At 70.1% G+C, this 109,479-nt stretch carries 118 protein-coding genes, 5 tRNA genes and 1 pseudogene (2 of these 124 only partly in view); 32 read left to right on the top strand and 92 right to left on the bottom strand.

Going from position 1 to position 109,479, the window contains the following annotated elements:
• From guaB to ACF09J_RS22145, 3 genes are all read right to left on the bottom strand, one after another.
• Positions 1-1,186: the 5' portion of an IMP dehydrogenase gene (gene guaB, locus ACF09J_RS22155; RefSeq protein WP_392307141.1), read on the bottom strand. It extends 317 nt beyond the left edge of the window; 1,186 of the gene's 1,503 nt are visible here — the first part of the coding sequence; its start codon is at positions 1,184-1,186; the stop codon falls past the left edge of the window.
• A 163-nt stretch (positions 1,187-1,349) separates the two neighbouring features.
• Positions 1,350-1,937 (bottom strand): sigma-70 family RNA polymerase sigma factor, encoded by a 588-nt coding sequence (locus ACF09J_RS22150; RefSeq protein WP_100569800.1) that lies wholly within the window; start codon positions 1,935-1,937, stop codon positions 1,350-1,352.
• Positions 1,938-2,376: 439 nt separating this feature from the next.
• Entirely contained in the window at positions 2,377-2,988 is a 612-nt protein-coding gene (locus ACF09J_RS22145) for a response regulator transcription factor (protein ID WP_003948568.1), read from the bottom strand.
• A 381-nt stretch (positions 2,989-3,369) separates the two neighbouring features.
• Between ACF09J_RS22145 and ACF09J_RS22140 the strand changes: the two genes are divergently transcribed.
• Positions 3,370-3,699 (top strand): WhiB family transcriptional regulator, encoded by a 330-nt coding sequence (locus ACF09J_RS22140; protein ID WP_358733963.1) that lies wholly within the window; start codon positions 3,370-3,372, stop codon positions 3,697-3,699.
• Positions 3,700-3,911: 212 nt separating this feature from the next.
• On the opposite strand, the gene ACF09J_RS22135 is transcribed toward ACF09J_RS22140, so the two are convergent.
• Complete coding sequence (locus ACF09J_RS22135; RefSeq protein WP_392307140.1) at positions 3,912-4,808, bottom strand: LysR family transcriptional regulator; 897 nt, start codon at positions 4,806-4,808, stop codon at positions 3,912-3,914.
• Between the two features lie 81 nt (positions 4,809-4,889).
• Between ACF09J_RS22135 and ACF09J_RS22130 the strand changes: the two genes are divergently transcribed.
• From ACF09J_RS22130 to ACF09J_RS22115, 4 genes are all read left to right on the top strand, one after another.
• The gene (locus ACF09J_RS22130; protein WP_392307139.1) at positions 4,890-5,570 is read left to right on the top strand and encodes an MOSC domain-containing protein; all 681 of its coding nucleotides are present in this window, start codon (positions 4,890-4,892) and stop codon (positions 5,568-5,570) included.
• A 97-nt stretch (positions 5,571-5,667) separates the two neighbouring features.
• A complete protein-coding gene (locus ACF09J_RS22125) occupies positions 5,668-6,441 on the top strand; it encodes an SDR family NAD(P)-dependent oxidoreductase (RefSeq protein ID WP_392307138.1) in 774 nt (257 codons plus the stop codon).
• Between the two features lie 84 nt (positions 6,442-6,525).
• Positions 6,526-7,233 carry an ester cyclase gene (locus ACF09J_RS22120; RefSeq protein ID WP_392307137.1) on the top strand — a complete coding sequence of 236 codons (708 nt, stop codon included), beginning with the start codon at positions 6,526-6,528 and terminating at the stop codon, positions 7,231-7,233.
• Between the two features lie 108 nt (positions 7,234-7,341).
• Positions 7,342-7,860 carry a DUF3293 domain-containing protein gene (locus tag ACF09J_RS22115; RefSeq protein ID WP_392307136.1) on the top strand — a complete coding sequence of 173 codons (519 nt, stop codon included), beginning with the start codon at positions 7,342-7,344 and terminating at the stop codon, positions 7,858-7,860.
• Between the two features lie 188 nt (positions 7,861-8,048).
• Here ACF09J_RS22115 and groL read toward each other — a convergent pair whose 3' ends face one another.
• From groL to ACF09J_RS22095, 4 genes are all read right to left on the bottom strand, one after another.
• A complete protein-coding gene (groL, locus tag ACF09J_RS22110) occupies positions 8,049-9,674 on the bottom strand; it encodes a chaperonin GroEL (protein ID WP_392307135.1) in 1,626 nt (541 codons plus the stop codon).
• A 130-nt stretch (positions 9,675-9,804) separates the two neighbouring features.
• Entirely contained in the window at positions 9,805-10,113 is a 309-nt protein-coding gene (gene groES, locus ACF09J_RS22105; RefSeq protein WP_100569792.1) for a co-chaperone GroES, read from the bottom strand.
• Positions 10,114-10,466: 353 nt separating this feature from the next.
• Positions 10,467-11,282 carry a polysaccharide deacetylase family protein gene (locus tag ACF09J_RS22100; RefSeq protein WP_392307188.1) on the bottom strand — a complete coding sequence of 272 codons (816 nt, stop codon included), beginning with the start codon at positions 11,280-11,282 and terminating at the stop codon, positions 10,467-10,469.
• 2 nt (positions 11,283-11,284) lie between these two features.
• On the bottom strand, positions 11,285-12,223 hold the full coding sequence (locus tag ACF09J_RS22095) for a polysaccharide deacetylase family protein (RefSeq protein WP_392307134.1): 939 nt from the start codon (positions 12,221-12,223) through the stop codon (positions 11,285-11,287).
• On the opposite strand from ACF09J_RS22095, the gene ACF09J_RS22090 reads away from it, so the two are divergent.
• On the top strand, positions 12,206-13,507 hold the full coding sequence (locus ACF09J_RS22090; RefSeq protein WP_392307133.1) for a methyltransferase domain-containing protein: 1,302 nt from the start codon (positions 12,206-12,208) through the stop codon (positions 13,505-13,507). The genes ACF09J_RS22095 and ACF09J_RS22090 overlap by 18 nt on opposite strands.
• 38 nt (positions 13,508-13,545) lie before the next feature.
• Here ACF09J_RS22090 and ACF09J_RS22085 read toward each other — a convergent pair whose 3' ends face one another.
• The 4 genes from ACF09J_RS22085 to ACF09J_RS22070 all read right to left on the bottom strand — a co-directional run bounded on the left by ACF09J_RS22085 (position 13,546) and on the right by ACF09J_RS22070 (position 17,585).
• Positions 13,546-14,817, bottom strand: a complete 1,272-nt coding sequence (locus tag ACF09J_RS22085; RefSeq protein WP_392307132.1) for an RNA polymerase sigma factor — start codon at positions 14,815-14,817, stop codon at positions 13,546-13,548.
• Positions 14,818-14,861: 44 nt separating this feature from the next.
• Entirely contained in the window at positions 14,862-15,218 is a 357-nt protein-coding gene (locus tag ACF09J_RS22080; protein WP_392307131.1) for a YciI family protein, read from the bottom strand.
• A gap of 152 nt (positions 15,219-15,370) precedes the next feature.
• Positions 15,371-16,462 (bottom strand): LCP family protein, encoded by a 1,092-nt coding sequence (locus ACF09J_RS22075; protein WP_392307130.1) that lies wholly within the window; start codon positions 16,460-16,462, stop codon positions 15,371-15,373.
• 94 nt (positions 16,463-16,556) lie between these two features.
• Complete coding sequence (locus tag ACF09J_RS22070; RefSeq protein ID WP_392307129.1) at positions 16,557-17,585, bottom strand: LacI family DNA-binding transcriptional regulator; 1,029 nt, start codon at positions 17,583-17,585, stop codon at positions 16,557-16,559.
• A 154-nt stretch (positions 17,586-17,739) separates the two neighbouring features.
• On the opposite strand from ACF09J_RS22070, the gene ACF09J_RS22065 reads away from it, so the two are divergent.
• From ACF09J_RS22065 to ACF09J_RS22050, 4 genes are read left to right on the top strand one after another with little or no spacing between them, the layout of a single operon-like run.
• Positions 17,740-19,050 carry an ABC transporter substrate-binding protein gene (locus ACF09J_RS22065; RefSeq protein ID WP_392307128.1) on the top strand — a complete coding sequence of 437 codons (1,311 nt, stop codon included), beginning with the start codon at positions 17,740-17,742 and terminating at the stop codon, positions 19,048-19,050.
• Positions 19,047-19,943, top strand: coding sequence for a carbohydrate ABC transporter permease (locus ACF09J_RS22060; protein WP_392307127.1), 897 nt, complete (start codon positions 19,047-19,049; stop codon positions 19,941-19,943). Before ACF09J_RS22065 ends, ACF09J_RS22060 begins: the two co-directional genes overlap by 4 nt.
• Before the next feature lie 4 nt (positions 19,944-19,947).
• On the top strand, positions 19,948-20,847 hold the full coding sequence (locus ACF09J_RS22055) for a carbohydrate ABC transporter permease (protein ID WP_392307126.1): 900 nt from the start codon (positions 19,948-19,950) through the stop codon (positions 20,845-20,847).
• A gap of 58 nt (positions 20,848-20,905) precedes the next feature.
• Positions 20,906-23,230, top strand: coding sequence for a glycoside hydrolase family 3 N-terminal domain-containing protein (locus ACF09J_RS22050; RefSeq protein ID WP_392307125.1), 2,325 nt, complete (start codon positions 20,906-20,908; stop codon positions 23,228-23,230).
• Positions 23,231-23,891: 661 nt separating this feature from the next.
• Here ACF09J_RS22050 and ACF09J_RS22045 read toward each other — a convergent pair.
• The 5 genes from ACF09J_RS22045 to tsaB form a co-directional block, all read right to left on the bottom strand.
• A tRNA-Arg gene (locus ACF09J_RS22045) sits at positions 23,892-23,961 on the bottom strand.
• A 69-nt stretch (positions 23,962-24,030) separates the two neighbouring features.
• On the bottom strand, positions 24,031-24,297 hold the full coding sequence (locus ACF09J_RS22040; protein WP_392307124.1) for a hypothetical protein: 267 nt from the start codon (positions 24,295-24,297) through the stop codon (positions 24,031-24,033).
• Complete coding sequence (gene tsaD / locus ACF09J_RS22035) at positions 24,294-25,406, bottom strand: tRNA (adenosine(37)-N6)-threonylcarbamoyltransferase complex transferase subunit TsaD (RefSeq protein ID WP_392307123.1); 1,113 nt, start codon at positions 25,404-25,406, stop codon at positions 24,294-24,296. Before tsaD ends, ACF09J_RS22040 begins: the two co-directional genes overlap by 4 nt.
• Complete coding sequence (gene rimI / locus ACF09J_RS22030; protein WP_392307187.1) at positions 25,399-25,893, bottom strand: ribosomal protein S18-alanine N-acetyltransferase; 495 nt, start codon at positions 25,891-25,893, stop codon at positions 25,399-25,401. Before rimI ends, tsaD begins: the two co-directional genes overlap by 8 nt.
• Positions 25,894-25,925: 32 nt before the next feature.
• A complete protein-coding gene (gene tsaB / locus ACF09J_RS22025; RefSeq protein WP_392307122.1) occupies positions 25,926-26,579 on the bottom strand; it encodes a tRNA (adenosine(37)-N6)-threonylcarbamoyltransferase complex dimerization subunit type 1 TsaB in 654 nt (217 codons plus the stop codon).
• A 94-nt stretch (positions 26,580-26,673) separates the two neighbouring features.
• On the opposite strand from tsaB, the gene ACF09J_RS22020 reads away from it, so the two are divergent.
• Positions 26,674-27,249: a hypothetical protein gene (locus ACF09J_RS22020; protein WP_392307186.1), complete on the top strand. Its 576-nt coding sequence runs from the start codon at positions 26,674-26,676 to the stop codon at positions 27,247-27,249.
• 54 nt (positions 27,250-27,303) lie between these two features.
• On the opposite strand, the gene ACF09J_RS22015 is transcribed toward ACF09J_RS22020, so the two are convergent.
• The 7 genes from ACF09J_RS22015 to ACF09J_RS21985 form a co-directional block, all read right to left on the bottom strand.
• Positions 27,304-27,492, bottom strand: a complete 189-nt coding sequence (locus ACF09J_RS22015; RefSeq protein ID WP_392307121.1) for a hypothetical protein — start codon at positions 27,490-27,492, stop codon at positions 27,304-27,306.
• A gap of 129 nt (positions 27,493-27,621) precedes the next feature.
• The gene (gene tsaE / locus ACF09J_RS22010) at positions 27,622-28,140 is read right to left on the bottom strand and encodes a tRNA (adenosine(37)-N6)-threonylcarbamoyltransferase complex ATPase subunit type 1 TsaE (protein ID WP_392307120.1); all 519 of its coding nucleotides are present in this window, start codon (positions 28,138-28,140) and stop codon (positions 27,622-27,624) included.
• Positions 28,109-29,362 carry an alpha/beta fold hydrolase gene (locus ACF09J_RS22005; protein WP_392307119.1) on the bottom strand — a complete coding sequence of 418 codons (1,254 nt, stop codon included), beginning with the start codon at positions 29,360-29,362 and terminating at the stop codon, positions 28,109-28,111. Before ACF09J_RS22005 ends, tsaE begins: the two co-directional genes overlap by 32 nt.
• A gap of 121 nt (positions 29,363-29,483) precedes the next feature.
• Positions 29,484-30,692, bottom strand: coding sequence for an alanine racemase (gene alr, locus ACF09J_RS22000; protein WP_392307118.1), 1,209 nt, complete (start codon positions 30,690-30,692; stop codon positions 29,484-29,486).
• A gap of 90 nt (positions 30,693-30,782) precedes the next feature.
• Positions 30,783-32,246 carry an NAD(P)H-hydrate dehydratase gene (locus ACF09J_RS21995; RefSeq protein ID WP_392307117.1) on the bottom strand — a complete coding sequence of 488 codons (1,464 nt, stop codon included), beginning with the start codon at positions 32,244-32,246 and terminating at the stop codon, positions 30,783-30,785.
• 69 nt (positions 32,247-32,315) lie between these two features.
• Positions 32,316-32,687 carry a holo-ACP synthase gene (locus ACF09J_RS21990; protein ID WP_392307116.1) on the bottom strand — a complete coding sequence of 124 codons (372 nt, stop codon included), beginning with the start codon at positions 32,685-32,687 and terminating at the stop codon, positions 32,316-32,318.
• 30 nt (positions 32,688-32,717) lie between these two features.
• Positions 32,718-33,131 (bottom strand): ATP-binding protein, encoded by a 414-nt coding sequence (locus tag ACF09J_RS21985; protein WP_392307115.1) that lies wholly within the window; start codon positions 33,129-33,131, stop codon positions 32,718-32,720.
• Between the two features lie 176 nt (positions 33,132-33,307).
• Here ACF09J_RS21985 and ACF09J_RS21980 point away from each other — a divergent pair, with 176 nt between their 5' ends.
• Together ACF09J_RS21980 and ACF09J_RS21975 are read left to right on the top strand one after the other, a co-directional pair.
• Complete coding sequence (locus ACF09J_RS21980) at positions 33,308-34,123, top strand: helix-turn-helix domain-containing protein (RefSeq protein ID WP_392307185.1); 816 nt, start codon at positions 33,308-33,310, stop codon at positions 34,121-34,123.
• Between the two features lie 9 nt (positions 34,124-34,132).
• Entirely contained in the window at positions 34,133-34,351 is a 219-nt protein-coding gene (locus ACF09J_RS21975; protein WP_392307114.1) for a DUF397 domain-containing protein, read from the top strand.
• On the opposite strand, the gene glmS is transcribed toward ACF09J_RS21975, so the two are convergent.
• A complete protein-coding gene (glmS, locus tag ACF09J_RS21970) occupies positions 34,312-36,159 on the bottom strand; it encodes a glutamine--fructose-6-phosphate transaminase (isomerizing) (RefSeq protein ID WP_392307113.1) in 1,848 nt (615 codons plus the stop codon). The two genes, ACF09J_RS21975 and glmS, sit on opposite strands and share 40 nt — an antisense overlap.
• 100 nt (positions 36,160-36,259) lie before the next feature.
• Entirely contained in the window at positions 36,260-37,048 is a 789-nt protein-coding gene (locus tag ACF09J_RS21965; RefSeq protein WP_392307112.1) for a hypothetical protein, read from the bottom strand.
• Between the two features lie 216 nt (positions 37,049-37,264).
• Here ACF09J_RS21965 and coaA point away from each other — a divergent pair, with 216 nt between their 5' ends.
• Entirely contained in the window at positions 37,265-38,233 is a 969-nt protein-coding gene (gene coaA, locus ACF09J_RS21960; RefSeq protein ID WP_392307184.1) for a type I pantothenate kinase, read from the top strand.
• 16 nt (positions 38,234-38,249) lie between these two features.
• Positions 38,250-39,203, top strand: a complete 954-nt coding sequence (locus ACF09J_RS21955; protein ID WP_392307111.1) for a DUF389 domain-containing protein — start codon at positions 38,250-38,252, stop codon at positions 39,201-39,203.
• A 6-nt stretch (positions 39,204-39,209) separates the two neighbouring features.
• Here the strand turns inward: ACF09J_RS21955 and glmM are convergent, their stop codons facing one another.
• The 3 genes from glmM to rplM all read right to left on the bottom strand — a co-directional run bounded on the left by glmM (position 39,210) and on the right by rplM (position 41,771).
• Positions 39,210-40,568, bottom strand: a complete 1,359-nt coding sequence (gene glmM / locus ACF09J_RS21950; protein WP_392307110.1) for a phosphoglucosamine mutase — start codon at positions 40,566-40,568, stop codon at positions 39,210-39,212.
• A gap of 204 nt (positions 40,569-40,772) precedes the next feature.
• Entirely contained in the window at positions 40,773-41,285 is a 513-nt protein-coding gene (rpsI, locus tag ACF09J_RS21945; protein ID WP_148026541.1) for a 30S ribosomal protein S9, read from the bottom strand.
• Between the two features lie 42 nt (positions 41,286-41,327).
• Positions 41,328-41,771 carry a 50S ribosomal protein L13 gene (gene rplM, locus ACF09J_RS21940; protein WP_030173943.1) on the bottom strand — a complete coding sequence of 148 codons (444 nt, stop codon included), beginning with the start codon at positions 41,769-41,771 and terminating at the stop codon, positions 41,328-41,330.
• Between the two features lie 390 nt (positions 41,772-42,161).
• Here rplM and ACF09J_RS21935 point away from each other — a divergent pair, with 390 nt between their 5' ends.
• Entirely contained in the window at positions 42,162-43,043 is an 882-nt protein-coding gene (locus ACF09J_RS21935; RefSeq protein ID WP_392307109.1) for a hypothetical protein, read from the top strand.
• Positions 43,044-43,081: 38 nt separating this feature from the next.
• Here the strand turns inward: ACF09J_RS21935 and truA are convergent, their stop codons facing one another.
• The 35 genes from truA to ACF09J_RS21760 form a co-directional block, all read right to left on the bottom strand.
• The gene (gene truA / locus ACF09J_RS21930; protein ID WP_392307108.1) at positions 43,082-43,936 is read right to left on the bottom strand and encodes a tRNA pseudouridine(38-40) synthase TruA; all 855 of its coding nucleotides are present in this window, start codon (positions 43,934-43,936) and stop codon (positions 43,082-43,084) included.
• Positions 43,937-44,029: 93 nt separating this feature from the next.
• Positions 44,030-44,536 carry a 50S ribosomal protein L17 gene (rplQ, locus tag ACF09J_RS21925; protein WP_392307107.1) on the bottom strand — a complete coding sequence of 169 codons (507 nt, stop codon included), beginning with the start codon at positions 44,534-44,536 and terminating at the stop codon, positions 44,030-44,032.
• Between the two features lie 180 nt (positions 44,537-44,716).
• Entirely contained in the window at positions 44,717-45,739 is a 1,023-nt protein-coding gene (locus tag ACF09J_RS21920) for a DNA-directed RNA polymerase subunit alpha (RefSeq protein ID WP_003966937.1), read from the bottom strand.
• A gap of 145 nt (positions 45,740-45,884) precedes the next feature.
• Positions 45,885-46,289: a 30S ribosomal protein S11 gene (gene rpsK, locus ACF09J_RS21915; protein ID WP_003956432.1), complete on the bottom strand. Its 405-nt coding sequence runs from the start codon at positions 46,287-46,289 to the stop codon at positions 45,885-45,887.
• Positions 46,290-46,358: 69 nt separating this feature from the next.
• A complete protein-coding gene (gene rpsM / locus ACF09J_RS21910; protein ID WP_392307106.1) occupies positions 46,359-46,739 on the bottom strand; it encodes a 30S ribosomal protein S13 in 381 nt (126 codons plus the stop codon).
• A 211-nt stretch (positions 46,740-46,950) separates the two neighbouring features.
• Positions 46,951-47,064, bottom strand: coding sequence for a 50S ribosomal protein L36 (gene rpmJ, locus ACF09J_RS21905; RefSeq protein WP_003974245.1), 114 nt, complete (start codon positions 47,062-47,064; stop codon positions 46,951-46,953).
• A 65-nt stretch (positions 47,065-47,129) separates the two neighbouring features.
• Positions 47,130-47,351: a translation initiation factor IF-1 gene (gene infA / locus ACF09J_RS21900; RefSeq protein ID WP_003948620.1), complete on the bottom strand. Its 222-nt coding sequence runs from the start codon at positions 47,349-47,351 to the stop codon at positions 47,130-47,132.
• A 401-nt stretch (positions 47,352-47,752) separates the two neighbouring features.
• On the bottom strand, positions 47,753-48,589 hold the full coding sequence (gene map, locus ACF09J_RS21895; protein ID WP_392307105.1) for a type I methionyl aminopeptidase: 837 nt from the start codon (positions 48,587-48,589) through the stop codon (positions 47,753-47,755).
• 124 nt (positions 48,590-48,713) lie between these two features.
• Positions 48,714-49,364 carry an adenylate kinase gene (locus tag ACF09J_RS21890; RefSeq protein ID WP_392307104.1) on the bottom strand — a complete coding sequence of 217 codons (651 nt, stop codon included), beginning with the start codon at positions 49,362-49,364 and terminating at the stop codon, positions 48,714-48,716.
• Entirely contained in the window at positions 49,364-50,677 is a 1,314-nt protein-coding gene (gene secY / locus ACF09J_RS21885; protein ID WP_141366356.1) for a preprotein translocase subunit SecY, read from the bottom strand. The genes ACF09J_RS21890 and secY overlap by 1 nt, the downstream gene beginning before the upstream one ends.
• A gap of 169 nt (positions 50,678-50,846) precedes the next feature.
• On the bottom strand, positions 50,847-51,302 hold the full coding sequence (rplO, locus tag ACF09J_RS21880; protein ID WP_018564817.1) for a 50S ribosomal protein L15: 456 nt from the start codon (positions 51,300-51,302) through the stop codon (positions 50,847-50,849).
• Positions 51,303-51,304: 2 nt separating this feature from the next.
• Positions 51,305-51,487, bottom strand: a complete 183-nt coding sequence (rpmD, locus tag ACF09J_RS21875; RefSeq protein ID WP_392307103.1) for a 50S ribosomal protein L30 — start codon at positions 51,485-51,487, stop codon at positions 51,305-51,307.
• Entirely contained in the window at positions 51,487-52,092 is a 606-nt protein-coding gene (rpsE, locus tag ACF09J_RS21870) for a 30S ribosomal protein S5 (RefSeq protein ID WP_392307102.1), read from the bottom strand. Before rpsE ends, rpmD begins: the two co-directional genes overlap by 1 nt.
• Before the next feature lie 65 nt (positions 52,093-52,157).
• Entirely contained in the window at positions 52,158-52,541 is a 384-nt protein-coding gene (gene rplR, locus ACF09J_RS21865) for a 50S ribosomal protein L18 (protein WP_392307101.1), read from the bottom strand.
• Between the two features lie 3 nt (positions 52,542-52,544).
• Positions 52,545-53,084, bottom strand: a complete 540-nt coding sequence (rplF, locus tag ACF09J_RS21860; protein ID WP_392307100.1) for a 50S ribosomal protein L6 — start codon at positions 53,082-53,084, stop codon at positions 52,545-52,547.
• 24 nt (positions 53,085-53,108) lie between these two features.
• Complete coding sequence (rpsH, locus tag ACF09J_RS21855; RefSeq protein WP_100569749.1) at positions 53,109-53,507, bottom strand: 30S ribosomal protein S8; 399 nt, start codon at positions 53,505-53,507, stop codon at positions 53,109-53,111.
• A gap of 212 nt (positions 53,508-53,719) precedes the next feature.
• Positions 53,720-53,905 carry a type Z 30S ribosomal protein S14 gene (locus tag ACF09J_RS21850; protein ID WP_003948630.1) on the bottom strand — a complete coding sequence of 62 codons (186 nt, stop codon included), beginning with the start codon at positions 53,903-53,905 and terminating at the stop codon, positions 53,720-53,722.
• A gap of 5 nt (positions 53,906-53,910) precedes the next feature.
• Entirely contained in the window at positions 53,911-54,468 is a 558-nt protein-coding gene (gene rplE / locus ACF09J_RS21845; protein WP_358733877.1) for a 50S ribosomal protein L5, read from the bottom strand.
• Complete coding sequence (rplX, locus tag ACF09J_RS21840; RefSeq protein ID WP_392307099.1) at positions 54,468-54,791, bottom strand: 50S ribosomal protein L24; 324 nt, start codon at positions 54,789-54,791, stop codon at positions 54,468-54,470. Before rplX ends, rplE begins: the two co-directional genes overlap by 1 nt.
• A 2-nt stretch (positions 54,792-54,793) precedes the next feature.
• On the bottom strand, positions 54,794-55,162 hold the full coding sequence (gene rplN, locus ACF09J_RS21835; protein ID WP_003992364.1) for a 50S ribosomal protein L14: 369 nt from the start codon (positions 55,160-55,162) through the stop codon (positions 54,794-54,796).
• Positions 55,163-55,314: 152 nt separating this feature from the next.
• Positions 55,315-55,599 carry a 30S ribosomal protein S17 gene (rpsQ, locus tag ACF09J_RS21830; protein ID WP_100569747.1) on the bottom strand — a complete coding sequence of 95 codons (285 nt, stop codon included), beginning with the start codon at positions 55,597-55,599 and terminating at the stop codon, positions 55,315-55,317.
• The gene (gene rpmC / locus ACF09J_RS21825; protein WP_018564811.1) at positions 55,599-55,823 is read right to left on the bottom strand and encodes a 50S ribosomal protein L29; all 225 of its coding nucleotides are present in this window, start codon (positions 55,821-55,823) and stop codon (positions 55,599-55,601) included. Before rpmC ends, rpsQ begins: the two co-directional genes overlap by 1 nt.
• Positions 55,823-56,242, bottom strand: coding sequence for a 50S ribosomal protein L16 (gene rplP, locus ACF09J_RS21820; protein ID WP_009190136.1), 420 nt, complete (start codon positions 56,240-56,242; stop codon positions 55,823-55,825). Before rplP ends, rpmC begins: the two co-directional genes overlap by 1 nt.
• Before the next feature lie 5 nt (positions 56,243-56,247).
• On the bottom strand, positions 56,248-57,078 hold the full coding sequence (gene rpsC, locus ACF09J_RS21815) for a 30S ribosomal protein S3 (protein ID WP_100569745.1): 831 nt from the start codon (positions 57,076-57,078) through the stop codon (positions 56,248-56,250).
• Positions 57,078-57,425 (bottom strand): 50S ribosomal protein L22, encoded by a 348-nt coding sequence (rplV, locus tag ACF09J_RS21810; RefSeq protein WP_030936396.1) that lies wholly within the window; start codon positions 57,423-57,425, stop codon positions 57,078-57,080. Before rplV ends, rpsC begins: the two co-directional genes overlap by 1 nt.
• A 51-nt stretch (positions 57,426-57,476) precedes the next feature.
• A complete protein-coding gene (gene rpsS, locus ACF09J_RS21805) occupies positions 57,477-57,758 on the bottom strand; it encodes a 30S ribosomal protein S19 (RefSeq protein ID WP_003992359.1) in 282 nt (93 codons plus the stop codon).
• A 12-nt stretch (positions 57,759-57,770) separates the two neighbouring features.
• Positions 57,771-58,607 carry a 50S ribosomal protein L2 gene (gene rplB, locus ACF09J_RS21800; protein WP_392307098.1) on the bottom strand — a complete coding sequence of 279 codons (837 nt, stop codon included), beginning with the start codon at positions 58,605-58,607 and terminating at the stop codon, positions 57,771-57,773.
• Positions 58,608-58,647: 40 nt separating this feature from the next.
• Positions 58,648-59,067 (bottom strand): 50S ribosomal protein L23, encoded by a 420-nt coding sequence (gene rplW / locus ACF09J_RS21795; RefSeq protein WP_392307097.1) that lies wholly within the window; start codon positions 59,065-59,067, stop codon positions 58,648-58,650.
• Positions 59,067-59,726: a 50S ribosomal protein L4 gene (gene rplD / locus ACF09J_RS21790; RefSeq protein WP_392307096.1), complete on the bottom strand. Its 660-nt coding sequence runs from the start codon at positions 59,724-59,726 to the stop codon at positions 59,067-59,069. Before rplD ends, rplW begins: the two co-directional genes overlap by 1 nt.
• A gap of 8 nt (positions 59,727-59,734) precedes the next feature.
• The gene (gene rplC, locus ACF09J_RS21785) at positions 59,735-60,379 is read right to left on the bottom strand and encodes a 50S ribosomal protein L3 (protein WP_100569740.1); all 645 of its coding nucleotides are present in this window, start codon (positions 60,377-60,379) and stop codon (positions 59,735-59,737) included.
• 17 nt (positions 60,380-60,396) lie between these two features.
• A complete protein-coding gene (gene rpsJ, locus ACF09J_RS21780; RefSeq protein ID WP_003948644.1) occupies positions 60,397-60,705 on the bottom strand; it encodes a 30S ribosomal protein S10 in 309 nt (102 codons plus the stop codon).
• Positions 60,706-61,516: 811 nt separating this feature from the next.
• Entirely contained in the window at positions 61,517-62,875 is a 1,359-nt protein-coding gene (gene gdhA, locus ACF09J_RS21775) for an NADP-specific glutamate dehydrogenase (protein ID WP_392307095.1), read from the bottom strand.
• A gap of 230 nt (positions 62,876-63,105) precedes the next feature.
• Positions 63,106-63,747, bottom strand: a complete 642-nt coding sequence (locus ACF09J_RS21770; RefSeq protein WP_392307183.1) for a PH domain-containing protein — start codon at positions 63,745-63,747, stop codon at positions 63,106-63,108.
• 114 nt (positions 63,748-63,861) lie between these two features.
• Complete coding sequence (locus ACF09J_RS21765) at positions 63,862-66,936, bottom strand: glycosyl hydrolase 115 family protein (protein ID WP_392307094.1); 3,075 nt, start codon at positions 66,934-66,936, stop codon at positions 63,862-63,864.
• 246 nt (positions 66,937-67,182) lie between these two features.
• Complete coding sequence (locus ACF09J_RS21760; protein ID WP_392307093.1) at positions 67,183-68,238, bottom strand: transposase; 1,056 nt, start codon at positions 68,236-68,238, stop codon at positions 67,183-67,185.
• An 81-nt stretch (positions 68,239-68,319) separates the two neighbouring features.
• Between ACF09J_RS21760 and ACF09J_RS21755 the strand changes: the two are divergent.
• Positions 68,320-68,502, top strand: a pseudogene (locus ACF09J_RS21755) (carbohydrate-binding protein); the annotation flags it as partial.
• A gap of 110 nt (positions 68,503-68,612) precedes the next feature.
• Here the strand turns inward: ACF09J_RS21755 and tuf are convergent.
• The 5 genes from tuf to ACF09J_RS21730 form a co-directional block, all read right to left on the bottom strand.
• On the bottom strand, positions 68,613-69,806 hold the full coding sequence (tuf, locus tag ACF09J_RS21750) for an elongation factor Tu (RefSeq protein WP_388481617.1): 1,194 nt from the start codon (positions 69,804-69,806) through the stop codon (positions 68,613-68,615).
• A 173-nt stretch (positions 69,807-69,979) separates the two neighbouring features.
• Entirely contained in the window at positions 69,980-72,106 is a 2,127-nt protein-coding gene (gene fusA / locus ACF09J_RS21745; RefSeq protein ID WP_392307092.1) for an elongation factor G, read from the bottom strand.
• A gap of 39 nt (positions 72,107-72,145) precedes the next feature.
• The gene (gene rpsG, locus ACF09J_RS21740; RefSeq protein WP_003992340.1) at positions 72,146-72,616 is read right to left on the bottom strand and encodes a 30S ribosomal protein S7; all 471 of its coding nucleotides are present in this window, start codon (positions 72,614-72,616) and stop codon (positions 72,146-72,148) included.
• Positions 72,617-72,618: 2 nt separating this feature from the next.
• Positions 72,619-72,990, bottom strand: coding sequence for a 30S ribosomal protein S12 (gene rpsL / locus ACF09J_RS21735; RefSeq protein WP_003948652.1), 372 nt, complete (start codon positions 72,988-72,990; stop codon positions 72,619-72,621).
• A gap of 332 nt (positions 72,991-73,322) precedes the next feature.
• Entirely contained in the window at positions 73,323-73,871 is a 549-nt protein-coding gene (locus ACF09J_RS21730; protein WP_392307182.1) for a DUF1707 and DUF4190 domain-containing protein, read from the bottom strand.
• Positions 73,872-74,144: 273 nt separating this feature from the next.
• Here ACF09J_RS21730 and ACF09J_RS21725 point away from each other — a divergent pair, with 273 nt between their 5' ends.
• The 6 genes from ACF09J_RS21725 (at position 74,145) to ACF09J_RS21700 (ending at position 81,765) form a co-directional block, all read left to right on the top strand.
• Complete coding sequence (locus tag ACF09J_RS21725) at positions 74,145-74,870, top strand: Crp/Fnr family transcriptional regulator (protein ID WP_392307091.1); 726 nt, start codon at positions 74,145-74,147, stop codon at positions 74,868-74,870.
• 153 nt (positions 74,871-75,023) lie between these two features.
• A complete protein-coding gene (locus ACF09J_RS21720) occupies positions 75,024-76,031 on the top strand; it encodes a hypothetical protein (protein WP_392307090.1) in 1,008 nt (335 codons plus the stop codon).
• A complete protein-coding gene (locus ACF09J_RS21715; protein ID WP_392307089.1) occupies positions 76,028-78,217 on the top strand; it encodes a hypothetical protein in 2,190 nt (729 codons plus the stop codon). The genes ACF09J_RS21720 and ACF09J_RS21715 overlap by 4 nt, the downstream gene beginning before the upstream one ends.
• Positions 78,218-78,246: 29 nt before the next feature.
• The gene (locus ACF09J_RS21710; RefSeq protein ID WP_392307088.1) at positions 78,247-79,662 is read left to right on the top strand and encodes a PE-PGRS family protein; all 1,416 of its coding nucleotides are present in this window, start codon (positions 78,247-78,249) and stop codon (positions 79,660-79,662) included.
• Complete coding sequence (locus ACF09J_RS21705; protein WP_392307087.1) at positions 79,659-80,183, top strand: Pycsar system effector family protein; 525 nt, start codon at positions 79,659-79,661, stop codon at positions 80,181-80,183. The genes ACF09J_RS21710 and ACF09J_RS21705 overlap by 4 nt, the downstream gene beginning before the upstream one ends.
• Positions 80,184-80,211: 28 nt before the next feature.
• Positions 80,212-81,765, top strand: a complete 1,554-nt coding sequence (locus ACF09J_RS21700; RefSeq protein ID WP_392307086.1) for a M48 family metalloprotease — start codon at positions 80,212-80,214, stop codon at positions 81,763-81,765.
• Positions 81,766-81,829: 64 nt separating this feature from the next.
• Here the strand turns inward: ACF09J_RS21700 and ACF09J_RS21695 are convergent, their stop codons facing one another.
• From ACF09J_RS21695 to ACF09J_RS21650, 10 genes are all read right to left on the bottom strand, one after another.
• Positions 81,830-85,729, bottom strand: a complete 3,900-nt coding sequence (locus tag ACF09J_RS21695; protein ID WP_392307085.1) for a DNA-directed RNA polymerase subunit beta' — start codon at positions 85,727-85,729, stop codon at positions 81,830-81,832.
• A gap of 96 nt (positions 85,730-85,825) precedes the next feature.
• Entirely contained in the window at positions 85,826-89,311 is a 3,486-nt protein-coding gene (rpoB, locus tag ACF09J_RS21690; RefSeq protein WP_392307084.1) for a DNA-directed RNA polymerase subunit beta, read from the bottom strand.
• Between the two features lie 607 nt (positions 89,312-89,918).
• Positions 89,919-90,305: a 50S ribosomal protein L7/L12 gene (gene rplL, locus ACF09J_RS21685; protein WP_392307083.1), complete on the bottom strand. Its 387-nt coding sequence runs from the start codon at positions 90,303-90,305 to the stop codon at positions 89,919-89,921.
• Positions 90,306-90,422: 117 nt separating this feature from the next.
• The gene (gene rplJ / locus ACF09J_RS21680) at positions 90,423-90,953 is read right to left on the bottom strand and encodes a 50S ribosomal protein L10 (protein WP_100569727.1); all 531 of its coding nucleotides are present in this window, start codon (positions 90,951-90,953) and stop codon (positions 90,423-90,425) included.
• Positions 90,954-91,246: 293 nt separating this feature from the next.
• A complete protein-coding gene (locus ACF09J_RS21675) occupies positions 91,247-92,179 on the bottom strand; it encodes a hypothetical protein (protein WP_392307082.1) in 933 nt (310 codons plus the stop codon).
• 189 nt (positions 92,180-92,368) lie between these two features.
• Entirely contained in the window at positions 92,369-93,094 is a 726-nt protein-coding gene (gene rplA, locus ACF09J_RS21670) for a 50S ribosomal protein L1 (RefSeq protein WP_392307081.1), read from the bottom strand.
• Positions 93,095-93,192: 98 nt separating this feature from the next.
• Positions 93,193-93,627 (bottom strand): 50S ribosomal protein L11, encoded by a 435-nt coding sequence (gene rplK, locus ACF09J_RS21665; protein ID WP_043442978.1) that lies wholly within the window; start codon positions 93,625-93,627, stop codon positions 93,193-93,195.
• 179 nt (positions 93,628-93,806) lie between these two features.
• Positions 93,807-94,625, bottom strand: a complete 819-nt coding sequence (gene nusG, locus ACF09J_RS21660; RefSeq protein ID WP_392307080.1) for a transcription termination/antitermination protein NusG — start codon at positions 94,623-94,625, stop codon at positions 93,807-93,809.
• An 81-nt stretch (positions 94,626-94,706) separates the two neighbouring features.
• Entirely contained in the window at positions 94,707-94,991 is a 285-nt protein-coding gene (gene secE, locus ACF09J_RS21655) for a preprotein translocase subunit SecE (protein WP_141359395.1), read from the bottom strand.
• Between the two features lie 107 nt (positions 94,992-95,098).
• Positions 95,099-95,171 (bottom strand) — tRNA-Trp (locus ACF09J_RS21650).
• Positions 95,172-95,432: 261 nt separating this feature from the next.
• Between ACF09J_RS21650 and ACF09J_RS21645 the strand changes: the two genes are divergently transcribed.
• Entirely contained in the window at positions 95,433-96,659 is a 1,227-nt protein-coding gene (locus ACF09J_RS21645) for a pyridoxal phosphate-dependent aminotransferase (RefSeq protein ID WP_392307079.1), read from the top strand.
• A gap of 134 nt (positions 96,660-96,793) precedes the next feature.
• Positions 96,794-97,825, top strand: coding sequence for an adenosine deaminase (locus ACF09J_RS21640; RefSeq protein WP_392307078.1), 1,032 nt, complete (start codon positions 96,794-96,796; stop codon positions 97,823-97,825).
• A 22-nt stretch (positions 97,826-97,847) separates the two neighbouring features.
• Here the strand turns inward: ACF09J_RS21640 and ACF09J_RS21635 are convergent, their stop codons facing one another.
• The 7 genes from ACF09J_RS21635 to ACF09J_RS21605 form a co-directional block, all read right to left on the bottom strand.
• A complete protein-coding gene (locus tag ACF09J_RS21635) occupies positions 97,848-98,567 on the bottom strand; it encodes a thioredoxin domain-containing protein (protein WP_392307077.1) in 720 nt (239 codons plus the stop codon).
• Between the two features lie 47 nt (positions 98,568-98,614).
• On the bottom strand, positions 98,615-99,670 hold the full coding sequence (locus ACF09J_RS21630; RefSeq protein ID WP_392307076.1) for a UDP-N-acetylmuramate dehydrogenase: 1,056 nt from the start codon (positions 99,668-99,670) through the stop codon (positions 98,615-98,617).
• A gap of 66 nt (positions 99,671-99,736) precedes the next feature.
• On the bottom strand, positions 99,737-100,165 hold the full coding sequence (locus tag ACF09J_RS21625) for a MaoC family dehydratase (RefSeq protein WP_392307075.1): 429 nt from the start codon (positions 100,163-100,165) through the stop codon (positions 99,737-99,739).
• A gap of 8 nt (positions 100,166-100,173) precedes the next feature.
• A complete protein-coding gene (locus ACF09J_RS21620; RefSeq protein WP_392307074.1) occupies positions 100,174-100,626 on the bottom strand; it encodes a MaoC family dehydratase N-terminal domain-containing protein in 453 nt (150 codons plus the stop codon).
• A 93-nt stretch (positions 100,627-100,719) separates the two neighbouring features.
• Entirely contained in the window at positions 100,720-100,884 is a 165-nt protein-coding gene (gene rpmG / locus ACF09J_RS21615) for a 50S ribosomal protein L33 (protein ID WP_003948671.1), read from the bottom strand.
• A gap of 89 nt (positions 100,885-100,973) precedes the next feature.
• Positions 100,974-101,046 (bottom strand) — tRNA-Met (locus ACF09J_RS21610).
• A gap of 46 nt (positions 101,047-101,092) precedes the next feature.
• Positions 101,093-101,165: transfer RNA gene (locus ACF09J_RS21605), tRNA-Thr, on the bottom strand.
• Between the two features lie 218 nt (positions 101,166-101,383).
• Here ACF09J_RS21605 and ACF09J_RS21600 point away from each other — a divergent pair.
• Both ACF09J_RS21600 and ACF09J_RS21595 read left to right on the top strand, forming a co-directional pair.
• Positions 101,384-102,646, top strand: coding sequence for an amidohydrolase family protein (locus ACF09J_RS21600; RefSeq protein ID WP_392307073.1), 1,263 nt, complete (start codon positions 101,384-101,386; stop codon positions 102,644-102,646).
• A gap of 144 nt (positions 102,647-102,790) precedes the next feature.
• Positions 102,791-103,447, top strand: a complete 657-nt coding sequence (locus ACF09J_RS21595; protein ID WP_392307072.1) for an SDR family oxidoreductase — start codon at positions 102,791-102,793, stop codon at positions 103,445-103,447.
• 3 nt (positions 103,448-103,450) lie between these two features.
• Here the strand turns inward: ACF09J_RS21595 and ACF09J_RS21590 are convergent, their stop codons facing one another.
• Both ACF09J_RS21590 and ACF09J_RS21585 read right to left on the bottom strand, forming a co-directional pair.
• Positions 103,451-103,663 (bottom strand): hypothetical protein, encoded by a 213-nt coding sequence (locus ACF09J_RS21590; RefSeq protein WP_392307071.1) that lies wholly within the window; start codon positions 103,661-103,663, stop codon positions 103,451-103,453.
• Between the two features lie 66 nt (positions 103,664-103,729).
• On the bottom strand, positions 103,730-104,509 hold the full coding sequence (locus ACF09J_RS21585) for a hypothetical protein (RefSeq protein ID WP_392307070.1): 780 nt from the start codon (positions 104,507-104,509) through the stop codon (positions 103,730-103,732).
• A 216-nt stretch (positions 104,510-104,725) separates the two neighbouring features.
• On the opposite strand from ACF09J_RS21585, the gene ACF09J_RS21580 reads away from it, so the two are divergent.
• The 4 genes from ACF09J_RS21580 (at position 104,726) to ACF09J_RS21565 (ending at position 107,065) form a co-directional block, all read left to right on the top strand.
• Positions 104,726-104,995 (top strand): hypothetical protein, encoded by a 270-nt coding sequence (locus ACF09J_RS21580; RefSeq protein ID WP_392307069.1) that lies wholly within the window; start codon positions 104,726-104,728, stop codon positions 104,993-104,995.
• Between the two features lie 669 nt (positions 104,996-105,664).
• Complete coding sequence (locus ACF09J_RS21575) at positions 105,665-105,973, top strand: M48 family metalloprotease (protein ID WP_392307068.1); 309 nt, start codon at positions 105,665-105,667, stop codon at positions 105,971-105,973.
• Positions 105,970-106,362, top strand: a complete 393-nt coding sequence (locus ACF09J_RS21570; protein ID WP_392307067.1) for a YccF domain-containing protein — start codon at positions 105,970-105,972, stop codon at positions 106,360-106,362. Before ACF09J_RS21575 ends, ACF09J_RS21570 begins: the two co-directional genes overlap by 4 nt.
• Positions 106,363-106,519: 157 nt before the next feature.
• Complete coding sequence (locus ACF09J_RS21565; RefSeq protein ID WP_392307066.1) at positions 106,520-107,065, top strand: hypothetical protein; 546 nt, start codon at positions 106,520-106,522, stop codon at positions 107,063-107,065.
• Between the two features lie 12 nt (positions 107,066-107,077).
• On the opposite strand, the gene ACF09J_RS21560 is transcribed toward ACF09J_RS21565, so the two are convergent.
• The 4 genes from ACF09J_RS21560 to ACF09J_RS21545 form a co-directional block, all read right to left on the bottom strand.
• Positions 107,078-107,434: a hypothetical protein gene (locus ACF09J_RS21560; RefSeq protein ID WP_392307065.1), complete on the bottom strand. Its 357-nt coding sequence runs from the start codon at positions 107,432-107,434 to the stop codon at positions 107,078-107,080.
• Positions 107,431-107,775, bottom strand: coding sequence for a hypothetical protein (locus tag ACF09J_RS21555; RefSeq protein WP_392307064.1), 345 nt, complete (start codon positions 107,773-107,775; stop codon positions 107,431-107,433). The genes ACF09J_RS21560 and ACF09J_RS21555 overlap by 4 nt, the downstream gene beginning before the upstream one ends.
• Positions 107,776-108,129: 354 nt before the next feature.
• Positions 108,130-108,753: a DUF1990 family protein gene (locus ACF09J_RS21550; RefSeq protein ID WP_392307063.1), complete on the bottom strand. Its 624-nt coding sequence runs from the start codon at positions 108,751-108,753 to the stop codon at positions 108,130-108,132.
• Between the two features lie 228 nt (positions 108,754-108,981).
• Positions 108,982-109,063, bottom strand: a tRNA-Tyr gene (locus ACF09J_RS21545).
• A 244-nt stretch (positions 109,064-109,307) separates the two neighbouring features.
• On the opposite strand from ACF09J_RS21545, the gene ACF09J_RS21540 reads away from it, so the two are divergent.
• Positions 109,308-109,479: the beginning of a YajQ family cyclic di-GMP-binding protein gene (locus ACF09J_RS21540; RefSeq protein WP_392307062.1), read on the top strand. It continues 317 nt past the right edge of the window; only the first 172 of its 489 coding nucleotides appear in the window; the start codon lies at positions 109,308-109,310; its stop codon lies off the right edge, out of view.

The raw sequence follows: 109,479 nt of genomic DNA, 5'->3' as shown, positions 1-109,479 counted from the left end.
AGCCCATGCCCCGGTAGGACTTGAACTGCTTGCCGTTGATGAAGAGCAGCTCGCCGGGAGACTCCTCGCAGCCGGCGAGCAGGCTGCCCAGCATGACCGTGTCGGCGCCGGCGGCGAGTGCCTTGCCGATGTCGCCGGAGTACTGCAGGCCGCCGTCGCCGATCAGCGGGATGCCCGCCGGGCGCGCGGCGAGGGACGCCTCGTAGATGGCGGTGACCTGCGGGACGCCGATGCCGGCGACCACGCGCGTGGTGCAGATCGAGCCGGGGCCGACGCCCACCTTGATGCCGTCGACACCGGCGTCGATCAGGGCCTGCGCGCCGTCGCGCGTGGCGACGTTGCCGCCGATCACGTCGACGGACACACTCGACTTGATCTTCGACATCCAGCTCAGCGCGTTGCTGTTGTGGCCGTGCGAGGTGTCGACGACCAGGAAGTCCACCCCCGCCTCGGCGAGCGCCTGGGCACGCTCCAGGGCCTCGGGGCTGGCGCCGACCGCGGCACCGACGAGCAGCCTGCCCTCGGAGTCCTTGGCCGCGTTCGGGTACTGCTCCGCCTTGACGAAGTCCTTGACGGTGATCAGGCCCTTGAGGACGCCCGCGTCGTCGACCAGCGGCAGCTTCTCGATCTTGTGCTTGCGCAGGAGCTGCATGGCGTCGACACCGGAGATGCCGACCTTGCCGGTGACCAGCGGCATCGGCGTCATGACATCGCGCACCTGGCGGCTGCGGTCGGTCTCGAAGGCCATGTCGCGGTTGGTGACGATGCCCAGCAGCTTGCCGGCGGGGTCGGTGACGGGCACGCCGCTGATGCGGAACTTGGCGCACAGCGCGTCCGCCTCGGCGAGCGTCGCCTCCGGGTGCACCGTGATGGGGTCGGTGACCATGCCGGACTCGGACCGCTTGACCAGGTCGACCTGGTTGACCTGGTCCTCGACCGACAGGTTGCGGTGCAGTACGCCGACACCGCCGAGCCGGGCCATAGAGATCGCCATGCGGGACTCGGTCACCTTGTCCATCGCCGCCGAGAGCAGCGGGATGTTGACCCGGACGTTGCGGGAGATACGGGACGATGTGTCGACCGCGTTGGGGAGCACCTCGGATGCGCCCGGCAGGAGGAGCACGTCGTCGTAGGTCAGCCCGAGTGTCGCGAATTTCTCGGGCACTCCGTCGACGTTGGCAGTCATGACACCTTCCCCAAATGGCCTTGATCGGTGCGGATGTCCATGCTAACGGGAAGCGCGCCTCCCTCATTCCACGGTTCTGGACGGCTCCGGGCTTCGTACCTTCGTACGAAACCGGCCCTGCGCGCGTTCATCCGGCGCGGTGGGTGAGGGGCGGGACCGCCGCCTACTGCTCGGCCAGGGCGCGCAGCCTGCTGAGCGCGCGGTGCTGGGCCACCCGGACCGCGCCGGGTGACATTCCCAACATCTGTCCCGTTTCCTCCGCGGTCAACCCCACCGCGATGCGCAGCAGCAGCAGCTCGCGCTGGTTCTCCGGGAGGCTGGCCAGCAGCTTCTTGGCCCACTCGGCGTCGCTGCTGAGCAGGGCGCGCTCCTCCGGGCCGAGGGAGTCGTCCGGGCGCTCGGGCATCTCGTCCGAGGGCACGGCCGTCGAGCCCGGGTGCCGCATGGCGGCGCGCTGGAGGTCGGCGACCTTGTGGGCGGCGATGGCGAAGACGAAGGCCTCGAAGGGGCGGCCGGTGTCCTTGTAGCGCGGCAGGGCCAGCAGGACCGCGACGCAGACCTCCTGGGCCAGGTCCTCGACGAAGTGCCGGGCGTCGCCCGGCAGCCGGGACAGCCGGGTGCGGCAGTAGCGCAGCGCCAGCGGGTGGACGCGTGCGAGCAGATCGTGCGTGGCCTGTTCGTCGCCGTCGACGGCGCGGTGGACGAGCGCACCGATCGCCCCTTGGGCAAGTGCCGCCTGGTCGTCGCGCATCGGTCCATGGTGCCTTGACGTCGTCCGTTCCGTGGCACCGCCTTCGTGGTTGTGCACCGAAGCGTTATGAGCAGGTGCGCCGAAGCTCATCCCCTGCGCCCTCCCCTTCCGCTCGACCAACTCGTCCGCGAGGAACTCCACACCCTCAAGGATGCGTCATCCGCGGCGAAACAAGCAGCGGGCGTCCGGCGGGGCGCTTTGCCACCGGCGTCCGCGGTGCGGTATTGCACGTCACGCGCGGTCCGGGCCCACGTTCCCACACAACCGCGAAGGCCGTCGGCCGTCTCCCGGCCGCCCGGGGCCGGGGAGCGGCACCCGTGCGGGGACGTGCGGGCGGCTCGGCCGCGCGACCGGCCGGCCGGACGCCCCCCACGCTCGTCGCCGCGCGTGGGGGTGGCGTCACGTTCCGGTACGCCGGTCCGGCCCGGCCCGACGGGCCCTAGCGGACCAGGCCCCAGCGGAAACCGAGGGCCACCGCGTGCGCGCGGTCCGAGGCGCCGAGCTTCTTGAACAGCCGGCGGGCGTGGGTCTTGACGGTGTCCTCGGAGAGGAACAGCTCGCGGCCGATCTCCGCGTTGGAGCGGCCGTGGCTCATGCCCTCCAGGACCTGGATCTCCCGCGCGGTGAGCGTGGGCGCCGCGCCCATCTCGGCCGAGCGCAGCCGGCGCGGGGCGAGCCGCCAGGTGGGGTCGGCGAGGGCCTGCGTCACCGTGGCCCGCAGCTCCGCGCGGGAGGCGTCCTTGTGCAGGTACCCGCGGGCGCCGGCGGCCACGGCGAGCGCCACGCCGTCGAGGTCCTCGGCGACTGTGAGCATGATGATGCGCGCGCCGGGGTCCGCGGACAGCAGACGGCGGACGGTCTCGACGCCGCCCAGACCGGGCATGCGCACGTCCATGAGGATGAGGTCGGAGCGGTCGGCGCCCCAGCGGCGGAGGACTTCCTCGCCGTTGGCCGCCGTCGTCACACGCTCGACGCCGGGCACGGTCGCGACCGCGCGGCGCAGCGCCTCTCGGGCAAGCGGGGAGTCGTCGCAGACGAGGACGGATGTCATGACCGTCCTCCGCAGCTGATGCGCGTCACCTTGAGCCTCCAGGCTGGTACGGAATCGTCACCTGTGCGGTCGACCGTCTCGGACGCCCGCCCGAGCGCTTGTGTTCTCAACCGCCTCCGCACTCTCAACGACGGTCACTCGAAAGAGTTACGGGGCTGTACGCCGTCTTCGGCACTCTACGTGAGGGAACGGACACAGAGCAGACATGAACGTCAGACCCTCAACTTTTCATCACAAGCTATGCCCCATTTAGCCCCTTTTCTTCCCGTTTCTAGGTGTCTAGGGCTAGATTCGCAATGAGTCATATTTTCATCTCCTTAGATCGGAGATGTACGGTCGTTGGCACCGTATCCGCCACGAACGGCTACAAGGGGTCACGTAATGGCAGATTTCTCCCGCCTTCCCGGACCGAACGCGGACCTGTGGGACTGGCAGTTGCTGGCTGCCTGCCGCGGGGTCGACAGCTCGCTCTTCTTCCATCCCGAGGGCGAGCGCGGGGCGGCTCGGAGCGCTCGAGAGAACTCGGCCAAGGAGGTCTGCATGAGGTGCCCGGTCCGTGCGGAGTGCGCGGCACACGCCCTGGCGGTGCGCGAGCCGTACGGAGTGTGGGGAGGCCTGACCGAGGACGAGCGCGAAGAGCTCATGGGGCGGGCACGGAACCGGCTGGTGTCGGCGTCGTCGACCAGCGGGGACACCGCCTCCGACAACTGAAGGAACGTTTTTTCTCATCCGTTCCCAGAGAGCCGCAGCAGGGCACGCGCCACGCGTGCCCTCGCGACACCCCGATCCGACCCCGACCCTCGACGACCGATCCCCGACCCCGATGGCCGGTCCCGGATCCCGATGACCGATCCCGACCCCTTGCTTCCCGATCACCGATCCCGGACCCCGATCCCGGACCCGGGACCCCGATGCCCCTTGTGTCAGCGGGCTCCGGCCCGCACCAGCTCCTCGATCGTCGCCGCCACCGCCGGCACCTGTGCCAGGTCGGGCAGGGTGAGCGCGACGATCTCCCGCCGCACCGCCGGTTCCAGCTCCACGGTGCGCGCGCCCCTGGGCCGTACCGACTCGACCGCGAGCTGGGGCAGGACCGCGACCCCCAGTCCCGCGCCCACCAGGCCGACCACCGCCGGGTAGTCGTCGGTCGCGAAGTCGATACGGGGCGTGAAGCCGGCGCCCTCGCACACCTGGACGAGCTGACCGCGGCAGCGCGGGCAGCCCGCGATCCACGGATCGCCCGCGAGGTCGCCGATGGCCACGGATCCGGCGCGGGCCAGCCGGTGCCGCTCGGGCACCAGGGCCACGAGCCGGTCGGTCAGCAGCGGCCGCACGACCAGGTCCTCCCACTCGGCGGCGCCCGCGGCCCCCTCGTAGCGGAAGGCGAGCGCCACGTCGCAGTCGCCCTGGCGCAGGAGCTCGACGGACCTGGGCGGCTCGGCCTCCTCCAGGGACACCCGGGTGCCGGGGTGCGCGGCGCGCAGCGCGGCAAGGGCGGTGGGCACGAGCGTGGAACTTCCGCTGGGGAAGGAGACGAGCCGTACCCGCCCGGCCCGCAGCCCGGCGATGGCGGCGATCTCCTCCTCGGCGGCGGTGAGCCCGGCGAGGATGCCGGTGGCGTGCCGGACGAGCGCGTCGCCGGCCTGGGTCAGGCGCATCTCGCGGCCGGTCCGGACCAGCAGCGGGGTGCCGACGGCCGCTTCGAGTGCCTTCATCTGCTGGCTGACGGCGGGCTGGGTGCAGCCCAGCTCGCGCCCCGCCGCGGAGAAGGAGCCGGTGGTGGCCACGGCACGCAGCACACGGAGATGACGAGCCTCGATCACACCATCGAGCATAAGTGAAGCTTGGGCGGGCGGCGGTTTATCGCGTCGACACTTTGACCGCCGCTCGCCTACCGTGCCCGTATGAGGCTTCTGTCTGTGAACCTGGGCCGCCCCGAGGCCGTTCCGTACACCGACCAGCCGGCCGGTGTGACCGGCATCGGCAAGCGGCCGGTGGACGGGCCGGTCAAGGTGGCGGCGCCCGGCCCGAAGGGGATCGGCGCGAGCGGGCTGGCCGGGGACGCGGTGTGCGACACGCGGCACCACGGCGGCGACGACCAGGCGGTGTACGCGGTGGCCCGCGAGGACCTCGACGAATGGGAGGGCGAGCTGGGCCGGACGCTGGCCAACGGCGCCTTCGGCGAGAACCTCACCACGCTCGGCCTGGACATCACCGGCGCCCGGATCGGCGAGCGCTGGCGCATCGGCTCGCCGCTCGGCCCCTCGGTGCTGCTGGAGATCACCAGCGGACGGATTCCCTGCCGGACCTTCCAGGGCCATCTGGGTGAGAAGGGGTGGGTGAAGCGGTTCACGCGCCGGGCGGCTCCGGGCGCGTATCTGCGGGTGCTCGAAGCCGGTGAGATCCGGGCGGGCGACCCCGTCGAGATCGTGCACCGCCCGGACCACGACGTGACCGTGGGCATGGAGTTCCGGGCCATGACGACCGAGCGCCCGCTGCTGCCCCGGCTGCTCGCGGCGGGTACGGCGCTGCACCCGGAGTCGCTGGCGGCGGCCCGGAAGTACGTGCGCGAATACGCGGGCTGACCGGCCGTCATCGTCCCGGTCGACACGTGGGCATCACTGATCGGGAGGCCCTGTGCAGAGATCGGGACAATGCGCCGGGGGCCACTAATCTTTCGGCATGACAACGGCTCTGATTACGGGATCGACCGCGGGCATCGGCGCCGCCTTCGCGCGGCGGCTGGCCGCCGACGGGCACAACCTGGTGCTGGTGGCACGCGACACCGTCCGCCTGACGGAGCAGGCCACCGAACTGCACGACCGGCACGGCATCGAGGCGGAGGTGCTGACGGCCGACCTGTCGACGGACGCGGGCATCGAGGCGGTCGCCGCCCGGCTGGGCGACCGCAAGGACCCGGTGGACCTGCTGGTCAACAACGCCGGCTTCGGCAACAAGGGTCGTTTCCTGGACGTGTCGATGGACGACGAACTCAGGATGATCAAGGTGCACGTCGAGGCGGTGCTGCGGCTGACGTCGGCGGCGACCGCGGCGATGCGCGAGCGCGGCCGGGGCGGGGTGGTGAACGTGGCCTCGGTGGCCGCCTTCGTCCCGCGCGGCACGTACGGGGCGTCGAAGGCGTGGGTCGTGCAGTTCACCCAGGGCGCGGCGCGCGACCTGGCCGGCAGCGGCGTACGGCTGATGGCGCTGTGCCCCGGCTTCGTGCGCACCGAGTTCCACGCGCGGGCCGGCATGGGCACGGACAACATCCCGAACTGGATGTGGCTGGACGCGGACAAGCTGGTCGCGGCGGCGCTGACGGACCTGGCCCACGGCAAGACCCTGTCCATCCCGGACCCCCGGTACAAGGCGCTGATGGGCCTGGTGAAGGTCACTCCGCGCGGCCTGCTGGGCGGGATCACGTCCAAAACGGGCCGCAAGTACGGACCGCGGTGACGGTACGGAGGTGACGGAGGCGCCCCGGTGGGAGAATGGACCGACGTAAAAAACCGGACCGGACCAGGGGACCGGAGGCGCGTCATGACCTTCGTACAGCTCATCGACTGCAGGACGAGCCGGTTCGAGGAGATGAACCGGCTGCTGGACATCTGGGTCGAGAAGACCGGGGGCAGGCGGACGGCGACGCACGCGGTCGTCGGCAAGGACCGCTCGGACGGGGCCCATGTCGTCGAGCTGGTGGAGTTCCCCTCGTACGAGGAGGCGATGCGGAGCTCGAACCTGCCGGAGACCGACGAGATCTTCCGGGGCCTGGTCGCCCTCTGCGACGAGCTGCCCACCTTCACGGACCTCGAGGTCGTCCGGGACGAGCCGTTCTGTGCGACCGCCGTGCGGCGGTTCTACCGCACTCTGACGAGCGCCGGTGAGCTGTCGCCGCTCAACGATCTGATCGACGAGGACTGCCACAGCCACGACCCCGTCAACCCGCAGGTCACCATCGGCCTGGACGCGATCCGCCGCGACTTCCGCATGTGGCGCGACGCCTTCGACGCGTCCTTCACGGTCGAGGACCTGATGGCGCAGGGCGACCGGGTCTGCGCCCGCTGGAGCTGGACCGCCACGCACCGGGGCGAGTTCCTCGGCATCGCGCCCACCGGCAAGCGGGTCACCATGACCGGCATGACCGTCTTCCGCTTCGGCGACAACGGCAAGGTCACCGAGCTGTGGTGGCAGCACGACCAGCTGGGGCTGCTGCAACAGCTCGGCGCGCTGGACGAGTTGGAGCAGTAGTCGAACACCCCTTGCTCCGGGGCCGTGGTAGTGAGATCTTGCAGCACGATCAAGCCGCGATCTCCCTGCACGGCGTGTAAGGGGGTCTTCGTTCCACAGGAGGCCCTTGTGCACACCACCGATGCAACCGGCACGCCCGGCAACTGGGATCTCTACCGGACCGCGGTCGCCGACATCGCGTTCCAGGACCGGACCGTACGGGTCGAACCGCGTCCATCGGGCACGACCGAGGGTCGCTTCCCGACACTGGCCGGCAGGGCCGCCGTTCATGTGATCACGGCCTGGAATCCCCGTGGCCGTACCGCGTCAGCCGAGGACAACGCCCGCGCCCAGCGCCTGTTGCTCGTCGAGGTCCACCGCCGTGGCCTCGCCTGGTGGCCCGCGGAGGGAGGCGACGCGGCCGGCACGCACCGCGAGGAGAGCGTCGCCGTCGCCGGTCTGAGCGACACCGCCGCACGTGCGCTGGGGCACCGCTTCGGCCAGGACGCGGTCTTCGCGTGGACTCCCGGCGCCTGGCGCGTGCTGGCGTGCGGCAGCGAGGCCACGGCCGTGGGCGGATGGGCGTGTTCACCGGGAACAGTCCACCGGCGGTTCGGGTCGGAGTCGATGGTTTCCCGGCGGAAGTGACGTACGAGACCGACCTTGACGATCACCGCGGCAGCGCCCTGAAGGGGCGCGGGGAACTGCGCGATCAACCACGGACTACCCGCGCCCGGCACAAAACCCCCAGCGGGGCAGACGCCGAAACACACCGGTGCCCGGCACCCCCGAAGGGGTGCCGGGCACCGGTGGTTCGGCTCAGTTCAGCGGAGCGCTCAGTGGGCGTGGCCGTGGCCGTGGCCCGCGGCGGCCGGCTCTTCCTCTTCCTTCTTCTCGACGACCAGGGTCTCGGTCGTGAGCAGGAGGGAGGCGATGGAGGCGGCGTTCTCCAGGGCGGAGCGGGTGACCTTCACCGGGTCGATGACGCCGGCCTTGATCAGGTCGCCGTACTCGCCGGTGGCGGCGTTGTAGCCGCTGCCCTTCTCGAGCTCCGCCACCTTGGAGACGATGACGTAGCCCTCGAGGCCGGCGTTCTCGGCGATCCAGCGCAGCGGCTCGACGGCGGCGCGGCGGACGACCGCGACACCCGTGGCCTCGTCGCCGGTCTTGTCGAGGTTGCCCTCCAGGACCTTCACGGCGTGGACGAGCGCGGAGCCACCACCGGAGACGATGCCCTCCTCGACCGCGGCGCGGGTCGCGGAGATGGCGTCCTCCAGACGGTGCTTCTTCTCCTTCAGCTCCACCTCGGTGGCGGCGCCGACCTTGATCACGCACACGCCGCCGGCCAGCTTCGCGAGGCGCTCCTGGAGCTTCTCGCGGTCCCAGTCGGAGTCGGTGTTCTCGATCTCGGCCTTGATCTGGGAGACGCGGCCCTCCACGTCCTCCTTGTTGCCGGCGCCGTCGACGATCGTGGTGTCGTCCTTGGTGACGGTGACGCGGCGGGCGGAGCCGAGGACGTCGAGACCGGCCTGGTCGACCTTGAGGCCGACCTCTTCGGAGATGACCGTGGCGCCGGTGAGGACCGCCATGTCCTGCAGCATCGCCTTGCGGCGGTCGCCGAAACCGGGGGCCTTGACGGCCACGGCGTTGAACGTGCCGCGGATCTTGTTGACGACCAGGGTCGACAGGGCCTCGCCGTCGACGTCCTCGGCGATGATCAGCAGCGGCTTCGAGGCGTTGGCCTGGATGATCTTCTCGAGGAGCGGGAGCAGGTCCGCGATGGCGGAGATCTTGCCCTGGTGGATCAGGATGTACGGGTCGTCGAGGACGGCCTCCATACGCTCCTGGTCCGTGACGAAGTACGGGGACAGGTAGCCCTTGTCGAAGGCCATGCCCTCGGTGAAGTCCAGCTCCAGACCGAAGGTGTTGGACTCCTCGACGGTGATGACGCCGTCCTTGCCGACCTTGTCCATCGCCTCGGCGATGAGCTCGCCGACCTGCTGGTCCTGGGCGGACAGCGCGGCGACGGCGGCGATGTCGGACTTCTCGTCGATCGGGCGGGCCGAGGCGTGCAGGTCGTCGGAGACGGCCTTGACCGCGGCGTCGATGCCCTTCTTGAGCGCGGCCGGGGAGGCACCCGCGGCGACGTTCTTCAGGCCCTCGCGCACGAGCGCCTGGGCGAGCACGGTGGCGGTGGTGGTGCCGTCACCCGCGATGTCGTTGGTCTTGGTCGCCACCTCCTTCACCAGCTGGGCGCCGAGGTTCTCGTACGGGTCCTCGATCTCGACCTCACGGGCGATGGTGACGCCGTCGTTGGTGATGGTGGGCGCGCCGAACTTCTTGTCGATGACGACGTTGCGGCCCTTGGGGCCGATCGTCACCTTCACCGTGTCGGCAAGCTTGTTGACGCCGCGCTCGAGGGCGCGACGGGCGTCCTCGTCGAACTTCAGGATCTTCGCCATGGCAGCGGGAGCCCTCTCGAAATCTGGTGGAAAGACACTGCGCCCCGGGCGCCCGGCTTCTTATCGGTCGCGGGGGGCCAGGGGCGCAGCTCAAGCAGAATTGCTTCGGCTTCGTGAAGAAGCGGGTGAACTACTTCTCGATGATCGCGAGGACGTCGCGAGCCGAGAGGACGAGGTACTCCTCGTTGTTGTACTTCACCTCGGTGCCGCCGTACTTGCTGTAGAGCACGACGTCGCCGACCTTCACGTCGAGCGGAAGACGGTTGCCGTCCTCGAAGCGGCCCGGGCCCACGGCCAGGACGACGCCCTCCTGGGGCTTCTCCTTGGCGGTGTCCGGGATGACCAGGCCAGAGGCCGTGGTCTGCTCGGCGTCGAGCGGCTGGACCACGATGCGGTCCTCGAGCGGCTTGATGGCAACCTTGGTGCTGGCGGTCGTCACGATCCGACCTCCCCCTTCGGAGATCTCACGGGGTTAACTGTCTGAGGTGGCGACCAGGTCGATCCGTCGTCGCGGGTGCCGGACCTGCCCGTCGCTGTGTTGGCACTCTCCAGGGGGGAGTGCCAGACCTGAGACTATGACCGCGATTAGCACTCGGTCAAGCGGAGTGCCAATTGCCTCGTGGCGCGTCGGCGGGCGGGCGCGCTTTGGGGAACGTGTGTTCAAGGTGCTGCGGGTGTGTGTGGGCGTCCCTGGGGGCTGCGCCCCCAGACCCACCGGATCGGCCTGGACGGCCTCGTCCTCAAGCGCCGGACGGGCTGGTTTCACCCAGCCTCCGCTGAAAAAGGGGCACCTCAGAGATAGTCCTGCAGCCTCGCCACCGTCAGGCCCCTTTCCTGGATGGTGCGGAGCAGGCGGGTCGTGCGGTCGCGGAGAGGCGGGCCGTCGAGGTCGTCGTCGTCCGAGGCGACGAGGAGGATGTCGCCGGGGCGCAGTTCGTGGCGGCCGCGGCTGAAGCGCAGGCCGGTGTCGGTCGTGGCGGCGCGCCACAGCACGACCGTCGAGACCCCGCAGTCGGCGGCGGCGCGCAGGGTCGTCGTGTCGTATCTGCCGTAGGGCGGGCGGAAGAGGCGGGGAGTGACGCCGAAGCGGGAGCGGATCTTGTCCCGCTGGCCGCAGATCTCGGCGCGCTGGCCCGCGTAGGGCAGTCCGCGCAGCGAGGGGTGGTCCAGGGTGTGGTTCTGGAGGTCCGCGCCGACCGACATCAGGTGCGCGAAGTGCCCGTACCCCGGTCCGACGACACTGTCCGTGAGGAACATGCTGACGGGCAGCCGCAGTTCACGGACCATGTCGACGAACCGCGGATCCTTCTCCGCGCCGTCGTCGTAGGTGAGGAAGACGACCGGGTCGGAGGTCTTGACCCGGTCCACGACCTCGGGCAGGCCGGTGGACGGGATGGCGCCGGCGCGGCGCGCCGGCGGCTTCGGTGGTGCGGGCAGCGGCGCCCGGAGTCCCCAGCGCCGGTAGGCCTGGTCGACGGCCGCCGGGCTCGGCGGCCGTACGCCCTGTGCCGCCTTGCGGCCGAGCCGTTCGAGCGGGTCGACTGAGGTGGCGCAGCCGGTCAGCAGCGAGGCGGTGAGCAGGGCCACCGCCAGGTTCCGGGGCCGCAGCCTCACAGGTAGTCCTCCAGCCGGGCCACCGCGTACCCGTCGGCCGTGACCTTGTTGAGGAACCGGCGCATGTCGTCGGCCATCGTGCCGTTCCACTCGCCCCGGCCGCGGAAGTGGGTGAGCACGATGTCGCCGGGGCGCAGCCGCTGGTCGTCCTCGCGGAACTCCCAGTGGTCGACGTAGACCTCCTCGTTCCAGATCGGCGCGTACTCGATGCCGCAGGACTTGGCGGCGCGCAGGGTGTCCTGGTTGTAGTTGCCGTAGGGCGGGCGCATCATCCTCGGGCGCTTGCCGAACTGCTTCTCCATGATGTCCTGCGTGTCGCAGATCTCGCGCCGCTGCTCCTCGTAGGACAGGCCCGGCAGGTAGGGGTGGTGCAGGGTGTGGTTGTTGAGGGTGACTCCCGAGGCCTGCATCTTCCGGAAGTAGTCGTAGTCGTCCTTGATCAGGTAGTCGCTGAGGAAGGCCGTGTACGGGATCTTCAGGTCCCGCATCATCTTCAGGAACTCCGGGTCCTTCTCCGCCCCGTCGTCGATGGTGAGGAAGACGACCTTGTCCTTGGTGGGGACCGTGGTGAAGACCGGGGGCAGGTTCCAGTCCTCCTGGTGACTCACCTCGAAACCGGCACGGGCGGTGGCCCTGAGTTTCGCCGTGGGCGGTTTCGGGGGGATCAGCGGGACCTGTTCGAGGCCCCAGCGTCTGGCGGTGGCCGCCCGCTGCGCGTAGGAGGTGTGCAGGCGGTCGGCGTAGGAGCCCGGGGCGGGGGCCGCGGGCGCCTGGTGGCGGGGCTGGCCGGGGGCCGGGCGCACCTGTGCCGCCGGCTCCGCGCAGCCGGAGGCGAGCGTGGTGACGGCGAGCACGGCGAGCCCGCCGCGGATCCGGTTCCTGCGACGCGGGAACCTTTTGGCGCCCTTTTTATCGTTTTGTACTACAAGTCTCATGGCGCCGGATCCTCGCAGGCCACCGCCCCCAACCCGGGGCGACACCGCGGCCGGAGGCACACCATCCACCGACTGGCCCACAATGAGCCGGTGAACGACCACCTCCACGCCTTCGCCTCGCTGCTCACCCCCGAGGGCCGCGCCCTCCTCGACGAGGTGCGCGGCACCGAACCCGCCGACGAACTCGCCGTCGCCACCCGGCTGCGCCGTGAGCACCCCGCCGAACTGGTGTCGGCGGCGCTCGGCCAGGCCCGGCTGCGGCAGCGGGCGGCCGCGAAGTTCGGGGCCGAGGACGCCGGACGGATGTTCTTCACGCCGAACGGGGTGGAGCAGTCGACGCGGGCGAGCGTGGCGGCCCACCGGGCGGGCCGGCTGCGGGAGGCGGGCGTGACGTCGGTGGCGGACCTGTGCTGCGGGATCGGCGGCGACGCGATCGCCCTGGCCCGCGCCGGGATCCGGGTCCTCGCCGTGGACCGGGACCCGCTGACCGCCGCCGCGGCCCGCGCGAACGCCGAGGCGCTCGGGGTGGCGGACCTGATCGAGGTGCGGGAGGCGGACGTCACGGAGGTCGACACGGGGTCGTACGACGCCGTGTTCGTGGATCCGGCCCGCCGGGCGGGCGGAGGGAGGGGCAGCGGGCGGATCTTCGACCCGGAGGCGTACTCGCCGCCGCTGTCCTGGGCCGTGGGCGCCGCGCTCCGGGCGCCCCGCGCGGCCCTGAAGATCGCCCCCGGCATCCCGCACGAGCTGGTCCCGCCGCAGGCCGAGGCCGAGTGGATCTCCGACGGCGGGGACGTGAAGGAGGCGGTGCTGTGGTTCGGCACCGAGCCGGGCCTCGTCCGGGCCACCCTGCTGCCCGGCCCGCGCACCCTGCGCGGCCGCGGCCTGCCCGACCCGCCGGTCCGCACCCCGGGCCAGTACCTCTACGAGCCCGACGGCGCCGTCATCCGCGCCCACCTGGTCGCCGAGGTCGCCCAGGAGCTCGACGGCGGCCTGATCGACGCGACCATCGCGTACGTGACCGCCGACGGCCTCCGCCCCACCCCGTACGCCACCGCCTACGAGATCACCGACCGGCTGCCCTTCAACGTCAAGAAGCTCAGGGCCCTGCTGCGGGAGCGCGAGGTGGGCACGCTGACCGTGAAGAAGCGGGGCTCGGCGGTCGAACCCGAGGAACTGCGCAGGAAGGTCCTGCCGAAGCCGCACGGCAGGAACGCGGCGACGGTGTTCCTCACCCGGGTCGCGGGGGCCCCTGCCATGCTGATCGGCCACCCGGCGGCCTGACGCCCGCGGGAGGCGGCGACCACCCCGCCGGGGCTCCCTCAGCCGTTCTCGGCGGCCCGCCTCAACAGCAGTTCCCGCTCCCGCTCGTTGCGGGCCAGGGACGCCGCCCGTTCGAACTCGGCGCGCGCCTCCGCCGTGCGTCCGAGACGGGCCAGCAGGTCCGCGCGGACGCTGGGCAGCAAGTGGTAGGCGCGCAGGGCGGGTTCGGCAGCCAGGGCGTCGACGATCTCCAGGGCCGGGGCCGGTCCCTCTGCCATCGAAACGGCGACCGCGCGGTTCAGCTCCACGACGGGGGAAGGGGACCGGGCGGCCAGGAGGGCGTACAGGGTGACGATGGCGGGCCAGTCGGTCTCCTCATAGGTGTACGCGCGCGCGTGGCAGGCGGCGATGGCAGCCTGCAGGGCGTACGGACCGGGGGCCCCGGTGGTGTCGGCTCGGGCCAGCGCGGCGACACCACGGGCGATGAGCATGCGGTTCCAGCGACGGCGGTCCTGGTCCTTGAGCAGCACCGGTTCGCCGTGCGGACCGGTGCGGGCGGCGGCGCGGGAGGCCTGGAACTCCAGGAGGGCCACCAGGGCGTGCGCCTCGGGTTCCTTCGGCATCAGGCCGGCCAGCAGCCGGGCCAGGCGCAGTGCGTCCTCGCACAGCCCCGGGCGCAGCCAGTCGTCGCCGGCCGTCGCGGCGTAACCCTCGTTGAAGATCAGGTAGATGACACCGAGGACCGAGCCGAGCCGGGCCTCGCGCTCGGGGCCGTACGGCACCTCGAAGGCGACGTTCCGCTGGGCCAGAAGGCGTTTGGCGCGCACGATCCGCTGGGCGACCGTCGACTCGGGCACGAGGAAGGCGCGGGCGATCTCGGCCGTCGTCAGGCCGCCGAGCAGCCGCAGGGTGAGGGCAGTGCGCGCCTCGGCGGACAGCACGGGGTGGCAGGTGGTGAAGACCAGGCGCAGCAGGTCGTCGTCGATGTCGTCCGGGGCCGAGGGCTCTTCGGGCGGCGGGACCGCCTCCAGGTCCCGGCCGATCTCCTGGAGCTTGCGCGCGTACCGCTCCCGGCGGCGCACCAGGTCGACGGCCCGGCGCCGGGCGGTGGTCATCAGCCAGGCTCCGGGGTTTCCCGGCAACCCGTCCCGGGGCCACTGCTCCAGCGCAGCGACCAGGGCGTCCTGCGTCAGCTCCTCGGCGATGCCGACGTCCCGCACGATCCGGGCGACGGCCGCGACGACCCGCGGCGACTCCAGCCGGAAGACGGTCTCGAGGTCTGCCTCCAGAGCGCCGGGGGGTTCGGTGGGCCGGGCGTGCTGCTGTTCCACAACCCACCATCGAACACCCCCGGCGGCCCTGGGCCAAGGAGCACTCAGCCCTCGGCGATCTCGCGCACCTCGCACGTCACCGTCCAGAACTCCTCGTGCACCTTGAGGAATCGCTTGGCCCACTCGACGGCCTCCGCCATGTCCTTGCACTGCATGAGCGCGTAGCCGCCGACGACCTCCTTCGCCTCCGTGAAGGGCCCGTCGGTGACGGAGATCCGCCCGCCCTCCCAGTGCACCCGGGTGCCCTGCGCGGACGGCATCAGCCCGGCGGTGTCCAGCATCACTCCCGCCTTGGTGACCTCCTCGATCAGTTCCCCCATCCGCTGCATCAGCTCGGGGCTGGGCCCCTCGGCGGGCGCGGTGCTCTCGTCGATCTTCACAAGCGACAGGTAACGCGGCATCGGTGACTCCTCGTCCGGCCGGCGGGGCCTCTCCCCGCCTCTCACCCCGTACGTCGAACAGGGGACGACGGAATCGACACACTCCCCGGAATTTCTTCGGAGATTTTTCCCGATGGACGTTTCAGCAGGTCAGAGGGGTCCGTGGACAAAGGTCACCGCAGCGACGTCCACAGGTTCGCAGCGTCCGGTTCCTGCGCCACCACCCGGTTGGCGTTCCACGGGGCCGTCACCACCGGCATGGTCACCGTCTTCACGTTCTGCGCCGACAGGCCCCGCAGGCTCTCGCCCAGGGTCGTCAGCTCGCCCAGCGAGTCCAGGCCGGTGTCGGTGGTCAGGCTGCCGGTCACCGCGTCGGCGACCCGGTAGAGCCCGGCGGGGTCGTTCAGCAGGTTGGAGTCGGAGATCTGCTCCAGCAGCGCCTTGACCAGCGTCTGCTGGAGGCCTATGCGGCCCAGGTCGCTGCCGTCGCCCACGCCGTACCGGGTGCGGGCCAGGGCGAGGGCGTCGGCGCCGTCCAGATGGTGGGTGCCGGCCTTCAGGTGCAGATGGCTCTTGTCGTCGTCGATGTCCAGCTCGGTGGTGACGGTGACCCCGCCCATCGCGTCCACCAGCTTCGCGAAACCGGAGAAGTCGATCTCGATGTAGTGGTCCATGCGGATGCCGGTGAGCGCCTCGACCGTCTTGACCGCGCACACCGGTCCGCCCACCGCGTAGGCGCTGTTGAACATGGCGTAGTCCGCCACCGCCGTGGAGCCGCCGGACTCCAGCGGGCAGGACGGGCGGGTCACCAGCGTGTCGCGCGGGATGCTCACCACGGTGGCCGAGGCACGGCCCGCGTCGATGTGCACGATCATCGCGGTGTCGGAGCGCGCGCCCTCGCTGTCGCCGCCGCCGAGTTCCTTGTTCTGCGCGCCGCTGCGCGAGTCCGACCCGAGGACCAGGATGTTGAGGGCCCCGCTGGGCAGGTCGGCCGTCCCGGCCGACGGCGCGCTGAGCGGCCTGGGCGGGCGGTCGTCCCCGAGCGCGCTGTTGATGTCCACGCCCTTGATGTTCTGGTTCAGGTGCCAGTACGCGAGGCCCGCCGCCGCGGCACCCAGCACCAGGACGCCCGTCAGTCCGAGTCCCACGGCCCTCAGGGCCCGTGACCGGCGGCCGGCTCCTCCGCCCGCGTCCCCGCTGTCGCCGTCGCTGTCGCCCTGGCCGCTGTCATGTCCCCTGTTGTGTCCCCTCACGGGGAGGAACATACGTCCGACTCAGGCGCGGTCCGACAGTGGGAGGCGCCCATGACCGATTTCTTCGGAAAATCTCATCTTCCGCGAATCTTTGGGCACTTGGGCTTCACTTGGCGGGCGCCGCCGTGCTGCTGCGCACCACCAGACTCGTGGCCAGCTCGACCCGGGTGGCCACCGACGCGTCCTCCTCGCGCCCGAGGTCGAGGACCAGCTTGGCCGCCGCCTCGGCCATCTCCGTCAGCGGCTGCCGCACGGTCGTCAGCGGTGGCCCGACCCAGCGCGCTACCGGCAGGTCGTCGAAGCCCACCACGCTCAGGTCCTCCGGGACACGCAGGCCCAGCTCGCGCGCCGCCTCGTACACGCCGAGCGCCTGGAGGTCGTTGCCCGCGAAGACGGCGGTCGGCCGGTCCTCGCGGCGCAGCAGCTTCAGGCCCAGCCGGTAGCCGGCCTCGTGGTGGAAGTCGCCGGTCACGATCAGCGAGGGGTCCACCGGCAGCCCGGCCGTCTCGAGCGCGGCCCGGTAGCCGTCGACCCGGGCGCGGCTGCACATCATCCGGGAGGGCCCGCTGATCGCGCCGATGCGGGTGTGTCCGAGCTCCACCAGGTGCCGGGTGGCGGCCAGCCCGCCCTGCCAGTTGGTCGCGCCGATCGAGGGCACGTCGGCGCCCGGGTCCCCGGCCGGGTCCATCACCACGAACGGGATGGAGCGGCTGGTCAGCAGCGCCCGCTGGGACTCGTCGAGCCCGGACAGCACCAGGACCACGCCGTGCGGCCGGCGGGCGGCGACCTGGTCGGCCCAGGTCCGCCCGGGAGTGAGCCGGCCCGCGCTCTCGGAGAGCACGACGCTCAGACCGGCGTCCCGCGCCACGTTCTCCACGCCCCGGATGACCTCCATCGCCCAGGCGCTCTCCAGCTCGTGGAAGACGAGGTCGATCAGCGGCGAGCGGGTCGCCTCCGCCCGCCTGCGCCGGTAGCCGTGCGTCCGCAGCAGCTCCTCGACGCGGGAACGGGTGGTCGGGGCGACATCGGCACGACCGTTGAGAACCTTCGAAACAGTCGGAGCCGACACACCGGCCTCGCGGGCGATCTCGGCGAGCGTAGCAGTCTGCGTTCCTGCGGTCTTCGTCGGCTTCATGGTCGCGATCGTATCTCTGCGCGACCTCTTGACGAACCCCCTCGACCGCTTTAGGTTCCCGGAACATTCGAAGTGCCATACGAAACATTCGGCCACTCGAACAGTTCGGCCAGACGAACATTCGGAACACGACATTCGTGAGAGGTGCCGTCACATGGAGTCCTACAGCAGGCGCTGGTTTCTCGGCGCCGGCGCCACCACCCTTATCTCCGCCGCAGGCCTTACCGCCTGCGGTTCCGGCAGCGGCTCCGGCAGCTCGGGCGACACGCTCACGGCGATGGTCTACGGCGACGACGCGGTGAAGGTGCAGAACGCGGCCGTCAAGCGGTTCAACGCCTCCGACGCGGCCAAGAAGGCGAAGGGCAGGATCAAGCTGGAGAAGGTGCCGGGCTCGGACTACCCGGCCAAGCTCCGCACCGCGATGGGCTCGCCGCACGCCCCGGACGTGTTCTTCAACTGGGGCGGCGGCTCCATCAAGGCGTACAAGGACGCGGGCCAGCTGATCGACCTCACCGAAACCATCCAGTCCGACCCGGTCCTCAGGGACGGCTTCCTGCCCTCCGTGCTCGCGGCCGGCGCGCTCAGCGGCCGCAACTACGGCGTCCCGATGCGCGGCATGCAGCCGGTGATGCTGTTCTACAACAAGGCCATGTTCGCCGAGCACAAGCTCCAGCCGCCCACCACCTGGGACCAGTTGCTCGACAACAACGCAAAGCTGAAGAAGGCGGGGATCGCCCCGTTCGCGCTCGGCGGCGCCGACGTCTGGCCGGAACTGATGTGGCTGGAGTACCTGGTGGACCGCATCGGCGGACCCGAGGTCTTCGAGAAGATCAAGAACGGCGACTCCTCCGGCTGGGGGGACCCGGCCGTCCTCAAGGCCGCCGAGACGGTCAAGCAGCTCATCGACGACGGCGCCTTCGGCAAGGGCTTCAGCTCGGTGGCGTACACCAACAAGGGCGCGCCCGCGGTCTTCGCCAAGGGCAAGGCGGCCATGCACCTGATGGGCTCGTGGGAGTACTCCACGCAGCTCGGCGAGTTCCCGGACTTCGCAAAGAAGAACCTGGGCTGGTGTCCGTTCCCCAAGTACGAAGGCGGCGCCGGCGACATCCGCAACGTCGTCGGCAACCCGACCAACTACTGGTCGGTGAACACCCGTACGGCCAACAAGGACGCGGCGATCGCGTTCCTGAAGGAGTGCGCCTCCGAGCAGTACGCCAAGGACCTGATCGCCAACGGCGACATCCCGACCACGGCCAACGCGGCCAAGCTGCTCGACGCCTCCCCGAACCCCGCGTTCGCCAGGTTCCAGTACGAGATGGTGCAGCAGGCCCCCGCGTTCACCCTGAGCTGGGACCAGGCGGTCGACCCGAACATCTCCACGCCGATGCTCACGGAGATCAACAAGCTGTTCGTGGGCAAGTCGACCCCGAGCCAGTTCGTGTCCGCGCTCCAGGGGCTGAAGTGAGTTCGACGGTCTCCACCGGGACGAAGGGCAGGCCTGGGAAGGGCGTGCGGGCCGGTCGCCCGCACGCCGCCTGGGCCCTGCCCGGCGTTCTGTTCTTCGCCTTCTTCGCCATCGCCCCGATGGCCCTGGCCTTCTACCTGTCCTTCACCAAGTGGAACGGCCTGGGCGACCCCGAACCGGTGGGCATGGCCAACTGGCAGAAGCTTCTCCACGATCCGCGCCTGACCCAGTCCATCACGGTGACCGTGCTGCTCACCGTGGTGAGCTGGACCTTCCAGACGGTCGTCTCGCTGCTGCTGGGCGTCTGGGCGGCGGGCCGCCAGCGCAACCGGGCGGTGCTGTCCGCGATCTTCTTCACGCCGTTCCTGCTGTCCTCGACGGCGATCGCGCTGCTCTTCTACTCGCTGCTCGACCCGAACTTCGGCATCATCCGCGGGGACACGTTCGGCTCGACGTCCGGCGCCTTCCTGGCGATCGTCTTCGTCGGCGGCTGGCAGTTCATCCCCTTCCACACCCTGATCTACCAGGGCGGGGCGCGGCAGATCCCCGAGGTCCTGTACCAGGCCGCGGCCATCGACGGCGCCGGCCGCTACCGCCAGTTCTTCTCGATCACCCTGCCCCAGCTCCGCAACACGGCGACCACGTCCAGCGTGCTGATGATCGTCGGCTCGCTCACCTACTTCGAGACCGTCCTGATCCTGACCCAGGGCGGCCCCGGGACGGACACCGCGATCCTGCCGTACCTGATGTACGAGGCGGGCTTCAAGAGCTACGACTTCGGCTACGCGAGCGCGATCGCGTCCTTCCTCGTCGTGGCCGCCACCGCGCTGTCGCTGCTGCTGGTCCGGCTGACCGGCTTCGGCGCCATGCGCAGCACCAGGGAAGGAATGTGACGAGGTGTCACACGATACGCTGCCGCGCCGTCCGCTGGACGCCCCCGAGGCGGGGGTGACCGCGGCACCCGCGCACCGCCGCCGCCACTGGACCAGGCGCGCGAACCCGCTGGCCGGCCTCGGCTCGGTGATCTGGCTGGTCGTCGTGATCATCCCGATCTACGCGATGATCTCGACCTCGCTGACCCGGCAGGACGAGTCGCTGGGCAACGCCCTCGACCCGCCCAGGCACCCGACCCTGGACAACTACAACACCGTCCTGCACAGCGGGTTCGGTCATCTCCTCGCCAACACGATCACCGTCGCGGCGGCGGTGGTGGCCATCGTCCTCGTGCTGTGCGTCCCGCTCGCCTACGTCGCCGTCCGCACCCGCAGTTTCTGGTCGGGCGCGGCCTTCCGCATGTTCCTGCTCGGGGTCGCGATCCCGGCCCAGGCGGTCGTCGTACCGCTCTACCTGATGATCGCCAAGCTGAACCTCTACGACAGCCTGCTCGCGGTCGCCCTGCCGACGGCGGCGTTCGCGATGCCGGTCTCGACGCTCATCCTCACCGGCACCCTGCGGGACATCTCCGAGGAGCTCTACGAGGCGATGGCGCTGGACGGCGCCTCCCCCACCAGGATGCTGTTCCAACTGGTCATCCCGATGTCCAAGGGCGGCATCGGCACGGTCGTCGTCTACTCCGCCCTCCAGGCCTGGAACGGCTTCCTCTTCCCGCTGATCTTCACCCAGTCCGACGGCCCGCGCGTGCTGACCCTCGGCCTGTTCAACTACGTGAGCGAGTTCGGCGTGAACATCCCCGCACTGCTCGCCTCCGTCGTCCTCTCCGGCATCCCGATCTTCGCCGTCTACCTGGTGGCCCGGCGCGCCCTCGTGGGCGGCCTGATGGGCGTGGGCGGCAAGTGACCCGGACCGATGGGCGGCAGCCGAATCCCCCCTCAGTGACAGACCCGACAGGAGTTTCATGACCACCGCCCCCTGGCGCGACCCCGCCCTGTCCGCCGCCGCCCGCGTCGACGACCTGCTCTCCCGGATGACCATCGAGGAGAAGGTCGCCCAGCTCTACGGCGTGTGGGTGGGCGCCGCGACGGACGGTGACGGCGTCGCTCCGCACCAGCAGCAGATGAACACGGACTACGACTGGGACGAGCTGATCACCCTCGGGCTCGGTCAGCTCACCCGCTCCTTCGGCACCGCCCCCGTGGACCCTGCGCTGGGCGCGCAGGCACTGGCCCGCGCCCAGCGCAGGATCGCCGAGGCCGGCCGCTTCGGCATCCCCGCCGTCGCCCACGAGGAGTGCCTGGCCGGCTTCACCGCCTGGGGCGCGACCGCCTACCCGGTCCCGCTGGCGTGGGGTGCCACGTTCGACCCGGAGCTGGTGGAGCAGATGGCCGGACGCATCGGGCAGGACATGCGCTCGGTGGGCGTGCACCAGGGGCTCGCGCCCGTCCTCGACGTGGTCCGCGACCTCCGCTGGGGCCGGGTCGAGGAGACGGCCGGCGAGGACCCGTACCTGGTCGGCACGATCGGCAGCGCGTACGTGCGGGGTCTGGAGTCGGCGGGGATCGTGTCCACGCTGAAGCACTTCGCCGGGTACGCCTCCTCGGTGGGCGCCCGCAATCTGGCCCCGGTGCGGGCCGGCACCCGGGAGTTCGCCGACGTCACGCTCCCGCCCTTCGAGATGGCGCTGCGCGAGGGCGGCGCGCGCTCGGTGATGGCCGCGTACACGGAGACGGACGGCGTACCGGCCTCGGCGGACCCGTGGCTGCTCACCGAGCTGCTGCGCGAGCAGTGGGGTTTCACCGGCACGGTGGTCGCCGACTACTTCGCCATCGACTTCCTGCGGACCCTGCACCGGGTCGCCGGCACCCCCGCCGAGTCGGCCCACCTGGCCCTGGCCGCCGGGATCGACGTGGAACTGCCGACGCTGAAGTGCTACGGCAAGGAACTGGTCGCGGCGGTCCAGGACGGCACGGTCGCGGAGTCCCTGGTGGAGCGCGCGGCCCGCCGTGTCCTGCTCCAGAAGTGCGAACTGGGCCTGCTGGACGAGGACTGGGCCGCGGACACCCCCGCCGAGGCGATCGACCTGGACTCGGCGGAGAACCGGGCCGTGGCCCGCCGGGTGGCCGAGGAGTCGGTGGTGCTCCTGGCCAACCCGGACGGGGTGCTGCCCCTCTCCCCCGACACCCAGATCGCGGTCGTCGGCCCCCGGGCGGCGGACGCCCTGGCGATGCTGGGCTGCTACTCCTTCCCCTCCCACGTGGGCACCCAGCACCCCGAGGTGCCCATGGGCATCGAGATCCCCACCCTGCTGGACGCCCTGCGCGGCGAACTGCCCGACGCGAAGGTCACGTTCACGGAGGGCTGCGGTGTCTTGGAGCCGGACACCGCGGGCTTCGAGGAGGCGGTCGCACGGGCGCGGGAGGCGGACGTGGTCGTGGCCGTCCTCGGCGACCGCTCGGGCCTGTTCGGCCGGGGCACGTCGGGCGAGGGCTGCGACGTGGCGGACCTCGCGCTGCCCGGCGTGCAGGGCGCGCTGCTCGACGCGCTGGTGGATACGGGCGTCCCGGTCGTCCTCGTGCTGCTCACCGGCCGCCCCTACGCGCTCGGCCGCTGGGACGGGCGGCTCGGCGCGGCCGTCCAGGCGTTCTTCCCGGGTGAGGAGGGCGGTCCTGCGGTCGCGGGCGTCCTGTCGGGACGTGTGAACCCCTCGGGCCGGCTGCCGGTGAGCGTGCCGCGCGGGCCCGGTGGCCAGCCGTGGACGTACCTCCAGCCGCCGCTGGGCCTGGCGGGCGAGGTGAGCAACCTGGACCCGACCCCGCTGTACCCGTTCGGGCACGGGGTGTCCTACACGGCGTTCGAGTGGTCGGACTTCCAGGGCAACGATGTCATCGGGACCGGCACGGAGATCGGCACGGACGGCTCGTACGACGTCTCGCTGACCGTGCGCAACGCCGGTGAGCGGGCCGGCGCGGAGGTCGTGCAGCTCTACCTGCACGACCCTGTGGCCTCGGTGACCCGCCCGGACGTCCGCCTGGTCGGCTACCGGCGGCTGGAACTGGACCCCGGCGAGTCCCGCCGCGTGACCTTCCGCTTCCACGCGGACCTGTCCGCGTTCACCGACCGCACGGGGCGGCGCGTGGTGGAGCCGGGCGCGCTGGAACTCCGCGTGGCCGCGTCGGCGTCGGACGTCCGCCACACGGCGCACCTGACCCTGACGGGTCCGGTGCGGGAGGTTGGCGCGGAGCGCCGCCTGCACTGCGAGACGGAAGTCTCGCCGACGCCCTGACCCACCCCTGGGGGCTGCCGCCCCCAGCCCCCCGCTTCGGCCTGAACGGCCTCGTCCTCAAACGCCGGACGGGCTGAAAAACCCAGCCCAGCCGGCGCCCACCGAGACGGGTGAGAGGGAAGCGGGGGCGCAGGGGCAAAGCCCCTGCTGGAGTTTGGGGCGGAGCCCCGGGGACGGCCTCGAACCACTCAGTTGGAGGGTGGGAACTCAGGGGTGCAGCGGGCGAAGCGTCCGCCGGGGCCTGCGGCGGAGCCCCAAGGACCGGGCTCGAACCACTCAACTACCGAGACGGGAAAGCGGGGGTGCAGGGGGCGAAGCCCCCGCCCGGGGCTTGGGACGGGGCCCCAGGGGTCGGACTCGAACTGCTCAACTCACCGAGACGGGTGGGAGGGGTGGGAAAGCAAGGGGTGCAGGGGGCAAAGCCCCCACCGGGCCTGCGGCGGAGCCCCAAGGACCGGGCCCGAACCACTCAACTACCGAGACGGGAAAGCGGGGGTGCAGGGGGCGAAGCCCCCGCCCGGGATTGGGGCGGAGCCCCAGGGGCCGGACTCGAACTGCTCAACTCACCGAGACGGGTGGGCGGGTGGGAAAGCAGGGGTTTGGGGCGGAGCCCCAAAACTGAAACTCCGCCCCCGGTGCAACCGGGGGCGGAGTTTTGTCGAGCGCCGGGCAGGCCTTGCACCTGCATCTCCCCGCAGGAAGCGGGACGTCTTTCCTTGGACCACCAACGCACTGCTCGCGGGCCTCAGTTGGCCGCTTGCGTGTGATGATCATAGCCCGCCGGAAGGGCCGGAGGCCAATCAGCCCTCTTGGCCCCCGCCCACCGACTCGAACCGCCAGCGGTGCACGGCCCGCGTGACCAGCTCCCCCGAAGGCTCGGGAAGTTCCGGCAGCTCGGCGGTGAGCTCCGCGTCCCACCACGTGATGACCAGCACCCGGTCCTGCGGGGCACGGAAGGTCTCCCGCCGCAGCGGCCGCGGCACGAGCTCCTGCCGCCGCGCCCAGGCGAGCAGTTCCTCCCCCCGGCCCGCGACCGCCCGTGCCTCCCACATCAGCGCCACCGTCACGGGTACAGGTTCTCCTTGCTGACCTCGTGCACATGGTCATGGTCATGGCCGTGCCCGGTACCCGGCACATGCGGGTCCGTCACCGGCAGGGACGAGTCCGCCGACAGGTCCCAAGCGGAGGCCGCGCGGCCCCGCGAGACCATCTCGGCGCCCAGCGCCGCGACCATCGCTCCGTTGTCCGTGCACAGCTTGGGCCGGGGCACGCGCAATCGGATCCCGGCCGCCTCGCACCGCTCCTGCGCCAGGACCCGCAGCCGCGAGTTCGCGGCCACGCCGCCCCCGATCATCAGGTGGTCGACGCCCGCGTCCTTGCAGGCCCGTACGGCCTTGCGGGTCAGCACGTCCACCACCGCCTCCTGGAAGGACGCGGCCACGTCGCGCACCGGCACGTCCTCCCCGGCCGCCCGCTTGGCCTCGATCCAGCGGGCCACCGCCGTCTTCAGACCGGAGAAGGAGAAGTCGTAGGCGGGGTCGCGCGGCCCCGACAGCCCGCGCGGGAAGGCGATCGCCGCCGGGTCGCCCTCCTTGGCGTACCGGTCGATGACGGGCCCGCCGGGAAAGCCCAGGTTCAGCACACGCGCGATCTTGTCGAAGGCCTCGCCCGCCGCGTCGTCGATCGTGGCGCCCATGGGACGTACGTCCGAGGTGATGTCCGTGGACAGCAGCAGCGAGGAGTGCCCGCCGGACACCAGCAGCGCCATCGTGGGCTCCGGCAGCGGGCCGTGCTCCAACTGGTCCACGCAGATGTGCGAGGCGAGGTGGTTGACGCCGTACAGCGGCTTGCCGAGGGCGTAGGCGTACGCCTTGGCGGCCGAGACGCCGACGAGCAGGGCGCCGGCCAGGCCGGGTCCCGCGGTGACCGCGATGCCGTCCAGGTCCCGGGCGCCGACCCCCGCCTCCTTCAGCGCCCGCTCGATGGTCGGCACCATCGCCTCCAGGTGGGCCCGGGACGCCACCTCCGGGACGACCCCGCCGAACCGGGCGTGCTCGTCGACGCTGGAGGCGACCGCGTCGGCCAGCAGGGTGGTGCCGCGGACGATGCCGACGCCGGTCTCGTCGCAGGAGGTCTCGATGCCGAGGACGAGCGGCTCGTCCCTCAAGTCAGTCATGGATCTCGGTTCCTTGTACACCGTTGACGGAGGTTCCCGGGTCGGACAGGCGCATCACCACGGCGTCCACGTTCCCCGGCTGGTAGTAGCCGCGCCGGAAGCCGATGGGCTCGAAGCCGAAGCGCTCGTAGAGCTTCTGCGCGCGGACGTTGTCCACGCGGCACTCGAGCATCACCTCCGCGCACTCGAAGGCGGTCGCGGCCCGCAGCAGCTCGGTCAGCAGCCGGGCGCCGAGCCCGGTGCCCCAGTGGTCGCGGGCGACGGCGATGGTCTGCACGTCGCCCTGCCCGCCGGAGGCGACCAGCCCGGCGTACCCCACGAGCCGGTCGTCCTCCTCGGCCACCAGGTAGCGCCGGGTCGCGTCCGGGCCCCTGGAGTGCGCCAGCTCGGACCAGAACATGCCCCGGGACCAGGCGTCCTCGGGGAACAGGTCCTTCTCCAGTTCCAGCACCGGGTCGATGTCCCACCAGCGCATCTCGCGCAGCATGCACCGGGCGGACCCGGTCGTCGTCCGTCCCGTCACTTGGGGGTGACCACCTTGTAGTTCTTGGGCACCTGGGCGTCCGGCCGGCGCAGGTACAGCGGCCGGGGCGCGGGCAGCTCCTCCCCGGCGGCCAGTCTCTCGGCGGCCAGCGAGGCGAGGGCGGCGGCCGACACGTGTTCGGGCTCGTGCGCCTGCGGGAAGGTCTCCGGGTAGAGCAGCGCGCCCGCGCCGACCGCGGGCAGGCCCCTGACCTGGTCGGCGATGGCTGCGGGCCGGTCCACGGCCGGGTCGGTGACCCGGGTGCGCGAGTCGGCGTAGCGGGCCCAGTAGACCTCCTTGCGGCGGGCGTCGGTCGCCACGACGAAGGGGCCGGGGACGTCGGCCGCGTAGGCGAGGCCGTCGAGCGTGCACAGGCCGTGCACCGGCACGCCGAGGGCGAGTCCGAGGGTGTCGGCGGTCATCAGGCCGACGCGCAGACCGGTGTACGGGCCGGGCCCGACACCGGCGACGACGCCCGTGACGGCGTCCAGCTTGAGCCCGGCCTCGGCGAGCACCCGGTCGACGGCCGGCAGCAGGAGCTCTCCGTGCCGGCGCGCGTCCACCTGGCTGGAGGAGGCGATGACGGCCGTACCGTCGTGCAGGGCGACGGTGACGGCGGGGGTGGCGGTATCCAGAGCGAGCAAGAGCACGCAAACAGCCTACGGCTCCCGCGCCTCCGGCACGGCCGCCCCGGTCGGACGGATGACGGCTGCTACGGTCGCCGCGGGACGGCTGGTACGACCGATGCGGAGGTGGACGACCGTGGCACGGAGCAGTACGGGGTTCGTGGCCGGGCTCACCGCCGCGGCCGTCCTCACGGTCGGTTTCCTCGCCTACCAGGCGCACGCGACCGTGCCGCGGAACCTGAGCGGCCGTCCCGGCCCGATGGCGACGCACGCGGCGGGCGCCTCCAAGGCGCCCCGCGACCAGCGGCGCCCGACCGCCCTGCCCGGCGGCTCCGGAACCGGCGAGCGGGTCGTGTACTCGCTGGACGACGACCGGGTGTGGCTGGTCGGCGCGGACGGGACGGTCCAGAACACCTTCAAGGTCAGCCCCGGCAACGTCGACCCGGCGCCCGGGACCTACGCGGTCGCGTCCCGTTCGAAGGCGATCACCGGGACCGACGGCGTCCCCGTCGAGCACGTCGTGCGTTTCACCACCACGGGCGGGGTGGTCATCGGCTTCAGCGCGGCGGTGGACGGCTCCTGGCCGACGTCCGACCCGGCGATCAGGACCGGCGGCATCCGCGAGTCCCGGGCGGACGGCGAGACGATGTGGATGTTCGCGACGATCGGGCAGAAGGTCGTCGTCATCCGCTGAGGCCGCGGCTCACCGGTGCTGCGGCTTCCGCCGCCCGGAAGTCATCCGATAGGGCTACGCCGCTTCGCGGGTCTCCTCCACCGTGCGGGGGTCCGCCGGTTCCGGCGCGCGCGGCGGCCGGGAGATCGCCTCGGCGGCGGCGCAGGAGGCCAGCAGGTCGTGCATGGACACACCGCCCGCCGCATACGGCCGCGGCTTCGACAGGTGCCGCTGCTGCTGTTCTTTGCTCTCCATGGCCGACATGGACGCCTCCTGGGGGTCGGGGGCGGACGTGGTTAGGCGCGCCTAACCACGGGCTGACCACCATGTGACCACGCCCGGAGCACCCTGCGCAAGAATTTGCCGACGTCCTGTCGGAAAGTGGGACGGCGCTCAGGCGGTCAGAACGCCCAGGTCGGCGGTGGACCACCGGTCGCCGATCCCCGTCACGGTCACGTGCCGCACCTCGTCCGTGGTGTCCCCGACGGCCCGGTGGATCAGGACCTGGAGCCGCTCGTCGGTCAGCTCCTCGACCTTGCCCTCGCCCCACTCCACGACGACCACCGAGTCCGGCAGCGACACGTCGAGGTCGAGGTCCTCCATCTCGTCGAGCCCGCCCGACAGGCGGTAGGCGTCGACGTGGACGAGCGGCGGTCCGTCGCCCAGGGACGGGTGCACCCGGGCGATCACGAAGGTCGGGGAGGTGACGGCGCCGCGCACGTCGAGCCCCTCGCCGAGGCCGCGGGTCAGCGTGGTCTTGCCCGCGCCGAGCTCTCCGCTGAGCATCACGAGGTCGCCCGCGCGCAGCAGCTTGGCCAGCCGGCGGCCCAGCTCGCGCATCTGCTCGGGGGCGTTGACGGTGATCTCGACGGACCCGGGGTCAGGGGTGTGCCGTGCTGCTGGTGCTTCCATAGCCATCAACGGTAGTGCCTGCCGGGACCGCGCCCGCGCGGGCGAGCAGGTCGGCGAGGCGGTCCGTGACGACCTCCGGATGCTCCAGGACGACCAGGTGCCCGGCGTCCGGGACCAGCACCAGCTCCGCCTCGGGGAGCAGGTCGGCGATGGCCTCGCTGTGCTCGCTGGGCGTGACCAGGTCCTGCACCCCGGCCAGGACCAGCACCGGCATGTCGGCGAAGAGGGCGAGCGCCTCGGTCTTGTCGTGGTCGGTGAAGGCCGGGTAGAACTCGGCGACCACGTCGATCGGCGTGCTCTCGATCATCCGCTCGGCGAACCGGGCGACCGCCGGGTCGATGTCCCGGCCGGCGAACGAGTACCGCTTGATGACGCCGGCGAACAGGTCCGCGGTGGCCCGCCGTCCCCTCTCCACCAGCTCGGCGCGTTGCCCGAGCGCCTTGAGCACGCCGGGTAGCACCCGGCGCACCGCGTTGACGCCGGCCACCGGCAGTCCGAAGTTGACCTCGCCGAGCCGTCCGGAGGAGGTGCCGACGAAGGCGGTGGCGACGACCCGTTCGCGGATCAGCTCGGGGTACTGGGAGGCCAGCGCCATCATCGTCATGCCGCCCATGGAGTGCCCGACGAGCACGAGGGGCCCCTCGGGCGCGGCGGCGTCTATGACGGCCTTCAGATCGCGGCCGAGCTGGTCGATGGTCAGTTCCACGCCGTCGCGGCTCTGGGCGAGTCCCCGCGCGGACCGGCCGTGGCTGCGCTGGTCCCAATGGACGGTGCGGACGACTCCGCGCAGTGCGGCGCGCTGGAAGTGCCAGGAGTCCTGGCTGAGGCAGTAGCCGTGGCTGAAGACGACGGTGACGGGGGCGGGGGCCTTGCGGCCGAAGAGCCGCCGGCGGCGCGGGCCGAGGTTCGCGGTGGCGTCGGGGTCGATGTCGTCGACCTCGTAGTGGAGCTCGGTGCCGTCGTCCGACAGGGCCTTCCCCGGCGTGCCGCGCAGGGCGCCGTAGGGGCCCACCGAGTCCAGGGCGAGCCGGGCCTTGCGGCGTATGCCGCGGCCGACGGTCATCCGCTCGATGGCCACGCCGGCGGCGGCGCCCGCCGCCACCACGCCTATCGCCGCGCCGGCGATGCCGGTCACCCGCCGCCAGCCGCCGGCCGCCTCCGCGGCAGAGGCGGCGGCCGCCGTGGCGGCCTTCGCGACGGCCCCCGCACTGCTCTCGCTCACGTACCGCTCCTCTTTTCGCCGTACTGCTGTTCGCTTCAGTGGCCGACGCCGGTCCCGGTGGGTGCGGAGGGTGCCGCCGTCCCGCGCGGGGTGCCGTGCCGCGGCCGGGTGCCCGGGCGGATCACCCGTCCTGCGCGGCCCGCTCCCCGCCCTCTGCCCCGTCCGGCTCCTCGTTGACATAGACGCGCGGGACGCGCGTTCCGATGCGCGTGACGATCTCGTACGCGATGGTCCCGGCGGCCTGCGCCCAGTCCTCCGCGGTGGGCTCGCCGCGGTCGCCGGGGCCGAAGAGCACGGCCTCGGAGCCGATCTCGGGCTCGTCGCCGCCGAGGTCGACCACGAACTGGTCCATGGCGACCCGTCCGGCGACCGTACGCCACTTGCCTCCGACCAGGACCGGCCCGGTGCCGGACGCGTGCCGCGGGATGCCGTCCGCGTAGCCGACGGGCACCAGGCCGAGGGTGGTCTCGCCTGGGGTGACGTAGTGGTGCCCGTAGCTGATGCCGTGGCCGCCCGGCACGTGCTTCACCAGGGCGAGCGAGGCGGACAGCGTCATGGCGGGGCGCAGCCCGAAGTCGGCGGGGGTGCCGAGTTCGGCGCTGGGCGAGACGCCGTAGACGGCGATCCCGGCGCGGACGAGGTCGAAGTGGGTCTCGGGGAGGGTGAGCGCGGCGGGCGAGTTGGCGATGTGCCGCACCTCCGGGCGCAGACCGCGCTGTCCGGCGTGGGCGGTCATCTCGCAAAAGAGGCCGAGCTGCGCGGCGATGGAGGGGTGGCCCGGTTCGTCGGCGCAGGCGAAGTGGGACCACAGCCCGGTGACCCGGATCAGTCCCTCGGTCTCGGCGCGCAGGGCCTCGGTGACGAGTTCCGGCCAGTCGGCGGGCTGGCAGCCGTTGCGGCCGAGCCCGGTGTCGGCCTTCAGCTGCACGCGCGCGGGACGGCCGGCCTGCCGGGCGGCCTCGCGGACCTCCGCCAGGGCCCACAGGTCGCTCACGGACATGTCGAGGTCGGCCTCGATCGCCTCCCGCCAGGGCCCGCCCGGCGTCCACAGCCAGCACATGATCCGCGCCCGCTCGGGCGACAGACCGGCCGCGCGCAGGGCGAACGCCTCCTCGGGCGTGGCGGTGCCCAGCCAGGTCGCCCCGGCTTCGACGGCCGCGCGGGCGCACGGGACCGCGCCGTGACCGTAGGCGTCGGACTTGACCACGGCCATGACGGCGGCGCCGGCCACGCGGTCGCGCAGGGCCCGCACGTTGGCCCGTACGGCGGCCAGATCGATCTCGGCACGGGCACGCAGCGGCGCCGTGGGTGGGTGTGCTGTGTCGTTCATCGCGCCCCCAGTGTCTCAGAGGCACCGGACGGCCATTCGAGAAGTGGGTCGGTGGCGGGCCCTGTCGTGCCGCCGCGCCCCCTCCGCGACTCAGTGCCGCACGTCCCGCAGGTCCCGCATGTCCCGCACGTCCCGCCAGGCCCGCGGGATGGTCTCCGCGATGTCGTGGGCGCCGATCGGCGCGCCGTGCGCGGCGAGCCGGCCGGCCAGTCCGTGCAGATAGGCTGCCGCGCTGCCCGCGTCGAGGGCGGAGAGACCGGCGGCCAGCAGCGAACCGGCGAGACCTGACAGCACGTCACCGCTGCCGGCGGTGGCGAGCCAGGACGTGCCGGTCGGGTTGACCCGTACGGGACCCCCGTCCGGGTCGGCGACGAGGGTGGTGGAGCCCTTGAGGAGGACCGTCGCCCGGTAGGCGGCGGCGAGTTCGCGTACGGAGGCCAGCCGCGCGCCCTCGACCTGCTCGCGGGCCACCCCGAGCAGGGCGGCGGCCTCCCCGGCGTGCGGGGTCATCAGGGTGGGGGCGGTACGGGCGCGTACGGCGTCGCGGTCGGCGAGGCGCAGCCCGTCCGCGTCGATCAGTACGGGTACGTCGGTCTCCAGCACCTCGGCGACGGTGGCCGCGTCGTCCCCGGCTCCCGGTCCCGTCACCCACGCCTGCACGCGGCCCGCCTTGTGCGGCCCCTGGTCGGACACGAGCGTCTCCGGGAAGCGGGCGACGACGGCCTGCCCGGCCGGGCCGACGTACCGCACCGCGCCCGCACCGCCGCGCAGCGCGCCCGACACGGCGAGCACGGCCGCGCCCGGGTAGCGGGCCGAGCCCGCCGCGATGCCGACGACACCGCGCCGGTACTTGTCGCTCTCGGCGGCCGGCCGCGGCAGCAGCGCGGCCAGGTCGGCGTGCTGGAGCGCCTCAAGGTCGGGAGCGGCGGGCAGCTCGGGGCCGAGGCCGATGTCGACGAGGCGGACCGTGCCGGCGTACTCGCGGGCCGGGTCGACGAGCAGCCCCGGCTTGTGCGTGCCGAAGGTGACGGTCAGGTCGGCGCGCACGGCGTCGCCCGGCACCTGGCCGGAGTCCGCGTCCACGCCGCTCGGCAGGTCCACGGCGACGACGGCCGCGCCGGAGCGTGCCGCGCGCTCGGCGAGCGGCGCGGCGTCGGCGCGCAGACCGCCCTTGCCGCCGATGCCGACGATGCCGTCGACGACGAGGTCGGCCCGGTCGATGGCCTCCTCGGCACCGCCGTCCCGGGCCACGCCGCCGCCCGCCCGGCGCAGCGCGGCGAGGCCGCCGGGGTGGGTGCGGCCGGGCGCGAGCAGCACCGCCGTCACCCCCGCGCCGCGCCGGGCCAGCCGGGCCCCGGCGTACAGCGCGTCGCCGCCGTTGTCGCCGCTGCCGACCAGCAGCACCACCCGGCGTCCGTACACCCGCCCGAGCAAGTCGGCGCTCGCGGCGGCGAGTCCGGCGGCGGCCCGCTGCATGAGGGCGCCGTCGGGGAGCCTCGCCATGAGCGCGCGCTCGGCTGTCCTGACCGTCTCAACGCTGTACGCGGTACGCATGCGGTCGAGTCTGCCCCGGATGCGTCCGGTCCCGCACGCGGACCGACGACCGGCGCGGTGGCGCGGGCGTCAGCCCTCCGCGATCACCACGGCCGAGGCCACGCCCGCGTCGTGGCTCAGGGACACGTGCCAGGAGCGGACGCCCAGTTCCGCGGCCTTGGCGGCGACCGTGCCGGTCACCCGCAGCCGCGGCCTGCCGGAGTCCTCGACGTACACCTCCGCGTCGGTCCACAGCAGCCCGGCCGGCGCGCCGAGCGCCTTGGCGAGCGCCTCCTTGGCGGCGAACCGGGCGGCCAGCGACGCCATGCCCCGGCGTCCCCCGCCGGGCAGCAGCAGCTCACTCTCCACGAACAACCGCGCCGCCAGCCCGGGCGTCCGCTCCAGCGACGCCGCGAACCGGTCGATCTCGGCCACGTCGATACCGACCCCGATGATGCTCATGCGGAGCAGCTTAGGACGCGGTACCCCGGGTCAGGCGGCGGCGAGTTCGCACCAGACGATCTTGCCGCGGTTGCCCTCCCTGGCCAGGGGCTGCCAGCCCCACAGGTCGGAACAGGCCCGCACGAGCGCCAGCCCGCGTCCCTCCTCGCCCTCGCCCACGCGTTCCAGTGGCACGGGCGGCTCGGGGGGTGCGGGGTCGGCGTCCCACGCCCCGATCCGCAGCACCCCCGCGGCCCACCGCAGCCGGAGCGCGGCGGGCCCCTTGGTGTGCCGTACGGCGTTGGACACCAGCTCGGCCGCGAGCAACTCGGCCACGTCGACGAGCCGGATGAGCCCGTGCATGGTCAGGATCAGCCGGAGGGTCCGCCGACTGACGGTGACGGCGCGGAGGTCGTTGGGGATGTAGAGGCAGTATTCCCAGGGTTCGGCAGCGGTTTCGGGCATGCCTCAACTCCGTTCTGTCGGTGACCGGTTGCGATGGGATTCCGCAGCGTGAACGCCACATCACCGACGGTAGGTATAAATCTAGAGACGCCGCAAGCCGATCCCGTAACCTGACCCCGAACGAGTCTCGAACCGAGGAGCGGTCGACCGTGAGGCGCGAACCAACGGCACGCCAGATGCGTTTGGCGACTGAACTGCGCAGACTCCGCGAGGCAGCAGGTCTCAACGCCCGCCAGGCGGCTGCGCTGCTCGGAGTGAACCCCGCCCAGATCACCCATATCGAGTCCGGACTCGCGGGCGTGAGTGAGCAACGGCTTCGCCGTCTCGCGTCCCACTACGCCTGCACGGACGAGGAGTTCGTCAACGCCCTGGTGGCGATGGCCACCGACCGGACGCGCGGTTGGTGGGAGGAGTACCGGGGCTCGCTGCCCACGCCGTTCCTCGATCTCGCAGAGCTGGAGCACTACGCCACATACCTACGGGAGGTCGCGCTGCTGTACGTCCCCGGTCTACTGCAAACCGAGGACTACGCCCGCGCCGTGTACTCCTACAGAGTCCCGGAACTGCCCGCCGACGAGACCGAGTTGCGCGTCCGGCACCGCGCGGAACGCAGGGTGATCCTGGCAGACACCGCCGTCCCCTATGAAGCGGTCATCCACGAGGCCGCCCTCAGAATCAGAGTGGGCGACCGGACCGCAGCACGGGCTCAGCTCGCACAGATTCTGGAGCTGTCCCATGCGGACCAGGCAACGGTGCGGATCATCCCCTTCGACCTCGACGGCTTCGCCGGAGCCACCAGCACGATGAAGTACGCGGGCGGCCTCGTACCCAAGTTGGACACGGTGGTGCGGGATGGACCGAACGGCACTTCGTTCGTCGACTCGGAAGCGCAGCTCGCCGCCTTTCGAACGCTCTTCCGTAAAGTGGAGTCTGTATCACTTGACCCCGCTCGGTCGCGTGACTTCATCCACAGGCTGACGAAGGAACTGTGAGGCAGGTCCATGGCCACCCCTGACAACTGGCGGAAGTCGTCCTACTCCGGCCCCGGCGACGGAAACGACTGCGTCGAGATCGCCACCTCCCCCACCCACATAGCCGTCCGGGACTCGAAGACCCCGGCCGGAGGCATCGTCACGCTTCCGGCCGACGTCTTCAGCAGCTTCGTAGAGGCACTGAAGCGTCACTCCACCGTGACGGACTTCGCCAGGTTCCGCGGCTGATCCACCTCGTTGCCCCGCGCGGTCGCGAGTTCGCAGGCGAAGACCTGCAACGGGACCGTGGCGACCAGCGGCTGGAGCAGCGTCGGGGTGGCCGGGATACGGATCAGGTGGTCGGCGTACGGGGCGACCGCCTCGTCGCCCTCCTCGGCGATCACGATCGTGCGGGCGCCCCTCGCCCGGATCTCCTGGATGTTGGAGACGATCTTGTCGTGGAGGAGGGACCGGCCCTGCGGGGACGGCACCACCACGACCACCGGCAGATCCTCGTCGATCAGCGCGATCGGCCCGTGCTTCAGCTCGCCCGCCGCGAAGCCCTCGGCGTGCATGTACGCCAGCTCCTTGAGCTTCAGGGCGCCTTCGAGGGCGACGGGATAGCCCACGTGCCGGCCGAGGAACAGCACCGTGTTCTTGTCGGCGAGCGAGCGCGCCAGCGCCCGTACCGGCTCCATCGTCTCCAGGACCCGCTCGACCGCGCCGCCGATCCGGGACAGGTCGCGGATCACGACCTGGATCTCGTCGCCCCACTTGGTGCCGCGGACCTGGCCCAGGTACAGCGCCACCAGGTAGCAGGCCACGAGCTGGGTCAGGAACGCCTTCGTCGAGGCGACCGCGACCTCCGGACCCGCGTGGGTGTAGAGGACCGCGTCCGACTCGCGCGGGATGGTCGAGCCGTTGGTGTTGCAGATGGCCAGCACCTTCGCGCCCTGCTCACGGGCGTGCCGAAGGGCCATCAGTGTGTCCATGGTCTCGCCGGACTGGGAGATGGCGATGACGAGGGTCTGGGCGTCCAGGATGGGGTCCCGGTAGCGGAACTCGCTGGCGAGTTCCACCTCGCAGGGGATCCGCGTCCAGTGCTCGATGGCGTACTTGGCGATCATGCCCGCGTGGAAGGCCGTACCGCAGGCGATGATGACGACCTTGTCCATCTCGCGCAGCTCGGCGGCGGAGATGCGGACCTCGTCCAGCGTCAGGGAGCCGCCCGCGTCGATGCGGCCGAGCAGCGTGTCGGCGACCGCCTTGGGCTGCTCGGCGATCTCCTTGAGCATGAAGTAGTCGTAGCCGCCCTTCTCCGCGGCCGCCGCGTCCCAGTCGACGTCGTAGGAGCGGACGTCGGCGGGCCGGCCGTCGAACCCGGTGACCGTCACCCCGTCCCGGCGCAGTTCCACGACCTGGTCCTGGCCCAGCTCGATGGCGGAGCGGGTGTGGGCGATGAACGCGGCGACGTCGGAGGCGAGGAAGGCCTCGCCCTCCCCGACGCCCACGACCAGCGGGGAGTTGCGGCGGGCGCCCACGACCACGTCCGGCTCGTCGGCGTGCACGGCGACCAGCGTGAACGCGCCCTCGAGGCGCCGGCACACCAGCCGCATGGCCTCGGCGAGGTCGGCGCTCGCGGAGTACTCCTCGGCCAGCAGGTGCGCCACGACCTCGGTGTCGGTCTCGGAGTGCAGCTCGTGCCCGCGCTCGGTCAACTCGGCCCGCAACGCGGCGAAGTTCTCGATGATGCCGTTGTGGACGACGGCGACCCGCCCCGAGTTGTCCAGGTGCGGGTGGGCGTTGCCGTCGGTGGGCCCGCCGTGGGTGGCCCACCGGGTGTGCCCGATGCCCGTGGAACCGGACGGCAGCGGTCGGTCCGCGAGCTCCTTCTCCAGGTTGACCAGCTTTCCGGCCCGCTTCGCCGCCGCCAGCCCGCCGTCCGCGAGCACGGCGACGCCGGCCGAGTCGTAACCCCGGTACTCCAGCCGTTTCAGACCGGCCATCACGACTTCGAGTGCCGACTGCGACCCCACGTATCCCACGATTCCGCACATGGGCGGCAGCCTACGGGCCCGCACCCACCGAAAGTGGCTACTTCGTGCCCGAAATCGGAAATTCCCACCGGGGCAGGAAGGGCCCCGGTGGGTCACGCCATCACTTCAGCTTGGCGAGCTGCGCGTCGACGAGCGCCGTGGGGAAGTCGAAGTCCTTGCCCGAGACTGCCGCCGCGAGGTTGATGGCGGGGATGTAGACGACGGTGGCGCCCTTGCGGACGACGACCGCCTTCGCCGGCGCCTTCACGCCGTCGGCGTTCATGGTCTGCGTCACGGCGAACGCCTCGTCGGCGCCTCCGGGCGCCTGGGTCACGGTCACCTTGGCGATCCCGGTCCTGGTGCCGTCCGCGGTGTAGGAGTACCCGCCGGTGCACTTCTCGGCGGCCGTCCGGAGGTCCTTCAGCGCCTGCTCGGCGCCGCCGTCGTCGTAGGAGGCGAGGGTCACGATGACCTTCTCCCGGTCGAGTCCGGCCAGCAGGGCGACCTTCGGGTCGCTGCCCGCCGCGGGCTTCTTCGCGTCGGCCAGCCACGACCGCTTCACGGTGGCGGCGGGCGTGCCCACCCAACTGCCGGCCTGAAGGAGCGCCAGCGGCTTGCAGGCGGCGTCGCCGGTCGTCACCTTGTCCTGGGCGACGTCGTCCCTCGCCGGCACCTTGGTGGTGACCTTGCCGCTCCTGACGTCCGCCTGGGTGAGCGCGGCCTTCTGCAACTCGGCGGCGCCCAGCGCCTTGGCCGGGGCGGCGGAGGCGGTCTTGTCCGCCTGCGCAGTCCTGCCGTCGCCGGCCTTCGCGTCCTTGCTGTCGGAGGAACCGCCGCAGGCGGTGGCGAGCAGGACCAGGGCGGCGGTGGACGCGGCGAGCGCGGTACGGCGAACCACGGGGGAACTCACGGAAGGACACTCTCTCTCTTCGGACCGGCGGACGGTCTCCGCGGACGGTCTCCGCACTCTACGTCCCGCACTCCTTGAAATGATCATGATTAAAGGGCCCGGTATCCGACCGTGACGCCGACGTGATCTCCGATCCCCCCGCCGACGTGACACAGCCCACCCTGCGCACTGTTCAAACTCCGTTAACAATGGAATGTGATCTCTCCGGTCTCCTCGATGCCCCGGAGCGCCCACCGGTCCCGGCCGGAGGCGACTCCCTACGTCGACCTCACCCGCGCCGAGTGGAGCGCGTTGCGTGACAAGACGCCGTTGCCGCTCTCCGCCGCGGAGGTCGAGCGACTGCGCGGTCTCGGCGACGTGATCGACCTCGACGAGGTGCGGGACATCTACCTGCCGCTGTCCCGGCTGCTCAACCTCTACGTCGGCGCCACGGACGGGCTGCGCGGCGCGCTGAACACGTTCCTCGGCGAACAGGGTTCCCAGTCCGGGACGCCCTTCGTGATCGGGGTGGCGGGCTCGGTCGCCGTGGGCAAGTCGACCGTCGCCCGGCTGCTCCAGGCACTGCTGTCCCGCTGGCCCGAACATCCGCGGGTCGAGCTGGTCACCACCGACGGGTTCCTGCTGCCCACGCGGGAGTTGGAAGCGCGCGGGCTGATGTCGCGCAAGGGCTTCCCCGAGTCGTACGACCGGCGGGCCCTGACCCGGTTCGTCGCCGACATCAAGGCCGGCAAGGACGAGGTGACCGCGCCCGTCTACTCCCACCTCATCTACGACATCGTCCGCGGCGAGGAGCTGACCGTACGGCGCCCCGACATCCTGATCGTCGAGGGCCTGAACGTGCTCCAGCCCGCGCTGCCCGGCACGGACGGCCGCACCCGGGTCGGACTCGCCGACTACTTCGACTTCAGCGTGTACGTCGACGCGCGCACCGAGGACATCGAGCGCTGGTACCTGGACCGGTTCGGCAAGCTGCGCATGACGGCCTTCCAGGACCCGTCCTCGTACTTCCGCAAGTACACCCAGGTGTCCGAGTCGGAGGCCCTCGACTACGCGCGCAGGATGTGGCGGACCATCAACAAGCCGAACCTGGTGGAGAACATCGCGCCCACCCGGGGCCGTGCCACGCTCGTGCTGCGCAAGGGCCCCGACCACAAGGTGCAGCGGCTGAGCCTGCGCAAACTCTGACGTCTACGCTGCCGCCATGCTGCATCTGCGCCTGATCACACCGTCCGACCAGACCGACGCCGTGGTGCGTCTGATCGAGAGGACGGTCGGCACCGCGCACCTCGTCGTACTGCCCTCCGCCGCCCGCAGCCCGGCCGGTGACGTGGTCCTGTGCGACGTCGCGCGCGAGGCCGGCGACGAACTCCTCGACGGGCTGCGGGAGCTGGGCATCGAACGGAGCGGCTCCGTCTCCGTCGAGAGTCCCGACCTGACGCTCTCCGCCCAGGCCGAACGGGCGGAGAAGGCGGCGCCCGGCGAGGGCGCGGACGCGGTGCTGTGGCAGGAACTGACGGAGGCCACGCACGAGGAGTCGACGCTGTCGGTCACCTACCTCGCGTTCATCACGCTGGCCACCATGATCGCCGCCTGTGGTGTGGTGCTCGACAACGCCGTCCTGATCGTCGGCGCGATGGCCGTGGGGCCGGAGTTCGGGCCGCTGGCGGGCATCGGCACGGCCCTGGTGCGGCGGGCGCCGCGGCTGGCCCTGCGCTCGCTGATCGCCCTGCTGGCCGGCTTCGCGCTGGCGATGGCGGTCACGGCGGGCTTCGCGCTGTTCATGGACGCCGTCGGGCTGTTCAGCAAGGCGAAGCTGGAGGGCCCCCGGCCCAACACCGCCTTCGTCTACGCCCCCGACGCGTTCTCCTTCGTCGTGGCGGTCCTCGCCGGAGCCGCGGGCACGCTCTCGCTGACGTCCGCCAAGTCCGGCGCCCTGATCGGTGTGGCCATCTCCGTGACCACCGTCCCGGCTGCCGCCAACGCGGCCGTCGCGCTCGCCTACGGCGACACCAACCAGACCGTGGGCTCGACGGTCCAGCTTCTGCTGAACATGCTCGGCATCGTCCTGGCCGGCACGCTCACCCTGCTCGCCCAGAAGTGGTTCTGGGCGAGGCAGCGCGAGCGCACGTCCAAGGCCGGCCAGTACCTGCCGTAGGGTCCGTCAGCCGAGCGCCGACTTCACCGAATCGGCCAGGCGGCCCGCCACCGAGCGGGCCTGCTCGATGTCCGCGGCCTCGACCATCACCCGGACCAGCGGCTCGGTGCCCGACGGGCGCAGCAGCACCCGGCCGGTCCCGCCCAGCTCCCGCTCCGCCTCGGCGACCGCGGCGGCGAGGTCGGCGGAGGTCTTCACCCGGGTCTTGTCCACGTCGGGCACGTTGATGAGGACCTGCGGCAGGCGCTCCATCACGGAGGCCAGCTCCCGCAGGGAACGGCCGGTCCCGGCGACCCGGGCGGCCAGCATCAGACCGGTGAGCGTGCCGTCGCCGGTCGTGGCGTGGTCCAGGATGATGACGTGGCCGGACTGCTCGCCGCCGAGGGCGTAGCCCTTGTCCTTCATCTCCTCCAGCACATAGCGGTCGCCGACGGCGGTCTGCACGAGCTGGATGCCCTCGCGCTCCATGGCCAGCTTGAAGCCCAGGTTCGACATCACGGTCGCGACAACGGTGTCGGAGCGCAGTACGGAACGCTCCCGCATCGCCAGCGCGAGCACGGACAGGATCTGGTCGCCGTCGACCTCCTCGCCCGTGTGGTCCACGGCCAGGCAGCGGTCGGCGTCGCCGTCGTGCGCGATGCCGAGGTCGGCGCCGTGCTCGGTGACGGCGGCCTTGAGCGGGCCGAGGTGGGTCGAGCCGCAGCCGTCGTTGATGTTCAGGCCGTCCGGGTCGGCGCCGATGGTGACGACCTCGGCCCCGGCGCGGCGAAAGGCCTCCGGGGAGACGCCGGACGCGGCGCCGTGAGCCTCGTCGAGCACGATCTTCAGGCCGTCGAGCCGGTTCGGCAGGACGCCGACGAGGTGGGCGACGTAACGGTCGAAGCCCTCGTCGTAGTCACTGACCCGGCCCACGCCGGCGCCCGTCGGGCGGTTCCAGGGCGCGCCGGTGCGGTGCTCCTCGTAGACGGACTCGATCCGGTCCTCCAGCTCGTCGGCGAGCTTGTGACCGCCCCGGGCGAAGAACTTGACGCCGTTGTCGGGCATGGCGTTGTGGCTGGCCGACAGCATCACGCCGAGGTCGGCGCCGAGCGCCCCGGTCAGGAACGCCACCGCCGGCGTCGGCAGCACGCCGACCCGCAGGACGTCCACGCCCGCGCTCGCGAGGCCCGCGACCACGGCCGCCTCCAGGAACTCCCCGGACGCGCGCGGATCCCGTCCGACCACCGCCTTCGGCCGGTGGCCCTCGAAGGTGCCCGCCTCGGCCAGCACGTGCGCCGCGGCGACCGAGAGGCCGAGCGCCAGCTCGGCGGTCAGGTCCGCGTTGGCGACACCACGGACGCCGTCCGTGCCGAAGAGTCGTCCCACTTGTCCTCCTGAGGAAGCGTCAGTTCGAGAAGAGGGCCGGTCCGTGGGCCGGTCCATGGCATTCGACGCTCCGGGCATCCGATCACACCAGCCGTTGAGCACCTTGTGCCGTTATACGCCCAAGCTTTGCGATAAACGAACGCCCCGGAGGCACATAGGCGTGCCGCCGGGGCGTTCGGAGTACGTGCAGGGGCGCCGTCGAGATTAGCGCTTGCTGTACTGCGGGGCCTTGCGGGCCTTCTTCAGACCGGCCTTCTTGCGCTCGACCGCACGGTCGTCACGACGCAGGAAGCCCGCCTTCTTCAGGGCGCCGCGGTTGTTGTCGACGTCGGCCTCGTTCAGGGCGCGGGCGACACCGAGGCGGAGGGCGCCGGCCTGACCGGAGACGCCGCCACCGGCGATGCGGGCGACGACGTCGTAACGTCCCTCGAGTTCGAGCACCTTGAAGGGCTCGTTGACTTCCTGCTGGTGCACCTTGTTCGGGAAGTAGTCCTCGAGGGTGCGACCGTTGATCTTCCACTTGCCGGTGCCCGGGACGATCCGGACGCGGGCGATGGCGTTCTTGCGGCGGCCCAGGCCGGCGGCCGGCTGCGGCTCGCCGAAACGGGAGGCCATCGACTCCGAGGTGTACTCGCCCTCGACGGGGACCTCGGACTCGGTGGTGTAGCTGTCGATGTCAAGCTCTTCGAGCGGCTGCTCGGCAGTGGTCTCGGCCACGATTCTCCTCAGATTCTCTTCAGTCTTAGGGGGTGGCCGGACTTACTGCGCGACCTGGGTGATCTCGAACGGCACCGGCTGCTGGGCGCCGTGCGGGTGCTGGTCACCCTTGTAGACCTTCAGCTTCGAGAGCATCTGACGGCCCAGGGAGTTCTTGGGGAGCATGCCCTTGACGGCCTTCTCGATGGCCTTCTCCGGGTTCTTGTCGAGCAGCTCGTCGTAACGGACGGAGCGCAGACCACCCGGGTAGCCGGAGTGGCGGTACGCCATCTTCTGGGTCCGCTTGTTGCCGGAGAGGTGGACCTTGTCCGCGTTGATGATGATGACGAAGTCACCAGCGTCGACGTGCGGCGCGTAGATCGGCTTGTGCTTGCCCCGCAGAAGGGTGGCGGCGGTGGACGCCAGGCGGCCCAGGACGACGTCCTGGGCGTCAATGACGTGCCACTGGCGCGTGATGTCGCCGGGCTTGGGGCTGTACGTACGCACGGTTCGTAGCCTTCGCTTCTTCAGTGAGTGGTCCTGACAAGGTCACCAAAGACGATCACGACAGCCCTGACCGCACAGCGGTGACGCAAACCGCGTGCTGGTCGCTGGTCATCGGCCCGGTGGACCGGTGTAAGGGCCCGTCCCGTGAGAATGAGCAAGCCAATACACAACGAAGATGCAGGATACCCGTGGCGCCCTTGCCGGGTCAAAACGGTGTGCGACCGCGGGTCCCGGCGGCTACCGCAGCGCGTTCCCGCACCGCGATCCCGGCCACTCGACGGCTGGTGTCGGCCGTCGGCGCGTCGCTTTGTACCGGCGTGCACCGAAGGCCCCGGGAGCGCGGCCACGGGCGGCGCGGAGGGCCCTCGGAGCCCGTCTAAGATGCGCCCCATGAGTTATGGGCAGGGGGGCTCGCAGTCCCAGTGGGATCCCTGGAAACCGAATTCTGAGCAGTCGCCGAACAGCGGGGGCGGCGGTCAGACCCCCGACTGGGCCGCGCTCGCGGACGCCTCGGAGGCACGGAGCAGACGGCGCCGGCTGCTGTTCATCGGCGGTGGCGTGCTCGCGACCGCCGGGATCGGCGCCGCCGTCGCCATGGCCGTGGTGTCGGCGAACGGCGACAACAACGCGTCCGGGGGGCAGGCCGGCCAGCTGCCCGGCGTCAGCGCCCTGCCGAGCGGCTCCACCACGGCGCCGTCCTTCGCCCCGACCACCGCCCCGCCTCCGCTGGATCCGAAGGACTTCATATCCAGCGCGAAGAAGGACACGGCCCCGCTCAGCGCGGACACGCTCTTCCCGGGCGCCAAGCTGACCATGGGCGAGACCGTGTACAAGAAGGGCCCCACGGACGACAGCAAGAACTGCGCCGCGGCCGCCCAGGGCACGCTCGTCAAGGCCCTCACGGACAACGACTGCACCCGCCTGCTGCGGGTGACCTACAGCCGGGGCGGCGTCGCGGTCACGGTCGGCATCGCCGTCTTCGACACCGAGGCGCAGGCACTCGAGGCGAAGAGCGCGACGGACAACAAGAGCATCATCAAGCCGCTGTCCGGCGGCGGTATCAAGGCCTTCTGCAACGGCGCCGTCTGCCGCTCCACGACCAACTCCTACGGCCGCTACGCCTACTTCACCCTCACCGGCTTCACCAACGGCACGAGCGTGACGAACAAGGACACCGCGGCCTTCCGGGCCGGCGACGACCTCGCCGAGTTCTCCTTCCAGCAGATCCGCCGGCGCGGCGAGACCCAGGCGTCGGCGGCGGCCGGCCAGTAACAGCCGGCCGCCCGCCGTACGGGGGAGGCCGCGGCCGCTCAGCAGCAGCCGGCCGCCGGCAGGGACCGCCTGTTGCGCGCCTCCCGGCTGCGCGCGGCCAGCAGCTCGTCGGCCGGGTAGCCGACCTCCTCCAGGGTCAGCCCGTGCGGCCGCACGACGTGCACCGCGGAGTCCCGCACCCCGGCGGCCAGCACCTTCCCCGGCCAGTCCGGGGGACGGTGGCCGTCACCGACGAACAGCAGCGCCCCGATGAGCGAGCGCACCATGTTGTGGCAGAACGCGTCGGCCCGAACGGTGGCCGTGATGACGCCGTCCCCGCCGCGTTCGAGGCTCAGCTCCTGGAGGGTGCGGATGGTGGTGGCGCCCTCGCGCCTCTTGCAGTAGGCGGCGAAGTCGTGCTCGCCGAGCAGCCGCCGCGCGGCCTCGTTCATGGCGTCGACGTCGAGGGGCCAGTCGTGCCACAGGACATGGCCCCGCAGCAGCGGGTCGACACCGCCGGGATTGTCGGTGACACGGTAGGCGTAGCGGCGCCAGACGGCCGAGAACCGGGCGTTGAAGCCGCTGGGCGCGGGCCGCAGCGCCCACACCCGCACATCCCTGGGCAGCCGGCCCGCGAGCCGCTTGAGCAGCTTCTCGTGGTGCTCGCGCCAGACGCGCTCGGGCAGGTCCACGTGCGCCACCTGGCCCCGGGCGTGCACCCCGGCGTCGGTCCGTCCGGCCACGGTCAGCTCGTACGTCTGAGCGGACCGCGTGACCGTGCGCAGCGCGTCCTCGATCTCCCCCTGCACGGTCCGCCTGCCGCCGGCCTGCTTGGCCCAGCCGTGGAAGGCGGTGCCGTCGTAGGACAGGTCGAGACGGACGCGGACATGACCGGGCTGTACTTCGTCACTCACGTGCAGATCCTCTCAGGGCGCATCCCTCGGGAAGAAACGCGGAAGCGGGCCCGCCCCCGAGGGGCGGACCCGCTTCCTACGTCAGGCAGTGCCTCAGGCGTCCTTGGACTCTTCGGCAGGAGCCTCGGTGGCCTCGGCCGGAGCCTCGTCCGCCTTGGTCTCCTCGGCCTTGGCCTCCTCGGCCTCCTTGACCGCACGCTTGGTGGCGGCCTCGGCCTCACCCACGGCGTTCTGCTGCACCGTCAGCGCCTCGACCAGCTCGATCACGGCCATGGGCGCGTTGTCGCCACGGCGGTTGCCGATCTTGGTGATGCGGGTGTAGCCACCCGGACGGTTCTCGTAACGCGGGCCGATCTCGGTGAAGAGCGTGTGCACGATGCTCTTGTCCGTGATGACCTGGAGCACCTGGCGGCGGTTGTGAAGGTCGCCCTTCTTCGCCTTGGTGACCAGACGCTCGGCGTACGGGCGCAGGCGGCGGGCCTTCGCCTCGGTGGTGGTGATGCGGCCGTGCTCGAACAGCGCCTTCGCGAGGTTCGCGAGGAGCAGCTTCTCGTGCGCGGCGCTGCCGCCCAGACGGGCACCCTTGGCGGGCTTCGGCATGATTCTTCTCCTAGGTGTCTGCCCCGGCCGTATCAGGTACCGGGGTCAGTATCCGAGCGAGCGGTTGCCCGTCGGAGATCCGGACAGGGCCCCGAAGGGGCCCGTCCGGAAGGGGCGCGGGGAACTGCGCGACCAGCCACAACCGGTCCGCAGACACAGTACGGCCTCCCCGCGGAGCGCTCAGTACTGCTCGGTCTCCACGAAACCGGCATCCGCGTCGTCGTCCGCGCCGAAGGCGTCCGCGGCGGCGGTCGGGTCGAATCCGGGCGGGCTGTCCTTCAGGGCCAGGCCCATGCCGGCCAGCTTCGCCTTGACCTCGTCGATGGACTTCGCACCGAAGTTGCGGATGTCCAGCAGGTCCGCCTCGGAGCGCGCGACCAGCTCACCCACGGAGTGGATGCCCTCGCGCTTGAGGCAGTTGTAGGAGCGGACCGTGAGCTCCAGCTCCTCGATCGGCAGCGCCAGGTCGGCGGCCAGGGCGGCGTCCGTCGGGGACGGACCCATGTCGATGCCCTCGGCGTCGATGTTGAGCTCGCGGGCCAGACCGAACAGCTCGACCAGGGTCTTGCCGGCCGACGCCATGGCGTCACGCGGACGCATGGCCTGCTTGGTCTCGACGTCGACGATCAGCTTGTCGAAGTCGGTGCGCTGCTCGACACGCGTGGCCTCGACCTTGTACGTGACCTTGAGCACCGGCGAGTAGATCGAGTCGACCGGGATACGGCCGATCTCCTGGCCCACCTGCTTGTTCTGCACGGCGGAGACGTAGCCGCGACCGCGCTCGACGGTCAGCTCCATCTCCAGCTTGCCCTTGCCGTTGAGCGTGGCGAGGACGAGGTCGGGGTTGTGCACCTCGACACCGGCCGGGGGCGCGATGTCGGCGGCGGTGACCAGACCCGGGCCCTGCTTGCGCAGGTACATCACGACCGGCTCGTCGTGCTCCGAGGAGACGACCAGCTGCTTGATGTTGAGGATCAGGTCGGTGACGTCCTCCTTGACGCCCGGCACGGTGGTGAACTCGTGCAGGACACCGTCGATGCGGATGCTGGTGACAGCGGCACCGGGGATCGACGACAGGAGGGTACGGCGAAGGGAGTTGCCGAGGGTGTAGCCGAAGCCCGGCTCCAGCGGCTCGATCACGAACCGGGAGCGGAACTCGTCGACGACCTCTTCGGTCAACGAGGGACGCTGAGCGATCAGCATGAGTGGATCAGATCCTTCAGTCGTGGGCGCCCGCTATATGACGCCCGACCAGGCCGCACCGGAAAGGTGCGGGTATTGCAAGGGTACGGGCGGCACGACCGGAAAAGGCCGTACCGCCCGGAGACCTGCGTGAAGCAGCCGTGCCTCAGACGCGGCGGCGCTTCGGCGGGCGGCAGCCGTTGTGCGGGGTCGGGGTGACGTCCTGGATGGAGCCGACCTCGAGACCGGTGGCCTGCAGGGAGCGGATCGCGGTCTCACGGCCGGAGCCCGGACCCTTGACGAACACGTCGACCTTGCGCATGCCGTGCTCCTGGGCGCGGCGGGCGGCCGACTCGGCGGCCATCTGCGCGGCGAACGGCGTGGACTTCCGGGAGCCCTTGAAGCCGACGTGGCCGGCGGAGGCCCAGGAGATCACGTTGCCGGACGGGTCGGTGATCGAAACGATGGTGTTGTTGAACGTGCTCTTGATGTGCGCGTGGCCGTGAGCGACGTTCTTCTTTTCCTTGCGGCGCACCTTCTTGGCAGCGCCCTGACGTCCCTTGGGGGGCATGTCGAAAACTCCTACGGGAGGTGGTCGGTCCTACAGCGAAGACCGCTGGACGGCGAGTGTCGCTGCGGACTACTTCTTGCCCGGCTTCTTCTTGCCGGCGATGGCGCGACGCGGACCCTTGCGGGTGCGGGCGTTGGTGCTGGTGCGCTGACCGCGGACGGGCAGACCGCGGCGGTGACGCAGACCCTGGTAGCAGCCGATCTCGACCTTGCGGCGGATGTCGGCCTGGATCTCGCGACGGAGGTCACCCTCGGTCTTGATGTTGTTGTCGACGTACTCGCGGATCGCGACGAGCTGCTCCTCGGAGAGGTCGCGGACGCGGGTGTTCGGGTCGATGTCGGTGGCGGCCAGCGTCTGCTGGGCCAGGGTCCGGCCGATGCCGAACACGTAGGTGAGGGCGACCTCCACACGCTTTTCGCGCGGGATGTCAACACCGGAAACGCGTGCCATTCAATGGCTCCAGTTGATCTTCGGAGGTCTTCCACAGGACCGCCTCCCGGCCGCCGGCCTCTTTATTTCAAAGAGTGGGTACGAACCGGGTCCCCGGCCTCCGAACCGGGGGTATCGAGCCGCGCTGGGCTCGGGTCCTGCGTATGAACAATTCAGCTCGCGTCGCGCGAATCTCTGCGAGAGGAGTGCAGAGGGTTCGGTCGGTCGTACGTCAGCCCTGGCGCTGCTTGTGGCGCGGGTTGTCGCAGATGACCATGACCCGGCCGTGACGGCGGATCACCCTGCACTTGTCGCAGATCTTCTTGACGCTCGGCTTGACCTTCATGGGATGTGAGGTTCTCCGGGTCAGTTGCCGGCGGCCCCGCGAGGAACGTGGGGCCTGGGCAAGATCTACTTGTACCGGTAGACGATCCGGCCACGCGTGAGGTCGTACGGAGACAGCTCCACCACGACCCGGTCGTCAGGGAGGATGCGGATGTAGTGCATACGCATCTTGCCGCTGATGTGTGCCAGGACCTGGTGGCCGTTCTGGAGCTCGACCTTGAACATGGCGTTCGGCAGAGACTCGACGACAGTGCCCTCGATCTCGATGGCACCTTGCTTCTTGGCCACGCTTCGCCCTTCGAATCGACTACCTTGATCGACTCTGTGTTCCGCATGCGGACATGCGGATGCATGAGAGCCGACGAGTCAGTCTACGTCAGCCCTCTGCGAAAGACGAATCGAGAAAGTCTGCCCCAGCTCCGAGATCATCATGCGACCGGGTCCGAGCCGGACCGGCGGGAGCAAGGGGGCGGGCACCTTTTCAGGCCGGCGGGCCCGACCCCGCGGCCCGGCCGGTCAGCCCAGGGGGTCCGGCGCGGCCGTGATGCCGTGCTCGGCCGGCTTCGCCCTGCCGCCGTCCGGGGCCGACCGGTTCCTCACGCCCCTCTCGCGGGCGCGGCGCCGGGGCGCCTTACAAGCTTCGAGCGGCTGCGCCGGCCTCCGGCCGGCGGTCGTCCGCGCCATGGCGGTCAGCCCAGGGGGTCCGGCGCGGCCGTGATGCCGTGCTCGGCCAGCTTCGCCCTGCCGCCGTCCGGGGCCGTCAGAACCAGCGGGCCCTGCTCGGTCAGCGCCACCGAGTGCTCCCAGTGGGAGGACCAGGTGCCGTCCGTGGTGATGACCGTCCAGTCGTCCTCGAGGACGTGGGTCTTGGCGGTGCCCAGGGAGACCATCGGCTCGATGGCCAGGCAGAGGCCGGGGACCAGCTTCGGGCCCTTGCCGCGCCGCCGGTCGACGTAGTTCAGCAGGTGCGGGTCCATGTGCATCTCGGTGCCGATGCCGTGGCCGCCGTAGTCCTCGATGATGCCGTAGCGGCCGCCGCCGGGCTTCGGCTGGCGGCGGATGTAGGTCTCGACGGCCCGGGAGATGTCCACCAGGCGGTTGCCCTGCTTCATGGCGGCGATGCCGGCCCACATCGACTCCTCGGTCACCCGGGAGAGCTCGATCAGCTCCGGGGAGTGACCGGAGCCGACGAACGCGGTGAAGGCCGCGTCGCCGTGCCAGCCGTCGATGATCGCGCCGCAGTCGATGGAGATGACGTCCCCGTCCTTGAGGACGACGTCGTCGGAGGGGATGCCGTGGACCACGACCTCGTTCACGGAGGTGCAGATCGTCGCCGGGAAGCCGCCGTAGCCGAGGAAGTTCGGCTTGGCGTTGTGCTCGGCGAGCACCTTGCGGGCCACCTGGTCCAGGTCCTTGGTGGTCGCCCCGGGCACGGCCGCCTCGCGCGTGGCCGCGTGGATGGCGGCGACGACCAGCCCCGCCTCACGCATCTTGGCGATCTGCTCGGGGGACTTGATCTGCACCATGGGGACTACGGCCTTTCTCGGACCGGAAGGAAGACGGACACCCTCAACAATACGGGGAAGCGAAAACCCGCCCGTGCACACGTCGGCCGCGGCCCCCTGGGGGAACCGCGGCCGAGCAGCGCGGTCAGTCGCGCTTCAGCGCCTCCAGCGCGCGCTGCGTGATCTTGTCCACCGGACCGAGCGAGGAGATCGTCACGACCAGGCCCTGCGCCCGGTAGTAGTCGATGATCGGCTCGGTCTGCGTGTGGTAGACCTCCAACCGCTTGCGCACGGTCTCCTCGGAGTCGTCGTCCCGCTGGTACAGCTCACCGCCGCAGACGTCGCAGACGCCCTCCTTCTTCGGCGGGCTGTACGTCTCGTGGAAGACGTGCGCCGAGTCGTTGCGGCAGGTGCGGCGACCCGCGATGCGCTTGACGACCTCGTCCTCGGGGACCTCCAGGTCGAGGACCGCGTCGAGCTTCATGCCCTCGCTCTGGAGCAGCTTGTCCAGCGCCTCGGCCTGCGACACATTGCGCGGGAAACCGTCCAGCAGGAAGCCGCCCTCGGCGTCGGGCTGCTCCATGCGGTCCTTGGCCATCGCGATGGTGACCTCGTCGGGGACCAGGTTTCCCGCGTCCATGTAGGACTTCGCGAGCTTGCCGAGTTCCGTCTGCCGGCTGATGTTGGCGCGGAACAGGTCGCCCGTGGAGATGTGCGGAATACGCAGCTTCTCGGCTAGGCGTGTGGCCTGTGTTCCTTTGCCGGCACCCGGCGGTCCGACGAGGACGATTCGCATCAGCGGAGGAACCCTTCGTAATTGCGCTGCTGGAGCTGGCTCTCGATCTGCTTCACCGTCTCGAGTCCGACACCCACGATGATGAGGATGCTGGTCCCGCCGAAGGGGAAGTTCTGGTTCGCCCCGAAGCCGACCAACGCCATTGTCGGTACGAGAGCGATCAGGCCCAGATACAGCGAACCCGGCCAGGTGATCCGGTTGAGCACGTACGAAAGGTACTCAGCGGTCGGTCGGCCAGCCCGGATGCCCGGGATGAAGCCACCATACTTCTTCATGTTGTCGGCGACTTCTTCGGGGTTGAAGGAGATCGCCACATAGAAGAAGGCGAAGAACACGATCAACAGGAAGTACATCGTGATGTAGATCGGGTGATCGCCCTTGGTCAGGTTCTGCTGGACCCAGGTCTTCCATCCGGAGTTGCCGCCGGAGAACTGAGCGATGAGTGCCGGAATGTAGAGCAGCGAAGAAGCGAAGATGACGGGGATCACGCCCGCCTGGTTGACCTTCAGCGGGATGTACGTCGACGTACCACCGTAGGAACGGCGGCCGATCATGCGCTTGGCGTACTGCACCGGAATACGGCGCTGGGCCTGTTCGACGAAGACCACCAGGCCGACCATGACCAGGCCGACGAGGATGACGGTGCCGAATTCGATCCAGCCCTCGGCGAGCTTGCCCTGCTTCTTGATGGCCCAGAGCGCGGACGGGAAGGTGGCGGCGATCGAGATGAACATCAGGATCGACATGCCGTTGCCGATACCGCGGTCGGTGATGAGCTCACCGAGCCACATGACCGTGGCCGTACCGGCGGTCATCACGATCACCATGACGATCGTGTTGAAGATCGCCTGGTTCGGGACGATGTTCCCGGCGGCCGAGCATCCGGAGAACAGGGCGCCGCTGCGGGCGGTGGCCACCAGGCCCGTGCCCTGGAGGATGGCGAGCGCCACCGTCAGGTAACGGGTGTACTGGGTGATCTTCGCGGTGCCGGACTGGCCCTCCTTCTTGAGGGCCTCCAACCGCGGGATCACCACGGTCAGCAGCTGAAGGATGATGCTCGCCGTGATGTACGGCATGATGCCCAGAGCGAAGATCGTGATCTGCAGCAGCGCACCGCCGCTGAACATGTTCACCAGGCCGAAGAGGCCCTGGTTGCCCGAGGCCTCGCTGACACACTGCTGAACAGCCTTGTAGTTGACACCCGGGATCGGGATGTGGGTACCGACGCGGTACACCACGATGATGCCGAGCGTGAAGAGCAGCTTCTTGCGCAGGTCGGGCGTCCTGAACGCCCGGGCGAAGCCGGTGAGCACGGTGCCTCCTGCGACCCCCGCGCAAGTGCGTCAGGGTGACGGTCTTGAGGTTCGACGATAAAGAACGGTGCAGGCCACCTTACCGGCGACACTGCCTCCCTGAGAACGACCAACCGGGGATACCTCATTGTGAGGTACCCCCGGTCGGGACCGCTTTACGTCATCGGGCTCAGACGAGCTCGGTGACAGAACCGCCGGCGGCGGTGATCTTCTCCTTGGCGGAGCCGGAGACGGCGTCCACCGTCACCTGCAGCGCCACGGAGACCTCGCCCTGGCCGAGGACCTTGACGAGGCTGTTCTTGCGAACGGCACCCTTGGCCACCAGGTCCTCGACCGTGACCTCGCCACCCTCGGGGTAGAGCGCGGCCAGCTTGTCGAGGTTCACGACCTGGTACTCGGTCTTGAACGGGTTCTTGAAGCCCTTCAGCTTCGGGAGGCGCATGTGCAGCGGCATCTGGCCGCCCTCGAAGCGCTCCGGAACCTGGTAGCGGGCCTTGGTGCCCTTGGTACCACGACCGGCCGTCTTACCCTTGGACGCCTCACCACGACCGACACGGGTCTTGGCGGTCTTGGCGCCCGGGGCGGGACGGAGGTTGTGGATCTTCAGCGGGTTCTGCTCCGCCATGATCAGTCGACCTCCTCGACCGTCACGAGGTGGCGGACGGTGTGCACCATTCCGCGGAACTCGGGGCGGTCCTCCTTGACGACCACGTCGCCGAGCTTCTTCAGCCCGAGCGAACGCAGGGTGTCACGGTGGTTCTGCTTGCTGCCGATGTAGGACTTCGTCTGCGTGATCTTGAGCTGCGCCATCACGCACCCGCCCCGGCACGCGCACGGAGCAGGGCCGCGGGGGCCACGTCCTCCAGCGGCAGACCGCGGCGGGCCGCGACCTCCTCGGGACGCTGCAGGCCCTTGAGGGCCTCCACCGTCGCGTGCACGATGTTGATCTGGTTGTCGGAGCCGAGCGACTTCGACAGGATGTCGTGGATACCGGCGCACTCGAGCACGGCGCGCACCGGACCACCGGCGATAACGCCGGTACCCGGGGCCGCGGGCTTGAGCAGCACGACGCCGGCAGCCTTCTCACCCTGGATCGGGTGCGGGATGGTGCCCTGGATCCGGGGGACCTTGAAGAAGTGCTTCTTGGCCTCCTCAACGCCCTTGGCGATGGCGGCCGGCACCTCCTTGGCCTTGCCGTATCCGACACCCACGGTGCCGTCACCGTCGCCCACCACGACCAGCGCGGTGAAGCTGAAGCGACGACCACCCTTCACAACCTTGGCGACGCGGTTGATCGCGACAACGCGCTCAACGTACGCGGTCTTCTCGGCGGCAGCTGCGCCGCCGTCACGGCCCTTCCGGTCCCGCCGCTCGCCGCCACCGGCACCGCCACCGCGGCGCTGGGGTCCAGCCATTGGAATTACCTCTCTCTGTTTCCGCTAGCTCGCAACAGCGAAGAATCGCTGCCGCGACGGGCGACTCAGAACTTCAGTCCGGCCTCGCGGGCGGCGTCCGCCAGAGCGGCGATGCGCCCGGCGTACTGGTTTCCACCACGGTCGAACACGACGGCCTCGACACCGGCGGCCTTGGCACGCTCGGCGACCAGGGCGCCGACCTGCTTCGCCTGCGTCGACTTGTCGCTCTCGCCACCGCGGATCGAGTTGTCCAGGGTGGACGCCGATGCCAGGGTGTGGCCCTTCAGGTCGTCGATCACCTGCGCCACGATGTGGCGGTTGGAGCGGGTCACGACCAGACGGGGACGCTCCGCCGTGCCGGAGATCCGCTTGCGGATCCGGATGTGGCGGCGCTTGATCGCGGCGCGCTTGTAGGCGTCGCCCTTGAGGATCTTCTGCCCGTATGCCATGGCTTACTTACCCGCCTTTCCGACCTTGCGGCGGATGACTTCGCCCTCGTACCTGACACCCTTGGCCTTGTACGGGTCGGGCTTGCGCAGCTTGCGGATGTTGGCCGCAACCTCGCCGACCTTCTGCTTGTCGATGCCCTCGACCGAGAAGCGGGTCGGGGCCTCGACCTTGAAGGTGATGCCCTCGGGCGCCTCGATGGTGATCGGGTGGCTGTAGCCGAGCGCGAACTCCAGGTTCGAGCCCTTGGCCGTCACGCGGTAACCGACACCGCTGATCTCGAGCTTCTTCACGTAACCCTGGGTCACGCCGGTGATCATGTTCGCCACCAGCGTGCGGGACAGGCCGTGCAGGGCCTTGTTCTGACGCTCGTCGTTGGGGCGGGTCACCTGCAGGGTGCCGTCCTCGCCCTTGGCGATCTCGATCGGCGCCACGACGGTGTGGGTCAGCGAGCCCTTGGGGCCCTTGACCGAGACCGTACGGCCGTCGATGGTGACGTCCACGCCGGCGGGAACCGCGATGGGGAGCTTGCCGATGCGCGACATAGCTGTTTCCTCCGTTCCCTTCCGTTACCAGACGTAGGCGAGGACTTCCCCACCCACGCCCTTCTTGCCGGCCTGCTTGTCGGTGAGGAGCCCGTAGGACGTGGAGATGATCGCCACGCCGAGGCCGCCGAGCACCTTCGGCAGGTTGGTGGACTTCGCGTACACCCGGAGACCGGGCTTGGAGATCCGCTTGATGCCCGCGATGGAGCGCTCACGGTTGGGGCCGAACTTCAGCTCCAGGACGAGGTTCTTGCCGACCTCGGCGTCCTCGACCTTCCAGCCCGTGATGAAGCCCTCCTGCTGGAGGATCTCCGCGATGTGCGACTTGATCTTCGAGTGCGGCATCGACACGCTGTCGTGGTATGCCGAGTTCGCGTTCCGCAGACGCGTGAGCATGTCTGCGATCGGATCAGTCATGGTCATGAATTGGCCTTCGGCCTCTCTCGCCGGGGTTTCCTGGTGCGCCATCCCTCTCCCCGATCCGAGACGGGACGGGTGCGGCGCGGTGGACCTACGGCGTAGTAAGTCGTAAGGGCACGGCAGGCGCCCAACCCCACAAGCCTAAGGCATGTGAGGTGGGCCTCCTGCCGACCCCGGTTGCTTACCGAGAGTCCTGCTTCAACCCAAGTGGGCTGTTACCAGGAGCTCTTGGTCACGCCCGGCAGCTCGCCACGGTGAGCCATCTCACGAAGGCACACGCGGCACAGGCCGAACTTGCGGTACACGGAGTGCGGGCGGCCACAGCGCTGGCAGCGGGTGTAGCCACGCACACCGAACTTGGGCTTGCGAGCAGCCTTAGCGATCAGAGCCTTCTTCGCCATCTCGCTCACGCCTCCTTGAACGGGAAGCCGAGGTGACGAAGGAGCGCGCGGCCCTCAGCGTCGTTGGTCGCCGTGGTGACCACGGTGATGTCCATACCCCGGACGCGGTCGATCTTGTCCTGGTCGATCTCGTGGAACATGACCTGCTCGGTGAGACCGAAGGTGTAGTTGCCACGGCCGTCGAACTGCTTGGGGGACAGGCCGCGGAAGTCGCGGATGCGCGGCAGCGCGAGCGACAGGGTGCGGTCCAGGAACTCCCACATGCGGTCGCCACGGAGCGTGACGTGGGCACCGATCGGCTGGCCCTCACGCAGCTTGAACTGCGCGATGGACTTGCGGGCCTTGGTGACGGCCGGCTTCTGACCGGTGATCGTGGTGAGGTCGCGGATGGCGCCATCGATCAGCTTGGAGTCGCGGGCGGCGTCGCCCACACCCATGTTGACCACGATCTTGACGAGACCGGGAACCTGCATGACGTTCTCGTACTTGAACTCGTCACGCAGCTTGCCCGCGATCTCCTCGCGGTACTTCTGCTTCAGACGCGGAGTGGTGGTGGTAGCCATCAGATGTCCTCACCCGTCCGCTTGGCAACGCGGATCTTGTTGCCTTCGTCGTCGAAGCGGTAACCGACGCGGGTCACGACCTTCTCGCCGTCCTTCTCCACGACCAGCTGGACGTTGGAGACGTGGACCGGCGCCTCGGTGGTGACGATGCCGCCGGCCTGCGAACCGCGGGCCGTCGGGCCGGCCTTGGTGTGCTTCTTGACCCGGTTGACACCCTCGACCAGGACGCGCTCCTCGCGCGGGTAAGCGGCAATGACCTTGCCCTGCTTGCCCTTGTCCTTGCCGGTGATGACCTGGACCAGGTCGCCCTTCTTGATCTTCATGCTCACAGCACCTCCGGCGCGAGGGAGATGATCTTCATGAACTTCTTCTCGCGCAGCTCACGGCCGACCGGGCCGAAGATACGGGTGCCACGAGGGTCGCCGTCGTTCTTGAGGATGACGGCGGCGTTCTCGTCGAAGCGGATGTACGAGCCGTCCGGACGGCGGCGCTCCTTGACGGTGCGAACGATGACCGCCTTGATGACGTCACCCTTCTTCACGTTGCCGCCGGGGATCGCGTCCTTGACGGTGGCGACGATGACGTCACCGATGCCCGCGTAGCGGCGACCGGAGCCACCGAGCACACGGATGCAAAGGATCTCCTTCGCACCAGTGTTGTCGGCGACACGCAGTCGCGACTCCTGCTGGATCACGTCTATCTCCTGATTGTCTGCCGGTTCCCGGCGAGGCCCGTAAGTGACTCACGGGCCTCGCCGAGCCTGGCGGAACCGTCCTGCGGGTTGCTCCCGCAGGAAATTACTGGTGTCTCGAAAGGCGGGGTCGGCGGGGGCGGTGCCCCCGCTTCTTACTTCGCCTTCTCGAGGATCTCGACGACGCGCCAGCGCTTCGTCGCGGACAGCGGCCGGGTCTCCATCAGGAGGACACGGTCGCCGACGCCCGCGGCGTTCTGCTCGTCGTGCGCCTTGAGCTTCTCGGTACGGCGGATGACCTTGCCGTACAGCGCGTGCTTGACGCGGTCCTCGACGGCGACGACGACGGTCTTGTCCATCTTGTCGCTGACGACGAGACCCTCACGGGTCTTGCGGAAGCCGCGCGCCTCTGCGTTCTCAGTCACGTTCTTCTCGCTCATCAGGCGTTCTCCACCGTTTCGATGCCCAGCTCACGCTCGCGCATCAGGGTGTAGATCCGCGCGATGTCCTTGCGGACCGCCTTGAGACGGCCGTGGTTCTCGAGCTGCCCGGTCGCCGCCTGGAAACGGAGGTTGAACAGCTCTTCCTTGGCCTCGCGGAGCTTGCCAAGAAGCTCCTCGTTGCCCAGCTCGCGCAGCTCGGACGCCTTGGTACCGGCCGACATCACGCTTCACCTGCCTCGCGCTTGACGATCCGGCACTTCATCGGCAGCTTGTGGGCCGCACGGGTCAGCGCCTCACGGGCGATCTTCTCGTTCGGGTAGGACAGCTCGAACATCACCCGGCCGGGCTTGACGTTCGCGATCCACCACTCCGGCGAACCCTTACCGGAACCCATGCGGGTCTCGGCGGGCTTCTTGGTCAGCGGACGGTCCGGGTAGATGTTGATCCAGACCTTGCCGCCACGCTTGATGTGGCGGGTCATCGCGATACGAGCCGCCTCGATCTGGCGGTTCGTCACGTAGGCCGGGGTCAGCGCCTGGATGCCGTACTCGCCGAACGCAACCTGCGTTCCACCCTTGGACATACCGTTGCGCTTCGGGTGGTGCTGCTTGCGGTGCTTGACCCTACGGGGGATCAGCATTTCGGTCAGGCCTCCGTTCCGGTGCTCTCAGCCGGAGCGGCAGCGGCCGGAGCGTCGGCCTTGGGGGCCTCGGCGGCCGGAGCCGACTGCTGCTGCGGCTTGCGACCGCGCCGCTCGCCACCACGGCCACCACGGGCCGGGCGGTCGGCGCCACCACGGGCCGGGCGGTTGCCCGCACGGGCGGCGGCGTTCTCGGCGCGGACCTCGGCGATGTTCTTGACGTCGCCCTTGTAGATCCAGACCTTCACACCGATGCGGCCGAAGGTCGTCTTGGCCTCGAAGAAGCCGTAGTCCACGTTCGCGCGGAGCGTGTGCAGGGGCACACGGCCCTCGCGGTAGAACTCCGAGCGGGACATCTCGGCGCCACCGAGGCGGCCACCGCACTGGATCTTGATGCCCTTGGCGCCGGCCTTCATCGCCGACTGCATGCTCTTGCGCATGGCACGGCGGAAGGAGACGCGGGAGGAGAGCTGCTCGGCGACGGCCTGGGCCACGAGCTGAGCGTCCGTCTCGGGGTTCTTGACCTCGAGGATGTTCAGCTGGACCTGCTTGCCCGTCAGCTTCTCGAGGTCGCCGCGGATGCGGTCGGCCTCGGCGCCACGGCGGCCGATGACGATGCCCGGACGCGCGGTGTGGATGTCCACGCGGACGCGGTCACGGGTGCGCTCGATCTCGACCTTGGAGATGCCGGCGCGCTCCATGCCGGACGTCATCATCCGACGGATGGCGACGTCTTCCTTGACGTAGTCCTTGTACAGCTTGTCGGCGTACCAACGCGACTTGAAGTCGGTCGTGACACCGAGCCGGAACCCGTGCGGGTTTACCTTCTGGCCCATTACCGGGTTCCTTCCTTGCTGCTGACGACCACGGTGATGTGGCTGGTCCGCTTGCGGATCCGGTAGGCACGGCCCTGGGCGCGCGGACGGAACCGCTTCAGGGTCGGACCCTCGTCGACGTACGCCTCGGCGATGTAGAGGCTGTCGACGTCGGTGTGGTCGTAGTTGTGCGCGGCGTTGGCGATGGCGCTGTCCAGCACCTTGCCGACCGGCACGCTCGCGGCCTGCGGGGCGAAACGCAGGACCGCCTGAGCCTCCGTGGCGTCCATGCCACGGATGAGGTCCACCACACGGCGGGCCTTCATGGGCGTGACGCGGATGTACCGCGCCTGGGCCCTGGCTTCCATGGTTGTCCCTTCAGTGTTTGACACGTTCGTCATGGTCTTTCACCCCGCTGACTAGCGGCGCTTCGACTTCCGATCGTCCTTGACGTGACCCCGGAAGGTGCGCGTCGGCGAGAACTCGCCGAGCTTGTGGCCGACCATCGACTCGGTGACGAACACCGGGATGTGGGTCTTGCCGTTGTGCACCGCCAGCGTGTGGCCCAGCATGGCCGGGACGATCATCGAGCGGCGGGACCAGGTCTTGATGACGTTCTTGGTGCCGGCTTCGTTCTGGGCGTCCACCTTCTTGATCAGGTGGTCGTCGACGAAGGGCCCCTTCTTCAGGCTACGAGGCATCTCAACCCGTCCTTAGCGCTTCTTGTTCGTCTTGCGGCGGCGGACGATGTACTTGTTCGACGCCTTCTTGGGCGAACGAGTACGGCCTTCCTTCTTGCCCCACGGGGACACCGGGTGGCGACCACCGGAGGTCCGGCCCTCACCACCACCGTGCGGGTGGTCGACCGGGTTCATGACCACACCACGGACGGTCGGGCGGACGCCCAGCCACCGCTTGCGGCCCGCCTTGCCCCAGTTGATGTTGCTCTGCTCGGCGTTGCCGACCTCGCCGACCGTGGCGCGGCAGCGCTGGTCGACCAGGCGGATCTCGCCGGAGGGCATGCGGAGGTGGGCCATCGAGCCCTCCTTCGCGAGCAGCTGCACGGAGGCACCGGCGGAGCGGGCGAACTTGGCGCCGCCACCGGGACGGAGCTCGATCGCGTGGATCGTGGTACCGACCGGGATGTTGCGCAGCGCCAGGTTGTTGCCCGGCTTGATGTCGGCCGCGGGGCCGTTCTCGACGCGGTCGCCCTGCGACAGGCCGCGCGGCGCGAGGATGTAGCGCTTCTCGCCGTCGGCGTAGTGCAGCAGCGCGATGCGCGCGGTGCGGTTGGGGTCGTACTCGATGTGCGCGACCTTCGCCGGCACGCCGTCCTTGTCGTGACGACGGAAGTCGATCACGCGGAAGGCGCGCTTGTGTCCGCCACCCTGGTGGCGGACAGTCACACGACCGGAATTGTTACGGCCGCCCTTGCTGTGCAGGGGACGGACCAGCGACTTCTCCGGCGTGGACCGCGTGACCTCGACGAAGTCGGCGACGCTGGCGCCACGACGGCCCGGCGTAGTCGGCTTGTACTTGCGGATTCCCATTTCTCAGTCCTCGTCCGATATCGGACGATCCGGACCGCCGTCAGGCGGTCGGACCGCCGAAGATGTCGATACGGTCGCCCTCGGCGAGGGTCACGATCGCGCGCTTGGTGGCGGAGCGCTGACCGAAGCCGGTCTTGGTGCGCTTGCGCTTGCCCTGGCGGTTGATCGTGTTGACCCCGGTGACCTTGACGTCGAAGACCGCCTGGACGGCCTGCTTGATCTGGGTCTTGTTGGCGTTCGGGTCGACGATGAACGTGTACTTGTTCTCGTCGAGGAGCGCGTAGCTCTTCTCGGAGACGACCGGCTTCAGCAGGACGTCACGGGGGTCCGTGTACGACTTGCTCAGCGGGGTCTCGACGGTGTTCTTGCCCTCGGCGGCGTGGCGCCGCGCCTTGGCGACACGCGCGGCCTTGGCGGCCTTGGCAGCCTTCGAGGCGATGCTCGGGTGACGCGTAGCCATCAGGCCTCGCTCCCTTCGTTGTCGTTGGCCTTGTTCGGGCCGGCGACGAAGGACTCGAAAGCGGCCTGGGTGAAGACCACGTCGTCCGAGACGAGAACGTCGTACGTGTTCAGCTGGCCCGGCTCCAGGATGTGGACCTGGGGCAGATTGCGGGCGGACAGCCACGCGGCCTCGTCGGCGCGGTCGACGACCAGGAGCAGGTTCTTGCGCTCCGAGATCTTGCCGAACAGCGTCCTGACGGACTTCGTGGAGGGGGTCTCGCCCTCGACCACGCCGGTGACGACGTGGATGCGGTTGTGGCGGGCCCGGTCGGTGAGGGCGTGGCGCAGGGCCGCGGCCTTCATCTTCTTCGGGGTCCGCTGCGAGTAGTCGCGCGGCTGCGGGCCGTGGACGACGCCACCACCGGCGAACTGCGGCGCGCGGGTCGAACCCTGACGGGCGCGACCGGTGCCCTTCTGGCGGTACGGCTTCTTGCCACCGCCGCGGACCTCGCCACGGGTCTTGGTCTTGTGCGTGCCCTGACGGGCCGCGGCCAGCTGCGCGACGACGACCTGGTGGATCAGCGGGACGCTGACCTTCTCAACGCCGAAGATCTCCGCGGGGAGCTCGACGGTACCGGCCTTGTCGCCCGCCGGCGAAAGGATGTCAACAGTGCTCATCGGTTACCTCAGGCCCCCTTGGCCGCGGTGCGGACCAGGACGAGGCCGCCGTTCGGACCGGGAACCGCGCCCTTGATGAGCAGCAGACCCTTCTCCGCGTCAACGGCGTGGACGGTCAGGTTCTGGGTGGTGACCCGCTCGTTGCCCATGCGACCCGCCATGCGGAGGCCCTTGAACACGCGGCCCGGGGTGGCGCAGCCACCGATGGAGCCAGGGGAGCGGTGCTTGCGCTGGGTGCCGTGCCCGGCGCCGAGGCCACGGAAGTTGTGGCGCTTCATGACACCGGCAAAGCCCTTGCCCTTGCTCTTGCCGGTGACGTCGACCTTCACGCCGGCCTCGAACACCTCAGCGGTGATCTGCTGGCCGAGGGTGTACTCGGCGGCGTCCGCGGTGCGGATCTCGACGAGGTGACGACGGGGGGTGACGTCGGCCTTGGCGAAGTGGCCCTTGAGGGGCTTGTTCACCTTGCGCGGGTCGATCTCGCCGAAGGCGATCTGGACCGACTCGTAGCCGTCGACGTCGTTCGTACGAACCTGGGTGACGACGTTGGGGCCGGCCTTGACGACGGTGACCGGGACGACACGGTTGTTCTCGTCCCACACCTGCGTCATGCCGAGCTTCTCGCCCAGGATGCCCTTGATCTGCTTGGTCATCTCTCAGATCACCGGCCTCAGAGCTTGATCTCGATGTCGACACCGGCCGGGAGGTCGAGTCGCATCAGAGAGTCAACGGTCTTGGGGGTCGGGTCGAGGATGTCGATCAGGCGCTTGTGCGTGCGCATCTCGAAGTGCTCGCGCGAGTCCTTGTACTTGTGCGGCGACTTGATGACGCAGTACACGTTCTTCTCAGTGGGCAGCGGCACCGGGCCCGCGACCGACGCACCAGTACGGGTCACCGTCTCGACGATCTTCTTCGCCGAGGAGTCGATGACCTCGTGGTCGTAGGCCTTGAGCCGGATGCGGATCTTCTGTCCCGCCATGGCTACTTCGTAGTCCTGTCTCTTCTTACGCTCCGGAACCCGGTGTTCCCTTGACCTTCTCCGACCCACGCGGTCGGGCGTGTCGCGCTCCCGCTGACATGGATGCCCCTTGCTTCGAACATCCCATCGGGATTGCACACGGTCCCCGCCGGTACCGCGAGTCGGGGGCGAAGGCCCACCGGGTGCCTGGTCGGCGCCGCGCCCACGCTTCCCGGAAGATTCCCGTACGTCCGCCCCAGCGCTGCCGTGAGGCAGTTAGGGCGACGAGTACCGTGGGACTCGCTTCCGGTCCTCCCGGCGGGAGGCGCGCAGCATCAACGCTCGACCGAGCAACTCGGACAGTCTGCCACAGCGAACGGCGGCCTGGCCAATCGAGCCGGGGATATTACCCCGAGAGTGACGCAGGTCAAACCAGGGGCCGCCGGGCCGGCGAAGTGCACCGGGACGCCGAGCGCATGGAGAAGTGGTCGATCGCCTGGGTACTGGCCGCGATAGCCGGCCGGTTCCGTCTGCCGCAGCGAACTGCGGAAGGACGGCACGGCCTGAGCCGAGGTCGGTCCGCCACGGCGTACGCCACGAAGTCCGTCCGGCGAGTACGGCGGCCGCACTGCTCCGATCACGGCTCGCGTGCTGGACGCCGTCGCCGCCCTGCACGCACCGCCGCGGACTTCCTGGCCGGCCCCGGACCGCGCGCCGAGGTGGCCCGCGAGTTCACCGCGGCCGGCGGCGCACTCGCCGCACGCCGGGGAGCACCCGCTGAGCGCCGGGTCCGGATGAAACCGGCCCCGGCACACTCGCGGCGGCTTCGCCGTCAGATGACGCCCTGGGCGAGCATCGCGTCGGCCACCCGCTCGAAGCCGGCGATGTTCGCGCCGGTCACGTAGTCGCCGGGGGCGCCGTAGCGCTCGGCGGTCTCGTGGCAGGTGGTGTGGATGTCGCTCATGATGAGGGCCAGCTCCCGCTCCACCTGGGCGGCCGTCCACGCCGTACGGGAGTGGTTCTGCGCCATCTCCAGGGCGCTGACCGCGACACCGCCGGCGTTCGCCGCCTTGCCGGGACCGAAGGCCACCCCGGCCTGCTGGAACAGGTGCACGGCCTCGGGCGTCGCCGGCATGTTCGCGCCTTCCGACACGGCCTTCACGCCGTTGCGGACGAGCGTCTCCGCGTCCTTCTCGTCCAGCTCGTTCTCCGTCGCCGAGGGCAGCGCGACATCGCCCGGGACGTCCCAGACGCGCCCGCCGGGCACGAACCGCGCGGAGGCGCCCCGGCGCTCGGCGTACTCGCTGATCCGGGCGCGCTCGACCTCCTTGACCTGCTTCAGCAGCTCGACGTCGACGCCCTTCTCGTCGATCACGTACCCGCTGGAGTCCGAGCAGGTCAGCGGGTTCGCGCCGAGCGCGGTCAGCTTCTCGATGGTGTAGATCGCGACGTTCCCGGAGCCGGAGACGACGGCCGTCTGGCCCTCCAGTTCCTCGCCGCGCTCGCGCAGCATCGCCTCCGCGAAGAGCACGCTGCCGTACCCGGTGGCCTCCGGCCGGATCAGGGAGCCGCCCCAGTTGGAGCCCTTGCCGGTGAGCACGCCGGCCTCCCAGCGGTTGGTGATCCGCCGGTACTGGCCGAACAGGTAGCCGATCTCGCGGGTGCCGACGCCGATGTCACCGGCCGGCACGTCGGTGTGCTCGCCGATGTGCCGGTGCAGCTCCGTCATGAACGACTGGCAGAACCGCATGACCTCCGCGTCGCTGCGGCCGTGCGGGTCGAAGTCGCTGCCGCCCTTGCCGCCGCCGATGCCGAGCCCGGTCAGCGCGTTCTTGAAGATCTGCTCGAAGCCGAGGAACTTGATGACGCCGAGATTCACGGACGGGTGAAAGCGCAGACCGCCCTTGTACGGGCCCAGCGCGCTGTTGAACTCCACCCGGAAACCGCGGTTGACGTGCACGCGGCCGTGGTCGTCCTGCCACGGCACCCGGAAGATGATCTGCCGCTCCGGCTCGCACAACCGCTCCACGAGCCCTGCCTCCGCGTACTCCGGCCGGGCCGCGAGCACCGGCGCCAGCGTCTCCAGTACCTCATGCGCGGCCTGGTGGAACTCGGGCTGGGCCGGGTTGCGGCGCTCGATCTCGGCGAGCAGGGAGGCGAGCTGGGTCTTGGTGTCGGGTCGGGTCGTCACAGGGTCCCCTTCTGGCACGGCTACTACCGGCCTCGAAGCCGGTGATGAACGCTCGGCGCCGTTGCCGCGCGCAGGAACTCGGCCGACCCGGGAGTGGGCATCCGGGAAAACGGCCGACCCTTCAGTGTTACCCCTGGATCGATGCACTGGCCAGTGACCAGACACCCTCAGTCCACGATGTGAGATAAAGATTCCGAAAAATCGGCTGGTGCGACCGTTCCCGGCGGTGCCTACGCCAGGGGCCGGTAAGGCAGGAACTCGACCGCCAGATACACGCCGACGCCCAGCAGGACCGCCCAGCGGGCGAGTCCCCCGCGGATCTGTGCCCGTTCGGCCCGCTCGGTGGGGCGCAGGTCACCGTGGAGGGCCATGACGGTGAGCGTGTCGGCCGCCCGGCCCCCCGTGCCGGGACGGCGGGTGACACGGCTCAGCCAGGGCGGCGCGAAGAGGCCGGTCATGGGCTCCGGCGACTGGCCGAAGAACTCCAGTTGCCCGTCCTGCCGCAACTCCACCCGGCCGATCCGCGACCACGGCAGGAATCGCGTGGACAGCAGACGGCGTATGTACACGCCGTCCCGGTCCGCGGTGACACGCCACAACGCGAGCCAGCAGCACACCCAGCCGACGAACAGCGACGACCACACCGCGCTGATCAGACCGCCCGGCCGGGGATGCGCCAGGCTCCCCACGTCCTGATGGTCGGCCAGCAGGACGAACACGGCGCAGAGGATCGCGGCCGTCGCCTTCCCGCGCCACCCGGCACGCCACACCAGCGGCGCCTGCGGCGCCGTCATCACCCCAGCGAGTTCCTCGACCCGGTCCCGGCGCTCCTTGCGCGCCTCCCGCCGCCGCTCCGCCCGGCCCGCTCTCATCCCCACCCCAGCCCCACCAGCCCCCGCCGTCGTATACGACGGCGAGCTTACCGACGGGCGGGGGTCCCTCTCCGCCCCCGGCCGGTGCCGGGGGCGGTCCAGGCACGAGCCGTCCTACACCCGCCGGCTCTCCAGTGGGCCCAGATACGTGTCCGGCAGGCCGCCCGTGTCGATCAGCAGGCGTTGCAGGACCAACGTCGGGTCGATCGTCCAGAATTTCAGGCGGTGCGCTCCGGCGCGGGTGATCCTGTGCCGGGTCGAGGTGCGGTTCATGTTGTCGGACGTGTTGCGGGCCCACTCCATGTTCATCGTGCCGTCGTTCGCGCCCGTGGCCGCGTTGATGTCCACCGTCTGCGGTGCGGTGTCGTCGAAGGAGATCCCGTAGCGCAGGCCGCCGGTCGGCAGGGCCGGGTTCCTCGGGGACACCTCCGCCCACACGGTCACCTCGCCCGCGGAGAGGAGGGTCACCTCGTACTCCAGACGCGGGGAGCTCGCGGCCCCCGGGGTGCGGCGCGGGGCCGTCACCGGCCAGGGGGTCATGCCCGAGGTGGTGCGGCCGACCCCGTCCAGGCGGCGCCACTCCCCCACTACCCGGTCGTGGTGCTCCGCGTCGATCGCCACATAGCCGCCGGCCTCCACGAAACCCTGCGCCAGCCGGGGTGAGGTGTTCTCCGCCGTGCAGGCGACCGTCACCGTCGTGCCCGCGCCCGAGATCGTCAGCTTCGCCTCGGCCCGGCCGCTCGGCACCCGGCGCCAGTCCACCCGGACCTCCACCCGCACCTGCTGGTCCACCCGGCCCCGGGCGCGGTCCACCAGCAGCCACGGGGCCGACGACCCGATCCGGTAGTCGAAGGCCGTGCGGCCGCGGTTGAAGAGCTCCACGTACTGCTGCGGGCGGGTCTGGTACGGGCTGAAGGAGGGCAGCCGCGCCGCGGTCGTCGCCCCTCCCGGCCACCAGCTCCCCGCGTCCTCCGCGCCGTCCACCGAGACGCCCAGTTCGGCGGCGCGCGGCACCTCGATCCGGCGGACCGCGGGGAAGAGGACGTCCGGGATCGCCACGTTGTCGATCTCCGGCTGCTGCCAGCCCGCGTTCGGGCCGTAGCGCTCCACGTCCCCGTAGTCGATGTGCGGCTGGGTCTGGAAGCCCTTCCACTTGCCTCCGGCCACCTCGTGGTTGAAGCGGTCGGCGAGGGCGAAGTCCCGCTTCAGGCCCGCTTCCGCCCGGGCCGCCAGGTCGTTGGTGGCCGCCCGGCCCTGCCGGGCGTAGAGGAGGTTCGTGAACTCGGCCTGCCGCAGGTCGTAGAGGTTCGCGGTCGCCTCCACCGCGTAGCCCACCAGCTCGAACCAGGCGTCCCTGCTCCGCGCGGGCAGCGTGCGGGCGACGCGGTCGGCCTTGCGGGCCAGTGCCTTCCAGTCGTCGGCGACCCGCTCCAGCTCGCGGTGGGCGAAGTGGAACGGGGTCTGCTGGTCGTCGTAGACGACCTCGCCGTCCCTGAGGGTGATCCGGCGGTTGAGCAGCTCGGGCTTGCGGCGCGCCTGGAGCCGGCCGTACGCGGCCAGGACCTCCGCGATCGGCCCGGAGTCCGCCTCGCCGAAGTTCTGGGCGGCGTAGCGGCGTTCCCACTCCTTCAGCCGCTCCTGGGGCCAGCTGTCCGGGTTCCAGGCGTAGTTGAGGAAGAACTCCGTGGGCAGCTCGTTGCCCTTCAGGTCGCCGACGTTGGTGACCCACAGTCCGTGGTTGCCGTAGGCGTGCGCCTGGTGGAGCTGGTCCCAGAGGTTGGTGAGGTTCGCCGTGTCGACCCACTTGTAGTTGCGGCCGGCGCCGACGTAGTCGAAGTGGTAGTACAGGCCGTATCCGCCGGCGCGGTCGCGCTCCGCGGGGTCGGGGTGCTTGCGGATGTTGCCCCAGTTGTCGTCGGTGAGGACGACCGTCACGTCGTCCGGGGCGCGCAGGCCGCGGTCCCAGTAGCGCTGCACCTCCTTGTAGAGGGTCCACACCTGCGGGGTCTCGGCGGCCGGCCGGCCGGTGATCTCCTCGATGATGCGGCGCTGCGCGGCGATGATCTCCTGCATCAGCTCGATGCCGTCGCCGTCGGGCAGGCTGGTGTCGCCGTTGCCGCGCATGCCCAGGGTGACGACGCCCTCGAAGCCCTCGTCGACCATGCGCCGGATGCCGTCCCGCCAGTACGCCTTGATCGCCTCGGCGTTGCGGACGTACGACCACTCGCCGTTGCCGCCGTAGGGGTCCTTGCCCGCGCTCGCGTGGCGGTTCCACTCCTCGATGCCGCGCATCATGGGCGCCTCGTGGGAGGTGCCCATGACGATGCCGTACTCCGACGCCCGCTTGTGGTTCTCCGGGTCGTCCTCCGCGAAGGCGCGCCCCCACACCGCCGGCCAGAGGTAGTTGCCCTTCAGCCGGAGCAGCAGCTCGAAGACCTTGGCGTAGAAGTCGGCGTTGAAGCCGCCGGGCCGGCCGGGGGCCTTGCCGGGGCCGAAGTAGGCGGGCGCCCAGGTGCCCAGGGCCGGGTTCTCGTCGTTGATGAAGACGCCGCGGTACTTCACCACCGGGGTGCCCTGCGTGTGCCGGCCGGGCAGGATCCAGACGCGGTTGCGGCGCACCGGCGGCACGTCGTCCCACCAGTACCAGGGCGAGACCCCGATGCCGTACGAGACGTCGTACAGCCCGAAGATCGTGCCGCGCGGGTCGCTGCCCGCGATGACGAGCGCGCGGTCGACTCCGGGCATCGGATGGTCGACCACCGCCTGGAGCGAGGTCTCCCAGCGGCCGCGCACCCCGCTGACGTCCAGCTTCCCCGACTTCACCAGTCCGTCGATCAGCGGGCTGCGGCCGATCGTCCCCACCAGCACGGCGTTGCGGGCGATGGTCCGGCCCGGTCTTACGCCGGTGACCCGCTGGATGTCGTCGCACAGGTCACCCGCCGCCCGGACGACGCCGGTGTGGTCGTCGGCGCCGACCACGACCGGGGCGCCCACCAGGGAGAACGAGCCCGGTTTCGGCTCGCGGGGTGCGAAGGAGACGTAGGCCCCCGGATCCGTCACCCGCGGGCCGCCGCCCTCGTTCCCGGCTGCCCAGGCGGAACCCGCCCCACCCGCAGCACCCGACGACAGCACCGGCACCGCGGCGAGGCTCGCGCCCAGGACGGCTCTTCGGCTGACGTGCGCAGACATGGCACACCCCTCACACACCTGAATTTGGTCAGTGGCATGACAAATGTTGGAGGAGGGGTCTGCGGGGAACCAGGGGTCGTACGCGCCGAATAGTTTCGTAACCACATCCCTCGGTCCGGCACCCTGTGGTACGAACCAACCCATTGGTCCGATCACTGAGGTGACGGGCTTGCACAACGGGCGTCACTGGGTGCGACGCTGCGTTTACGTCCAGCCCCACCCCGGCGCGTGTGCTCCGGGGTGGGGTCAGGGGCCGTTGACGCGGCCCCGCGTCGCCACAACTCCCACGCACGGGCGCGGATGTTGCGGGAGCTGTTCCGGTCGCCGTACCCGCTGCCGGATGCCCGTCAGATCCTCCAGGGCGATCCCGCGAGCGGTGCGTTCTGCCTCGGCCACCACATGCTTCGCGATCTTGTGGTTGATGTCCTTCACCCGCCGAGCTTCCTTACGCCGCCGCCTCTTCAGACGGCGCCTGGCGGACGGGGTGTCTTTCCTCTGCAGCTTCGCCCGTAGCTTGCGTTCCCGGACCCGGATTCGGTTCAGCTCCCGACCGGCCATGATCTCGCCGTCGGACGTGGTGGCGATGTTCACGATGCCCAGGTCGATGCCGAGGAAGTCCACCGGATCGGTGTTCGGCGGCTGCTCGGGAACCTCGCAGGTGGCGTTCAGGAACCACATGCCGTCCCGCACCAGCAGGTCCGACTCCCCCCGGCGGTAACAGGCCAGGGTGGCCAACTGCTCGGCAGAGGCGGTGAACGCCACACCCTTCACCCGCCCAGCCGTCGTCCAGATCGAGATCCGCCGCTCGCTGATCTGCCGGGACAGCATCCGGTCGTCGTAGGGCTGTGCGCTCTCCATCCGGAAGGCGATCGGCTTCTCGGCGGCCCTGCGGTAGCGCTTCGAGCCCGGCCGACCCAGCCTCCCGACCTTCAGGTTCGCCTGCAAGGCGGCGTAGGCGTCGCAGGTCTTCTTGATCACATGCTGGGCGGCCTGTGCACCCAGCCCCCACCGCGATTTGATCTCACGGTAGGCGCGCTTGCGCAGCGCGAAGTTCTTCTTCGCGTCCTTGTCGAACGCGACCTGGCTGGCCCAGGTCGCCGCCTCGTTACAGGCGCGCAGGCTCGCCTCGAGTGCCGCCGCCTGCACGGGCGTCGGCAGCAGCCTGATCTGCACCACCAGCTTCACGATCACCGCCACACGTTCGGTTACCTCGCGGGACGGCCTGCCGCCGCGCCCGGACACCGCGCAGGGGGCCACTGCGCAGCCGGGCAAGGGCGACGAAGCAGCGGCTTTCCACGCCACAGTCCTGAGGATGCGATTCCTCCCAGGCAACGCCCGGGGTTCCTCGCAAGAATCCGCTGAAGACGACCTCCGGCGGCCCCGACGAGGCCGGGCCCCGGCGATCCGGGCCCGGGCAACCCGGGCGGCACCTGGGCGGCCGGCACCGTCTACCAGGCCGGCGCCACGGTGACCTACGGCGGCGCCTGCTACCGCTGCCTCCAGGGCCACCAGGCCCAGCCGGGCTGGGAGCCCCCGAACGCCCCGGCGCTGTGGCAGCGCCTGTGACCCCCTGACCCGGGGAACGCGAAAGGGCCCGTACGACAGAAGTCGTACGGGCCCTTGTGTGCTCGCGATGGAGCTACCAGGCCGAGAGAGCCGTCAGCAAGCCCGTGAGCTTACTTGACGATCTTGGTGACCTGGCCGGCGCCCACGGTACGGCCACCCTCACGGATGGCGAACTTCAGGCCCTCTTCCATGGCGACGGGCTGGATGAGCTCCACCTTCATCTCGGTGTTGTCACCCGGCATGACCATCTCGGTGCCCTCGGGGAGGGTCACCACGCCGGTCACGTCCGTCGTGCGGAAGTAGAACTGCGGACGGTAGTTGTTGAAGAACGGCGTGTGGCGGCCACCCTCGTCCTTGGAGAGGATGTAGGCCTGGGCCTGGAACTCGGTGTGCGGGGTGACCGAGCCCGGCTTGATGATGACCTGGCCGCGCTCGACGTCCTCGCGCTTGATGCCGCGGAGCAGCAGACCGACGTTCTCACCGGCCTGGCCCTCGTCGAGCAGCTTCCGGAACATCTCGATGCCGGTGACCGTGGTGGTGGTCTTCTCCTGCTTGATGCCGATGATGTCGACGGTCTCGTTGACCTTGAGGACACCACGCTCGATGCGGCCGGTGACGACCGTACCGCGACCGGTGATGGTGAAGACGTCCTCGATCGGCATCAGGAACGGCTTGTCGACGTCGCGCTCCGGCTCCGGAATGGCGGTGTCGACGGCGTTCATGAGGTCCAGAACGGACTGGACCCACTTCTCGTCGCCCTCGAGCGCCTTCAGAGCGGAGACACGGACGACCGGGAGGTCGTCGCCCGGGAACTCGTACTCGGAGAGGAGCTCGCGGACCTCGAGCTCGACGAGCTCCATGATCTCTTCGTCGTCCACCATGTCGGACTTGTTCAGCGCGACGACGATGTACGGCACGCCGACCTGGCGGGCCAGGAGCACGTGCTCCTTCGTCTGCGGCATCGGGCCGTCGGTCGCGGCGACCACCAGGATCGCGCCGTCCATCTGGGCGGCACCGGTGATCATGTTCTTGATGTAGTCCGCGTGACCGGGGCAGTCGACGTGGGCGTAGTGACGCGCCTCGGTCTGGTACTCGACGTGCGAGATGGAGATCGTGATACCACGCTGGCGCTCTTCGGGCGCCTTGTCGATGTTGTCGAACGGGGTGGCCTCGTTCAGCTCCGGGTACGCGTCGTGCAGCACCTTGGTAATGGCGGCCGTGAGGGTCGTCTTACCGTGGTCGATGTGACCGATGGTGCCGATGTTGACGTGCGGCTTAGTCCGCTCGAACTTCGCCTTCGCCACTGGGTTCCTCCTGTGGAGTGGTTCTGTACGCCTTACTCATCGGCGCCAGGTGATCTTTGCTGGATGGCCCGGAGCTCCGGGGCATTCCTCCGGCTGTGCGGCTGGTCGCCGCGAATCCGTGGAATGCCCCGAGAGGCTCCGGAGTCAAGACTAAAGGCTGGAACTCGGGTGAGTTACTCGCCCTTGGCCTTCGCGATGATCTCCTCGGCGACGTTCCGCGGAACCTCGGCGTAGGAGTCGAACTGCATCGAGTAGCTTGCGCGACCCGACGTCTTGCTGCGGAGGTCGCCGACGTAGCCGAACATCTCCGAGAGGGGCACGAGGCCCTTCACGACACGGGCACCGGCCCGCTCCTCCATGGCCTGGATCTGGCCACGGCGGGAGTTGATGTCGCCGATGACCTCACCCATGTAGTCCTCGGGCGTGGTGACCTCGACGGCCATCATCGGCTCGAGCAGCACGGGGCTGGCCTTGCGCGCGGCCTCCTTGAAGGCCTGCGAACCGGCGATCTTGAAGGCGAGCTCGGAGGAGTCGACCTCGTGGTAGCCACCGTCGAGAAGCGTGACGCGGACGCCCGTCATCTCGTAGCCCGCCAGGATGCCGAACTGCATCGCTTCCTGGGCGCCGGCGTCGACCGAGGGGATGTACTCCTTCGGAACGCGACCACCGGTGACCTTGTTCACGAACTCGTACGAGGCGTCGCCGCCCTCGATCGGCTCGATCGCGATCTGCACCTTGGCGAACTGGCCGGTACCACCAGTCTGCTTCTTGTGCGTGTAGTCGACCCGCTCGACCGCCTTGCGGATGGTCTCGCGGTAGGCGACCTGCGGCTTGCCGACGTTGGCCTCGACCTTGAACTCACGGCGCATACGGTCGACCAGCACCTCGAGGTGCAGCTCGCCCATACCACCGATGATGGTCTGGCCGGTCTCCTCGTCCGAGTGGACCTGGAAGGACGGGTCCTCCTCGGCCAGGCGCTGGATCGCGACGCCCAGCTTCTCCTGGTCGCCCTTCGACTTGGGCTCGATGGCGACCTGGATGACCGGCGCCGGGAAGTCCATGGACTCCAGGATGACCGGGTTCTTGTCGTCGGACAGCGTCTCACCGGTGGTGGTCTGCTTCAGGCCCATGACGGCGACGATGTCACCGGCGCCCACCGACGGGATCTCCTCACGCTTGTTGGCGTGCATGCGGTAGATCTTGCCGATGCGCTCCTTCTTGCCCTTGACGGAGTTCAGCACCTGCGTGCCGGACTCCAGGCGGCCCGAGTAGACCCGGACGAAGGTGAGCTTGCCGAGGTGAGGGTCGCTCATGATCTTGAACGCGAGCGCGGCCAGCGGCTCGTCCTCGGACGGCTTGCGCTTGATGACCTCTTCCGCGTTGCCCACGGCGTGGCCCTCGATGGCCTCGACGTCGAGCGGCGTGGGGAGGTAGCGCACGACCGCGTCGAGCAGGGGCTGAACGCCCTTGTTCTTGAACGCGGTACCGCAGAACACCGGGGTGATGGTGGTCTCGGTGGCCTTGCCGGACGCGATGGTGATACGACGGATCGCGGCGTGCAGCTGCTCCTCGGTGGGCTCGTTGCCCTCCAGGTACAGCTCCATGATCTCTTCGTCGTTCTCCGCGACGGCCTCGACCAGCTTGCCGTGCCACTCCTCGGCGGCCTCGGTGTGCGTGGCCGGGATGTCGACGACGTCGTACATCTCGCCCTTGGCGGCCTCGGCGGACCACACGAGCGCCTTCATGCGGACCAGGTCCACAACGCCCTTGAAGTCGGCCTCGGCGCCGATCGGCAGCTGCATGACCAGCGGCTGCGCGCCCAGGCGGTCCTTGATCATGTCGACACAGCGGTGGAACTCGGCACCGGTGCGGTCGAGCTTGTTGACGAAGCAGATGCGCGGAACGCCGTAGCGGTCCGCCTGACGCCACACCGTCTCGGACTGGGGCTCGACACCGGCGACGCCGTCGAACACCGTCACGGCACCGTCGAGCACACGCAGGGAGCGCTCCACCTCGACGGTGAAGTCGACGTGACCCGGCGTGTCGATGATGTTGATCGTGTGGTCGACGTTGTCCAGCGGCCAGTGACAGGTGGTGGCAGCAGAGGTGATCGTGATGCCACGCTCCTGCTCCTGCTCCATCCAGTCCATCGTGGCGGAACCCTCGTGGGTCTCACCGATCTTGTAGGACACACCGGTGTAGAACAGGATCCGCTCGGTGGTGGTCGTCTTGCCCGCGTCGATGTGGGCCATGATCCCGATATTGCGGACATGGGCCAGGTCAAGTGAAGTGGTAGCCATAAGGCTTCAGTCTTCTCTCGGTTCTCGATGGGGTAGCGACTACCAGCGGTAGTGCGCGAAGGCCTTGTTGGACTCGGCCATCTTGTGCGTGTCCTCACGCTTCTTCACAGCGGCACCGAGGCCGTTGGAGGCGTCGAGGAGCTCGTTGAGCAGACGCTCGGTCATGGTCTTCTCGCGACGGGCGCGGGAGTAACCGACCAGCCAGCGCAGCGCCAGGGTGTTGGCGCGGCCGGGCTTGACCTCGATCGGCACCTGGTACGTGGCGCCACCGACACGGCGGGACTTGACCTCGAGGGTCGGCTTGATGTTCTCGAGAGCGCGCTTCAGCGTGATGATCGGGTCGTTGCCGGTCTTCTCGCGCAGACCCTCCATGGCGCCGTAGACGATGCGCTCGGCGGTGGAGCGCTTGCCGTTCAGCAGCACCTTGTTGATCAGCGAGGTCACCAGAGGAGAGCCGTAGACCGGGTCGATGATGACCGGGCGCTTCGGGGCGGGGCCCTTACGAGGCATTCTTACTTCTCCTTCTTGGCGCCGTAACGGCTGCGAGCCTGCTTGCGGTTCTTGACACCCTGGGTGTCGAGCGAACCGCGGATGATCTTGTAGCGAACACCCGGCAGGTCCTTCACACGGCCGCCGCGCACGAGCACGATGGAGTGCTCCTGCAGGTTGTGTCCCTCACCCGGAATGTAAGCCGTGACCTCGATGCCGCTGGTCAGGCGCACACGCGCGACCTTACGGAGGGCCGAGTTCGGCTTCTTCGGAGTGGTCGTGAACACACGCGTGCAGACGCCACGGCGCTGGGGCGAACCCTCGAGTGCGGGCGTCTTGTTCTTTTCGACCTTGTCCTGCCGGCCCTTGCGGACCAGCTGCTGGATCGTAGGCACTACTTCTCCGGTTTCTGTGTGCCGATGGGTACAGCTAACCTGGAACGTCGCCGACCCACGCGGTCGGGTGTGTCGAATCCCGCAGACTCCCACCGCAAGGCAGAAAGAGGCGCAGATCACGGTGGCCGCTCAGCGGCTCCCGGTGCGGTTTGAAGGCACGCACGAAAGCCAGGGCACACCCCAGGCACAAGGTCTGAGCGTACCTACCTCATTCGCTGTGGTCAAAACAAATGGGCCCTGCCCGCCGCGCCGCGCGGGGCTTGTCAAGACCCGGACCCGCGAGCGATCTTCGAATCCACGGAATGTGATCTTCGAACAGCGGAATCCCCGCGTCATCCCGACCCCGCGATCCCGGCGATAACGAGCACGATCACGACCACCGCCCAGCCCGCGACGGACAGCCAGCCCAGGACCAGCCCGGCCAGCGCGAGACCGTCACCGCCCTCGCCGGTGCGGCGCATCTCCGCGCGGGCGGCGTGGCCCAGGACCACCGCCGGCAGGCCCGTCACACCGGCCGTCATCAGCGTGAGCACCCCGCAGACCAGGGAGCCGACCGCCTTTCCGTTGGTGGGCGGCGTCGCCGGCAGGAACGCGGGCGGCAGGTGCGGGAACGCGGCGGAGGCGAGCGGCACCGGTCCCTGCGGCAGATCAGCCACCAGCAGCGCCAGTTCCGCGACCGTGCGTGCCTGGTACGCGCGTGCGACGCGCTGGTCGAGTTCCCGTTCGTCCAGGCGGCCCTCGCCGAAGCCTGCCCTGAGCACGTCCACGGCCCGCTCGCGGTCGGCGTGGGACGCCAGCAGCGACGGGCCGCCCGGGGCCTGCCACGGCTGCGGAATCCCCTGTCCCGGTCGCCAGGGCTGCATGGGCTGCATGGGCTGCATCGGCGACACGGGCTGCATCGGCTGCATCGGCTGCCATGACGGGTACGACGACTGGTACGACGGCTGGTACGACACTGGAACCTCCCCCGGACCGCGTGTGTCCCTCCATCATGCGCCAAAGGCGGACATCCCGTTATGGGACGGCGCGCCCGTTCGGGGAGTGAAGGAAGCCCTTCGGACATCCATGGCCGAATCGCGCCCTTCCATGCCACACCGCTGTGTGCTTTCAGTACGTTGATCCGTCCGCTGCGGGCGAGGAATCGGGGGATGGGCATGGCGACGACAAGGACGGCGGCGCACTCGCCGGACGACGGGGGCCTGGACGACCGGGTGCCGTTCCTGGCGAGGCTGGAGACGGAGGACCGCTCGGCACTGCTGTCGCTCGGCCACGAGCTGACGTTCGGTCCGCGGGTGGTGCTGCTGCACCAGAACGAGCCCTCCTCCTACGTCCTCTTCCTCGTGCACGGCTGGACGAAGGTCACCGCGTCGGCCGCCAACGGCTACGAGGCGCTGCTCGCGCTGCGCGGGCCGGGCGACGTCATCGGCGAGTCGGCGGCTCTGACCGGCCGGACCCGCTCGGCCACCGTGACCGCGCTGGAACAGGTACGGGCCGTGGCCGTCCAGCGCGAACGCTTCACGGAGTTCCTCGCGGGCTCTTCCGCCGTCTCCTTCGCGCTGCTCGCCCTCGCCTCCGACCGCACCCGCACCGCCGACCGGCGCCGTCTGGAGTTCGCGTCCATGACCGTCAGGGAGCGGTTCACGACCCTGCTGCTCGACCTGGCCCGCACCCACGGACGCCGTACCGACGAGGGCGTCGAACTGTCGGTGCCGCTGAGCAAACAGGAGCTGGCGGGTTCGGTGGGCGCCTCACGCGAGGCGGTGCAGCGGCTGCTGAAGGAGCTGCGCGAACGTGACGTGGTCCGCACCGGGCGCCGGGCGCTGGTGATCGTGCGGCCGGACGTGCTGCGCAGGATCGCCCGGGCGGAGACGCCGCGGTAGGCGGGCGCGCTGGGCGGGTTCTGTGCACACGGTCACAGTCCGAGTGGGTCATCGGTCCTCACGTCCCTTCGGTCCCTCGCGCCACCCTTCTGACGTCGGCGCGACCCGAGCCGGTACGGCGCTCGCCGGTACGGCACGCACAGAGAGGCGACCATGAGCGATCCCGTGGGCCGGACGATGCTCCTGCTCGACATCGAGAGGTACAGCGACCGGGACGACGTGGAGCAGGCGTATCTGCGACGCGTTCTCTACAACATCGCCGACCGGGCCCTCGAGCACGCCGGCATCGACGAGACTCGGCGGCTGCGGGCCGACCGCGGCGACTCGGTCATGGAGCTGATCGACGCGGGCGCCTCCGTCACGGCACTGCTGCGGGCCCTGCTCACCGAGGTGCCGGCCCAGTTGCACGGCTACAACCGGCTGGCGTCGAGTTCGGCCCAGATCCGGCTCAGGGGCGTGGTCGCCACCGGCTACGTGGCCGTCGACGAACACGGCGGCTGGGTCGGCTCCGACCTGAACCACGCCTGCCGGCTGCTCGACGCCCCGCTGCTGCGCGCCGCCCTGCGGGAGCGGGCCGACGGTTTCGCGCTGTGCGTGTCGGACGCCCTCTACACCGGGGTCGTACGCCATGACCACACCGGCATCCCGGCCGCCGACTTCCACGCGGTGACGATGGAGAGCAAGAACGGCCCGCTGCGCGCCTGGCTCCACGGGCCCGCGCCGCGCGAGGCCGCAGACCACGGTGACACGGGGGCGGGGGAAACCCCGGTGCCGGGAACGTCGGGGGACGTCCCGGCACCGGGGTCGCCACCCGAGGCCCCGACCACCCAGCCACCACCGGCCGACAGATCGCCCGCACCGGGGGCGGCGGCCGCGGAGTCGCCCCCCGAGGCGTCTCCGGCCGCGGAGCCGCCCGCAGCCGGGACATCGGCGCCCGGTACAGCCGCTCCCGGCTCATCCGCAGCCGCGGCACCCGCGCCCGCGGCACCCGCGCCGGGGACGGCGGTCGCGCCGCCCGCGGGCGGTGGTGCCGTGTTCCACTTCGGCAGCGGCTCGCCCCGCTTCGGCGGGAGTCTCGTGGGCGGTGACCAGCACGGCGTGTCCGGCGGACAGGTCACCGGGGACGTGCACCTCGGGGGAACGGCGGGTGAGGAGTCGTGACGGCCGCATCGGCGGCCGGGCCCGTCTCCGGCGACGGGTCGCCCGGCGCCGCGCCGCCGCCCCAGCAGCGACCGCCGAGGCCGTCACCGCCCGGACGGCCGGCGTCCGACGAGGACCCGCTGTCCGACACCGGCCTGGAGCCGGAGGCGGAGGGCACGCAGGAGGCCCGGGCCGCGCAGCGAGAGCTGTTCGCGCACACGCCGGGCTTCTTCCTCGGCGACGAGAGCCGCTTCGGCGGCAGCCTGGTCGGCGGCGCCCAGCACGGAGTGTCCGGCGGGCAGGTCACCGGGGACGTGTACCTGGGCGGCCGGACCGAGATCCACCAGCACGGCACCCTCGGCGCCGCCCCCGACGCCTTCGGTGAGATACCCAGCGGGCGGATCGAGGAGCTCGCGGCCGTCTTCGCCGAAGGCCCCGGCTTCGCCACCGCGCTGAAACGGTTGCGCGAGGAGCGGGTGCTGGTCCTCTCCGGCGCCCACGCCACCGGCCGCCATGCCGCCGCCCTGATGCTGCTGCACCGCCTGGGTGTCCCTGCCGTGCACGCGCTGAGCCCCGAGACCACGCCCGCCGCGCTGAGCGGCCGGCTCACCCAGCCCGGCGGCTACGTCCTGCGCGACCTGCCCCTCAGCCGCAATCGGCCGCTGCGCGACACCCACCTGTTCGCGGTCCGTGACCAGCTCGTCAAGGCCGGCGGCCACCTCGTCGTCACCGTCGAGAACTCGCCCCATCTGCCCGGCGTCACCCCCTGCCCGTGGGCGCCGCCGCCCGCCGAGGACGTCGTAAGGGCCCTGCTCGACCGGCGCAGACCCGCTGACACCGACACCCTGCTCGCGCTCCCGCCGGTGGTGGACTTCCTCACCGCCGCCGACCGCCATCCGGCCGAGGCCGCCGCGTTCGCCGAGGCAGTGGCGGCCTACGACGGCAGTCCCGACGCGCTGGCACGGCTGGCGGACTTCGGGCGGACCGCCGTGGAGAAGCAGTGCCGGGACTGGCTCGGCGATCCGCAGACCGGACTGCGCGACAAGGCCTTCCTCATCGCGCTGGCCGTCTTCGACCAGGCGCCGTACGTCCTCGCCGCCGAACTCGCCGACAAGCTGTTCGTGCAGTTCGAACGCTTGCAGCACCCCGACAGGCCGCCGACCATCCCGGTGTTCGGACCGGCAGCCGAGGACCGCCTCGCCCTCGCCCGGGCCGGCGGTGAGGTACGGCAGGAACAGACCGAGTGGGGCCCGGTCCCGCAGTTCATGGCCGCCTTCCGCGACGAGCGCACCCCCCAGGTACTGCTCACCGAGGTGTGGACCAGCCACCCTTCGGCCCGCCCGGCCCTGGTCGAATGGCTGCGGCAGCTCGCCCGCGACGGCCGCCCCCTGGTCCGCACCCGCGCCGCCGCGGCCACCGCGCTGCTCGCCGCCGCCGACCTGCCCTCCACGACGGCACTGCTCGTCGACGGCTGGGCCACCGCACGCTCCGTCGGCCCGCGCGTCACCGCCGCAAACACGCTCACGCTGGCCCAGCTCCTCGGCCAGCCGGTCGTGCTGCGCCTGCTCACCCAGTGGTGCAACGACGGCCAGTGGGGGCGGCGGTGGACCGCCATCCGCGCCTTCGGTCTGCTCGCCCCGCTCCGCCCCGACCTGGCCGGGCCGGCCCTCGACGCGCTGGCCTCCCGCGCCCGGGTCGACGCCAGCAGCCAGGCCGAACGGGACAACCTCACCGAGTCCGCCGCGCTGCTGCTGTCCGCCGGCCACCGCCGGGGCGAGGTGCTCGCCGAGTTCGTACGGCTGCTGTACCGGGACACCCCCGCGGTCCGCGACCTCGCCCTGGCCGCCTTCGTCCGCGCCTGCGACAACAAGGAGGATGGCGCGCTCGTCGGCTGGTACGCCGAGACCGGCATGTACCAGGCGGACGCGGCCGGCGACCTGGCCACCCTGTGGCGCACGGCCCTCAACGACCCCACCCGGACCCGCGACGCGCTGAACGCCTTGCAGACCTGGGTGCATGTCGCCGACCGCCGCACCGACGCGGCGCGGGCCCTGGAGCTGCTGCTGCCCGCGCTGGTCGTCACCGCGGAGGACCGCAAACGGCTCGACCACGAACTGCGCACCATGCGCGCCGAGGACGGCAGCCCGCACCCGCCGTTCGCCGAGCACCTGCTCACGGTGCTGTGTCCGGCGCCCGCCCCGCACTGAAGGACCACAGCAAGAAGAGGAGCTGAACCATGGCGGACTTCCGCCGACCGCCGGAGTGGACGCAGAACGCCGACCGGCACACCGCGCTCATCGACCCGGTGCTGACCGTGCGTCCCATCTCGCGCTTCGACTACACCGCCCGCCGGCAGGTCGGCGCGATCGACCACGCCCTGGTCTTCGTCACCGCGAGCGGCTCGTACGACGTCTTCCTGCCGCCGCGCCGCCCGAGCCGTGCCGAGGCGGCCACCCGTCGCTACACCTCCGTCTACGAGGTGGACATGGGCAGCCACCCGGTCCAGCTGGAGCTCGAACTGCCAAGCGACGACGACGCGTTCTGCTTCGGAGCGACCGCCGACCTCACCTGGCGGGTGGCGGACCCGATCGCCTTCGTGGCGAGCGGCGAACGGGACGTGCCGACCCGGCTCACCCGCGAACTCCAACAGGCGGCACGCCCGATCACCCGGCGCTTCCCCATCGAGGACAGTCCCGCCGCCGAACTGGCCGTGCAGCGGGCGGTCGAGGAGGAGGCCTCCTTCGCCGCGGGCATCGGTCTGAACGTGGCTTGCGTGGTGCGGCTGCGCCTGGACGACGACGCCATCGCGCACCGCCGTCGCAAGCGCACCCTTCGCTATGAGTCGGAGATGCTCGACCCCGAGCACGAGTACCGGATGCGCCAGGCGCAACTCCAGCACCAACTGGAGGTCCTGCGCGAGCAGCAGTCCCAGGAACTGGTCGCGCAGAAGATCGCCTTCTACCAGTACTGGCTCCAGCACGGCGGTGTCGGCGCCTGGGCCCTGCACCTGGCGGCACACCCCGGGGACACCAGGATGGTCGTCAGCACCTTGCAGAAGGACCAGCTCGGCGCCATCCGCAAGGAGCTGGAACTGATCGCCGGGGACACCCTGGAGGACTACCAGAAGGCCGAGTCGGCGCGCTCCGTCCTGCGCTCCGTCGACGACCTCATGCTCGAGCAGGCCGCGCCGCCCCAGGCCCTGCCGCCGGGCGCGCCCCCGCAACAGCCGTACGGCGCACCCCAGCCCCACGTCCCGGGCCCGCCACCCGCCCAGCCACCGCCACCGTACGCAGCGCCCGGCACCGCCCCGCCACCGTACGCAGCGCCCGGCACCGCCCCGGCGCCGTACGGCCAGCCGTCCCAGGGGCAACCGCCGTACGGACAGCCGCCGTTGGGGCAGCCGGTGCCCGGTGCGCCCGGGTACGGACAGCCGCCGTCAGGACAGCCGGTGCCCGGCACGCCGGCGTACGGGCAGCCGCCGCACGGCCAGGCGTTCCCCGCCTCCCCGACGCCTCCCCCGCCGCCGGTGCCGCCCGCGCCCCCCGCCGCGGCCGTTCCTCCGCTGACTCTCGTCTCCGACGGGCCCGCGCCGGCCGTACCGCCCGCGCCCGGCACCGCCCAGGAGGAGCCCCCCGAGGCGGGGTCGGCATGACCTCCCCCGACACCACCGCGCCCCCGGCCGCCCCCACCGACCGCACGGCGCAAGGGCTGCTCGCCGAGCTGCGCGACGAGATCGCGCGAGCCGACGCCAAGGCCTCCGTCCTGGTGGCGGCGCTGGGCATGACTGCCGGAGTGTTCACCGGGCTGGTCGCCGGCAAGGACTGGTCGCCGGGCAAGCTCTCCGGTGCGGGGACCGGTCTGTGGTGGGCGGGGGCGGCGGCGCTGGCCCTGTCGCTGATCGCGCTGCTGATCGCGGTGCTGCCCCGCTTCCAGGCCGGGTCGTGGGCCGAGGGTCGCCCCCTGTGCTACTTCGGCGACATCCAGCAGGCGGTACGGGCGGGCCGGCTGGCCGAGGCGCTCGCCGACACCGAGCGGGACCCGGCCGCCGCCGTGCTGGCCGCGCTCACCGAGAAGAGCCGGATCGCCGCGTCCAAGCACCGCTGGATCCGCACCGGCCTGATCTCCTTCTGCGTCGGCGCCCTGCTCCTGCCCACCGCCGCTCTCGTCGGCTGACGTCCCCCTACTCGAAGGAGCCGCGCCCATGTCCCGGCCGCCGGACCCCGCCGTACCGCCCCAGTACCCCGAACCGTCCTCTCCCGACGCCGCCGTTCCGCCGCCACCTGCCTACCCGGCGCCGCCCACCACCCCACCGCCGTATCCGGCCGAGCCCCCGTACCCCGCGGCGGCGCCGCAGAACCCGACCCCTGCTTCAAACCGGCTCATCGCGCCCCCGGCCTACCCGACCACCACACCCTCAGCGGCCGCCGCGCCGCCGGCCTACCCGACCACCACACCCCCGACAGCCACCGCGCCCCCGGCCTATCCGACCGCCGCACCCGCAGGCCAACCGGCCGCCCCTGCGAGCCAGCCCACCGCACCGCCGGCCCAGCCGACCGCCGCATCCCCGTATCCGGCGCACCCGGGCGCACCCCCGGCCTACCCGACCAGCCCGCCGACACCCCCGCAGCAGCCGCCCCCGCCCCTGCACCCAGCCCAAGGCCCCATCCCGGCCCCGGGTGGGCCGGGGCCGGGATGGGGCCCCGCCCAGCCTCCGCAGTACCCCGCCACTGGCCATCCCCCACTGCCCCCGCAGATCACCGCGGCGCCGTTCCAACCGCAGTACGCCCCGCAACCCGCCCCCGACGACCTCGACTACCGGCACCGCGGCGCCCGCCTGCACGTGGCCGAGTTCCAGCGTGGGACCGACGCGACGGCGGTCGCGGGGCTCGCGGTGCAGGCGCCGGGGGCCCTGGTGAGCCTGGCACTGGTCAGCTCCCTCGCGCTCGGCATGTTCGGGAACGTGGTCGGAACGCTGGTGATCCTCGCCTGGGTCGCGTCCGGCCTGCTCGTCTTCCACCGGCCGACCGAGCGGGCGTTCGCCCGGCACGTGCTCAAGCTGCGCCCGCCCACCGGGGCGGAACGGGCCCGCCTGGAGCCGATCTGGAACGAGGTGACCGCCCGCGCGGGCATCGAACCGGGCACGTACGAACTGATGGTGGAGAACAGCGGCGAGCTGAACGCGGTGGCGGTGGCCGGTCATGTCGTCGGTGTCACGACGTACTCCCTCACCCGTATCCCGACCAGCAACCTGGCCGCCGTACTCGCGCACGAGCTGGGTCACCACACCGGCGGTCACGCCTGGGCCGGTCTGCTCGGCTACTGGTACTCCCTGCCCGGCCGGATCGCCTGGGCGGTGACCCGGGGGCTGGCCCGGTTCGCGATCGCGGTCGCCAGCGTCTTCTCCATGGCGGCGACCGGGTTCCTGGTCCTGCTCATGGCGATGATGGCGGCCGCCGCGTTCCTCACCGCCTGGTTCATCGCCATCCCCCTGGTGCTCGCCCCCTACCTGCTGGCCTACACGGGCCGGCGCGGCGAGCTGCGCGCGGACCAGCAGGCCGCCGAGCTGGGCTTCGCCCGGCAACTGGCCGAGGTCCTCCACCACTTCCAGGCCGAGGAGGCGGCGACGAAGGCGGCCCTGGTCGCGCAGGGACAGCGGCTCAAGGAGCCCGGCGCCCTGGCCCGGCTTCTGTCCAGCCACCCGGACCACCAGACCCGGCTGAGCGCCCTCGAGCCCTATCTGGGCCTGCGTCGCTGACGCCCCGGACACGCCGAAGGGCGGCCACCCCCCAGTGGGAGTGGCCGCCCTTCAAGCTGCTCGCTTACTGGTTGTACGGACCGTAGTCGTAGTCCTCCAGCGGAACGGCCTGGCCGGAGCCGGAGCCGAACGGCGAGTAGTCGATGTCGTCGTAGCCGACGGCCGAGTACATCGCGGCCTTGGCCTCCTCGGTCGGCTCGACCCGGATGTTGCGGTAGCGGGACAGGCCCGTACCGGCCGGGATGAGCTTACCGATGATGACGTTCTCCTTGAGGCCGATCAGGGAGTCGGACTTGGCGTTGATCGCCGCGTCCGTCAGGACCCTGGTCGTCTCCTGGAAGGACGCCGCCGACAGCCAGGACTCGGTCGCCAGCGAGGCCTTGGTGATACCCATGAGCTGCGGACGACCGGAGGCCGGGTGACCGCCCTCCTGGACCACACGACGGTTCTCGTGCTCGAACTTCGAGCGCTCGACCAGCTCGCCGGGCAGCAGCTCGGCGTCGCCGGACTCGATGATCGTCACCCGGCGGAGCATCTGCCGGATGATGATCTCGATGTGCTTGTCGTGGATCGACACACCCTGCGAGTTGTAGACCTTCTGGACCTCGCCGACCAGGTGGACCTGGACGGCCCGCTGGCCCAGGATGCGCAGCACGTCGTGCGGGTTGGTGGCACCCACGGTGAGCTTCTGGCCCACCTCGACGTGGTCGCCCTCGCCGACCAGCAGACGGGCGCGCTTCGAGATCGGGAAGCTCGTCTCGTCGCTGCCGTCGTCCGGGGTGATGACGATCTTCTTGGTCTTCTCGGTCTCCTCGATCCGGACGCGTCCGGCCGCCTCGGAGATCGGGGCGACACCCTTCGGCGTACGGGCCTCGAAGAGCTCGACGACACGCGGCAGACCCTGGGTGATGTCGTCACCGGCCACACCACCGGTGTGGAAGGTACGCATCGTCAGCTGGGTGCCGGGCTCACCGATGGACTGGGCGGCGATGATGCCGACCGCCTCACCGATGTCGACCAGCTTGCCGGTGGCGAGCGAACGGCCGTAGCACATGGCGCAGGTGCCCACCGCGGACTCGCAGGTCAGGACCGAGCGGGTCTTGACCTCGGAGACGCCGCGGCCGACCAGCTCCTCGATGAGCACGTCGCCCAGGTCGGTGCCGGCCGGGGCCAGCACCTGGCCGTCGACCACGATGTCCTCGGCGAGGCAGCGCGCGTACACGGACGTCTCGACGTTGTCCGCCTTGCGCAGCACGCCGTCGGCACCCCGCTCCGCGATGTGCAGACGCAGGCCGCGGTCGGTGCCGCAGTCCTCCTCGCGAATGATGACGTCCTGGGAGACGTCGACCAGACGACGGGTGAGGTAGCCGGAGTCGGCGGTACGCAGGGCGGTGTCGGCCAGACCCTTACGGGCACCGTGCGTGGAGATGAAGTACTCCAGCACGGACAGACCCTCACGGAACGACGCCTTGATGGGCCGCGGGATGGTCTCGTTCTTGGCGTTCGACACCAGACCGCGCATACCGGCGATCTGACGCATCTGCATCATGTTTCCTCGGGCGCCCGAGGAAACCATCATGAAGATCGGGTTGGTCTTCGGGAAGTTGTCGTTCATCGCCTCGGCGACCTCGTTGGTCGCCTTGGTCCAGATCGCGATGAGCTCCTGGGTGCGCTCGTCCTTGGTGATCAGACCGCGCTCGTACTGCTTCTGGACCTTCTCGTCCTGCGCCTCGTAGCCGCGGACGATCTCCTTCTTCGCCTCGGGAACGACGACGTCGGAGATGGCGACGGTGACACCGGAGCGGGTGGCCCAGAAGAAGCCCGCCGACTTCAGGTTGTCGAGCGTGGCCGCCACGATGACCTTCGGGTAGCGCTCGGCGAGGTCGTTGACGATCTCGGAGAGCTGCTTCTTGCCCACCTCGAAGTCGACGAACGGGTAGTCCTCGGGCAGCAGCTCGTTGAAGAGCGCGCGGCCCAGGGTCGTCTTCAGGCGGAAGGAGTCACCCTGCTGCCACTCCGGCTCGCCCTCCTCGCGGGCCGGCGGGGTCCAGCCGCGCGGCGGGATGGTGCCCACCGGGAAGCGGACGTCCACCCGCGACTGGAGCGAGAGCTCGCCGGCGTCGAAGGCCATGATCGCCTCGGCGACCGACGCGAAGGAGCGGTCCTCGCCCTTGGCCTCGCGGCCCTCGCCGTCGGTGGTGAGGAAGTACAGACCGAGGACCATGTCCTGGGTCGGCATCGTCACCGGACGGCCGTCGGCCGGCTTGAGGATGTTGTTCGAGGACAGCATCAGGATGCGGGCCTCGGCCTGCGCCTCCGCGGACAGCGGCAGGTGCACGGCCATCTGGTCACCGTCGAAGTCCGCGTTGAACGCGGTGCAGACGAGCGGGTGGATCTGAATGGCCTTGCCCTCGACCAGCTGCGGCTCGAAGGCCTGGATGCCGAGGCGGTGCAGGGTGGGCGCGCGGTTCAGCAGAACCGGGTGCTCCGCGATGACCTCTTCGAGGACGTCGTACACGACCGTGCGGCCGCGCTCGACCATGCGCTTGGCCGACTTGATGTTCTGCGCGTGGTTCAGGTCGACCAGGCGCTTCATCACGAACGGCTTGAAGAGCTCCAGCGCCATCGCCTTCGGCAGACCGCACTGGTGCAGCTTGAGCTGCGGGCCGACGACGATCACGGAACGGGCCGAGTAGTCGACGCGCTTGCCGAGCAGGTTCTGACGGAAGCGGCCCTGCTTGCCCTTGAGCATGTCGGACAGCGACTTCAGCGGACGGTTGCCGGGGCCCGTGACAGGGCGACCGCGGCGGCCGTTGTCGAAGAGCGCGTCGACGGCCTCCTGGAGCATGCGCTTCTCGTTGTTCACGATGATCTCGGGCGCGCCGAGGTCGAGAAGCCGCTTCAGGCGGTTGTTGCGGTTGATGACACGGCGGTACAGGTCGTTCAGGTCGGAGGTCGCGAAGCGGCCACCGTCGAGCTGCACCATCGGACGCAGGTCCGGCGGGATGACCGGGACGCAGTCCAGGACCATGCCCTTGGGGCTGTTGGACGTCTGCAGGAACGCGGAGACGACCTTCAGGCGCTTCAGGGCGCGGGTCTTCTTCTGGCCCTTGCCGGTGCGGATGATCTCGCGGAGCTTCTCGGCCTCCTCCTCGAGATCGAAGGACTCCAGGCGCTTCTGCAGCGCCGCGGCACCCATCGAGCCGTCGAAGTACGTGCCGAACCGGTCGCGCAGCTCGCGGTAGAGCAGCTCGTCGCCCTCGAGGTCCTGGACCTTGAGGTTCTTGAACCGGGTCCACACCTCGTCGAGGCGGTCGATCTCGCGCTGCGCGCGGTCGCGCAGCTGCTTCATCTCACGCTCGGCACCCTCGCGCACCTTGCGGCGCACGTCGGCCTTGGCGCCCTCGGCCTCCAGCTCGGCGAGGTCCGCCTCGAGCTTCTTGGCGCGGGCCTCCAGGTCGGCGTCGCGGCGCTGCTCGATCTGCTGGCGCTCGACGGAGACGTGGGCCTCCAGCGACGGCAGGTCGCGGGTGCGGCGCTCGTCGTCGACGTACGTGATCATGTACGCCGCGAAGTAGATGACCTTCTCCAGGTCCTTCGGGGCCAGGTCGAGCAGGTAGCCCAGGCGCGACGGGACGCCCTTGAAGTACCAGATGTGGGTGACGGGCGCGGCCAGCTCGATGTGGCCCATCCGCTCACGACGCACCTTGGCGCGGGTGACCTCGACGCCGCAGCGCTCGCAGATGATGCCCTTGAAGCGGACACGCTTGTACTTGCCGCAGTAGCACTCCCAGTCCCGGGTGGGGCCGAAGATCTTCTCGCAGAAGAGCCCGTCCTTTTCCGGCTTGAGGGTGCGGTAGTTGATGGTCTCGGGCTTCTTGACCTCGCCGTGGCTCCACTGACGGATGTCGTCAGCGGTGGCCAGGCCGATCCGGAGCTCGTCGAAGAAGTTGACGTCGAGCACTATGCGTCAATCCCTCTCAGGGTTGTAAGTCTGTGGTCTGAAACGGGGGCCTGGGGGTCGGCGGGCCTCCTGGTCAGGAGGCCCGCCGGACTCCCGTCAGACCTCTTCGACGCTGCTCGGCTCGCGCCGGGACAGGTCGATGCCGAGCTCCTCCGCGGCGCGGAAGACATCCTCGTCGGTGTCGCGCATCTCGATGGACATGCCGTCGCTGGACAGCACCTCCACGTTCAGGCACAGGGACTGCATCTCCTTGATGAGCACCTTGAAGGACTCGGGGATGCCGGGCTCGGGGATGTTCTCGCCCTTGACGATGGCCTCGTAGACCTTCACGCGGCCGGTGACGTCGTCGGACTTGATGGTCAGCAGCTCCTGGAGGGCGTAGGCGGCGCCGTAGGCCTCGAGGGCCCACACCTCCATCTCGCCGAAGCGCTGGCCACCGAACTGAGCCTTACCACCCAGCGGCTGCTGGGTGATCATCGAGTACGGACCGGTCGAACGGGCGTGCAGCTTGTCGTCGACCAGGTGGTGCAGCTTCAGGATGTACATGTAGCCGACCGAGATCGGCTCCGGGAACGGCTCACCGCTGCGGCCGTCGAACAGCCGCGCCTTGCCGGACGGGAGGACCATGCGGTCGCCGTCGCGGTTCGGGATGGTGTGCTGGAGCAGACCCGCCAGCTCGTCCTCGCGGGCACCGTCGAAGACCGGGGTGGCCACGTTGGTGCCGGGGGCGACCTGGTCGGCGCCGATGACCTGGAGGCGCTCCGCCCACTCGTCCGCGAGGCCGGAGACGTCCCAGCCGCGGCTGGCGAGCCAGCCGAGGTGGATCTCCAGGACCTGTCCCGGGTTCATTCGGGACGGCACACCCAGCGGGTTGAGGATGATGTCGACCGGGGTGCCGTCCTCCAGGAACGGCATGTCCTCGATCGGCAGGATCTTGGAGATGACGCCCTTGTTGCCGTGGCGGCCGGCGAGCTTGTCACCGTCGGTGATCTTGCGCTTCTGCGCGACGTAGACGCGGACCAGCTGGTTCACGCCCGGCGGCAGCTCGTCGCCCTCCTCGCGGTCGAAGACGCGCACGCCGATGACCTTGCCGGTCTCGCCGTGCGGCACCTTCAGCGAGGTGTCACGGACCTCACGGGCCTTCTCACCGAAGATCGCCCGCAGCAGGCGCTCCTCGGGGGTCAGCTCGGTCTCGCCCTTCGGGGTCACCTTGCCGACGAGGATGTCGCCGGCGATGACCTCGGCGCCGATGCGGATGATGCCGCGCTCGTCGAGGTCGGCGAGGACCTCCTCGGAGACGTTCGGGATGTCCCGGGTGATCTCCTCGGGGCCGAGCTTGGTGTCACGGGCGTCGACCTCGTGCTCCTCGATGTGGATCGAGGAGAGGACGTCGTCCTGGACGAGGCGCTGCGACAGGATGATCGCGTCCTCGTAGTTGTGGCCTTCCCACGGCATGAACGCGACCAGCAGGTTCTTGCCGAGCGCCATCTCGCCGTTCTGGGTGGCCGGGCCGTCGGCGAGGACCTGTCCCTCGACGACGCGGTCGCCCTCGTTGACGATGACCTTCTGGTTGACCGAGGTGCCCTGGTTGGAGCGGGCGAACTTGGCCAGGCGGTACGTGATGTACGTGCCGTCGTCGTTGGTCGTGGTGATGTAGTCGGCGGAGATCTCCTGGACCACACCGGCCTTCTCGGCCTTGACCACGTCGCCGGCGTCGACGGCGGAGCGGTACTCCATGCCGGTGCCGACGAGCGGGGACTCCGACTTGATGAGCGGAACGGCCTGGCGCATCATGTTCGCGCCCATGAGGGCACGGTTGGCGTCGTCGTGCTCGAGGAAGGGGATCATGGCGGTCGCGACCGACACCATCTGGCGCGGCGAGACGTCCATGTAGTCGACGTCCTCGGGGCTGACGTAGTCGACCTCGCCGCCACGGCGGCGGACCAGCACACGGGCCTCGGCGAACCGCATGTCGTCGCCGAGCGTGGCGTTGGCCTGCGCGATGACGAAGCGGTCCTCCTCGTCGGCGGTCAGGTAGTCGACCTCGTCGGTGACCTGGCCGTCGATGACCTTGCGGTACGGGGTCTCGACGAAACCGAACGCGTTGACCCGGCCGTAGGAGGCGAGCGAGCCGATCAGACCGATGTTCGGGCCTTCGGGCGTCTCGATCGGGCACATGCGGCCGTAGTGCGAGGGGTGCACGTCGCGGACCTCGAAGCCGGCCCGCTCACGGGAGAGACCACCCGGACCAAGGGCCGACAGGCGGCGCTTGTGGGTGAGACCCGACAGCGGGTTGTTCTGGTCCATGAACTGCGACAGCTGGCTGGTGCCGAAGAACTCCTTGATGGAGGCGACGACCGGCCGGATGTTGATCAGGGTCTGCGGCGTGATCGCCTCGACGTCCTGCGTGGTCATGCGCTCGCGGACGACGCGCTCCATCCGGGCCAGACCGGTGCGGACCTGGTTCTGGATGAGCTCGCCCACACTGCGCAGACGGCGGTTGCCGAAGTGGTCGATGTCGTCGGTCTCGACGACGACCGTCTCGCCGTTGTCACCGGTGGTCTCGATCTCGCCGGCGTGCAGCTTCACCAGGTACTTGATCGTCGAGATGACGTCCTCGACGGTCAGGATGCCCGCGTCCAGCGGGGCGTCCGCACCCAGCTTCTTGTTGACCTTGTAGCGGCCGACCTTGGCCAGGTCGTAGCGCTTGGGGTTGAAGTACAGGTTCTCGAGCAGCGTCTGCGCGGCCTCACGCGTGGGGGGCTCGCCCGGGCGCAGCTTGCGGTAGATGTCCAGCAGCGCGTCGTCCTGGCCCTGGGTGTGGTCCTTCTCCAGGGTGGCGCGCATCGACTCGTACTCGCCGAACTCCTCGAGGATCTGCTCGTTGGTCCAGCCGAGCGCCTTCAGCAGGACGGTGACCGACTGCTTGCGCTTGCGGTCGATGCGGACACCGACCATGTCGCGCTTGTCGATCTCCATCTCCAGCCAGGCACCCCGGGACGGGATGATCTTGGCGGAGAAGATGTCCTTGTCGGACGTCTTGTCGATGGAGGAGTCGAAGTAGACACCGGGGGAACGGACCAGCTGGGACACCACGACACGCTCGGTGCCGTTGATGACGAAGGTGCCCTTGTTCGTCATGAGCGGGAAGTCGCCCATGAAGACGGTCTGGGACTTGATCTCGCCGGTCTCGTTGTTGGTGAACTCGGCCGTGACGAAGAGCGGGGCCGCGTACGTGAAGTCGCGCTCCTTGCACTCGTCGATCGAGTTCTTGGGCGGCTCGAAGCGGTGGTCGCGGAACGTCAGCGACATCGACCCGGAGAAGTCCTCGATCGGGGAGATCTCCTCGAAGATCTCCTCGAGGCCGGACTTGGTGGGGACGTCCTGACCGGACTCCAGAGCGTCCTCGACGCGAGCCTTCCACGCGTCGTTGCCGAGCAGCCAGTCGAAGCTCTCGGTTTGCAGCGCGAGAAGGTTCGGAACCTCGAGGGGCTCCTTGATCTTTGCAAAGGAGATGCGCAGCGGGGCGGTGCTGGCGCCGTTGTTCGTATTCGCGGTCGAGGCGTTGCGCGAGGCGGCCAAGAGGGGGTCCTTCCGAGGGCTCGGACTCACTACGCGCGTACCGGCCCCCCGCCGACGCTTGCGGACAGGTCGTCCTGATCGGGCCGAAAGGCCAGGTCAAGGATGATCTGGTCGTCGTCGCTGAGGCGAGGGCATGCCCCTGGTGACGGGCAGGGGACAGCTAACAGGCAGCGCAAAGGGTCAGTGTAGCCACATGGCACACTGATGTCCAGTGCGGGTTTTTTGAGACCCTCGTAGTTGTCAACGTCTGCGGCATGCCTGCCCTCAACGCACTCTGATACTGCCCTCTTCGTCGTCGATCCATGCCTCGGATTCGGATCCTTGTGACGACGCGTCCTGAGAATTGCGCGCTGCGTGCGGTTCGTCAAGGCCTCCCATGGCCAAACCGGATGCTGCCATCGTCACGTGCAGCCCGCCGCCGGAAGCTCTGGAGGCACGACGAAGATCACCATACCCCTCCCTGCGGCGGGTGCAAGGCAGCCGGCACCGGCCCCCTCGAACGCCGAAGAGCGACCACCCGGATGGATGATCGCTCCTCGGTGCGTTCGCGTTACAGCCCTAGGGGGCCGTGTTCAGCGCGCGGGAGTCCTGGCGGACCCGTGAGGTCTTACTTGACCTCGACGGAGGCGCCGGCGCCCTTGAGGGCCTCGGCGGCCTTGTCCGCGGCCTCCTTGTTGACCTTCTCGAGGACGGGCTTCGGCGCACCGTCGACCAGGTCCTTGGCCTCCTTCAGGCCCAGGGAGGTCAGCTCGCGCACGACCTTGATGACCTGGATCTTCTTGTCGCCGGCGCCGGCGAGGATGACGTCGAACTCGTCCTTCTCCTCGACAGCCTCGGCGGCGGCGCCGCCACCCTGGCCCGCGACGACGACCGGGGCGGCCGCGGCGGCGGTGACGTCGAACTTGTCCTCGAAGGCCTTCACGAACTCGGAGAGCTCGATGAGGGTCATCTCCTCGAACTGCGCGAGCAGGTCTTCCTGGCTGAGCTTCGCCATGATGGCGGTCCTTCCACTCGAATCGGCAGGTGCCGGATGTACTGGGTGAGGCGGGCGTACGTCGGCCCGCTGCGACCCTTGCCGCGTCAGGCGGCGCGGGTCAGAAAGCGAGCCGAGTTACTCGGCACCGCCCTGCTCGTCCTGCTTGGCGCGCAGCGCGTCCACGGTGCGGACGAGCTTCGACGGCAGCGCCTGGAAGACGGAGGCAGCCTGGGACTGCTTCCCCTTGAAGGCACCGGCCAGCTTGGAGAGCAGAACCTCGCGGGACTCGAGGTCCGCAAGCTTCTTGATCTCGTCGGCGGACAGCGCCTTGCCGTCAAGGACACCGCCCTTGATGACGAGATTCGGGTTGTCCTTGGCGAAGTCACGGAGACCCTTCGCCGACTCCACCGGGTCACCGGTGACGAAGGCGACGGCCGTCGGACCAGCGAAGAGCTGGTCGTCCAGCGTGATCCCGGCCTCGTTGGCCGCAATCTTGGTCAGCGTGTTCTTCACCACGGCGTACTGGGCGTTCTCACCGAGCGACCGGCGCAGCGTCTTGAGCTGCGCCACGGTGAGACCGCGGTACTCGGTCAGCACGGCGGCGTTGGAGCTGCGGAACTTGTCCGTCAGCTCCGCAACCGCGGCAGCCTTGTCGGGCCTCGCCATAGAGCCTCGGCCTCCTTCCGGGTGATTCGGACCGCGCGGACCCGAAGGAGGACTGGGGAAAACGAAACGCCCCGGCGCAGGCGCACGGGGCGGACTCGACCGGGCGCACACACGGGGATCGACGCGTGCTCCGGGAGTTCTTCCACAGTCACCTGCGCGGGTCGTCCGCAATTCAGCGGATCCTTCGGCCACCGCGCCCTCGTCGAGAGCACGGCAACGACCAGCGGTCTTTGGCTTCTGTGGGAGCGTACGGGAAGGTGTCACCGCAAGGCAAATCCGCCCCCGGAAGCGGCTCAGGAGCTGATGCCGCCGCCCGCGGTGGCGCCCTGCGAGGCCACCAGGTCCTTGAAGTCGCTGGTGTCGCCGGCCGGGGGCGCCTGGACGGCACTCTTCACGCCGTAGTCGCTGTAATAGGCGGTGCTGGTCATGGCGCCGGTCGCCATCTCGGCCTTCTCGACCTTCTTGACCAGCAGGTCCTGGTCGTTGACCCAGATGTCGATGGTCTCCGTGGTGACCCCCGCCTCGCTGAGCTGCTTCTTCAGGTCGTCCATCTGACGCTTGGGCAGGTTCGAGTTCTTGTCGGCGAAGTCGGCGACGTTCACCGTGCCCGCGTAGTGCGTGGTGTGCTCGCCGCGCACCGTCGCCTCGCCGACCTTCCTGACGTCGCCGGAGACCAGCAGCAGCTTCACCGACTGGTTCGGCGTGGCGTTCTTCAACTGCTCCTGCATGTACGCGCCGGAGCCGCCGGCGAGGTCCCCGAGGTCCTCGTAGCCGTACCGGATCCAGTGCCTGCCGCCCGTCTGCCGCGCGTAGGCCTCGCTCATGTGGGCGTAGTAGGCGTCGGGCAGGTACCGCGCCTCCATCGTCGTGGCGCCGATCCGGCGCATCGTCTCGGCGACCGCGCCGCCGGTGTAGGTGAGCGTGAGCCGGCCGGTGAGCCCGTCGGCCCAGTCGAGGGTGCCGCTGCCCTTCATCGACATCAGGGTGCCGATGCTGGTCGTCGTCGACACGCGGGCCGAGTCCGCCTCGGCGGTGGAGGTGTCGGCGGAGCGCAGGGCCGCTACGGGGCTCACCCGGGCGGCGCCCCGGCCGGCCGCGCCGTCGTCCTTGCCCGAGGCGCCGGAGGACCCCGAGGAGCCGCCGGAGGAGCCGCAGGCGGCCAGTGCCGTCAGAGAGGTCACCGCCACGACGGAGAGCGTGATGCGGCGCGCGGTCGTGCTCATCATTCGTCCCACCCCTATGCGGTTGCTGTGATCTTCACGCTAACGCAGCCCGGTGACAGGCGTACGGGAGTCGCACAGGGCGTCGTGCACGGACGTACGGAAGACGCCGTACAGGAGTCCCACAGAAAAGGGACGAGCCCCGCACCCGAAAAGGTTGCGGGACTCGTCCCTCAGCTGTGCGAGCCGTCAGGCTCAGACCGCGGCCGGGTCCTCCTCGACGAGGAGGTTGCGGGTGCGGTTCGGGTCGACCGGAATGCCGGGGCCCATCGTGGTGGTGATGGCGGCCTTCTTGATGTAGCGACCCTTGGCGGCGGACGGCTTCAGACGGAGGATCTCCTCCAGGGCCGCGCCGTAGTTCTCCACCAGCTTGGTGTCGTCGAACGACGTCTTGCCGATGATGAAGTGCAGGTTCGAGTGCTTGTCGACGCGGAACTCGATCTTGCCGCCCTTGATGTCGGTGACGGCCTTGGCCACGTCGGGGGTGACGGTGCCGGTCTTCGGGTTCGGCATCAGACCACGCGGGCCGAGGACGCGGCCGAGGCGGCCGACCTTGCCCATGAGGTCCGGGGTGGCGACGACGGCGTCGAAGTCCAGACGGCCCTTCGACACCTCGTCGATCAGTTCGTCCGCGCCGACGATGTCGGCGCCGGCGGCACGCGCGGCCTCGGCACGGTCACCGGTCGCGAAGACCAGGACCCGGGCGGTCTTACCGGTGCCGTGCGGAAGGTTCACGGTGCCACGGACCATCTGGTCGGCCTTGCGCGGGTCGACACCCAGGCGGAAGGCGACCTCGACGGTGCCGTCGAACTTGGTCGTGGAGGTCTCCTTGGCGAGACGGACGGCCTCGAGCGGGGCGTACTGCTTCTCCCGGTCGACCTTGGCGTCCGCAGCGCGGAGAGCCTTGCTGCGCTTGCTCACAACTGCTCCTGTGTGTTCTGTAAGGAGTCGTGGTACGGGCCGAGCCGGCCCTGCCACGTGCGGCCTTCGGCCGCATGGTGCTACTACGAAGGTGGGGTTCAGCCCTCGACCGTGACGCCCATGGAACGCGCGGTGCCGGCGATGATCTTCGCGGCGGCGTCCAGGTCGTTGGCGTTGAGGTCGGGCAGCTTGGTCTGGGCGATCTCGCGGACCTGCGCCTGGGTGATCTTGGCGACCTTGGTCTTGTGCGGCTCGCCGGAGCCCTTCTCCACGCCCGCGGCCTTGAGGATCATCTTGGCGGCCGGCGGCGTCTTGGTGATGAAGGTGAAGGAACGGTCCTCGTAGACCGTGATCTCCACCGGGATGACCCAACCGCGCTGCGACTCGGTCGCGGCGTTGTAGGCCTTGCAGAACTCCATGATGTTGACGCCGTGCTGACCCAGCGCCGGGCCGACCGGCGGAGCCGGGTTGGCGGCGCCGGCCTGGATCTGGAGCTTGATGAGCCCCGTGACCTTCTTCTTCTTGGGAGGCATTGCTCTCCGGGTCCTTTCGATTCGGGTCCTGCCTGCGCTCGGGTACCACCCGGACGCAGGCATACCGCACAACGATAACGGGTATGACTGTGCGGCTGAAAACCACGCAGGTCAGGCGACCGCTCGAGCGATCGCCTGACCTGTGCGGAAGCGGTGGGTCCAGAAAGAACCGCGGTGAACTAGTTCTTCTGGATCTGGTCGAAGCTCAGCTCGACCGGGGTCTCGCGGCCGAAGATCTCGACGAGGCCCTTGACCTTCTTGGAGTCCGGGTTGATCTCGTTGATCGTGGCCTGGAGCGTGGCGAACGGGCCGTCGGTGACGGTGACCGAGTCGCCGACCTCGAAGTCCAGCACCTGGACCTCGACCTTGCGCTGCGGAGCCGGCTTGCCCTCGGCCTCGGCGGCCTCGCGGGCGGCCTTCTCCTCCGCCTCGGGGGCGAGCATCTTCACGATCTCGTCCAGGGACAGCGGGTACGGGTCGTAGGCGTTGCCGACGAACCCGGTGACGCCCGGGGTGTTGCGAACGACGCCCCAGGACTCGTTCGTCAGGTCCATGCGGACCAGGACGTAGCCGGGCAGCTTGTTCTGCCGGACGGTCTTGCGCTCGCCGTTCTTGATCTGGACGATCTCTTCCTCGGGCACCTCGGCCTGGTAGATGAAGTCCTCGACGTTCAGCGAGACGGCGCGCTGCTCCAGGTTGGCCTTCACGCGCTTCTCGTAGCCGGCGTAGGTGTGGATGACGTACCACTCGCCGGGCAGCGTGCGCAGTTCCTCGCGGAGCTTGGTGACCGGGTCGACCTCGGCCTCCGGCTCCTCCTCCTCGGCCTCACCCCCGGGCGCCTCGTCCACGACGTGGACGGCGGCCTCCTCGGCCGACTCGCCCGCGGCGGCTTCGGCAGCCTCGGCCTCGTCGACCTCGTCCGCACCCTCGACGATGTCGAGCTCGTCATCCACGGACTCGGTCGGCTCGATGGCGTCGTTCAGGTTCGGGTCAGACACGGTGGCTGCTTCTTCCTGGATACATAGGGGTGGAACATGCGAAAAGGGGCGCCGGTAACCGCGGCGCCCTTCGCTCTTGGCTCAGCCGAAGACGTACTTGGCCGCGTGGTTGAGCCCATAGTCAATCACGGTCACCAGGCCGATCATGATGACGACGAAGACAATCACCACGGTGGTGTACGTCGTCAGCTGGTTGCGAGTCGGCCAGACGACCTTGCGGAGTTCCGCGATGATCTGACGGTAGAAGAGAGCAAGGCGCTTCAGCGGGCCCTTCTTGCCACGCTTGCCACCCTTGCGGGCCTTCTTGGATTCCGTCACCTCGTCCTGAGCATCAGGCGTGTCGAGGGAGCCCACGGCGTCCGTCATTCGTCCTCACCTGATTCCGGGTCGTGGCCGTGCCGCGCCCGGTCGAGCCGCACGGCGGTGCATTGCTGTACGTACATGCGCACACATCCTGGCGAAGGTGTGTGTAGCAGGGCCGGAGGGACTCGAACCCCCAACCGCTGGTTTTGGAGACCAGTGCTCTACCAATTGAGCTACGACCCTTTGTGTGTCCCCCAACGTACCGCATACGACCGAGTGCTCGGTGTGCACCGGGTGCGACAGCGGCTGCTGAAGACCAACGAGGTGAGAGTGTACGTGTTCCTGCGCCGGTCGTCGAACAGAAAGTGCTCAACCGGCCCCGATCGCTGGAAGATCGCCTGGCCGGGGACGAGATCCGGACGGATGTCCGGAGGTTCGACCGGTCTTGTTCACCCTGTGAAACCCGCCTGCCTCGAGCGTTTCCTGTCTGAAACGATGGACCGTATGAGCGCTGCAACCCCTCCCACCGAGCGCCGGGTCTCCGCCCGCATCGGCGCGATCTCCGAGTCCGCCACTCTCGCCGTGGACGCCAAGGCCAAGGCCCTCAAGGCCGCCGGACGTCCCGTGATCGGCTTCGGCGCCGGCGAGCCGGACTTCCCGACCCCGGACTACATCGTCGAGGCCGCCGTCGAGGCCTGCCGGAACCCCAAGTACCACCGCTACACGCCGGCCGGCGGCCTGCCCGAGCTGAAGGCCGCGATCGCCGCGAAGACGCTGCGCGACTCCGGCTGGGAGCCGGACGTCTCGCAGATCCTGGTCACCAACGGCGGCAAGCAGGCCATCTACGAGGCGTTCGCCGCGATCCTCGACCCGGGCGACGAGGTGATCGTGCCTGCGCCGTACTGGACGACGTACCCGGAGTCGATCCGCCTGGCCGGCGGTGTCCCGGTCGAGGTCGTCGCGGACGAGACCACCGGCTACCGCGTGACGGTCGAGCAGTTGGAGGCCGCCCGCACCGAGAAGACCAAGGTCGTCCTCTTCGTCTCCCCGTCCAACCCGACCGGCGCGGTCTACTCCGAGGCCGAGACCGAGGCGATCGGCCGCTGGGCCCTCGAACACGGGCTGTGGGTGCTGACCGACGAGATCTACGAGCACCTGGTCTACGGCGACGCCGTCTCGGTGTCCCTGCCGGCGCTCCTGCCCGAACTGCGCGACAAGTGCGTCGTGGTCAACGGCGTGGCGAAGACGTACGCCATGACCGGCTGGCGCGTGGGCTGGGTCATCGGCCCGAAGGACGTGGTCAAGGCCGCGACCAACCTCCAGTCGCACGCCACGTCGAACGTGTCGAACGTCTCCCAGGCCGCGGCCCTCGCCGCCGTCTCCGGCGACCTGGAGGCGGTCGCGAAGATGCGCGAGGCCTTCGACCGGCGGCGCAGGACGATCGTGCGGATGCTCAACGAGATCGACGGCGTGCTCTGCCCGGAGCCGGAGGGCGCGTTCTACGCCTATCCGTCGGTGAAGGCGCTGATCGGCAAGGAGATCCGCGGCAGGCGCCCGCAGAACTCGGTGGAGCTGGCCGCGCTGATCCTGGAGGAGGCCGAGGTCGCGGTCGTCCCGGGCGAGGCCTTCGGCACGCCTGGCTACCTGCGCCTGTCCTACGCCCTCGGCGACGAGGACCTGGTGGAGGGCGTGAGCCGGATCCAGAAGCTGCTGGCGGAGGCGCGGGACTGAGTTCCGCTTCCGTTTGCGGGCGCTCGCGGACTGCTCGGACGAGTGGTCGGCGAGCGCCCCTTCATTTGTGCGAGCAAGACCACGAACGGGGAAACGACTACCGGGGCACGGGGAACGTACGGCACCATCCTGGAATGGAGCGTGCACGTAATCTCTCTGAGCTGCCGAAAGCCCATCTGCACCTGCACTTCACCGGGTCGATGCGGCCCACCACCCTGCTGGAGCTGGCCGACAAGTACGGCGTGCGGCTGCCCGAGGCGCTGACGGAGGCCCTGGTCAGCGGGGAGCCGCCGCGGCTGCGGGCGACGGACGAGCGGGGCTGGTTCCGCTTCCAGCGGCTGTACGACGCGGCACGCTCCTGCCTGCGGGAACCCGACGACATCCGGCGGCTGGTGCGGGAGGCCGCCGAGGAGGACGTCAGGGACGGCTCGGGCTGGCTGGAGATCCAGGTCGACCCGACCTCGTACGCACCCCGTCTGGGCGGGCTGATCCCGGCGCTGGAGATCATCCTGGACGCGGTGGAGACGGCGTCGCGCGAGACGGGCCTCGGGATGCGGGTCCTGGTCGCCGCGAACCGCATGAAGCACCCCCTGGACGCCCGCACGCTGGCCCGCCTCGCGGTGCGCTACCGGGACCGTGGCGTGGTCGGCTTCGGTCTGTCGAACGACGAACGCCGGGGCATGGCACGGGACTTCGACCGGGCGTTCGCGATCGCACGGGACGGCGGCCTGTTCGCGGCCCCGCACGGCGGCGAGCTGACCGGCCCCGCCTCGGTGCGCGACTGCCTGGACGACCTCCAGGCGCACCGGGTGGGCCACGGGGTGCGCGCGGCCGAGGACCCGCGGCTGCTGAGTCGGCTGGCCGACCGCGGCGTCACCTGCGAGGTGTGCCCGGCGTCGAACGTGGCCCTCGGCGTGTACGACAAGCCCGAGGACGTCCCCCTGCGCCGGCTGTTCGAGGCGGGCGTCCCGATGGCCCTGGGCGCCGACGACCCGCTGCTGTTCGGCTCCCGGCTGGCGGCGCAGTACGACATCGCCCGCCGCCACCACTCGTTCACGGACGCCGAACTGGCGGAGCTGGCCCGCCAGTCGATCCGCGCGTCGGCGGCCCCCTCGGACATGCGCACGAAGCTGCTTTCGGGGGTGGACGACTGGCTGGCGAGCTGACGGCGGGTCGACGGCGCGGTGGTCAGGACCGGGCCATGGCGCCGATCACCAGGGGCAGCGACTCCTTGTCGAAGATGCCGCCGGCCAGGGACTCGTCGATGGTCCTGCCGTCGACCTTCATGGTGGGTGTGCCGGACACTCCGGATGTGTCGAACGCCTTCTCGGAGGCGGTCACGAAGTCGCGGTGCCTCATGCCCTTGACCGCCGCGTCGAACTTCTCGCCGCGCAGGCCGGGGACCTTGGACGCCATGTCCAGCAGGAAGGCGTCGGTGTAGCCGTCGACCTCCTCCTCGGGCTGGTGCGCGAAGAGCACCTCGTGGTACTCGGCGAACCTGCCCGCGTCCAGGGCAGCCCGCAGGGCGTTGGCGGCCTTCTTGGAGCCCTCGCCGCCGAGCCGGTCGTCGAGGAACGAGGCCAGCGTGTACTCGGCCCGGACCTCGCCGGCCAGGATCAGCTCGCGCAGGCCCTCGCCGCCGCCCTGGGTCTCGAACTGCGCGCAGACCGGGCAGCGCAGGTCCTCGTACAGGTGGACGACGGTCTTGGCGTGGGGGGATCCCACGCGGACGGTGGTGCCGTCCGGTGCGAGCCTCTCGTCGATCTCGGCCATGCTCGTGTACGCCGCCGCGTCCGGCTCCCCGCCTCCGGCCGGTGTGCCGCCCTTGCCGCATCCCGTGGCGAGCACGCCCATGAGAACGGCGGCAGCCACGGCCGCCGCGGCACGTCTGCCGTGTTGCTTCCCCATGTTCTCCCCTCCCCTTGTGCCCCGCATGGTTCCCCCGTGTTCCGCCGCTACAGACTCACGCCGACCGTCACCGGCTCGTTGACCAGGGTGATGCCGAAGGCCTCACGGACCCCGGCCACCACCTCGCGGGCCAGTGCCAGCAGGTCCTCCGTGGTCGCGCCGCCGCGGTTGGTCAGGGCGAGGGTGTGCTTGGTGGAGATGCGGGCCGGCCCGGTGCCGTAGCCCTTGGTGAAGCCCGACTTGTCGATCAGCCAGGCCGCGGACGTCTTGGTGTGCCCCTGCCCCGCCGGGTAGGCGGGAGGCTCCACGCCGTCGCCGAGCCGCTCCCGCACGCGCGCGCGGAAGGTGGCGAAGTCGGCGTCCGTGAGGATCGGGTTGGTGAAGAAGGAGCCGGCGGACCAGGTGTCGTGGTCCTCGGGGTCCAGCACCATGCCCTTGCCGGCCCGCAGCTTCAGCACGGTCTCGCGGGCGGTGGCGAGCGGTACCCGCTCGCCCGCCTCGACGCCCAGGACGCGGGCGGTCTCGGCGTACTTGAGCGGCGCCGACATCCCGTCGGCGTCCTCCAGCCGGAAGCGGACGCGCAGGACGACGTACCGCTCCGGGTCGGCCTTGAAGCGGCTGTGCCGGTAGGAGAACGCGCACTCCTCGTTGGCCAGCGTCACGGTGCGGCCCGCCCGGCGGTCGTAGGCGACGACCTCGGTGATCGTCGAGGAGACCTCCTGGCCGTACGCCCCGACGTTCTGGATCGGGGTGGCCCCCGCGGAGCCGGGGATGCCGGACAGGCACTCGATGCCGGCGAGCCCCGCCTCGACGGTGCGCGCGACCGCGTCCGTCCACACCTCGCCGGCGGCCAGTTCCAGCGTCGTGCCGTCGAGTTCGAAGCCTCGGGTGGCGATGCGCAGCGCGGTGCCGTCGAAGCCCTTGTCGCCGATGACCAGGTTGGAGCCGCCGCCGACGACCAGCAGCGGTGTGCCGTGGGCGTCGGCCTCGCGGACGGCGTCGACCACCTCGGCGTCAGTGGTCGCGGTGATCAGCCGGGTCGCGGGGCCGCCCAGCCGGAAGGTGGTCAGCGGGGCGAGGGGCGCGTCGTGGAGTTCCTGCACGCGCCCAAGACTACGAGACCCCACTGACGGCCCCGCACCTCGGCGAGTACGGGACCGGGGTGGCCGTCAGGCCAGGCGGACGACGGCCCGGGACATCCCGAGGACCTTCTGCCCGTTGCTCATGGCGGTCAGGTCGACCCGCACGGTGTTCTCGTCGAGCTTGGCCGCGACCTTGCCGGAGACCTCGATCACGGCGCCCTCGTCGTCGTTCGGGACGACGACGGGCTTGGTGAAGCGGACGCCGTACTCGACGACGGTGCCGGGGTCGCCGGTCCAGTCGGTGACCACACGGATCGCCTCGGCCATCGTGAACATGCCGTGCGCGATCACGTCCGGAAGCCCGACCTCCTTGGCGAACCTCTCGTTCCAGTGGATCGGGTTGAAGTCCCCGGAGGCGCCGGCGTACTGCACGAGGGTGGCCCGGGTCACGGGGAACGTCTGCGCCGGCAGCTCGGTGCCGACCTCGACGTCGTCGTAGGCGATCTTCGCCGTCATCGGATTCCTCACGTCTCCTCGGCCGCGCGGGCCACGAGCTTGGTCCAGGCGGTCACGACGTGCTCGCCCAGCTCGTCGTGCACCTCGCCGCGGATGTCCAGGACGTCGTTGCCGGCCAGGGACTTGATCGACTCGATGGTGGAGGTGACGGTGAGCCGGTCACCGGCACGCACGGGCCGGGTGTAGGCGAACTTCTGGTCGCCGTGCACCACGCGGCTGTAGTCCAGGCCGAGCTGCGGGTCCTGGACGACCTGGCCCGCGGCCTTGAAGGTGATCGCGAAGACGAAGGTCGGCGGGGCGATCACATCGGGGTGGCCGAGCTCCTTGGCGGCTTCCGGGTCCGTGTACGCCGGGTTGGCGTCGCCCACCGCCTCCGCGAACTCACGGATCTTCTCCCGGCCCACCTCGTAGGGGTCGGTGGGCGGGTAGGACCGCCCCACGAAGGACTGGTCGAGCGCCATGGCCCGGTACCTCCTGATATCGCTGCGTTTTCGCACATGAAACACCATGAGGCCGCCCCCGTGGTGCGGGGGCGGCCTCATGTCTGAGTCTGATCAGCGCGTCTCGCGGTGCGCGGTGTGCGCGTTGCAACGCGGGCAGTGCTTCTTCATCTCGAGCCGGTCGGGGTTGTTCCGCCGGTTCTTCTTGGTGATGTAGTTCCGCTCCTTGCACTCCACGCAGGCCAGCGTGATCTTCGGGCGGACGTCGGTGGCAGCCACGTGAGTGCTCCTTGACGAACGGGTAGGCTAGTTCAACGCAAGAAAGAGTAGCCGATCGAAGGACCGACCCCGCAATCGGCTACTGTGAGTAGCGGTGACCGGACTTGAACCGGTGACACAGCGATTATGAGCCGCTTGCTCTACCGACTGAGCTACACCGCTGCGATGCGATCGGGCCCCGCCTTGCGGCGGGTACCTCTCACATCAGAGCCCCAAAACGGAATCGAACCGTTGACCTTCTCCTTACCATGGAGACGCTCTGCCGACTGAGCTATTGGGGCGAGCGAGGAAGACATTACACGCTCCGCGGCCGTTCACCCAAATCCGTTTCCCGGCGTCGCTCCGGTCCCCCGGCCACACCGGTACGACTATTGCGCTCCTCCCTCGTCGGGCCCGGCGGCCGCCCTAGGCTCGACTCACTCTGCGTGATCTTGCGTGGCCCGCGCGGCCCCGCGGTCCGTGTCCCGAAGCCCCAGTCGCCTTTCGTACCTGGAGTGCGATGCCCCCCGGACAGCCGCCGCCCCCCTCGTCCTCCTCGACGGGTCCGTCCGGACGGGCGGACCCGGACGGGCTGCTGCTGTGCGGGGCCCGGCTGACCGACGGGCGGACCGTGGACGTACGGCTCGCCGGTGAGCGCATCGAGGCGGTCGGCACCGCCGGCAGCCTCGGCGCGGGCGGCCCGCGCGGCGGCGCTCCGCGCGTCGACCTCGGCGGCTACCTGCTCCTGCCGGCCCCGGCCGAGCCCCACGCCCACGCCGACACGGCCCTGACCGCCGACAGCGGCGGACCGGTGTCGTACGAGCCGGAGGACGTCCAGCGCCGCACCACCGAGGCCGCGCTGCTGCAACTGGGTCACGGCGCGACGACCGTGCGCGCACACGTACGCGTGGGTGACGTCCAGGGGCTCGGCGTCCTGACGGCGGCCCTGCGGGCCCGGCGGTCGCTGCGCGGGCTCACGGAGCTGACGACGGTGGCGGTGCCGCGCGTACTGACCGGGGCGGCCGGCGCGGACGGCCTGGCCATGCTGCGGGACGCGGTGAAGATGGGCGCGTGCGTCGTGGGCGGCTGCCCGGACGTGGACCCCGACCCGACCGGCTACGTCGAGGCGGTCCTGGAGGTCGCCTCCGAGCACGGCTGCCCCGTCGACCTGCACACCGACGGCGCCGACCCGGCCCGTCTGGCGCGCATCGCGGCGATGGCGGGCGGTCTGCGCCCGGGAGTGACGCTGGGCCCGTGCGGCGGCCTGGCCGGGCTGCCCGCCGGGGCGGCCGGGCGGGCGGCGGACCAGCTGGCCGCGGCCGGGGTGAGGGTGGTGTGCCTGCCCCAGGGCTGCTGCGGCGTCGCCGAGGGGCACGGGACGGCGCCGGTGCGGCTGCTGCGGGCGGCCGGGGTCCGGGTGGCCGCGGGCAGCGGCGCCCTGCGGGACGTGTCGAACCCGGTGGGGCGCGGCGACCCGCTGGAGGCCGCGTACCTGCTGGCCTCACGGCACGGGCTGCGCCCCGAGGAGGCCTACGACGCGGTGAGCGCGTCCGCCCGCGCGGTGCTCGGCCTGCCCGAGGTGCGGGTGGAGGCGGGTTTCCCCGCCGAACTGCTCGCGGTACGCGGCGACCGGCTCGCGGGGGCGCTGTCGCTCGCGTACAGCCGGATCGTGGTCCACCGGGGCCGCGTGGTGGCCCGCACGAGCGCGGTACGGGAGTTCTGCGACTCCGCGGCCACGGTGGAACTGGGGTTGCCGCGACAGGGCCGGGGCGAGCTGTCCTGACGGTTCGCGGGGAGTGCCGCCAGGGTTCCGCTGAGGCACGGCGCCGGGGCTGTCTTCCGGGACGTGCGGGACGCGGCGGAAGGCCCCCGGGGCGCGGCCGAAGTCGTGCGGCAGATGCGGCCGTCCGGGCGTACGGTCGGAAGCATGCGCATTGTCATCGCTGGTGGTCATGGTCAGATCGCGCTGCGGCTGGAGCGGCTGCTCGCCGCGCGCGGGGACGAGGTGGCGGGCATCATCCGCCGTGCCGAGCAGAGCGAGGACCTGCGGGAGGCCGGCGCCGAACCGGTCGTGCTGGACCTGGAGTCGGCGTCGGTCGACGAGGTCGCACGGCTGCTGCGGGGCGCCGACGCGGCGGTGTTCGCGGCGGGCGCGGGCCCGGGCAGCGGCGTGGCGCGCAAGGACACGGTGGACAAGGGCGCGGCGGTCCTGTTCGCGGACGCGGCGGTACGCGCGGGCGTGCGCCGCCACCTGGTGGTGTCCTCGATGGGCGCGGACGCGGCGCACAAGGGCGACGAGGTCTTCGACGCCTACCTGCGCGCCAAGGGTGCGGCGGACGACCACGTCCGCCGCCAGGAGGCCCTGGACTGGACGATCCTGCGCCCCGGCTCGCTGACGAACGACGCCGGCACCGGCCAGGTGCGCCTGGAGGCCCACACCGGCCGCGGCATGGTCCCGCGCGACGACGTGGCCGCCGTGCTGGCCGAACTGGTGGAGACCCCGGCGACGGCCGGCCTGACCCTGGAGCTCGTCAGCGGCTCGGCACCGGTGTCGGTGGCGGTGAAGTCCGTGGCGGGCAACTGAGCTTCAGAACAAGGGCAGTTGCCCGGGACACTCCGGGACGGTGTAACCGTCCAACGACGGCTGCACGGAGTCGAGTTGCGCCATCCGACGCGATCCGTCGCAGGAGGTCAGCCCGCCGCTCGCCCGCGTCCCGGGCGCATCGTGCCGCGCGAACCGCCCGGCGACCACGGCGATCTCCCGACGGCACACGGGGCAGAGTCTGCGACGCGAGGACATGGCCCCAGTGTGCACGGCACCACCGACACTGTCCGGATCCTGGTCGCCTCTGTGGTCTCCGTGGTCTCACTCCGGGTGGGTGACCGCGCGCGCGTGCCGGCCCCGGCCCCACTTCGGAGCGTCGAGGCGACGGGTCGCCGCGAGAAGTACTGCGACAAGCGCCGGCCACAGGACGATCACCCCGACAGGCCCGGTCCATGTGCCGGACATCCCGGCCGGAACAGCGCAGAACACGGCACCGATTGTCTGCACCCCACGCTTCCGGAGGCGGGCGGGCAGCCCGGTCGTGGCATGGAGGGGAGCGTGCGCGACCGCATGTCCTCCCGCGTAGGCGGCGAAGAGGCCGATGGCGAGCAGGGCCAGGGCGATGGCCGTGGACCAGAGGGACAGTCCCTCGGGGTTGTCGTCGGAGTACTGCGTCACGCCGTCCTTGCTCACGGCGGTCGCGTAGTCCCGCCACATGGTGACGGTGACGACATCTCCGGCACGCAGGTGCCCGAGCAGCGGCTCGGTCCCGCCCATGGCCACTTCCCGGGGCACGGGGCTGGGTCCGGTGAGCCGGAGGTCGTACCGCTGGTTCCTGGCCTGTTCCCGGATCTCCGTGCCGCGCACGGTGGCCTGGACAGGGCGCAGGCAGTCCCCGGTGACTGCCGCGCCACAGGGGCGGGTGGCCCGATACGCGCGCTCCTCGGCCATGTCGTCGGGCACGCGGGCCAGTCCGACGCCGGCGAAGAAGATCAGAGCGACGCCGAGCAGTACGGCGACGGCTCCCCAGCAGCGGTGCCAGAGAGTACGCAGCCGCAGATCTCGCCGGGCACCATGTCGGTCGTCGCCCTCGTACGGCATGTCAGGCCCTCCGCCCTCCCCGTCCGCGCCGTCGTGCCGACGCCGTCACACCGACGGCAATTGAGCCACATCCTGCGTCGCCATTGGGCTCCTTTCGAGGCAGGCCGCCCTGAAATGGAAGATGCCGGGAGGCAGGACTGCACCTGCCTCCCGGCGCCGGCTCAGGTGAGCCGGTCTCAGCCAGTAGTGATCGCGGACGGGACGCACTGCACGCTGTTGACCGTCCCGAGCAGTCCCTGCAGGCCGGACGAGGCGATCGTCGAGCACGCGGACAACATCGTGGTCGAGGGCCGGGCACCCTGCGCGCTCGTAGTAGTGATCGCGGACGGCACGCACTGCACGCTGTTGACCGTCCCGAGCAGTCCCTGCAGGCCGGACGATGCGATCGTCGAGCACGCGGACAGCATCGTGGTCGTAGTCCGTGCGCCCTGTGCGCTCCGGCCCCCGTCGCGGTCACTGGGGGCGCTCGCGCCGCCGGACCTGTGAGTCGTATCGGCGACGGCCATCGCGCTCGGGACTGCGCTGAGTACTACGGCAAGCACGCCGGCCGTCACCAGCGTGGCGGACCTGACGCGTGAATTCCGGATCGTTGTACGGCTCACAGAGAACCTTCCTCATATTGCGGGATAAGACCGCAAGCACACGCACTTAATGCGCTTCTTCCGCATGCGTGTCACGTCGCCTTTGGCTACGGACAACGCCACCTTTAACTCTCAGTGACTGAATCGTTACAACGAGACCTGTGTTGGAGGCGAAGATCACCCGTACGGCGACGCAATCGAGGTACGCGAAGACCATCCGAAGCCCTACCGCGTGCGCTGTACGGGTGGGCGTACAACCGCAACCGGTGCGACGAGACACCGCCGGACGACATCGCCGTCTTGGGGCTCGCCGTGGAAGAGCACCACTTCACCATTCCGGTGAACCCCCTTACCGCGGTGAAGTGGACTGCCCCAAAAACTGTGGAATAGGTCGACCCCGAAAGCGTCGCCAATCAACGGCAGGTACGGGCCCTGTTGGCAGGGGTACGCGAGCAGGGGCGCATGACCTTGCGTCAGGGAATCGTCCGCGCCGGACAGAACTACGGATGACGGGACGGCCCACGAAACCCGTTACCTCAAGAGGCGCGTTCGGCGGTTCGCACCAACCGGGGCGATGCGACGCCTGCCCACTCCTCTGGCCCACCACGGCAACGGAGAGTGCTCCACTGATGGGACCGAAGAGGCGGACGCGTCCGGCGCCCGGCTCACCGGCGACCCACTTGCCCTCGCCGGCGCCCTGCGCAAACTGGAGATGGGGACCCAGCAACTCCGCTGCCCCGGAGCCGCGCATCGAGACCGCGAGCCACATGATGATCGCGAACCCGTTCCGCCCCGGTCAGAGGTGTCGAAGATGTTCTCCACGCATCCACCGATGGCGGAGCGCATCGCCCGACTCGAGCAGATGGCAGGACGTCACCGGTGAAGACAATCCTCAACCTCATTTGGCTGGTCCTGAGCGGCTTCTGGCTGTTCCTCGGTTACTTCCTCGCGGGCGTGCTGCTGTGCATCACGATCATCGGCATCCCGTTCGGCATCGCGGCGTTCCGTATCGCTGTCTACGCCCTGTGGCCCTTCGGATACACCACGGTCGAGCGCCGCGGCGCGGGTGCCCCCTCCTTCATCGGCAACGTCCTGTGGCTGGTCCTCGCGGGCTGGTGGCTGGCCCTCGAGCACATCGCCGTCGCCATCGCGCTGGCCGTCACGATCATCGGCATTCCGTTCGCCATCGCCAACCTCAAGATGATTCCGGTCGCGCTGTTCCCGCTGGGCCGGGAAATCGTCCCCACGGACCAGCCGTTCGCGACGCGCTGACGAACAGGGCGTGCCAGGCCACCTGAGGGCGGCCTGAGCAGCTGAAGCACCGGCCGCCCGAGACCTGCGGCCGACGCTTCATTCCCTTACAATCTCACCTCTTTGAGTGTTCGAGCCACCCACTCATTCCCACCATCTCTCGCGAGGTTGTCCCAGTATGCGCACGCTGCCACTTGTGTCGTTAGCCATCGTCACGGGCGCCGCCGTGGGAATTGGCGGCCCCCTCCTCGACGCATCCGCCAGCCCATTGGCAAGCGCGCTTGGGGCAGTCCTGGTAGCCGGCTGGTGTTACGCAGCTGTCACCTTTTGCCTCGGCATGGCAGGCACATCCAAGTTGAAGGCCGCCACCGTCGGCACGGCTGCATTGCTCATCACTGTGGTCTCCTACTACTCAATCAAGGCCGCGCAGGGCGATTTCAGGACAGTCGATCTCTCGGAGACCAGCGGCAGAGAGTTCTTCTCATGGGGCGAGTTCGCCAGCATGACGTTGTATTGGTGCCTCGCAGCCCTAATCTTGGGACCGCTTCTCAGCGTGGCGGGTTGGACGGCACGCCAAGGCGCGGAAAATTGGAGAGACCCGGCCGAGGTGATCGCGCAGAAAATCGAGGACTTTCGACTGCAGGTGCGGGGGAAGCCCTCACATGCGGTGTTGGACGTGGGCCGCCGAACGGCACCCGGCTCGGGCTGCGGGATGAGGCGGTGACCCACGAACTGGTCAGCGTTCCGCGCCACGATGGCGTCCCACTCCGCGGCCGACCAGGGTGAAGACGACCAAGGCGACCGACGCCGCGGCCCCCGTGGCCAGCGCGTCCGCAACGTAGCGGCCCAGACCCGGACGCAGGACGTCGACGAGAGCGAACAGCACGACAGACCCCGCGATGCTCGCCGCGACCCCGGCCAGCCAAAAGCGGTGGCTCGCCCAGAACCACTGGGAAAGCCACATGACGATGAGGGGCGCAACGGGCACGTGCGGCGCGTCGAGGGCGGCGAGCACGCCGTATCCCAGACCGCTGACCGCCCAGCAGGCAACGGCCACGAGCGCCGCCTCACTCCAGGTGACGGCCCGGTTCACGCCTGCCGCCCCTCATTCATGGCCCGGGCCCGACGCCGTTCCCACCGCCGGGACAGGAACGCCGCCAGAATCGAGCCGACCGCGAGCGGTCCGGCAACCCAACGCATCACGTCCGCCGGCCAGCCCGGCTCCCCGCCGGCCACCAGGGTCACCGACTCGATGGTGAGGGAGTTCCCGAGCAACACATAGCCGAGCCCCCAGGCGAGGACCACCCACACAGGTCCCCGCATCGGCTCCGGTGGCCGGCGCGGCCTGAGCGCGGCCCGCCATCCCAACCACACGCAGCCCAGCCCCACAGCCACCATGAGCACGTCCCAGGCCCTGCTGAACACCTCTGTCACGGTCCCGCCCCCGGCCTTCCTCTCTCACCTCCGGCGGACCTCCCAACGCCAGGCCCCCGGCTCATCATGATGACCGCCCGGACGCGGCCCCTCACTTACCGGGTACGGCAGACGCCTGCGCGACTGCTTTCCGGTATCCGGCAATGTGGGCACCCTGACGTCACTTCTCATGAACATCCAGGGGCGTCGAGATCACCCCAGCGGGCTCCGTATGCCTGCTACGGCCTGCGGGTTGCCTTCGCCCTGCCGCTGCGGGGGGACATGGGGACTCGCGGTGGCGCCTCGCAGAGGATCTGTCGCCCACCGGGGGATTTACAGACTGCGTGAGCAGCACGGCGCGACCAGCACTTGCGCTCAATGGGCCAGATCGAGCCCCATGCCTGCCCCACAGAGGCGGCGGGTCACTTCACGTCCGCTACCCGCCCGGGCAGCAGGGTGCGCAGATAACGTCGCCGGAACACCCGCTGCGCGACCAGCAGCACCGGGAACACCGGGCGCCACCACCCGTGCGGGGCGGCACCGGTCAAGGAAGCGGATCGTCAGCGCGACCGTGCCGTCGGGGGACCGGTGGACGATGAAGACCTCCTCACCGCTGACGGGATGACCGGGCAGGGTGCCGTAGGCGAAGCCGCAGCGGTCCGGGGTGTCGACAATGGCGACGACCCGGACCGGCTCCCGCACCACGCATGGACCGAATGCCGCAGTGACCTGGTACTCCGCCCCCTCGACGACCCGCTCTCCTGCACCGTCGCGGCCACTGACCGTGAAGCCGCTGCGCCGCTTGACGCCCCATCGCAGCACCGCGTCCGCCGCGGCTTGCCAGTCCGCCTCCCCGCGGCCGATGACGACGGTACGGGCATAGGGGCGCAGACCTGTGTTCCGCGACGGCCATGGCTCGTCGGCGGGTCGGGTCGCCCCGGCCGGGCCGTAGGTGAGTGCGCCGGCTGACGGGCCGCGTCCCGTACGGCTGTGGGGCATGACGCTCCTGTGGGGCGTGCGGGCGGGCCGTGATCGTAACGCGGCGGTGCCCCCGCCGCACGGTCGACGGTCGGCCAGACGGTCGTTCCACGGGCCAAAGGAATCCGCTTTGGGCAAGCTCTAGTTGATCCAGCGTGGGGTGAGCCAGCCGTGTCCAGGGTCGGGCCCGTGAACGACGAAAGGGTCTGTGATCAGCATTGCTGCTGGTCACAGACCCTTTCGGTCGTGTGGCGGCGCCAGGATTCGAACCTGGGAAGGCTGAGCCGGCAGATTTACAGTCTGCTCCCTTTGGCCGCTCGGGCACACCGCCTTGGGATGCTGCCGGTCGAACCGCTTTTCGGCGGGCTCCCCGGCAACGACGTAAACAATACCCGATGCCGAGGGGTGCTCTGCCACCCCTTTGATCGGCGGCCGTGACCGCCCGGGATGGCTAGGCTGGTGCGGATGCGACCCGCGACCCGCAGGCCGGGACCGGCGGCCTCCCCCCACGCCCGCCGGCACGCATCCGACACGACAGGCACCCCGACACACCCCGATGCAAGGAGCCACAGGACATGGCCGACTCCAGTTTCGACATCGTCTCGAAGGTCGAGCGGCAGGAGGTCGACAACGCCCTCAACCAGACCGCCAAGGAGATCTCGCAGCGCTACGACTTCAAGGGCGTGGGCGCCTCGATCTCGTGGTCCGGTGAAAAGATCCTCCTGGAGGCGAACTCCGAGGACCGGG

The sequence above is a fragment of the Streptomyces sp. NPDC014889 genome (assembly GCF_043081205.1).
Classification (GTDB): Bacteria; Actinomycetota; Actinomycetes; order Streptomycetales; family Streptomycetaceae; genus Streptomyces.
This window is presented reverse-complemented; position numbering and strand designations above follow the sequence as displayed.

Excerpts from the sequence above, each read along its gene's own strand:
- ACF09J_RS22150 (WP_100569800.1), bottom strand. The coding sequence starts at position 1,937 with ATGCGCGACGACCAGGCGGCACTTGCCCAAGGGGCGATCGGTGCGCTC.
- ACF09J_RS22145 (WP_003948568.1), bottom strand. The coding sequence starts at position 2,988 with ATGACATCCGTCCTCGTCTGCGACGACTCCCCGCTTGCCCGAGAGGCG.
- ACF09J_RS22140 (WP_358733963.1), top strand. The coding sequence starts at position 3,370 with ATGGCAGATTTCTCCCGCCTTCCCGGACCGAACGCGGACCTGTGGGAC.
- ACF09J_RS22130 (WP_392307139.1), top strand. The coding sequence starts at position 4,890 with ATGAGGCTTCTGTCTGTGAACCTGGGCCGCCCCGAGGCCGTTCCGTAC.
- ACF09J_RS22125 (WP_392307138.1), top strand. The coding sequence starts at position 5,668 with ATGACAACGGCTCTGATTACGGGATCGACCGCGGGCATCGGCGCCGCC.
- ACF09J_RS22120 (WP_392307137.1), top strand. The coding sequence starts at position 6,526 with ATGACCTTCGTACAGCTCATCGACTGCAGGACGAGCCGGTTCGAGGAG.
- groL (WP_392307135.1), bottom strand. The coding sequence starts at position 9,674 with ATGGCGAAGATCCTGAAGTTCGACGAGGACGCCCGTCGCGCCCTCGAG.
- ACF09J_RS22095 (WP_392307134.1), bottom strand. The coding sequence starts at position 12,223 with ATGAGACTTGTAGTACAAAACGATAAAAAGGGCGCCAAAAGGTTCCCG.
- ACF09J_RS22080 (WP_392307131.1), bottom strand. The coding sequence starts at position 15,218 with ATGCCGCGTTACCTGTCGCTTGTGAAGATCGACGAGAGCACCGCGCCC.
- ACF09J_RS22075 (WP_392307130.1), bottom strand. The coding sequence starts at position 16,462 with ATGTTCCTCCCCGTGAGGGGACACAACAGGGGACATGACAGCGGCCAG.
- ACF09J_RS22070 (WP_392307129.1), bottom strand. The coding sequence starts at position 17,585 with ATGAAGCCGACGAAGACCGCAGGAACGCAGACTGCTACGCTCGCCGAG.
- ACF09J_RS22065 (WP_392307128.1), top strand. The coding sequence starts at position 17,740 with ATGGAGTCCTACAGCAGGCGCTGGTTTCTCGGCGCCGGCGCCACCACC.
- ACF09J_RS22050 (WP_392307125.1), top strand. The coding sequence starts at position 20,906 with ATGACCACCGCCCCCTGGCGCGACCCCGCCCTGTCCGCCGCCGCCCGC.
- tsaD (WP_392307123.1), bottom strand. The coding sequence starts at position 25,406 with ATGACTGACTTGAGGGACGAGCCGCTCGTCCTCGGCATCGAGACCTCC.
- rimI (WP_392307187.1), bottom strand. The coding sequence starts at position 25,893 with ATGCTGCGCGAGATGCGCTGGTGGGACATCGACCCGGTGCTGGAACTG.
- ACF09J_RS22020 (WP_392307186.1), top strand. The coding sequence starts at position 26,674 with ATGCGGAGGTGGACGACCGTGGCACGGAGCAGTACGGGGTTCGTGGCC.
- ACF09J_RS22015 (WP_392307121.1), bottom strand. The coding sequence starts at position 27,492 with ATGTCGGCCATGGAGAGCAAAGAACAGCAGCAGCGGCACCTGTCGAAG.
- tsaE (WP_392307120.1), bottom strand. The coding sequence starts at position 28,140 with ATGGAAGCACCAGCAGCACGGCACACCCCTGACCCCGGGTCCGTCGAG.
- alr (WP_392307118.1), bottom strand. The coding sequence starts at position 30,692 with ATGAACGACACAGCACACCCACCCACGGCGCCGCTGCGTGCCCGTGCC.
- ACF09J_RS21995 (WP_392307117.1), bottom strand. The coding sequence starts at position 32,246 with ATGCGTACCGCGTACAGCGTTGAGACGGTCAGGACAGCCGAGCGCGCG.
- ACF09J_RS21990 (WP_392307116.1), bottom strand. The coding sequence starts at position 32,687 with ATGAGCATCATCGGGGTCGGTATCGACGTGGCCGAGATCGACCGGTTC.
- ACF09J_RS21985 (WP_392307115.1), bottom strand. The coding sequence starts at position 33,131 with ATGCCCGAAACCGCTGCCGAACCCTGGGAATACTGCCTCTACATCCCC.
- ACF09J_RS21980 (WP_392307185.1), top strand. The coding sequence starts at position 33,308 with ATGCGTTTGGCGACTGAACTGCGCAGACTCCGCGAGGCAGCAGGTCTC.
- ACF09J_RS21975 (WP_392307114.1), top strand. The coding sequence starts at position 34,133 with ATGGCCACCCCTGACAACTGGCGGAAGTCGTCCTACTCCGGCCCCGGC.
- glmS (WP_392307113.1), bottom strand. The coding sequence starts at position 36,159 with ATGTGCGGAATCGTGGGATACGTGGGGTCGCAGTCGGCACTCGAAGTC.
- coaA (WP_392307184.1), top strand. The coding sequence starts at position 37,265 with ATGCCCCGGAGCGCCCACCGGTCCCGGCCGGAGGCGACTCCCTACGTC.
- ACF09J_RS21955 (WP_392307111.1), top strand. The coding sequence starts at position 38,250 with ATGCTGCATCTGCGCCTGATCACACCGTCCGACCAGACCGACGCCGTG.
- ACF09J_RS21935 (WP_392307109.1), top strand. The coding sequence starts at position 42,162 with ATGAGTTATGGGCAGGGGGGCTCGCAGTCCCAGTGGGATCCCTGGAAA.
- rplQ (WP_392307107.1), bottom strand. The coding sequence starts at position 44,536 with ATGCCGAAGCCCGCCAAGGGTGCCCGTCTGGGCGGCAGCGCCGCGCAC.
- ACF09J_RS21920 (WP_003966937.1), bottom strand. The coding sequence starts at position 45,739 with ATGCTGATCGCTCAGCGTCCCTCGTTGACCGAAGAGGTCGTCGACGAG.
- rpsK (WP_003956432.1), bottom strand. The coding sequence starts at position 46,289 with ATGCCCCCCAAGGGACGTCAGGGCGCTGCCAAGAAGGTGCGCCGCAAG.
- rpsM (WP_392307106.1), bottom strand. The coding sequence starts at position 46,739 with ATGGCACGCGTTTCCGGTGTTGACATCCCGCGCGAAAAGCGTGTGGAG.
- rpmJ (WP_003974245.1), bottom strand. The coding sequence starts at position 47,064 with ATGAAGGTCAAGCCGAGCGTCAAGAAGATCTGCGACAAGTGCAGGGTG.
- map (WP_392307105.1), bottom strand. The coding sequence starts at position 48,589 with ATGGTGCAGATCAAGTCCCCCGAGCAGATCGCCAAGATGCGTGAGGCG.
- ACF09J_RS21890 (WP_392307104.1), bottom strand. The coding sequence starts at position 49,364 with ATGCGAATCGTCCTCGTCGGACCGCCGGGTGCCGGCAAAGGAACACAG.
- rplO (WP_018564817.1), bottom strand. The coding sequence starts at position 51,302 with ATGGCGGAGCAGAACCCGCTGAAGATCCACAACCTCCGTCCCGCCCCG.
- rpmD (WP_392307103.1), bottom strand. The coding sequence starts at position 51,487 with ATGGCGCAGCTCAAGATCACGCAGACGAAGTCCTACATCGGCAGCAAG.
- rpsE (WP_392307102.1), bottom strand. The coding sequence starts at position 52,092 with ATGGCTGGACCCCAGCGCCGCGGTGGCGGTGCCGGTGGCGGCGAGCGG.
- rplR (WP_392307101.1), bottom strand. The coding sequence starts at position 52,541 with ATGGCATACGGGCAGAAGATCCTCAAGGGCGACGCCTACAAGCGCGCC.
- rplF (WP_392307100.1), bottom strand. The coding sequence starts at position 53,084 with ATGTCGCGCATCGGCAAGCTCCCCATCGCGGTTCCCGCCGGCGTGGAC.
- rpsH (WP_100569749.1), bottom strand. The coding sequence starts at position 53,507 with ATGACCATGACTGATCCGATCGCAGACATGCTCACGCGTCTGCGGAAC.
- ACF09J_RS21850 (WP_003948630.1), bottom strand. The coding sequence starts at position 53,905 with ATGGCGAAGAAGGCTCTGATCGCTAAGGCTGCTCGCAAGCCCAAGTTC.
- rplE (WP_358733877.1), bottom strand. The coding sequence starts at position 54,468 with ATGGCTACCACCACCACTCCGCGTCTGAAGCAGAAGTACCGCGAGGAG.
- rplX (WP_392307099.1), bottom strand. The coding sequence starts at position 54,791 with ATGAAGATCAAGAAGGGCGACCTGGTCCAGGTCATCACCGGCAAGGAC.
- rpsQ (WP_100569747.1), bottom strand. The coding sequence starts at position 55,599 with ATGAGCGAGAAGAACGTGACTGAGAACGCAGAGGCGCGCGGCTTCCGC.
- rpmC (WP_018564811.1), bottom strand. The coding sequence starts at position 55,823 with ATGTCGGCCGGTACCAAGGCGTCCGAGCTGCGCGAGCTGGGCAACGAG.
- rplP (WP_009190136.1), bottom strand. The coding sequence starts at position 56,242 with ATGCTGATCCCCCGTAGGGTCAAGCACCGCAAGCAGCACCACCCGAAG.
- rpsC (WP_100569745.1), bottom strand. The coding sequence starts at position 57,078 with ATGGGCCAGAAGGTAAACCCGCACGGGTTCCGGCTCGGTGTCACGACC.
- rplV (WP_030936396.1), bottom strand. The coding sequence starts at position 57,425 with ATGGAAGCCAGGGCCCAGGCGCGGTACATCCGCGTCACGCCCATGAAG.
- rpsS (WP_003992359.1), bottom strand. The coding sequence starts at position 57,758 with ATGCCTCGTAGCCTGAAGAAGGGGCCCTTCGTCGACGACCACCTGATC.
- rplB (WP_392307098.1), bottom strand. The coding sequence starts at position 58,607 with ATGGGAATCCGCAAGTACAAGCCGACTACGCCGGGCCGTCGTGGCGCC.
- rplW (WP_392307097.1), bottom strand. The coding sequence starts at position 59,067 with ATGGCTACGCGTCACCCGAGCATCGCCTCGAAGGCTGCCAAGGCCGCC.
- rplD (WP_392307096.1), bottom strand. The coding sequence starts at position 59,726 with ATGAGCACTGTTGACATCCTTTCGCCGGCGGGCGACAAGGCCGGTACC.
- rplC (WP_100569740.1), bottom strand. The coding sequence starts at position 60,379 with ATGACCAAGCAGATCAAGGGCATCCTGGGCGAGAAGCTCGGCATGACG.
- rpsJ (WP_003948644.1), bottom strand. The coding sequence starts at position 60,705 with ATGGCGGGACAGAAGATCCGCATCCGGCTCAAGGCCTACGACCACGAG.
- ACF09J_RS21770 (WP_392307183.1), bottom strand. The coding sequence starts at position 63,747 with ATGAGAGCGGGCCGGGCGGAGCGGCGGCGGGAGGCGCGCAAGGAGCGC.
- ACF09J_RS21765 (WP_392307094.1), bottom strand. The coding sequence starts at position 66,936 with ATGTCTGCGCACGTCAGCCGAAGAGCCGTCCTGGGCGCGAGCCTCGCC.
- fusA (WP_392307092.1), bottom strand. The coding sequence starts at position 72,106 with ATGGCTACCACTTCACTTGACCTGGCCCATGTCCGCAATATCGGGATC.
- rpsG (WP_003992340.1), bottom strand. The coding sequence starts at position 72,616 with ATGCCTCGTAAGGGCCCCGCCCCGAAGCGCCCGGTCATCATCGACCCG.
- ACF09J_RS21730 (WP_392307182.1), bottom strand. The coding sequence starts at position 73,871 with ATGCAGCCCATGCAGCCCATGCAGCCCTGGCGACCGGGACAGGGGATT.
- ACF09J_RS21725 (WP_392307091.1), top strand. The coding sequence starts at position 74,145 with ATGGCGACGACAAGGACGGCGGCGCACTCGCCGGACGACGGGGGCCTG.
- ACF09J_RS21720 (WP_392307090.1), top strand. The coding sequence starts at position 75,024 with ATGAGCGATCCCGTGGGCCGGACGATGCTCCTGCTCGACATCGAGAGG.
- ACF09J_RS21710 (WP_392307088.1), top strand. The coding sequence starts at position 78,247 with ATGGCGGACTTCCGCCGACCGCCGGAGTGGACGCAGAACGCCGACCGG.
- ACF09J_RS21705 (WP_392307087.1), top strand. The coding sequence starts at position 79,659 with ATGACCTCCCCCGACACCACCGCGCCCCCGGCCGCCCCCACCGACCGC.
- ACF09J_RS21700 (WP_392307086.1), top strand. The coding sequence starts at position 80,212 with ATGTCCCGGCCGCCGGACCCCGCCGTACCGCCCCAGTACCCCGAACCG.
- rplL (WP_392307083.1), bottom strand. The coding sequence starts at position 90,305 with ATGGCGAAGCTCAGCCAGGAAGACCTGCTCGCGCAGTTCGAGGAGATG.
- rplJ (WP_100569727.1), bottom strand. The coding sequence starts at position 90,953 with ATGGCGAGGCCCGACAAGGCTGCCGCGGTTGCGGAGCTGACGGACAAG.
- ACF09J_RS21675 (WP_392307082.1), bottom strand. The coding sequence starts at position 92,179 with ATGATGAGCACGACCGCGCGCCGCATCACGCTCTCCGTCGTGGCGGTG.
- rplK (WP_043442978.1), bottom strand. The coding sequence starts at position 93,627 with ATGCCTCCCAAGAAGAAGAAGGTCACGGGGCTCATCAAGCTCCAGATC.
- secE (WP_141359395.1), bottom strand. The coding sequence starts at position 94,991 with ATGACGGACGCCGTGGGCTCCCTCGACACGCCTGATGCTCAGGACGAG.
- ACF09J_RS21645 (WP_392307079.1), top strand. The coding sequence starts at position 95,433 with ATGAGCGCTGCAACCCCTCCCACCGAGCGCCGGGTCTCCGCCCGCATC.
- ACF09J_RS21640 (WP_392307078.1), top strand. The coding sequence starts at position 96,794 with ATGGAGCGTGCACGTAATCTCTCTGAGCTGCCGAAAGCCCATCTGCAC.
- ACF09J_RS21635 (WP_392307077.1), bottom strand. The coding sequence starts at position 98,567 with ATGGGGAAGCAACACGGCAGACGTGCCGCGGCGGCCGTGGCTGCCGCC.
- ACF09J_RS21625 (WP_392307075.1), bottom strand. The coding sequence starts at position 100,165 with ATGACGGCGAAGATCGCCTACGACGACGTCGAGGTCGGCACCGAGCTG.
- ACF09J_RS21620 (WP_392307074.1), bottom strand. The coding sequence starts at position 100,626 with ATGGCGCTCGACCAGTCCTTCGTGGGGCGGTCCTACCCGCCCACCGAC.
- ACF09J_RS21600 (WP_392307073.1), top strand. The coding sequence starts at position 101,384 with ATGCCCCCCGGACAGCCGCCGCCCCCCTCGTCCTCCTCGACGGGTCCG.
- ACF09J_RS21595 (WP_392307072.1), top strand. The coding sequence starts at position 102,791 with ATGCGCATTGTCATCGCTGGTGGTCATGGTCAGATCGCGCTGCGGCTG.
- ACF09J_RS21590 (WP_392307071.1), bottom strand. The coding sequence starts at position 103,663 with ATGTCCTCGCGTCGCAGACTCTGCCCCGTGTGCCGTCGGGAGATCGCC.
- ACF09J_RS21585 (WP_392307070.1), bottom strand. The coding sequence starts at position 104,509 with ATGCCGTACGAGGGCGACGACCGACATGGTGCCCGGCGAGATCTGCGG.
- ACF09J_RS21575 (WP_392307068.1), top strand. The coding sequence starts at position 105,665 with ATGCGACGCCTGCCCACTCCTCTGGCCCACCACGGCAACGGAGAGTGC.
- ACF09J_RS21565 (WP_392307066.1), top strand. The coding sequence starts at position 106,520 with ATGCGCACGCTGCCACTTGTGTCGTTAGCCATCGTCACGGGCGCCGCC.
- ACF09J_RS21550 (WP_392307063.1), bottom strand. The coding sequence starts at position 108,753 with ATGCCCCACAGCCGTACGGGACGCGGCCCGTCAGCCGGCGCACTCACC.